Source organism: Streptomyces amritsarensis (assembly GCF_001953875.1).
Lineage (GTDB): Bacteria > Actinomycetota > Actinomycetes > Streptomycetales > Streptomycetaceae > Streptomyces > Streptomyces amritsarensis.
In genome coordinates this window covers 56,644-164,500 of sequence record NZ_MQUR01000003.1, presented here as the reverse complement: position 1 = coordinate 164,500, position 107,857 = coordinate 56,644, and the positions used below count along the sequence as shown (strand labels likewise).

Annotated in this window: 91 protein-coding genes and 4 pseudogenes (1 of these 95 cut by a window edge); 38 read left to right on the top strand and 57 right to left on the bottom strand. The window is 73.2% G+C overall.

Annotation, left to right across the window (positions count from 1 at the left end; genetic code table 11):
* Window positions 1-92 precede the first annotated feature (92 nt).
* Entirely contained in the window at window positions 93-401 is a 309-nt protein-coding gene (locus AVW11_RS02700) for a DUF2087 domain-containing protein (RefSeq protein WP_076043094.1), read from the top strand.
* Here AVW11_RS02700 and AVW11_RS02695 read toward each other — a convergent pair.
* The 3 genes from AVW11_RS02695 to AVW11_RS02685 form a co-directional block, all read right to left on the bottom strand.
* Window positions 374-1,138, bottom strand: a complete 765-nt coding sequence (locus AVW11_RS02695; protein WP_076043081.1) for a metallophosphoesterase — start codon at window positions 1,136-1,138, stop codon at window positions 374-376. The genes AVW11_RS02700 and AVW11_RS02695 overlap by 28 nt on opposite strands.
* Window positions 1,139-1,233: 95 nt before the next feature.
* Window positions 1,234-2,940 carry an immunoglobulin domain-containing protein gene (locus tag AVW11_RS37300; protein WP_076043080.1) on the bottom strand — a complete coding sequence of 569 codons (1,707 nt, stop codon included), beginning with the start codon at window positions 2,938-2,940 and terminating at the stop codon, window positions 1,234-1,236.
* Window positions 2,941-3,011: 71 nt separating this feature from the next.
* The gene (locus AVW11_RS02685; RefSeq protein ID WP_076043079.1) at window positions 3,012-3,578 is read right to left on the bottom strand and encodes a hypothetical protein; all 567 of its coding nucleotides are present in this window, start codon (window positions 3,576-3,578) and stop codon (window positions 3,012-3,014) included.
* Between the two features lie 186 nt (window positions 3,579-3,764).
* On the opposite strand from AVW11_RS02685, the gene AVW11_RS02680 reads away from it, so the two are divergent.
* Window positions 3,765-3,965 carry a DUF5988 family protein gene (locus tag AVW11_RS02680; protein ID WP_030844233.1) on the top strand — a complete coding sequence of 67 codons (201 nt, stop codon included), beginning with the start codon at window positions 3,765-3,767 and terminating at the stop codon, window positions 3,963-3,965.
* Between the two features lie 83 nt (window positions 3,966-4,048).
* Here the strand turns inward: AVW11_RS02680 and AVW11_RS02675 are convergent, their stop codons facing one another.
* The 5 genes from AVW11_RS02675 to AVW11_RS02655 form a co-directional block, all read right to left on the bottom strand.
* Window positions 4,049-5,476: a dihydrolipoyl dehydrogenase family protein gene (locus tag AVW11_RS02675; protein WP_076043078.1), complete on the bottom strand. Its 1,428-nt coding sequence runs from the start codon at window positions 5,474-5,476 to the stop codon at window positions 4,049-4,051.
* Between the two features lie 41 nt (window positions 5,477-5,517).
* Window positions 5,518-5,925: a thioredoxin family protein gene (locus AVW11_RS02670; RefSeq protein ID WP_037832812.1), complete on the bottom strand. Its 408-nt coding sequence runs from the start codon at window positions 5,923-5,925 to the stop codon at window positions 5,518-5,520.
* A gap of 195 nt (window positions 5,926-6,120) precedes the next feature.
* The gene (locus AVW11_RS02665) at window positions 6,121-7,560 is read right to left on the bottom strand and encodes an aldehyde dehydrogenase family protein (protein ID WP_076043077.1); all 1,440 of its coding nucleotides are present in this window, start codon (window positions 7,558-7,560) and stop codon (window positions 6,121-6,123) included.
* A 154-nt stretch (window positions 7,561-7,714) separates the two neighbouring features.
* Entirely contained in the window at window positions 7,715-8,914 is a 1,200-nt protein-coding gene (locus AVW11_RS02660) for a thiolase family protein (RefSeq protein ID WP_076043076.1), read from the bottom strand.
* Between the two features lie 174 nt (window positions 8,915-9,088).
* Window positions 9,089-10,105, bottom strand: a complete 1,017-nt coding sequence (locus AVW11_RS02655; RefSeq protein ID WP_076043075.1) for a LacI family DNA-binding transcriptional regulator — start codon at window positions 10,103-10,105, stop codon at window positions 9,089-9,091.
* 240 nt (window positions 10,106-10,345) lie between these two features.
* Here AVW11_RS02655 and AVW11_RS02650 point away from each other — a divergent pair, with 240 nt between their 5' ends.
* The 5 genes from AVW11_RS02650 to AVW11_RS02630 all read left to right on the top strand — a co-directional run bounded on the left by AVW11_RS02650 (window position 10,346) and on the right by AVW11_RS02630 (window position 14,667).
* Window positions 10,346-11,131, top strand: coding sequence for a DUF4190 domain-containing protein (locus AVW11_RS02650; RefSeq protein ID WP_060177294.1), 786 nt, complete (start codon window positions 10,346-10,348; stop codon window positions 11,129-11,131).
* A 208-nt stretch (window positions 11,132-11,339) separates the two neighbouring features.
* Window positions 11,340-12,863 (top strand): amidase, encoded by a 1,524-nt coding sequence (locus tag AVW11_RS02645; protein ID WP_079250477.1) that lies wholly within the window; start codon window positions 11,340-11,342, stop codon window positions 12,861-12,863.
* Window positions 12,864-12,930: 67 nt separating this feature from the next.
* On the top strand, window positions 12,931-13,371 hold the full coding sequence (locus tag AVW11_RS02640; RefSeq protein ID WP_076043073.1) for a DUF7144 family membrane protein: 441 nt from the start codon (window positions 12,931-12,933) through the stop codon (window positions 13,369-13,371).
* 107 nt (window positions 13,372-13,478) lie between these two features.
* Window positions 13,479-14,141, top strand: a complete 663-nt coding sequence (locus tag AVW11_RS02635) for an O-methyltransferase (protein WP_076043072.1) — start codon at window positions 13,479-13,481, stop codon at window positions 14,139-14,141.
* A 61-nt stretch (window positions 14,142-14,202) separates the two neighbouring features.
* The gene (locus AVW11_RS02630; protein ID WP_030844257.1) at window positions 14,203-14,667 is read left to right on the top strand and encodes a type II toxin-antitoxin system PemK/MazF family toxin; all 465 of its coding nucleotides are present in this window, start codon (window positions 14,203-14,205) and stop codon (window positions 14,665-14,667) included.
* 355 nt (window positions 14,668-15,022) lie between these two features.
* Here the strand turns inward: AVW11_RS02630 and AVW11_RS02625 are convergent.
* A pseudogene (locus tag AVW11_RS02625) lies at window positions 15,023-15,875 on the bottom strand (TIGR02452 family protein).
* 107 nt (window positions 15,876-15,982) lie between these two features.
* Here AVW11_RS02625 and egtA point away from each other — a divergent pair.
* The 4 genes from egtA to egtD are packed head-to-tail and all read left to right on the top strand — an operon-like array spanning window position 15,983 to window position 20,332.
* Window positions 15,983-17,296 (top strand): ergothioneine biosynthesis glutamate--cysteine ligase EgtA, encoded by a 1,314-nt coding sequence (gene egtA, locus AVW11_RS02620; protein WP_060177290.1) that lies wholly within the window; start codon window positions 15,983-15,985, stop codon window positions 17,294-17,296.
* On the top strand, window positions 17,293-18,597 hold the full coding sequence (gene egtB / locus AVW11_RS02615; RefSeq protein WP_076043071.1) for an ergothioneine biosynthesis protein EgtB: 1,305 nt from the start codon (window positions 17,293-17,295) through the stop codon (window positions 18,595-18,597). Before egtA ends, egtB begins: the two co-directional genes overlap by 4 nt.
* Window positions 18,597-19,355: an ergothioneine biosynthesis protein EgtC gene (gene egtC / locus AVW11_RS02610; protein ID WP_060177288.1), complete on the top strand. Its 759-nt coding sequence runs from the start codon at window positions 18,597-18,599 to the stop codon at window positions 19,353-19,355. Before egtB ends, egtC begins: the two co-directional genes overlap by 1 nt.
* Window positions 19,352-20,332 carry an L-histidine N(alpha)-methyltransferase gene (gene egtD, locus AVW11_RS02605; RefSeq protein ID WP_076043070.1) on the top strand — a complete coding sequence of 327 codons (981 nt, stop codon included), beginning with the start codon at window positions 19,352-19,354 and terminating at the stop codon, window positions 20,330-20,332. Before egtC ends, egtD begins: the two co-directional genes overlap by 4 nt.
* A 257-nt stretch (window positions 20,333-20,589) precedes the next feature.
* On the opposite strand, the pseudogene AVW11_RS38200 reads toward egtD, so the two are convergent.
* The 3 genes and pseudogenes from AVW11_RS38200 to AVW11_RS02590 all read right to left on the bottom strand — a co-directional run.
* A pseudogene (locus AVW11_RS38200) lies at window positions 20,590-21,117 on the bottom strand (lysophospholipid acyltransferase family protein); the annotation flags it as partial.
* Complete coding sequence (locus AVW11_RS02595; protein WP_079250475.1) at window positions 21,114-21,941, bottom strand: GNAT family N-acetyltransferase; 828 nt, start codon at window positions 21,939-21,941, stop codon at window positions 21,114-21,116. The pseudogene AVW11_RS38200 and the gene AVW11_RS02595, both read right to left, overlap by 4 nt.
* A 156-nt stretch (window positions 21,942-22,097) precedes the next feature.
* The gene (locus tag AVW11_RS02590; RefSeq protein ID WP_060177286.1) at window positions 22,098-23,360 is read right to left on the bottom strand and encodes an extracellular solute-binding protein; all 1,263 of its coding nucleotides are present in this window, start codon (window positions 23,358-23,360) and stop codon (window positions 22,098-22,100) included.
* 164 nt (window positions 23,361-23,524) lie between these two features.
* Between AVW11_RS02590 and AVW11_RS02585 the strand changes: the two genes are divergently transcribed.
* Entirely contained in the window at window positions 23,525-23,740 is a 216-nt protein-coding gene (locus tag AVW11_RS02585; RefSeq protein WP_030840358.1) for a dodecin, read from the top strand.
* A 48-nt stretch (window positions 23,741-23,788) separates the two neighbouring features.
* On the opposite strand, the gene AVW11_RS02580 is transcribed toward AVW11_RS02585, so the two are convergent.
* Window positions 23,789-24,286, bottom strand: a complete 498-nt coding sequence (locus AVW11_RS02580) for a phosphatase domain-containing protein (protein WP_060177285.1) — start codon at window positions 24,284-24,286, stop codon at window positions 23,789-23,791.
* Window positions 24,287-24,363: 77 nt separating this feature from the next.
* Between AVW11_RS02580 and AVW11_RS02575 the strand changes: the two genes are divergently transcribed.
* Window positions 24,364-24,657, top strand: a complete 294-nt coding sequence (locus tag AVW11_RS02575; RefSeq protein ID WP_143568791.1) for a hypothetical protein — start codon at window positions 24,364-24,366, stop codon at window positions 24,655-24,657.
* Window positions 24,658-24,713: 56 nt separating this feature from the next.
* Here AVW11_RS02575 and AVW11_RS02570 read toward each other — a convergent pair whose 3' ends face one another.
* A complete protein-coding gene (locus AVW11_RS02570; RefSeq protein ID WP_060177562.1) occupies window positions 24,714-25,172 on the bottom strand; it encodes an SRPBCC family protein in 459 nt (152 codons plus the stop codon).
* Between the two features lie 623 nt (window positions 25,173-25,795).
* Window positions 25,796-26,116, bottom strand: a complete 321-nt coding sequence (locus AVW11_RS02565; protein WP_076043067.1) for an STAS domain-containing protein — start codon at window positions 26,114-26,116, stop codon at window positions 25,796-25,798.
* Window positions 26,117-26,708: 592 nt separating this feature from the next.
* On the opposite strand from AVW11_RS02565, the gene AVW11_RS02560 reads away from it, so the two are divergent.
* Window positions 26,709-27,266 carry an SMI1/KNR4 family protein gene (locus tag AVW11_RS02560; protein ID WP_234362148.1) on the top strand — a complete coding sequence of 186 codons (558 nt, stop codon included), beginning with the start codon at window positions 26,709-26,711 and terminating at the stop codon, window positions 27,264-27,266.
* Between the two features lie 269 nt (window positions 27,267-27,535).
* On the opposite strand, the gene AVW11_RS02555 is transcribed toward AVW11_RS02560, so the two are convergent.
* Both AVW11_RS02555 and AVW11_RS02550 read right to left on the bottom strand, forming a co-directional pair.
* Window positions 27,536-28,102, bottom strand: a complete 567-nt coding sequence (locus AVW11_RS02555) for a hypothetical protein (RefSeq protein WP_234362147.1) — start codon at window positions 28,100-28,102, stop codon at window positions 27,536-27,538.
* A 569-nt stretch (window positions 28,103-28,671) separates the two neighbouring features.
* Window positions 28,672-29,688 carry a magnesium and cobalt transport protein CorA gene (locus AVW11_RS02550; protein WP_240528117.1) on the bottom strand — a complete coding sequence of 339 codons (1,017 nt, stop codon included), beginning with the start codon at window positions 29,686-29,688 and terminating at the stop codon, window positions 28,672-28,674.
* Between the two features lie 106 nt (window positions 29,689-29,794).
* Between AVW11_RS02550 and AVW11_RS02545 the strand changes: the two genes are divergently transcribed.
* Window positions 29,795-30,103: a hypothetical protein gene (locus tag AVW11_RS02545; RefSeq protein WP_076043066.1), complete on the top strand. Its 309-nt coding sequence runs from the start codon at window positions 29,795-29,797 to the stop codon at window positions 30,101-30,103.
* Between the two features lie 163 nt (window positions 30,104-30,266).
* Here AVW11_RS02545 and AVW11_RS35595 read toward each other — a convergent pair whose 3' ends face one another.
* The 4 genes from AVW11_RS35595 to AVW11_RS02525 form a co-directional block, all read right to left on the bottom strand.
* A complete protein-coding gene (locus tag AVW11_RS35595) occupies window positions 30,267-30,917 on the bottom strand; it encodes a hypothetical protein (RefSeq protein ID WP_076043065.1) in 651 nt (216 codons plus the stop codon).
* Between the two features lie 126 nt (window positions 30,918-31,043).
* On the bottom strand, window positions 31,044-31,790 hold the full coding sequence (locus AVW11_RS02535) for a succinate dehydrogenase/fumarate reductase iron-sulfur subunit (RefSeq protein WP_060177281.1): 747 nt from the start codon (window positions 31,788-31,790) through the stop codon (window positions 31,044-31,046).
* A complete protein-coding gene (locus AVW11_RS02530; protein ID WP_076043064.1) occupies window positions 31,787-33,736 on the bottom strand; it encodes a fumarate reductase/succinate dehydrogenase flavoprotein subunit in 1,950 nt (649 codons plus the stop codon). Before AVW11_RS02530 ends, AVW11_RS02535 begins: the two co-directional genes overlap by 4 nt.
* 2 nt (window positions 33,737-33,738) lie before the next feature.
* Window positions 33,739-34,434 carry a succinate dehydrogenase gene (locus AVW11_RS02525; protein WP_076043063.1) on the bottom strand — a complete coding sequence of 232 codons (696 nt, stop codon included), beginning with the start codon at window positions 34,432-34,434 and terminating at the stop codon, window positions 33,739-33,741.
* 72 nt (window positions 34,435-34,506) lie between these two features.
* Here AVW11_RS02525 and AVW11_RS02520 point away from each other — a divergent pair, with 72 nt between their 5' ends.
* A complete protein-coding gene (locus tag AVW11_RS02520) occupies window positions 34,507-35,385 on the top strand; it encodes a LysR family transcriptional regulator (RefSeq protein ID WP_030840222.1) in 879 nt (292 codons plus the stop codon).
* Between the two features lie 1,446 nt (window positions 35,386-36,831).
* On the opposite strand, the gene AVW11_RS02515 is transcribed toward AVW11_RS02520, so the two are convergent.
* Window positions 36,832-37,485, bottom strand: a complete 654-nt coding sequence (locus AVW11_RS02515) for a TetR/AcrR family transcriptional regulator (protein ID WP_076043062.1) — start codon at window positions 37,483-37,485, stop codon at window positions 36,832-36,834.
* Between the two features lie 105 nt (window positions 37,486-37,590).
* Between AVW11_RS02515 and AVW11_RS02510 the strand changes: the two genes are divergently transcribed.
* The gene (locus AVW11_RS02510) at window positions 37,591-38,670 is read left to right on the top strand and encodes an FAD-dependent monooxygenase (RefSeq protein WP_076043061.1); all 1,080 of its coding nucleotides are present in this window, start codon (window positions 37,591-37,593) and stop codon (window positions 38,668-38,670) included.
* Between the two features lie 79 nt (window positions 38,671-38,749).
* On the opposite strand, the gene AVW11_RS02505 is transcribed toward AVW11_RS02510, so the two are convergent.
* The 3 genes from AVW11_RS02505 to AVW11_RS37635 all read right to left on the bottom strand — a co-directional run bounded on the left by AVW11_RS02505 (window position 38,750) and on the right by AVW11_RS37635 (window position 42,729).
* Complete coding sequence (locus AVW11_RS02505) at window positions 38,750-40,990, bottom strand: putative bifunctional diguanylate cyclase/phosphodiesterase (protein WP_420713431.1); 2,241 nt, start codon at window positions 40,988-40,990, stop codon at window positions 38,750-38,752.
* On the bottom strand, window positions 40,987-41,817 hold the full coding sequence (locus tag AVW11_RS02500) for an SAM-dependent methyltransferase (RefSeq protein ID WP_076043091.1): 831 nt from the start codon (window positions 41,815-41,817) through the stop codon (window positions 40,987-40,989). Before AVW11_RS02500 ends, AVW11_RS02505 begins: the two co-directional genes overlap by 4 nt.
* Window positions 41,818-42,417: 600 nt before the next feature.
* Window positions 42,418-42,729, bottom strand: coding sequence for a hypothetical protein (locus AVW11_RS37635; protein WP_076043090.1), 312 nt, complete (start codon window positions 42,727-42,729; stop codon window positions 42,418-42,420).
* A 10-nt stretch (window positions 42,730-42,739) separates the two neighbouring features.
* On the opposite strand from AVW11_RS37635, the gene AVW11_RS38900 reads away from it, so the two are divergent.
* The 3 genes from AVW11_RS38900 to AVW11_RS02485 all read left to right on the top strand — a co-directional run bounded on the left by AVW11_RS38900 (window position 42,740) and on the right by AVW11_RS02485 (window position 44,495).
* Window positions 42,740-42,865, top strand: coding sequence for a hypothetical protein (locus AVW11_RS38900; protein WP_263973245.1), 126 nt, complete (start codon window positions 42,740-42,742; stop codon window positions 42,863-42,865).
* Window positions 42,866-42,896: 31 nt separating this feature from the next.
* Window positions 42,897-43,667, top strand: a complete 771-nt coding sequence (locus AVW11_RS02490) for a bestrophin-like domain (protein ID WP_030840209.1) — start codon at window positions 42,897-42,899, stop codon at window positions 43,665-43,667.
* A 183-nt stretch (window positions 43,668-43,850) separates the two neighbouring features.
* The gene (locus AVW11_RS02485) at window positions 43,851-44,495 is read left to right on the top strand and encodes a hypothetical protein (RefSeq protein WP_076043060.1); all 645 of its coding nucleotides are present in this window, start codon (window positions 43,851-43,853) and stop codon (window positions 44,493-44,495) included.
* A gap of 103 nt (window positions 44,496-44,598) precedes the next feature.
* Here AVW11_RS02485 and AVW11_RS02480 read toward each other — a convergent pair whose 3' ends face one another.
* Window positions 44,599-45,117, bottom strand: a complete 519-nt coding sequence (locus AVW11_RS02480; RefSeq protein ID WP_030840203.1) for a hypothetical protein — start codon at window positions 45,115-45,117, stop codon at window positions 44,599-44,601.
* Between the two features lie 374 nt (window positions 45,118-45,491).
* Between AVW11_RS02480 and AVW11_RS02475 the strand changes: the two genes are divergently transcribed.
* The gene (locus AVW11_RS02475) at window positions 45,492-46,154 is read left to right on the top strand and encodes a class F sortase (protein WP_030840200.1); all 663 of its coding nucleotides are present in this window, start codon (window positions 45,492-45,494) and stop codon (window positions 46,152-46,154) included.
* Between the two features lie 40 nt (window positions 46,155-46,194).
* On the opposite strand, the gene AVW11_RS02470 is transcribed toward AVW11_RS02475, so the two are convergent.
* Window positions 46,195-47,106: a polysaccharide deacetylase family protein gene (locus tag AVW11_RS02470; RefSeq protein WP_060177275.1), complete on the bottom strand. Its 912-nt coding sequence runs from the start codon at window positions 47,104-47,106 to the stop codon at window positions 46,195-46,197.
* Window positions 47,107-47,231: 125 nt separating this feature from the next.
* The gene (gene lysX / locus AVW11_RS02465) at window positions 47,232-50,534 is read right to left on the bottom strand and encodes a bifunctional lysylphosphatidylglycerol synthetase/lysine--tRNA ligase LysX (RefSeq protein WP_076043059.1); all 3,303 of its coding nucleotides are present in this window, start codon (window positions 50,532-50,534) and stop codon (window positions 47,232-47,234) included.
* Between the two features lie 83 nt (window positions 50,535-50,617).
* On the opposite strand from lysX, the gene AVW11_RS02460 reads away from it, so the two are divergent.
* The gene (locus AVW11_RS02460) at window positions 50,618-51,085 is read left to right on the top strand and encodes a universal stress protein (RefSeq protein ID WP_060177273.1); all 468 of its coding nucleotides are present in this window, start codon (window positions 50,618-50,620) and stop codon (window positions 51,083-51,085) included.
* A 71-nt stretch (window positions 51,086-51,156) separates the two neighbouring features.
* Here AVW11_RS02460 and AVW11_RS02455 read toward each other — a convergent pair whose 3' ends face one another.
* Window positions 51,157-52,353 (bottom strand): CapA family protein, encoded by a 1,197-nt coding sequence (locus AVW11_RS02455; RefSeq protein ID WP_107277555.1) that lies wholly within the window; start codon window positions 52,351-52,353, stop codon window positions 51,157-51,159.
* 305 nt (window positions 52,354-52,658) lie between these two features.
* On the opposite strand from AVW11_RS02455, the gene AVW11_RS02450 reads away from it, so the two are divergent.
* Both AVW11_RS02450 and AVW11_RS02445 read left to right on the top strand, forming a co-directional pair.
* The gene (locus AVW11_RS02450; RefSeq protein ID WP_060177272.1) at window positions 52,659-53,198 is read left to right on the top strand and encodes a sigma-70 family RNA polymerase sigma factor; all 540 of its coding nucleotides are present in this window, start codon (window positions 52,659-52,661) and stop codon (window positions 53,196-53,198) included.
* A gap of 216 nt (window positions 53,199-53,414) precedes the next feature.
* Window positions 53,415-53,879 carry a hypothetical protein gene (locus tag AVW11_RS02445; protein ID WP_051699532.1) on the top strand — a complete coding sequence of 155 codons (465 nt, stop codon included), beginning with the start codon at window positions 53,415-53,417 and terminating at the stop codon, window positions 53,877-53,879.
* A 15-nt stretch (window positions 53,880-53,894) separates the two neighbouring features.
* Here the strand turns inward: AVW11_RS02445 and AVW11_RS02440 are convergent, their stop codons facing one another.
* The 6 genes from AVW11_RS02440 to AVW11_RS02420 form a co-directional block, all read right to left on the bottom strand.
* Window positions 53,895-54,281, bottom strand: a complete 387-nt coding sequence (locus AVW11_RS02440) for a hypothetical protein (RefSeq protein ID WP_076043058.1) — start codon at window positions 54,279-54,281, stop codon at window positions 53,895-53,897.
* 26 nt (window positions 54,282-54,307) lie between these two features.
* Window positions 54,308-55,168, bottom strand: a complete 861-nt coding sequence (locus AVW11_RS02435) for an Fpg/Nei family DNA glycosylase (protein WP_060177270.1) — start codon at window positions 55,166-55,168, stop codon at window positions 54,308-54,310.
* A gap of 20 nt (window positions 55,169-55,188) precedes the next feature.
* Window positions 55,189-55,608: a hypothetical protein gene (locus AVW11_RS38195; protein WP_240528116.1), complete on the bottom strand. Its 420-nt coding sequence runs from the start codon at window positions 55,606-55,608 to the stop codon at window positions 55,189-55,191.
* Window positions 55,539-56,441, bottom strand: coding sequence for a tetratricopeptide repeat protein (locus tag AVW11_RS02430; RefSeq protein WP_240528115.1), 903 nt, complete (start codon window positions 56,439-56,441; stop codon window positions 55,539-55,541). Before AVW11_RS02430 ends, AVW11_RS38195 begins: the two co-directional genes overlap by 70 nt.
* A gap of 72 nt (window positions 56,442-56,513) precedes the next feature.
* Window positions 56,514-58,577 (bottom strand): SpoIIE family protein phosphatase, encoded by a 2,064-nt coding sequence (locus AVW11_RS02425; protein ID WP_030840170.1) that lies wholly within the window; start codon window positions 58,575-58,577, stop codon window positions 56,514-56,516.
* Window positions 58,578-58,584: 7 nt separating this feature from the next.
* Window positions 58,585-59,823: a DUF6777 domain-containing protein gene (locus AVW11_RS02420; protein WP_143568790.1), complete on the bottom strand. Its 1,239-nt coding sequence runs from the start codon at window positions 59,821-59,823 to the stop codon at window positions 58,585-58,587.
* A 654-nt stretch (window positions 59,824-60,477) separates the two neighbouring features.
* Between AVW11_RS02420 and AVW11_RS02415 the strand changes: the two genes are divergently transcribed.
* Window positions 60,478-61,917, top strand: coding sequence for a lipase maturation factor family protein (locus AVW11_RS02415; RefSeq protein WP_076043057.1), 1,440 nt, complete (start codon window positions 60,478-60,480; stop codon window positions 61,915-61,917).
* Here the strand turns inward: AVW11_RS02415 and AVW11_RS02410 are convergent.
* A complete protein-coding gene (locus AVW11_RS02410; RefSeq protein WP_076043056.1) occupies window positions 61,903-62,886 on the bottom strand; it encodes an NAD-dependent epimerase/dehydratase family protein in 984 nt (327 codons plus the stop codon). The two genes, AVW11_RS02415 and AVW11_RS02410, sit on opposite strands and share 15 nt — an antisense overlap.
* 168 nt (window positions 62,887-63,054) lie before the next feature.
* Window positions 63,055-63,228 carry a hypothetical protein gene (locus AVW11_RS37295; protein WP_157854840.1) on the bottom strand — a complete coding sequence of 58 codons (174 nt, stop codon included), beginning with the start codon at window positions 63,226-63,228 and terminating at the stop codon, window positions 63,055-63,057.
* Window positions 63,229-63,478: 250 nt separating this feature from the next.
* Here AVW11_RS37295 and AVW11_RS39175 point away from each other — a divergent pair.
* Window positions 63,479-63,887: pseudogene (locus AVW11_RS39175) on the top strand (HD domain-containing protein); the annotation flags it as partial.
* Window positions 63,888-63,948: 61 nt separating this feature from the next.
* On the opposite strand, the gene AVW11_RS02400 reads toward AVW11_RS39175, so the two are convergent.
* Window positions 63,949-65,436: an SDR family NAD(P)-dependent oxidoreductase gene (locus AVW11_RS02400; RefSeq protein WP_030840155.1), complete on the bottom strand. Its 1,488-nt coding sequence runs from the start codon at window positions 65,434-65,436 to the stop codon at window positions 63,949-63,951.
* A gap of 290 nt (window positions 65,437-65,726) precedes the next feature.
* On the opposite strand from AVW11_RS02400, the pseudogene AVW11_RS37630 reads away from it, so the two are divergent.
* Window positions 65,727-66,461 (top strand): annotated as a pseudogene (locus AVW11_RS37630) (DMT family transporter); the annotation flags it as partial.
* 102 nt (window positions 66,462-66,563) lie between these two features.
* Here AVW11_RS37630 and AVW11_RS02390 read toward each other — a convergent pair.
* Window positions 66,564-67,889, bottom strand: a complete 1,326-nt coding sequence (locus AVW11_RS02390) for a transglycosylase family protein (protein ID WP_076043055.1) — start codon at window positions 67,887-67,889, stop codon at window positions 66,564-66,566.
* 184 nt (window positions 67,890-68,073) lie between these two features.
* Between AVW11_RS02390 and gndA the strand changes: the two genes are divergently transcribed.
* Window positions 68,074-69,519 (top strand): NADP-dependent phosphogluconate dehydrogenase, encoded by a 1,446-nt coding sequence (gene gndA / locus AVW11_RS02385; RefSeq protein ID WP_076043054.1) that lies wholly within the window; start codon window positions 68,074-68,076, stop codon window positions 69,517-69,519.
* 252 nt (window positions 69,520-69,771) lie between these two features.
* Here the strand turns inward: gndA and AVW11_RS02375 are convergent, their stop codons facing one another.
* The 6 genes from AVW11_RS02375 to AVW11_RS02350 form a co-directional block, all read right to left on the bottom strand.
* Complete coding sequence (locus AVW11_RS02375) at window positions 69,772-70,401, bottom strand: aspartate/glutamate racemase family protein (protein ID WP_240528114.1); 630 nt, start codon at window positions 70,399-70,401, stop codon at window positions 69,772-69,774.
* Window positions 70,398-70,757 carry a GNAT family N-acetyltransferase gene (locus tag AVW11_RS02370; RefSeq protein ID WP_030840141.1) on the bottom strand — a complete coding sequence of 120 codons (360 nt, stop codon included), beginning with the start codon at window positions 70,755-70,757 and terminating at the stop codon, window positions 70,398-70,400. The genes AVW11_RS02375 and AVW11_RS02370 overlap by 4 nt, the downstream gene beginning before the upstream one ends.
* A gap of 23 nt (window positions 70,758-70,780) precedes the next feature.
* A complete protein-coding gene (gene panD / locus AVW11_RS02365; RefSeq protein ID WP_030840138.1) occupies window positions 70,781-71,203 on the bottom strand; it encodes an aspartate 1-decarboxylase in 423 nt (140 codons plus the stop codon).
* Window positions 71,204-71,435: 232 nt separating this feature from the next.
* Window positions 71,436-72,482, bottom strand: coding sequence for an ABC transporter ATP-binding protein (locus tag AVW11_RS02360; protein WP_060177263.1), 1,047 nt, complete (start codon window positions 72,480-72,482; stop codon window positions 71,436-71,438).
* A complete protein-coding gene (locus AVW11_RS02355; RefSeq protein WP_076043052.1) occupies window positions 72,479-74,068 on the bottom strand; it encodes an ABC transporter permease in 1,590 nt (529 codons plus the stop codon). Before AVW11_RS02355 ends, AVW11_RS02360 begins: the two co-directional genes overlap by 4 nt.
* A gap of 6 nt (window positions 74,069-74,074) precedes the next feature.
* A complete protein-coding gene (locus tag AVW11_RS02350) occupies window positions 74,075-75,094 on the bottom strand; it encodes an iron ABC transporter substrate-binding protein (RefSeq protein WP_060177262.1) in 1,020 nt (339 codons plus the stop codon).
* Window positions 75,095-75,332: 238 nt separating this feature from the next.
* Between AVW11_RS02350 and AVW11_RS02345 the strand changes: the two genes are divergently transcribed.
* Complete coding sequence (locus AVW11_RS02345) at window positions 75,333-77,942, top strand: AMP-binding protein (protein WP_076043051.1); 2,610 nt, start codon at window positions 75,333-75,335, stop codon at window positions 77,940-77,942.
* A 41-nt stretch (window positions 77,943-77,983) separates the two neighbouring features.
* Here AVW11_RS02345 and pflA read toward each other — a convergent pair whose 3' ends face one another.
* From pflA to AVW11_RS02325, 4 genes are all read right to left on the bottom strand, one after another.
* On the bottom strand, window positions 77,984-78,712 hold the full coding sequence (gene pflA / locus AVW11_RS02340; protein ID WP_030840099.1) for a pyruvate formate-lyase-activating protein: 729 nt from the start codon (window positions 78,710-78,712) through the stop codon (window positions 77,984-77,986).
* Complete coding sequence (gene pflB, locus AVW11_RS02335) at window positions 78,709-80,979, bottom strand: formate C-acetyltransferase (RefSeq protein WP_076043050.1); 2,271 nt, start codon at window positions 80,977-80,979, stop codon at window positions 78,709-78,711. Before pflB ends, pflA begins: the two co-directional genes overlap by 4 nt.
* Window positions 80,980-81,256: 277 nt before the next feature.
* The gene (gene ppdK / locus AVW11_RS02330; RefSeq protein ID WP_076043049.1) at window positions 81,257-83,959 is read right to left on the bottom strand and encodes a pyruvate, phosphate dikinase; all 2,703 of its coding nucleotides are present in this window, start codon (window positions 83,957-83,959) and stop codon (window positions 81,257-81,259) included.
* Between the two features lie 82 nt (window positions 83,960-84,041).
* Window positions 84,042-84,914 carry a universal stress protein gene (locus tag AVW11_RS02325; protein ID WP_076043048.1) on the bottom strand — a complete coding sequence of 291 codons (873 nt, stop codon included), beginning with the start codon at window positions 84,912-84,914 and terminating at the stop codon, window positions 84,042-84,044.
* Window positions 84,915-85,192: 278 nt separating this feature from the next.
* Here AVW11_RS02325 and AVW11_RS02320 point away from each other — a divergent pair, with 278 nt between their 5' ends.
* The gene (locus tag AVW11_RS02320) at window positions 85,193-86,065 is read left to right on the top strand and encodes a universal stress protein (protein WP_060177257.1); all 873 of its coding nucleotides are present in this window, start codon (window positions 85,193-85,195) and stop codon (window positions 86,063-86,065) included.
* A 222-nt stretch (window positions 86,066-86,287) separates the two neighbouring features.
* Here AVW11_RS02320 and AVW11_RS02315 read toward each other — a convergent pair whose 3' ends face one another.
* A complete protein-coding gene (locus AVW11_RS02315; protein ID WP_060177256.1) occupies window positions 86,288-86,998 on the bottom strand; it encodes a response regulator in 711 nt (236 codons plus the stop codon).
* Between the two features lie 615 nt (window positions 86,999-87,613).
* On the opposite strand from AVW11_RS02315, the gene AVW11_RS02310 reads away from it, so the two are divergent.
* Window positions 87,614-88,078 (top strand): pyridoxamine 5'-phosphate oxidase family protein, encoded by a 465-nt coding sequence (locus tag AVW11_RS02310; RefSeq protein ID WP_060177255.1) that lies wholly within the window; start codon window positions 87,614-87,616, stop codon window positions 88,076-88,078.
* Between the two features lie 25 nt (window positions 88,079-88,103).
* Here AVW11_RS02310 and AVW11_RS02305 read toward each other — a convergent pair whose 3' ends face one another.
* Both AVW11_RS02305 and adhE read right to left on the bottom strand, forming a co-directional pair.
* The gene (locus AVW11_RS02305; RefSeq protein ID WP_420713429.1) at window positions 88,104-89,804 is read right to left on the bottom strand and encodes a sensor histidine kinase; all 1,701 of its coding nucleotides are present in this window, start codon (window positions 89,802-89,804) and stop codon (window positions 88,104-88,106) included.
* Between the two features lie 94 nt (window positions 89,805-89,898).
* Window positions 89,899-92,556 carry a bifunctional acetaldehyde-CoA/alcohol dehydrogenase gene (gene adhE / locus AVW11_RS02300; RefSeq protein WP_076043047.1) on the bottom strand — a complete coding sequence of 886 codons (2,658 nt, stop codon included), beginning with the start codon at window positions 92,554-92,556 and terminating at the stop codon, window positions 89,899-89,901.
* A gap of 455 nt (window positions 92,557-93,011) precedes the next feature.
* Here adhE and AVW11_RS02295 point away from each other — a divergent pair, with 455 nt between their 5' ends.
* Entirely contained in the window at window positions 93,012-93,698 is a 687-nt protein-coding gene (locus AVW11_RS02295; RefSeq protein ID WP_107423223.1) for a CBS domain-containing protein, read from the top strand.
* Window positions 93,699-93,851: 153 nt separating this feature from the next.
* Window positions 93,852-94,784: a universal stress protein gene (locus tag AVW11_RS02290; RefSeq protein WP_076043045.1), complete on the top strand. Its 933-nt coding sequence runs from the start codon at window positions 93,852-93,854 to the stop codon at window positions 94,782-94,784.
* A 218-nt stretch (window positions 94,785-95,002) separates the two neighbouring features.
* Here the strand turns inward: AVW11_RS02290 and AVW11_RS02285 are convergent, their stop codons facing one another.
* The 5 genes from AVW11_RS02285 to AVW11_RS02265 all read right to left on the bottom strand — a co-directional run bounded on the left by AVW11_RS02285 (window position 95,003) and on the right by AVW11_RS02265 (window position 101,416).
* Window positions 95,003-96,535 carry a YfcC family protein gene (locus AVW11_RS02285; protein WP_060177250.1) on the bottom strand — a complete coding sequence of 511 codons (1,533 nt, stop codon included), beginning with the start codon at window positions 96,533-96,535 and terminating at the stop codon, window positions 95,003-95,005.
* The gene (arcC, locus tag AVW11_RS02280) at window positions 96,532-97,485 is read right to left on the bottom strand and encodes a carbamate kinase (protein WP_076043044.1); all 954 of its coding nucleotides are present in this window, start codon (window positions 97,483-97,485) and stop codon (window positions 96,532-96,534) included. Before arcC ends, AVW11_RS02285 begins: the two co-directional genes overlap by 4 nt.
* A gap of 34 nt (window positions 97,486-97,519) precedes the next feature.
* Window positions 97,520-98,521 (bottom strand): ornithine carbamoyltransferase, encoded by a 1,002-nt coding sequence (gene argF, locus AVW11_RS02275; protein WP_030840050.1) that lies wholly within the window; start codon window positions 98,519-98,521, stop codon window positions 97,520-97,522.
* A 62-nt stretch (window positions 98,522-98,583) separates the two neighbouring features.
* Window positions 98,584-99,807 (bottom strand): arginine deiminase, encoded by a 1,224-nt coding sequence (locus AVW11_RS02270; RefSeq protein WP_076043088.1) that lies wholly within the window; start codon window positions 99,805-99,807, stop codon window positions 98,584-98,586.
* Window positions 99,808-100,228: 421 nt separating this feature from the next.
* A complete protein-coding gene (locus AVW11_RS02265) occupies window positions 100,229-101,416 on the bottom strand; it encodes an epoxide hydrolase family protein (RefSeq protein WP_060177248.1) in 1,188 nt (395 codons plus the stop codon).
* Between the two features lie 62 nt (window positions 101,417-101,478).
* Between AVW11_RS02265 and AVW11_RS02260 the strand changes: the two genes are divergently transcribed.
* The 5 genes from AVW11_RS02260 to AVW11_RS02235 all read left to right on the top strand — a co-directional run.
* On the top strand, window positions 101,479-102,606 hold the full coding sequence (locus AVW11_RS02260) for a helix-turn-helix transcriptional regulator (RefSeq protein WP_079250473.1): 1,128 nt from the start codon (window positions 101,479-101,481) through the stop codon (window positions 102,604-102,606).
* The gene (locus AVW11_RS02255) at window positions 102,603-105,449 is read left to right on the top strand and encodes a SpoIIE family protein phosphatase (RefSeq protein WP_079250472.1); all 2,847 of its coding nucleotides are present in this window, start codon (window positions 102,603-102,605) and stop codon (window positions 105,447-105,449) included. Before AVW11_RS02260 ends, AVW11_RS02255 begins: the two co-directional genes overlap by 4 nt.
* A 131-nt stretch (window positions 105,450-105,580) precedes the next feature.
* Window positions 105,581-106,726 carry an ABC transporter substrate-binding protein gene (locus AVW11_RS02250; protein WP_060177247.1) on the top strand — a complete coding sequence of 382 codons (1,146 nt, stop codon included), beginning with the start codon at window positions 105,581-105,583 and terminating at the stop codon, window positions 106,724-106,726.
* Window positions 106,727-106,999: 273 nt separating this feature from the next.
* Window positions 107,000-107,749 (top strand): hypothetical protein, encoded by a 750-nt coding sequence (locus tag AVW11_RS02240; protein WP_060177245.1) that lies wholly within the window; start codon window positions 107,000-107,002, stop codon window positions 107,747-107,749.
* A gap of 22 nt (window positions 107,750-107,771) precedes the next feature.
* Window positions 107,772-107,857: the start of a VOC family protein gene (locus AVW11_RS02235; protein ID WP_030840027.1), read on the top strand. The gene runs 712 nt beyond the window's last position; 86 of the gene's 798 nt are visible here — the first part of the coding sequence; the start codon lies at window positions 107,772-107,774; its stop codon lies beyond the right edge, outside the window.

Below are 107,857 nucleotides of genomic sequence, written 5' to 3'. Positions count from 1 at the left end.
CCGCCGCAGGGCGGGCGGCCCGGGGCAGGCGAGGCCTCCCGTACGGGGAAATTGCGTTGCCGGACCGTACGGGCCGCGAGAAGGTCGACGGCATGTCACAGAACGCCGAACCCCCGCGGCAGCCCGCCGCCCGCCCGGTCCGCCGGGACGTCTCCGACCTCTTCTCGGGCGGCCGCCTCACGGCGATCCCGCGCAAGGCAGTCCGCCGGGAGCAGTTGCTGGTCCACCTGGCCGAGACCCTCTTCACGGTGGAACGCACGTACACGGAGCCCGAGGTGAACGAGGCGCTGCGCACCGTGCACGAGGACTGCTCGGCGCTGCGGCGCTACCTGATCACCTCGGGCCAACTCACGCGGACCCGCGACGGCCGCAGCTACCGGCGGTCGACGACCACCCTGTAGTGGGTCGTCAGCCGGCCGTCGTCGCCCAGCACGTGGAAGGCGACGGCCGGCGGCTCGTCGAGGTGCACGTGCTCGGAGGACCCGGTACGCCTCTCCCACGGCAGCCGGAGGGTGGACACCACGCCGGGCGCCACGAGGAGCGGCCGGCCGGCGAAGGTGGTGGCGGCGGCGGTGTGGGCGTGCCCGCACAGGAACGCCGTCAGGTGGGGGTGCCGCTCGACGAGGGCGGCGAGCCGCTCCTCGCCGAACTGGCGGATCTCATCGACGTACGGGGTGTGCAGCTCGGCCGGCGGGTGGTGGAAGGCGACCAGGACCGGAGTGTCCTGCGGGGTGTCGGCCAGTACCCCGTCCAGCCGGGCCAGCGTCGACTCCTCGAGGAAGCCGTGGTCCGCTCCGGGGACGGACGAATCGCACACGGCGAGCACGAAGCCGTCACCGCGCAGCACCTGGTCGACGGGCAGGGTGGACCCCGTCTCCTCCCCCAGCAGGCCGCGGCGCAACGCTGCGCGCTCGTCGTGGTTGCCGGGGCAGACGACCAGCGGGTGGCGCGAACGCAGCAGTTTGGCGGCTTCCTCGTACTCCGCGTCCGCGCCGTGGTCGGCGATGTCCCCGCTCACGAGGACGGCGTCCAGGTCGTGGGGCAAGCCGTCGAGATATTCCATGACGGCGCGGGTGCGGTCGGCCGCGCGCCGGTCGCCGTCGAGGTGGACATCGCTGAGGTGGGCGATCACGATCACGTGCGGTGTCTCCTGAATCGCGGGTCGGAAGATGCGGTCGACACGTTCAACGGCGTTGGCCCGCCGCGCCGTTCCACCTCCCGGCCCCCTTCCCCTCAGCAGGTGGTGCCGCGCGGCCGGGTGCGGCGCACCAGCGCCCAGCCGACCGCCGTGAGCACGAGCGCGCCGCCGGCGAGGGAGGCCGCGGCGGTACCGGTGGAGGCGAGCGCACCGCCGGTGGGGGTGGTGCCCGCACCGCTGACCGCACCGCCTGCCGAGCTGCCCGCCGAACCGCCTGCCGAGCCGGACCCGCCGACGGTGGCCGCGGAGCCCTCCGTGCCCGCCGAGTCGCCGGAGCCGCCCGCTGCTCCCCCGGTCCCGCCACCCGTCGCGCCACCCGTCGTGCCGCCGGTCGCGCCGCCGGCCGTGGGCGCGGTGACGGTGAGCGTGGCCGGGGCGGTACGGCTGACACCGGCGTGGTTGGTGAACTCCGCGCGGTAGCGGCGGCCGTTGTCGGCCACCGCGGCCTTGAAGGAGTACGTGGTGGAGGTCGCGCCCGGCACGGCCTGCCAGGTCCGGCCGGAGTCCGCGCTGACCTGCCAGACGACGGTGGGCGCCGGGCTCCCCTCGGCCTGCGCGGTCAGGGAGGCCTCGGCCCCGGCGGCGACCGTGCGGTCCTCGGGGTTGCGGGTGATCCTGGGGGACGTCGCGCGCTCCAGCCGGGTGATGCGGCCGGCGGCCGGGTCGGACACGAAGACCACGCCGCCGCCGGGCTGGACGGCGACGGCCGCACTGCCCGACTGCGCGTGGTTCCCGGGGAGGACGACGGGCCGGGCGGCCTCCTTGAGGTCCCCGGTGCGGTGGACGGTGAGCGCGCCGTCGCCGTCGCTGCCCGGCTGCGACGTGTCCCCCGGGTCCTGCCACACCACGAAGGCCTCGCGGGTGGCGGCGTCGAACCCGGCCGCGCGGGGCATGTCGACCCCGCCGCCGTTGATGCTGCCGATGGGCTTGCCGGTCGCGTCGTGGACGACGACGGAGGTGTCCAGGCCGACCCACACGGCTCCGGTCTCGGGATCGACCTCGGTGAAGCCTGCGAAGCCGTCCCCCGCCGGGAGTTCGACGGTCGCGGCGACCTTGAAGGAAGCGAGGTCCACGCGGTGCATCCGGCGGTTGTCGAAGTCGGTGAACCACACCGTGCCGCGCGTCCGGTCGTACGCGAACCGCTCGCCTCCCTCCAGGGTGAGGGAGCGCTGGACGGAAGCGGTGGCGATGTCGACCTCCGACAGTACGGAGCCCTGCGCCACCAGCACGGTCGAGGGGGTGGGCCCCGGGGCCGCGTCGGTGACGGGCCCGCCCGGCACCCATGCTCCCGCCGCGGCGGCGTCCCCCTCCTTGGCGGTGCCGATGCCGCGCAGCGGGTAGACGAAGACGGCACCGTCGCCGGGCAGAGGCGCGACGAGCTGCCGCACGGCCCGCCGGCCGAGCGTGCCCGTGGGTCCCGGGGCCTGGCTGACGGTGCCGCGGAGCGTGCCGTCGGCGGGTTCCAGGACGTGCAGACCGCTCTCGGTCTCCGCGGTCTCGGGGAGATCGTCCGAACCGACGTACAGCTTCTTGGAGTCGGGGTGCAGGAGCAGGTCGCGGGCCCTGCCCGCCGTCGTGAACTGCGCGGTCGTCCGGTACGCGACGGCGCCCTGCGGCACCTCACCCCCCTCACCCCCGGCCGCCGAGACGGGGCTGCCGGCGGCGGCCGAGACGAGCACGAGCGCGAGCGCCGCGGAGGCGGTGCCGGCGCGGCCGGGGGTGAGGGGGTGTCGGGGTGTCATGGCTTCCTCGTCGACGGGCGGACCGGGATGCGGCCAGAACGGGGCGCGGCGGAACGGGGCGCGGGCTGAGCTCAGTTGAAGGCCACCGGGACGTGGACGTCGTACTTGCGGTTGGAGGAGTTGAAGTGGTCGGCGCGCGTGACGACGGCGCACTCGACCGTCTCGCCGCAGATCTGGCCGCCGCCCAGGTCGGCCTTGACGTGGATGGTGACGCTGAAGGTGCCGCCCGGACCGTACGCGGAGGTGTTGGCGAGGGTGCCGCCGAAGACGTTGTTGATCCAGTGCGAGGCGCCGGTGGTGCCGGACTGGTCCGACCCGCCGAGGCAGGGGGTGGGCTTGCTCGCGCCCTGCGCGCCGTTCACCGCACAGAGGCCTACGTAGATGCCCTTGCCGGTGTTGAAGCCGCTGCCGGTGACGGTGACGTTCTGCCCGGCCGCGGCGGCCGAAGAGGGCGCCGTCACGCTGAGGTTGTAGGTGGCCGAGCCGTCGGTGACCGTACGCGTCGAGGTGGCGGCCGAGGCGGAACCGGCCGCACCGACGGCGAGCGCGACCGCGGCACCGGCGGCGACCGCCACGCGGGCGGCGGTTCGGGACAGCGAGGCGGCAGAGGCGGCAGAGGGGGCAGAAGCAGCACGCATCACGAGAACACCTTCCGGGTGCGGGAGCAGAACTGAGGTAAGGCTAACCTAATCTCGATCAACGCTGTACGGCTGATTCACGCCACGTGACGGCCCGTCGGAACGGTTCGCGGGCCCGCCCGGACGGCCTTCCCGATGGCGGTGCTCCTGATGCGGGCGGGGCGGCCCGGCGGCAACACTGGGGGTATGGCGAACAAGGCAGCCCTGGAGGGCGGCCCGGACGATCTGCAGGAACGGATCGTCGAGGCCGCCCCTCCCGGAGAAGATCTGAAAATCCCGCACCGCGGCGGCTACGAGCACTTCAGGAGCACCTCGCGGACCCGGGAAGGCCCCGAGGGCCGGCTCCCGGTCTACGAGTGGTGGGAGCGCACCGAGATCGCCGAATAGGGCCGAAACCGCGCCCCGGACACCCCGGGGCGCGGCGTCGGGCGGCGCGCGGGCCCGGCCGGCGGGATGCGCACGGCGCGCCTCTAACCGCGATAGGTCTCCAGCAGGCGCAGCCAGATCTCGCTGACGGTCGGGAAGGCCGGTACCGCGTGCCACAGGCGCGCGATCGGGACCTCCCCGGCCACGGCGATGGTGGCCGCGTGCACCAGCTCGGCGGCGCCCGGGCCGACGAAGGTGGCTCCCAGCAGGACCTCCCGGTCGAGGTCGACGACCATCCGGGCCCGGCCGCGGTAGCCGTCGGCGTACAGCCCCGCACCGGAGACCCTGCCCAGGTCGTAATCGACGGCGCGCACCCTGTGGCCCGCCCGCTCGGCCTCGGCCAGGGTCAGGCCCACCGAGGCGGCCTCCGGGTCGGTGAAGACGGCCTGCGGGAGGGCGCGGGTGTCGGCGGTGGCCGTGTGGGCGCCCCAGGGGGCGGTGTCCAGCGGGGTGCCCGCCGCCCGGGCGGCGATGGCGGCGCCCGCGATACGGGCCTGGTATTTGCCCTGGTGGGTGAGGAGGGCCCGATGGTTGACGTCTCCGACGGCGTACAGCCAGTCGAAACCGGGCACCTGGCAGGTCTCGTCGACCTCGATCCAGCCTCCTGGGGTCAGTCCGACGGTATCCAGCCCGATGTCCTCGGTCCGCGGCGCGCGGCCCGTCGCCATCAGCAGTTCGTCGGCTTCGAGGACCTCCCCGCCGCCCAGTACCACCCTGACGGGCCCGGTCGCGCCGTCGCGTTCGACCGCCTCGACGGCCGCTCCCGTACGGACCACCGCCCCGGCCTCGCGCAGGGCGTCGGCGACGAGCTCCCCCGCGAAGGGCTCCATGCGCGGCAGCAGCCGGGAGCCGCGTACGAGGACCGTCACCTGCGATCCGAGCCCCTGCCAGGCCGTGGCCATCTCGGACGCCACCACGGAGCCGCCCACGATGACCAGTCGGCCGGGGGCCTGCCGTGCGGAGGTCGCCTCCCGGCTGGTCCAGGGGCGGGCTCCGGCCATCCCCGGAAGGTCGGGGACCAGCGCCCGGGTGCCCGTCGCGACGACCACCGCGTGCCGGGCCGACAGCACGTGCTGCCCGCCCTCCGGGCCGGTGACGGCCACCTTGCGCACCCCGGCGAGGCGGCCGTGGCCGCGGTGGACGTCCGCGCCGATGGAGTCGAGCCAGTCGATCTGGCCCTGGTCCTTCCAGTCGCCCGTCCAGTAGTCGCGGTGCGCGTAGACGGAGGCGGTGTCCAGGGGTCCCCCGACGGCTCCCGCCAGACCCGGTACCCGGCGGGCGTCGGCGCGTGCCAGCACCGGGCGCAGCAGCGCCTTGCTCGGGACGCACGCCCAGTACGAGCACTCCCCGCCGACCAGTTCGCTCTCCACGAGGGCCGTGGTCAACCCGGCGGCGCGGGTCCGGTCGGCGATGTTCTCGCCGCCCGGGCCCCCGCCGAGCACCACGACGTCGTACTCCACGGCTTCAGTCATGCGGCCCAGTCTCACCGCCGCCCGGTGGCCGCGTCACGCACTCACGCCTCCGGCGTGCCGGACCCGTGGCCGCCGGAGTCCTGCGCGCCCGGCTGGGAGGCAGCGATCTTGGCGCGTACCTCGTCCATGTCGAGGGCCCGGGCCTGCCCGATGAGGTCGGTCAGCGCCGCCTCGGGCAGCGCGCCGGGCTGGGCGAAGATCGCCACCTGGTCCCGGACGATCATCAGGGTCGGGATCGAGGTGATCTGGAAGGCGCCGGCCAGCTCCTGCTGCGCCTCGGTGTCCACCTTGGCGAAGACCAGGTCGGGGTGGGCCTCGGAGGCCCTTTCGTAGACCGGCGCGAACTGCAGGCACGGCCGGCACCAGCCCGCCCAGAAGTCGATCAGCACGAACGGGTTCTCGCTGACCGTCTGGTCGAAGTTTTCCTTGGTGAGCTCGACTGTAGCCACGGTGTCCAGACCTCCTGATAGAGCCGTCTGCTCGTTGAACGATCGACCCGCCTCCGGCATTCCTCGAAACGCACGGCCCGCAACCGCCGACGCCGCCGCCGATCCGCGATGATCACGCCCCCGCCGACAACCCCGGCGCGCGGCGTGCGGCGGCGGCGCGCCGGGCGGTCCGCGGGGTGCCCCGCGGGCAACGCCCTAGAAGGGGTGCCCTGCGGGGGTGGTGCGGGCCGTCGTCCAGCGCAGCTCCGTGAAGGCGTCGAGGTTCGCCTCGCCGCCGAAGCGGGCGCCGGTGCCGGAGGCGCCGACACCGCCGAACGGTGCGACGGCCTCGTCGCCCACCGTCTGGTCGTTGACGTGCGCGATCCCGGTGGGGATCCGCTCGGCCAGGTCGAGCCCGCGCCCCGCGTCGCGGGTCACGATGCCGAGGGACAGGCCGTACGGTCCCGCCGAGGCCAGTTCCACCGCCTCGTCCTCCGTCGCGAAGGACCGTACGGGTGCGACCGGGCCGAAGACCTCCTCGGCGTAGGCGGGGGTGTCGTCGCCGACGCCCGCCAGCACGGTCGGCCGGTAGAAGAGGTCCCGGTGCGTGCCGCCGGCGACGAGCTTCGCGCCCGCCGCGGTGCTGGCCTCCACCAGGGCGTGGACCCGGTCCAGTTGGGTGCGGTCGATCAGCGGGCCCAGGTGGACCTGCTCGCGGTACGGGTCCCCCACGGCCAGTTCCTCGGCGCGCGCGGCGAGCCGCTCGACGTACTCGTCGTAGAGCGAGGCGTGCACGAGGTGGCGGCCGGCCGTCATGCAGATCTGGCCCTGGTGGAAGAAGGACCCCCAGGAGGCCTGGGCGACGGCGGCCTCGACGTCGGCGTCGCGCAGCACGACGAGAGCGGAGTTCCCGCCCAACTCCAGATGCGCGCGCTTGAGGTGGCGTCCGGCCAGCTCGCCGACGGTGCGACCGGAGGCGGTGGAGCCGGTGAAGGACACCACCCGCACCCGCGGGTCGGCGACCACCGCGGCGCCCGTCCCGGCGCCGCCCGGCAGGACGTGGAGCAGCCCGTCCGGGAGGCCCGCGGCGGCGAGGACCGCGCCGAGCGCGAGTCCGCCGCAGACGGCCGTGCGCCGGTCCGGCTTGAGCAGCACGGCGTTGCCGAGCGCCAGCGCCGGGGCGACCGAGCGGATCGCGAGGATCAGCGGGGCGTTGAAGGGGGCCACGACCCCGACCACGCCGGCCGGGACCCGGCGGGTGAAGGACAGCCGCGGGGCCTCGCTGGGCAGCACCTGCCCGGTCGGGCGCGAGGCGAGCGCCGCGGCCTCGTAGCACTCCTGCGCGGCGACGTGCAGCTCGAAGTCCGCCTTGCCGGGTATCGACCCGGACTCGCGCACCAGCCATTGCCGCAGCTCGTCGGCGTGGGCGGTGAAGAGGTCTCCGGCGCGGCGCAGCACGGCCGCCCGCTGCGGGTGGGTGGTGCGCGCCCAGTCGCGCTGCGCCGCCGTGGCGCGGGCGGCGGCCTCCGCCACGTCGGCGGGCGCGGCGAGGTCGAGGGTCGCCAGGGTGCGGCCGGTCGCGGGTTCGACGACCGGGGCGGCGCCGCCGGTGAGTGTGGGTCCGTCCTGCCAGAGCGTCGGGTCGAGGAGCGGCATGGCGCGGGGCCTCCGGTGGGGTGGGCGGGATGCCGGACGGGGGGCGGCAGCACGCGCCATCGTGCCAGACCGGAGGCGCCACTTCTGTTCAGTTATTGGGCAGTTGACGGCGAGGACTGACCGGAAACGATCGACGCCCTGGTGGGGGCGGGGGTCAGCGCTCCAGGACGAGCGCGATGCCCTGGCCGACGCCGATGCACAGCGCCGCCATGCCGGTGCCGGAGCCCGCCGCGGCCAGCTGGTGGGCGACCGAACCGGCCAGCCGGGCGCCCGAGGCGCCCAGCGGGTGGCCGATCGCGATGGCGCCGCCGCGCGGGTTGACCACGGCCGGGTCCAGCTCCGGCCAGGCCGCAAGGCACCCCAACGCCTGCGCCGCGAAAGCCTCGTTGAGTTCGAGCACGGAGAGGTCGCCGAAATCGCGGCCGGCCTTGCCGAGCGCGCGCTGCACGGCGTCCACCGGGCCGAGGCCGAAGAGCTGGGGCTCGATGCCGGTGACGGCCGAGGCGCTGATCCGGGCGAGCGGCTCCCGGCCGGTGGCCGCAAGGCCCGCCTCGTCGGTCAGCAGGAGGGCGGCCGCACCGTCGTTGAGCGGGGAGGCGTTGCCGGCCGTGACCGTGCCCCGGCCGTCCGTGCGGAAGGCGGGCTTGAGCCTGGCCAGCGCCTGGGGCGTGGAGCCCTCGCGGATGCACTCGTCCCGCGCCAGGTCCACGCCCTCGTAGGGCACGACCTCGCCGTCGTACAGGCCGGCGGCCCAGGCGGCCGCGGCCTTGCGGTGGCTCTCCAGCGCGAAGGCGTCCTGCGCCTCGCGGGTGACGGCGTACTTGTCGGCGATCAGTTCGGCGCCCTCACCGAGCGGGACCGTCCACTCCGCGGGCATCCGCGGGTTCGTCATCCGCCAGCCCAGCGTGGTGGACCACATCTGCTGGTGCCCGGCCGGGAAGGACCGTTCGGGCTTCTGGACCACCCAGGGGGCCCGGCTCATCGACTCGACGCCGCCCGCGATGGCCACGGAGGCGTCGCCGACCGCGATGGCGCGGGCGGCCTGGATCACTGCCTCCAGGCCGGATCCGCATAGCCGGTTGACGGTGACACCGGGGACGGTGACGGGCAGGCCGGCCAGCAGCACCGCCATGCGGGCCACGTCGCGGTTGTCCTCGCCCGCACCGTTGGCGTCACCGAAGACGACGTCGTCGATCCGGGCCGGATCGAGGTCGGGCGTACGGCCCACCAGCGCGCGCACCACGTGCGCGGCCAGGTCGTCCGGGCGGACCCCGGCGAGGGCGCCGCCGAACTTGCCGATCGGGGTGCGGACGGCGTCGACGACGTAGACGTCGCGGACGGTGCGGATGCTCATGGGGTCTCTCCTGGGCGGATCCGTACGGGCGTCGGCGCATCGGTGCCGGTGTCGGCACCGGGGCAGGCCGCCGGGCACGCCCGGTGGGGCGCGCCCGCAGTCTCCGTCCGCAGGTCACCGCCTGTCAACGGCCACCCCGGGTCGTGCCCGCTCGGCCCCGCCTGCCCGGCGCGGTCAGGTCGACTCCCGGCGGACGGCCTCGGCCGTCATGAGGTCGTGCCGCTCCGTGGCCTCCGACGGCTCGCGCACCGCGTGGTCCACCAGCGACGCCAGGTGGTCGCCGGTCGGCATCTCGATCCGCACCGTGCTCAGCCGGGGCCGCAGCAGCCGGCCGATGAGCAGGTCGTCGGCGCCGATCACGGCCACCTCCTCGGGGACGCGCAGCCCCTCGTCCAGCAGGGCCCGCATCAGCAGCATCGCGTACTCGTCGTTGTACGCGAACGCCGCGTCCAGCCGCAGGCCGCGCCACCGGGCGGCGAGCTCCGCGGCGGACTCCTCCGAGTAGGCCATCGGCAGGGCCTCGACCTCCGCGCCCGCCACGCCTCGGGCTCCCGCCAGCCGGGGCGCGGAGAACAGCTCCAGCCCCGCCTCCCGCGGGACCACCACGCCGATCCGCCGGCGGCCCCGCTCGACGAGGTGCGCGGCGGCCCGGGCGCCGATCTGCTGCTGGTCCATGACCAGCGCGTGCGCCCCGGGCACAGCGGTCGGCCCCATCGTGATCACGGCTCGGGCACCGGCCCGCCTGAGGGTGGCGACGTTGCGGGCGGAGAGCGTGATCTCGCCGAGGGATATGACCGCCACCGGACGCAGTTCCGCCCACGCCCGGACGGCCTCGTCGCCGCTGAGGCCGAGGCTGCCGTACTGCACGACGGTGTAGTCGAGCCGGCGCAGTGCCCACTGGAGTTCGTCGAGGAACGTGCTGTAGAGCGGGCCGATGGGCACGTGCGGGGTGGGCATCAGCACGATCCGGGTGCGGCCTGCGCGCAGGCTGCGGGCGGCGGCGTGCGGTACGTACCCGAGCTCCTCGGCGGCCTCGCGGACCTTGCGGCGGGTGGGTTCGCTGATCCGGACGGCCTCGGTGTTGTTCAGCACGTACGAGACCGTCGCGCGTGACACGCCCGCGCGTCGGGCCACGTCGGCGCTGGTGGGGACGGGGGCCGACGGCTCCGACGACTTCGATGACTGGGACATTGCCGTGGCATCCTTCCAGAGCGGACGGACCCCGGGCCCGGTGAATGGCCTGAAACGTACGCAGGCCGGGTGACACACCCCCAGGACAGCGGCGGCGCCGGGCAGTCGGTCGCCGGGGGTACGGGCGGCCGTGATGTCCGTGGCGCATGCGACCATCGAGCCTGCCGTCACGGAAGCGGCCGGCCCTCGCCGCCGCACTCTGGGCCGCGTCCCACCCTCAGAGCAAGGAGCTCCACGCGCATGTCCATACCTCCGGGTCCCCCGCCGTCCCACGAGCCGTACCCGCAGCAGGGACCGTACGGCCGGCCGGGGCAGCCCGCGCCGTACGGCGGCCCTCCGCAGGGGTGGTATGCGCCGCAGGCACCTCAGAAGAACAACGCGCTGGCCATCGTCGCGTTCGTCATGTCGCTCGTGTGCGCCATCCCGCTGGTCCCCCTGATCCTCGGCATCGTGGCCCTGTCCCAGATCCGCAAGCGCGGCGAGAAGGGCAAGGGCTTCGCCGTGGCGGCGATCGCCATCCACGGCGCGACCATCGCCTTCTACGGGATCCTGCTGGTCCTCGGCCTCTCCGGAGCGCTGGACGACGGCGCCTCGCCGAAGCGTGACACCAGTGGCCAGGTCACCGGCTCGGGCTCCGTCAAGGTGAGCGACATCCGCAAGGGGGACTGCTTCAACACGAACGGCGATCTGGCGGAGTACCAGGACGAGGACGGCGGCGAGGCCTCCTTCTCGGTGCGCGTGGTGCCCTGCGACCAGCCGCACGAGGGCGAGGCGTACGCCGTCTTCAACCTGGACAACGGCACGTACCCGGGTACGGAGAAGGTCACCGCGATGGCCGAGGAGAAGTGCGCCGGCACGCTGCTGACCGACTACGTGGGCAAGGATCCCAAGCTCGCGGAGAAGCTGGAGGTCTACTACTACTTCCCGCAGGCCGCCACCTGGGCCCTCGGCGACCGCGAGGTCACCTGCTTCCTGGGCGACACCAGCGGGGCGAGCACCGGCTCCGCCCGCGCCACCGGGTCCTGAGCCGCGTCCCCTCGTAGTAGCACCGTGCGTCCGCGGGGCCGCCACCGTTTTCCGGTGGCGGCCCCGCCCCGTTGCCGGCGCCCTTGCGCGCCGCCGACAGGCTGTCGTCCTGGGGCGAGGAGGCAGCGCACCTGCTCTGACGGATGACGTGGCTGCGCCTCCCCGTTACCTTCTTCCTACCGATCGGTAATGGGGGGAGTGGTTCACGATGTCGCAGTCCTCGGATCCTGCCACGGCAGCGGCCTCGGCCCGGTCCGCGTTTCGGTCCGCGGCGGAGCCCGTGTCGGACTGCGGACTGGTCGGGATGGCCGCCGCGCTTGCCGAAGGGAGCGTTTCGGCACGGCAGTTGACCGAGCAGGCGCTGCTCCGGATCGCGGCGGCGCAGCCCGATCTGAACGCCTTCCGGACCGTGCGCGCCGAAGCCGCACTCGCCGAGGCGGACGCCGCGGACCGCAGGCTCGCCGCGGGCGAGCGGCTGCCGCTGCTGGGCGTGCCGCTCGCCGTGAAGGACGACATGGACGTGGCCGGCGAGCCGACGGCGTTCGGCTGCGCCGGATCCTTCGCCCCGAAGACCGCCGACAGCGAGGCGGTACGCCGGCTGCGGGCGGCCGGTGCGGTCATCGTCGGCAAGACGCAGACGCCGGAGTTGGGCCAGTGGCCCTTCACCGAGGGCGGGGCCTTCGGCGCGACCCGCAATCCGTGGAACCGGTCCTACACGCCGGGCGGTTCCTCGGGCGGCTCGGCGGCCGCCGTGGCGGCGGGCCTGGTCCCGGCCGCGCTCGGCTCGGACGGGGCAGGGTCGGTGCGGATCCCCGCCGCCTGGACCCATCTGGTCGGCGTGAAACCGCAGCGCGGACGCATCTCGACCTGGCCGGAGCCGGAGTCCTTCAACGGGCTCACGGTGAACGGGGTGCTGGCCCGCACGGTCGCGGACGCGGCACTGCTGCTGGACGCGGCGAGCGGCGCGCACCCCGAGGACCTGCACCGCCCGGCACGCATCTGCGCGGTGGAGGCGGCCCGGCGCACCCCGCGCCGGCTGCGGATCGCCCTGTCCTTCGTGATGGCCTTCACCGCGACGCCCAAGTCGCTGGATCCGGAGGTGCGTTCCGCGGTGGAGCGGCTGGCCGCGCGGCTGGAGTCGCTGGGCCACGAGGTGATCGCGGAGGACCCCCGCTACGGCCCGATCGGCCTGACCTTCGTACCCCGCGCGACCAGCGGCGTACGGGACTGGGCGGAGCGGGCGCCGGATCCGGCCCTGCTGGACCCGCGTACCCGCGAGGCCGTGCGCACGGGCCGGCTGCTGGGCGGTCTGCCGCTGCGGGTCTCCCGGCGGGCGGAGTCGCTGCTGCGCAGGCGGGTCGGCGAGATCTTCGGGCGCTTCGACGTGGTCCTGACCCCGACGACGGCCACTCCGCCGCTGCGGATCGGAGCGCTGGCCGGGATGGGTGCCATGGCCACGGACCGGGCGATGATCGCCGCCTGCCCGTACGCCTGGACGTGGAACGTCCTGGGCTGGCCCGGAGTGAACATCCCCGCCGGGCTGACGGACGACGGGCTGCCGATGGGCGCCCAGTTGCTCGGCCCGGCGGACTCGGAGCCGCTGCTGCTGGCACTGGCGGCGCAGGTGGAGGCGGCGGAGGACTGGGCGGCGCGGCGACCGGGCCGAGGGGGCGCCGCGGGGGCCGCGGGTACGGGGCGGGCAGGCCGGAATGCCGAGGGTGGGCCCCCGTGACACGCTGAAGGGGGGATTCCGCCGGTCCCGGCCGCCCGGCCGGCCCTGCCACCCGAGGAGTTGGACCATGGCCACTGACGCCGGCAGGCCGCACCCGGCCGCCACGCACCCGGACCCGTGGAACGCGGCCACGTCGGGCAGAACCGTCATGGCGGCTGTCCTGATGATCTTCGGCGGGGCGATGGCGTTCTTCGAGGGGTTGGCCGCCGTCGCCAGCGACGACCTGTTCGTCGTGACGCGCCACTACCTGTTCGAGTTCAGCCTGACCGGCTGGGGCTGGGTCCACATCGTCCTGGGCGTCGCCCTCGTCGCGGCCGGCTGCGCCGTCCTCTTCAGCGGCGTCTTGTGGGCCCGCTACTTCGGCATCGCGGTCGCCGGCCTGGGGGCGTTCGCCAACTTCCTGTGGCTGCCGTACTACCCCCTGTGGGCCCTGGTGCTCATCGCCGTCAACATCCTCGTCGTCTGGGCGCTGTGCACGGGGGCGCACCACGAGGCGGACGCGGGCTGACCCGTCCGTCGAACGGCAGTTGATTCAGCGGACTGCCGGACGGAGGACCTCGTCGTGTACGTTCCTCTTGCGTTCCTTCTGGGAACGTACACGAGGAGGGGGATCCCGTGGCCCAGCAGACCTGGACGGCGGTCGACGCGTATTTCGGCGGACTGCTGGTCGAGGAGGACGAGGCGCTGAAGGCCGCCGCAGCGGCCAGCGAGGCCGCGGGCCTGCCCGCCCATCAGGTCGCGCCGAACCAGGGCAAGTTGCTGAACCTCCTGGCCCGCATCCGGGGCGCCCGCACCATCCTGGAGATCGGCACCCTGGGCGGCTACAGCACCATCTGGCTCGCCAGGGCGCTCCCCGCGGGCGGGCGGCTGGTCACGCTGGAGGTGGACGAGCGGTGCGCCGACACCGCCGCCGCCAACATCGCCCGCGCCGGACTGGAGGACCGGGTCGAGATCCGCCGCGGCAGGGCCGTCGACCTCCTGCCGGGGCTGACCGGCCTGGCCCCCTTCGACCTGGTGTTCATCGACGCGGACAAGCCGTCCAACCCCGTGTACCTGGAGTGGGCCTTGGCGCTCACCCGGCCCGGCAGCGTCATCATCGGCGACAACGTCGTCCGCGACGGCGCCGTGGTCGACCCGGCCAGCACCGACCCGCGGGTGCAGGGCGTACGACGCTTCACCGAACTCGTCGCCGAACACCCCCGGCTCAGCGCCACCGCCCTGCAGACCGTCGGCGGCAAGGGGTACGACGGCTTCGTCATGGCCCTGGTCACGGACTGAGGCCGCCCGGGCGCACGCGCCTACGACCGCGGCGGGGCGGACAGGCAGTACCCTCGCCCGGATGACGGCACTCTCACACCACGGCAACGGCCGTACAGACCAGCCGGGCCGCGACGGCGCCACGGCCACCACCGAGGCCGATCCGCGGGCCATCGGCCCGGTACGGACCGAGTACGCCCCGGATCCCGACGGCGACCCCGACCCCGGCGAGATCGTGTGGACCTGGGTCCCCTTCGAGGAGAACGACGGCCGCGGCAAGGACCGGCCCGTGCTGGTCGTGGCCCGCGAGCCGGGCGGCCCGACGCTGCTCGCCGTACAGCTGTCCAGCAAGCGGCACGACCACGACCACGAGTGGGTGCCGATCGGGACGGGCCCGTGGGACGGCGCGGGGCGGGAGTCGTGGGTGGACGTCGACCGGGTACTGCGGGTGCACGAGTCGGGGATGCGGCGGGAGGCCTGCGCACTGGACCGGGGACGCTTCGCCCTGGTGGTGGGCCGGCTGCGCGAGCGCTACGGCTGGCGGTAGCCGCCGCACCGAGCCGACCCGGCCCGCCGGGCCCTCCCCGGCGGCGCCGGCCCCCGGATGCGCGACTCTCGCCGCCGGCCCGCGTGAACCCACCGCCCAACGGCGGTCCCGGCCCGGGGGGGCTCACGGCACCGCAACAGGCCCGGCCCGGCGCCTCCGGCCGGGCAGTGCGGTCGGCGGCGGCGACCGGCCCGGCTCCGGCGCCTCCGGCTGCGCTACGCGGCAGCGCGGGCGGCTTCCGGGCCAAACCGCCGGTCGGCATGTCCGGCACAGCTGCGCGGCAGCGCTCCCGGCTCGCGGGGGCTCTGCCGCATGCCCGCGGCGAGGCACGGCGGCGCGGCCGGCCGCGCCGGCTTCAGGACGCGGGGTCCGCGAAGGCCCGCTCGAAGGCCTGCCGGGTGTCCGGTTTGCGGTCCAGCACGGCGAACACCACCCGCTCGAAGGTCCCCGCGAACCGCCCCGCCAGCAGCCCGCGGAAGGCCTCGGCCACGTCCGCCGGGTCGTTGCGGAACACCCCGCAGCCCCAGGCCCCCAGGACCAGCCGCCGATACCCGTGCACCGCCGCCACCTCCAGGACCAGCCCCGCCCGCCGGACCAGCGCGGCGGGGATCTCTGCGACCCGCTCCGGCTCCTGCCGCAGGATCGTGCCCGCGTTCGGGGCGGGCGAGGTCAGGAAGCCGGCCAGGAACGGCGACTCCGACAGTTCGCCCCGGTCGTCACGGAAGACCGGCACCCCGGGCGAGTGAATCACCCGGTCGGTGTAGAAGGTGCTGACTTCCGCACGGTGCACCGCGTAGTAGTCCGGGGCCTCCAGCAGCGTCTCGTACAGCGCGGAGGCGCGGCACAGGGCCTCCTCCTGCGCCTTGGCCCCGCGGACGTAGCCGCCCCCGGGATTCCGGGCCGAGGCGAAGTTCAAAACCGCCACCGACGCCCCCGCCGGCCCGGCCCCCGCCCCTGCCGGAGCGTCCTCGTCGAGCCTGCGGGCGGCGACCGTGCTGCTCTCCCCCGTCACCTCGACGGCAGTCGCCCCCCCCGCCGACCGGCCTTTCGCCTGGAATAGCCTGGTTTGGTCCATATATTCTGGTTCCGGCCTTGGCATCCGCCAGGGCGGCGGCGAGCGGTACGTGCCGCCCCGACCGCGTCCGGTAGCCCCCGGCCGCAAGGATCTCCGCGTTCTCCCGCGCGATCTCGCGCAATCTGCTGCTCACGCCGCCATCCTGTGCACCTCCTTTCCCGGCGGCAAAGGATTTTGTTCCCGAGGGAGGGGTAGGCACGGGTGATGCCACGGCCGACGACAGGAGAAGAGGACCCGGTCATGCCCTTCGACCCACCCGTTCCCCCACCCGCGCCGGACGCTCCCCCGCCCCCCGCGATCAGCGAGACGCAGGCGGAGCACCTGATCCACGGGATCTGTTTCAAGACGGGCCCGCCCCGCCTGATCGGTGCCGAACTCGAATGGCTCGTCGTGGACGCCGAGCGCCCCGGGCTGCGCGTGACCCCCGAGCGGCTCCGGGCGGCTCATGCCGCGGCCCGCGCACTGCCCCTGAACTCCCGGGTGACCGTCGAGCCGGGCGGCCAGCTCGAGCTCAGCTCGGCCCCGGCCACCTCCCTCACCGGCTGCGTGGACCGGCTCCAGGACGACCTCACCGCCGTCCGCGCCGCCCTGCGCGAGCAGGGGCTCGTCCTGCACGGCCTCGGCCGCGATCCCCGCCTCCCGTACCGCCGGCTGCTGAACAGCCCGCGCTACGACGCGATGGAGGCCTACTTCGACCGCACCGGCCCGGCCGGCCGCGCCATGATGTGCGCCTCGGCCTCCGTGCAGGTCTGCGTGGACGCCGGGTACGAGGAGCCGGGCGTGCTCGGCCACGGCCGGCGCTGGCGCCTCGCGCACCTGCTGGGCGCGGTCCTGGTGGCCGCCTTCGCCAACTCCCCCGCGCACGATGGCCCGTACGCCGGCTGGCGCTGCTCCCGCCAGGGGATCTGGAACGACCTGGACAGCCGGCGCACCCTCGCCCCGCCGCTGGAGGCACGCCCGCGGGACGGCTGGGTGCGCCAGGCGCTGGACACCGAGGTGATGTGCGTACGGTCCTACGAGGGCGAGGCGTGGGACGTCCCGCGCGGCACGACCTTCCGCGACTGGCTGCGGGCGGGCGACGAGGGGCGGGCCCTGCGGGCGCCCACCGCCGAGGACCTGGACTACCACCTCACCACGCTGTTCCCGCCCGTGCGGCCGCGCGGCCACATGGAGTTGCGCATGATCGACGCGCAGCCGGGCGAGGACGGCTGGCTGGTCCCGGTGGCCGTCGTGCACGCGCTGTTCGACGACCCGGAGGCCGCCGAGACCGCCTACCGGGTGACGAAGGCGCTGGCCGACTCCTACGGGGCGCAGCCCGCTCCGCGCAATCCGCTCTGGCGGTCCGCCGCCCGCCACGGTCTGGCCGATCCCGAGCTGCGGGCGGCTGCCAAGACCTGCTTCCGCGCGGCCGCGGAGGCGCTGCCCCGGCTGGGCGCGACCGCCCGCGTCCGGGACACCGTCGGCGCGTTCAACGAGCGCTTCGTGCTGCGCGGCCGATGTCCGGGTGACGAGCCGCCGCAGCTGCGGCCCGATGGGAAGGAGGCCCTGCGATGACCACCGAATCCCAGCCCGGGCTGCGCGAACGGGCGGCCGCCTCGCTGACCGCCGCGCGGGCCCGGACGGCGGCGCTCACCGACGCGGTGACCGACGCCGACCTCACCGCCCAGCACTCGCCCCTGATGTCGCCGCTGGTCTGGGACCTGGCGCACATCGGGAACCAGGAGGAGCTGTGGCTGCTGCGCCGGGTCGCCGGACGTGAGTCGATGCACCCGGAGATCGACCCCCTCTACGACGCCTTCGAGCATCCGCGCGCCGAGCGTCCGAAGCTTCCGCTGCTGGGGCCCGCGGAGGCCCGCCGGTACGCGGCCGAGGTCCGGGGCCGGGTCTTCGACCTGTTGGAGAGCACCCCGCTGGAGGGCAGCGCGCTCCTCGACGACGGCTTCGCCTTCGGGATGATCGCCCAGCACGAGCAGCAGCACGACGAGACGATGCTGATCACCCATCAGCTCCGGCGGGGCGCGCCTGTCCTGACGGCCCCGGAACCGGACGCCCCCTATGACCCTCCGGCCGCCCGCGAGGTCCTCATACCCGCCGGGCCGTTCACGATGGGCACCTCCGCCGAGCCGTGGTCGCTGGACAACGAACGGCCGGCGCACGAGCGGGAGACCGCGGCGTTCTGGATGGACACGCTGCCGGTGACGAACGCCGCGTACCGCGCCTTCATCGCGGACGGCGGCTACCGCGAGCCCCGCTGGTGGGCCGCGGCAGGCTGGGAGCAGATCCGCCGGCACTCCATCGGGGCGCCGCTGTTCTGGCACCGGGAGGGCGGCGAATGGCTGCGCCGCCGTTTCGGGGTGACTGAGCCCGTCCCCGATGAAGAACCGGTTCTGCATGTCAGTTGGTACGAGGCGGACGCCTACGCCCGCTGGGCGGGGCGGCGGCTGCCCACGGAAGCCGAGTGGGAGAAGGCCGCCCGCTTCGATCCGGCGACCGGACGCTCGACCCGCTACCCGTGGGGCGACGCCGACCCGACCCCCGTGCACGCCAATCTGGGGCAGCGGCATCTGCGCCCGTCCCGCGCGGGCAGCTACCCGGCCGGGGCGTCCCCTCTCGGGGTGCGCCAGCTGATCGGCGACGTGTGGGAGTGGACGGCGTCCGACTTCCTGCCCTACCCGGGCTTCCGGGCCTTCCCCTACCGGGAGTACTCGGAGGTGTTCTTCGGCCCGGAGCACAAGGTGCTGCGGGGCGGCTCCTTCGCCGTTGACCCGGTGGCCTGCCGGGGCACCTTCCGCAACTGGGACCTCCCGGTGCGGCGGCAGATCTTCTCCGGCTTTCGCACCGCGAGGGACGCCTGATGTGCCGCCATATCGCCTACGTGGGCCCGACAGTGGCGCTCGGGAGGCTGCTGAGCGAGCCCGAGCATGCGCTGGTGCGCCAGTCCTGGGAGCCGCGCCGCCAGCGGCACGGCACGGTCAACGCCGACGGCTTCGGCGTCGGCTGGTACGCGGAGGGCGACCCCGTCCCCGCCCGCTACCGCCGCGCCGGGCCGATCTGGGGCGACCTGACCTTCACGGACCTCGCCCGGGTGGTGCACAGCGGAGCCGTACTGGCAGCCGTACGGGACGCCACCCTGGCCGGGGCCGAGGGAGAGGCCGCGGCCGCGCCGTTCACGGACGGGCCGTGGCTGTTCAGCCACAACGGCGCGGTGCGCGACTGGCCCGCGGCGGCGGCCCCGCTCGCGGCTGCGCTGCCGCCCGAGGATCTGCTCCAACTGGCGGCCCGCACGGATTCGGCGCTGGTCTGGGCCCTGGTGCGGCGCCGGCTGCGGGCCGGGGACGACCTGGGCACGGCGCTCGCCGAGCCCGTGCGGGAGCTGTCCTCGGCAGCGCCCGGCTCCCGGCTGAACCTGCTGCTCACGGACGGCGCGGCGATCGCCGCGACGGCCTGGGGCGACTCGCTCTGGTACCTGGCCGATCCGGGGGCAGGGCGCACCGTGGTGGCGTCCGAGCCGTACGACGACGACACCCGGTGGTGCGAAGTGCCCGACCGGACCCTGCTGACCGCCACCCGTTCGCGGGTCCGTCTGACCCCGCTCAAGGAGAACCGCACGTGAACAGCTTCCAGTTGACCCGGACCCTCGACGAGGACGCGGCGGAGACCGCACTGCGTGCGGACGTGCTGCACGGGCTGACCCGCACGCCCAAGGTGCTGCCGCCCAAGTGGTTCTACGACGCGCGGGGCAGTGAGCTCTTCGAGGAGATCACCCGGCTGCCCGAGTACTACCCGACCCGTGCGGAGCGGGAGATCCTGCTGGAGCGGGCGCGGGAGATCGCCTCGGAGAGCGGCGCCCGCACCCTGGTGGAGCTGGGTTCCGGCTCTTCCGAGAAGACCCGGCACCTGATCGAGGCGATGCCCGCGCTGGACACCTACGTCCCGGTGGACGTGAGCGAGAGCGCCCTGCGGGGGGCGGCCACCGCACTGCTCGCCGACCATCCGGGGCTGCGGGTGCACGCCCTGCTGGCCGACTTCACCAGTGCGCTGCACCTGCCGGACTCCCCCGGCCCCCGGCTGGTGGTCTTTCTGGGCGGCACCATCGGGAACCTGCTGCCGCCGGAGCGGGCGGTGTTCCTGGCGTCGGTACGGGCGATGCTGTCGCCCGGGGACGCGCTGCTGATGGGCACGGACCTGGTGAAGGACGAGGCGGTGCTGGTGACGGCGTACGACGACGCCCGGGGGGTGACGGCCGAGTTCAACAAGAACGTGCTGGCCGTCATCAACCGGGAGCTGGACGCCGACTTCCACACCGCCGACTTCGAGCACGTGGCGGTGTGGAACAGGGAGCAGGAGTGGATCGAGATGCGGCTGCGGGCCCGGTCGGAGCTGACGGTGAAGGTCCGCGCGCTGGACCTGGTGGTGCCGTTCGCGGAGGGTGAGGAGATCCTGACGGAGGTGTCCGCGAAGTTCCGTCAGGAGGGTGTGCGCAAGGAGCTGGCCGCGGCGGGGCTGGAGCTGACCCAGTGGTGGACGGACGCGGCGGGCCGCTTCGCGGTGTCCCTGTCGGTCGCGGACGGCCCGGTGGGCCGGTCCTGATCGGCCACGGCCCGCCGGGCCGCGGCCGCGAGGTCCCGCCGGTCGGTGTACCGGCCCGGCGGGATCCGCGGCAGCAGGGTGATCTCTGCCCGGATCCCGCGGGCCCGGGCGATCCGCCACAGCGAGGCGGTGAGCGGGTCGTCCCCGACGAAGGCGGGCGCCCCGGCCGGACTTCCGTCGGCTCCCAGGTAGGCGAGGCGCACGGGCTGTACGGGGACCTGCGCGTCCAGAGCGGACTGGAAGGCGGCCCTGCGGAAGGCGCCTTGGGCGCGCCCGCACCAGGTGGAGCCCTCGGGGAAGACGGCGACCCGGTCCCCGGCGAGGAGTGCGCGGGTCATCGTGGTGACGGTGGCGGGCAGCGCCCGGATCCGGTCGCGCTCGATGAACAGGGTTCCGGCCTGTCCGGCGAGTCGGCCGAGGACGGGCCAGGCCCGGATGTCGCTCTTGGCCAGCATCCGGCTGGGCAGGACGGCGGCGACGAGCGGGATGTCGAGCCAGGAGATGTGGTTGGCGACGAGCAGGCGGCCGCCGCGCCGGCCCGGGCTGCCGTGCACGGTGATCCGTATGCCGAAGGCCCGTACCAGTGCGGCCGACCAGGCCCGCACCACCGCCTGCCGGGGGCCGGCCGGCAGCAGCCGGACCGGCGGGGCGCCGAGGATGCCCAGCAGGATCAGGGCCGCGGCGGCGGCGAGCCGCAGCACCGCGTGCGGGACGCTCGCGGTGCGCCCCGCGTGGCCGGCGCAGGCCTCGGGGGTGCAGGGCGAGGTGGGCAGCCAGACGCTCATGCGCCCGGGATGAGCGAGCGGAAGTGCTTGAGGTAGCGCGGGTTGGTCCGGCGCAGGGAGAGCAGTACGTACAGGTCGGCGCAGCCGAACTCGGCGTCGAGGGCGGGTTCGCCGCAGACCCAGGCGCCCAGGCGCAGGTAGCCGCGCAGCAGCGGCGGCAGTTCCATGCGGTCGGGGTAGGCGATGCCCTGCGGGTTCCAGGGGATGTGGGGGGTGACCCGGTACTCCTCGGGTGCGGGGCTGCGGGTCAGGGCGCGCTCGCGGGTGGCGGCGGCGAGGACGCCGCCGTCGGCGAGGGGTATCGAGCAGCAGCCGGCGAGCCAGTTGTGGCCGGTGCGGTCCATGTAGTGGGCGAGGCCCGCCCAGATGAGGGCGATGACGGCGCCGTTGCGGTGGTCGGGGTGGACGCAGGAGCGGCCGACCTCGACGAGGTCGGGCCGGATGGGCGCGAGCGCGGACAGGTCGAACTCGCCCTCGGAGTACAGGCGGCCCGCGACGGCGGCGCGCTCCGGGGGCAGCAGCCGGTAGGTGCCGACGACCTGCTCGGCCGCCTCGTCGACGACGAGGAGGTGGTCGCAGTACGCGTCGAAGGCGTCGGCGTCGAGGCCCGGCTCGGGGCCGTCGAGGCGGGCGCCGAGCTCGCCGGCGAAGACCTGGTGGCGCAGGCGCTGTGCGGCCCGTACCTCGTCCTCGTCGCGGGCCAGGCGCACGCGGTAGTGGGGGCCGGCGGTGGCGGCCTTGGCGGGGGCGGGCGCGGGGGCGAGGAGGGGGGAGGCGGGGGCGGGGGCCGTGGAGAGGGACGGGGACAGGGGTGCGATGGTCATGGCGGCTCCTGAACCGGACACGGAGGGCCAGGCCGGCAGGTGGTGGCCTGGCTCCTTTACTTCTTCCGTGACCGGCTGGATTCGACATGACCGCTCTGCGGCCCGCGGGTGTGCGGACGGCGAACTCGCCGGTACCGCGGCGCGGCGGGTTCGGGGTCAGCGGTCGGAGCTGAGGACCCGGCCGATCTCCGCGGAGGCCGTGCGGGCGGCCTGCTTGGGGTCCTGGCCGGTGAGCACGGCCGTCATGAAGGGTTTGATCGGGTTCTTCGCCTCGACCTCGGCCCAGCGGGCCGAGGTGGGGGTGGCCCGGCCCTGGGCGGCGCCGGGGGCCATGTTGGCGGCGCCCTCGTTGCCCTCGACGACGTGCGCGAGGGTGGTCTTGTTCGGTACGTAGCTCATCGTGCGGGCGAGTTCGGTCTGCCACTTCTCGCTGACCAGGGCCGTGACCACGTCGACGGCGCCCTTCCGGTGCCCGGTCCGCTCCGGGATGATCAGGTCGGAGCCGCCGGTGAAGACGGAGCCCGCCTTCTCGGAGGTCTTGCCGGGGATCGGGAAGAAGCCGAGTTTGCCCTTCAGCACGGGGTTGGCCGCTTCGATCTCGGCGGCCTGGCCGGGCGTGGCGATGATCTGGGCGACCTGGCCGCGGGCGAAGACCTCCGACTGCGGGGGCGTCTCCTCGTCCGCGGCCTTGGGGCCGTCGCCGAGGGCCTGGAGCTGCTTGTAGAACTCCATGCCGGCCAGGGCCTTGTCGTCGTCGAGGGTGCCGACCCACTTGCCGCCCGTCTCGACGGCGAGCTCCCCGCCTTCGTCCCAGATGAAGCCGGCGAGGACGTACCAGTTCTGGCCCGCGAGGTAGATGCCCTGCTGGTCGCCCTTGTCGAGTTTCTGGGTGGCCTGGATCCACTCCTGGCGGTTCTTGGGCGGGGTCTTTATCCCGGCGTTCGCGAAGAGGTCCTTGTTGTAGACGACCACGCGGTTGGCGGCGTACCAGGGGATGCCGTACTGGGCGCCGTTGATGCTTCCCGGCTCGGCGAGGCCCTTGAGCCAGTCCTTGCTGCCCCACTCGCGCAGCCCTTCGAGGGTGAGCTCGGAAAGCCCTCCGGTCTCGATGTATTGCGCGACCTGGGTGTTGCCGACCTCGATGACGTCGGCGGGCTCCTTGCTCGTGCCGTCCAGGACGGCGTTGACCTTGTCTCCGATGCCCGTCCACTCCTGGATCCTGACGTCCAGGTCGAGGGCGGGGTGCTCCTGTTCGAAGGCCGCGGTGAACCGGTCGATGAAGTCCTCGGAGGCGCTGCCCTTCATCAGCCAGAGCGTCACCTTCTGCCGCCCTGCGGCCTGATCGGCCGACTGGCCGCAGCCTGTCAGGGCGGTCGCGGCCGCGAGGGCCGTGCACACGGCGAGGAAGCGCATCTTCAAGAGGGTCACCTTCTGGGGCTCGGTCTCAGATGGCTCGAAATTGGCATAGACCAATAGGCCGGTCAAGGGTCTTTCGCTCGGGATTGTTGGCGCAAAGTTCGCGGAGGAGGACTTACTGGGGCACCTTAGAACCAGGCAAAAGCGACCCACTGTCGGGAGACTCCATGTCCAACCACACGTACCGGGTGACCGAGATCGTCGGCACCTCTCAAGAGGGCATCGATCAGGCCATTCGCAACGGGATCGCACGGGCGGGCCAGACCGTGCGGAACCTGGACTGGTTCGAGGTGGTCCAGATCCGCGGCCACCTCGAGAACGGGGAGATCGCCCACTACCAGGTGGGGCTGAAGGTCGGCTTCCGGCTCGAGGGCGACGACTGAGGCGCCGCCCTCGGGCCGTCCCGGCCGTCCCGGCCGCCCCCGGGCCGCTCAGGTCCGGCCCTCGACCTCCTGGCCGGCGATGAGCTCGGGGGCGTCCGCCGCCCAGTCGGCGACGACGACCCGGAAACCGGCCGCACGCGCGGCCTGGCAGACCAGTTCGTCGTCGTCGACGAGCATGCGCACCTGGCGGCCCCGCGCGATCCGGCCCAGCACCTCCAGCTTGGTCGTCCTGGCCGGCCGCCGGTCCTGGTTGCCGCGCATCCACAGCCGCCCCTCGGGCAGGCCGTGCCGGGTGAGCCACTCCACGGTGTCCGCCCGGCACCGCTCGGGCCGCCCGGTCAGATACACCACCTCGCAGTCGGCCGCGCTCTCCACCGCCAGCGCGATCCCGCGCGCGAGCGGCGGATCGGCCGGCGCCGCCCCGAAGAAGCCGGCCCAGTCCCTGGGACGGCGCTCCAGGAAGTGCTGGCGGTGGGCGGTGTCGGCCAGGGTGTTGTCGATGTCGAAGACGGCCAGCGGCGGCCGCGAGGGGCTCTTGTCACTCATCCGGCCAGCCTATGGCCGGGCACCGACACGGGCCCGGCCCGCCGGGCGGACGACGCCGGGGCCGGCCCCGGGGCGCGATGCTGACGAGGAAGAGGGGGTGGCGGCGTATGCCGTGGGCCTTCAAGACCGTCGGCTTCCGCGGGACCCCGGCGGGTGACCTCCCGCTCCTGGTGTTCGTGCGCGAGGACGGCGACGACCGGGCGCTGGAGGAACAGCTCACGGTGCAGGGCCTCGGCCCCCTTCCCGCCGACGTCGAGGACCTGTTGCGGCCGATGACCGCCGCCGTCGACGACGGCAGAGCCTTGGCCCATGTGGCTAGTCACCGAGCAGGGGCAGGAGAGGGACGCGAACAGGTGAGGGCCGTCCCGTGACGGCCCGGGGCCGGCGGATGCGGTCGACGGCGCGGCGCGTACGCGCAGACCGTCCCTCATGCCTTCACGTGCTCGCCCGCTCCCGCGGCTTCTTCGACGACCTTCGCGAGCGTGGCGAGCATCTCTCGGTGCCGTAGCTGGAGGAGGGCGTCGAGCGCGGCGTTGTGCAGCGCGCCGCCGAGACCCCGTAGGGGATGTTCGTCGACGATGACGAGGGCCTCCTCGCCCCAGGAGCGGACCTCGATCGCGACCCTGGCCGTTCCCAGGGGGCCGCTGTTGACTTCCAGTTCCAGTTCGGCCGGGGCCTCCACCCTGCGTACGACGGTGGTACCGGAGGCCGACCACGGTCCGAGCCGGACGGTGTATTCGAGGGACGAGCCGACCGCCGGCCACTGACCGTGGGCGGGGCGCGATCGGCTGGTGCCGACGACCCAGTCCGCGTAGCGCGAGGCGTCGGCGAGCACGGCCCACACCTCGTCGGGTGCGGCGTGGATCAGTCGATGTCGAACGGCCATCATTCCTCCCGGATCGGCGGTCCAGGCGACGGCTCGGGCCGCCTCTTCGTGACCCGGCGTCTGCCCGTCGGGGGGCCCTCTACACCCGCGTGCGGCCCGGACGCCGTGTGTGTCCCGCCTGGGGCCGGGTAAGCGCCACGGAACAACCGGGCCGTCGCGAACTTCGTGTCCAACGCGGGCACCTGGATGCAGCTGACGGTGCAGAACCTTCTGGCCCTCCAGATCACGGGATCGGCCGCCGTCACCGGTGAGGGTTTTCACCACGCGCCATCCGAAGCCGCCGGGCGTGTGCGGGGACGGCGGCCGCAGGTGCGGCTGCAGCGTCGAGCCGTCGGACACCTCGACCACGACTTGCCCGGCCCGGACGGTGACGTGGAAGCCGGTGACGCCGCCCGCGTGCCGGATCGCGTTGGATCTTCGGGTGCGTCGTGTTCGACGAGGACGTGGCGGGCGGTCTCCCGGGCCTGCGCGCAGTTCATCATGGCCGGGAGACCCATCCTGCCTGACCGTGGCCTCATGTGGAGCGCCTGCCCCAGGCGCTGCCAAAGATTCCGTCTGCCCGCCGCGAGCGGCTCAGCCGACACGGTGGGGGGTGTCGCGGCTGCAGTGACCGAGGGGGCGGTTCAGGGTGCGGCGTGGAGTGTGAAGAGGTCGCGGGTGCCGGTGAGGTCCAGCAGGTGGAGGGCCTGCTCGCACAGTCCGATGAGTTCCAGCGTTCCGCCGGTGAGGTGGACGCGGTGCCGGAGGGCGAGGAGGGCGTTGAGGCCGCAGGAGTCGATGAACGTGACGGCCGACAGATCCAGGGCCAGGGTCCGGCCGGGTAGGTCGAGGGTGTCGGCGGCGTCGGCGAGGTGTGGCGCGGTGTCCATGTCGAGTTCGCCACCCACCGTCAGGATCGTCCGGTCGGTACTCACGGCAACGCTGAGGTCAAGGGTGGGGTTCATGCGGTGGCCGCCCCGTTTCGGGATCGGAGCCTCTTTACGGTCGGCTCCCCTGCTGTCGGGGCGGAGAAGGCCGTCAAGTGCACGGCATACGGTGCCGCGCACAGCCGAGCGAGCCCACCCGCACCGTCCATTGACCACACGGGGTGATCAGCCGGTGGCGCGGGGTCTCTCACCAGACCAGGCTGGTAGTGATTCGAGCGTGGCACGCACCGCTCCGAAAAGCCAGCGCAGCTGCCCAAACCGCGACCTCATACGCCCCTGACCTGCGGCTCCGTGATACGTCGCAGTCCAACCCCTCGTTTCCGCTTGCGCGGCTCGGTAACGGCCGGCGCCGGCCTGCAGACGCGCCAGCGGGCGGACGGTGCGCAGAGCGTCCTCGGTGTCGGTGTGGACGGGCAGCGTGGGCTGGTTGGCCAGCATCAGGTACCGGACCGCTGCGGGTGGTGCGGCTACGGCCACGGGGATGCCGATCGGGGCCCAGTGCCGTCGGTCCGCAGGACGACCGAAACCGCGGCCGCCGCCGAGCCGAGGGTGAGCACGAGCCCGGCGGGCCGGCGCCGACATGTCAGTGGGCTCTGGCAGCATCACGGCCATGACCGACATAGATGACCTCGTGCAACGCGTTGCCACTCGGGCCGCATCGGACAGCAAGGACCTTCCCGCACCTGTCGACGATGCCCGGATCGCCGAGGCCGAGAGGCAGCTGGGCTTCGCGCTGCATCCCCTGCTTGCGCGCCTGTATGGCGAGGTTGCTGACGGCGGCTTCGGCCCTGACTACCGACTGTTGCCACTGCTTGGTCCGGGCTCCAGCGTCGTTGGCGAATACCTGACGCGGCGTGAGGCGTCGGTCGGAGTGGAGCACCCGGAGTGGCCCGAAGGCGTCGTACCGATCCTGACCTGGGGCTGTGGCATGTATGCAGGCGTGGATTGTCTCGGTGAGGACGGTCAGGTCCTGCTCTTCGAGCCGAACCCGTATAGCGGCGGATCGTGGGATGAGTGTTGGTTCCTCGACTCCGCCAGCCTCGCAGCGTGGCTGGAGACATGGCTCGCGGGGACGGGCTGGTTCGAGGAGGACGCCGTCGACGGGGGCGACGTGGTCGAGCCTCAGCCATGGGAGCAGGCCGCGGGTCGGCTGTCGTCCGGCGCATAGCGAAACGGCAACGCTTCAACTGTCCGGATGCCTCAGCCGTGGCGGACCCATGAGGTGACTCGTCCGCGGGGCCGGGCGGGTTGGCGGTCTCGGTCTGCCGGGCGATCGCCTCGTGGTACTCCAGCTCGTGGACGATCACCGGCATGGTTCGGCCGACAGATTTTTCGATGACGCCGGTCGTATCGAGTGGCCCGATGGCTGAAACCTCTGGACGAGATGCTGGAGGTGATGGTTGAACGTCATGGTCGGCGGGGTCTTGTCGGTCAGGGTTATGAGTCCCACTGGTCGCAGTACTCGATGTGGATCTCGCGCGCGTCGCCGAGAACGCCGTCGTTGGAGTGGAGCTCGGTGCAGAAGTGCGGATGGCTCGGATGGGCGGGGACGTATCCGGGGCCGTTGCGGGCGACGTCGAAGAAGTGCCGGGCGGTGTCCCTGAACACCTTCGCGCTGCCGGTCATGAACAGGGTCTCGGCGTGGAGATGCTGGTGGAACAGATCCCGGTTCTCCTGATAGTGCCGTGCCTCGTGGTCAATCACGGCTTCGCGGGTGTGTCCTGGACCGGGCAGCGTCACGGTCTGCGGACGCCCTGGGCCGAGCCGTCCTCGTATTTCTTTCCAGCGTGAGGGTGCGAACTGGAGCGAGTGGTGCAGCAGCACGAGATCAAGCTGCCGTGTGCCGTCTTCTGGCAGCTCGCGGGAAGGGCCACGGTTCCCCCGCATCGGCAGGTGGACCAGCGAGCGCGGTGAAGAGGCGGCGAGCTTCCACAGCCCACCGATTCGCTGGGCGGCGTCCTGATCGAGGTAGGTGTCCAGGTGCCGATCGTGGTCGATGAGCACTGCGTGGACCAGGGGCCGGGCTGGTCGGATGACCTTGAACTCCGTGGCTCCGAGCCGTGCTTGGTGGATGGTGAGGGGTAGCTTCATTGGTTCTCCGGGACACGGCGGCGGACATCGGGGGCGTAAGAGGCCAGAGGCCAGAGGCCCAGGCGCCGGCTGATGCCTTCTGCCGTCGGACGGCGACGTGGATGTGGACGCCGAGGGCCCGCACGAGGATGGCGGCGGGCAGTTCGGCGGCGAGGACCGCCGGTCACTGGCCGGTCGGCCGGGGAGACGCCGCTGCCGGCGATCGCCACCAACCTCGCGCTCCCACATCGCTTCACTTGCACTCCTCTCACGACTATTCGCCCGCACAATGCCGCTGACGCCAGTCAACATGACCATTCAACATCATCAGCCTTTTGACCAGGGGGAATAGGCGGCCGACTGGAAACCGCTGTGGCTGCTTGCCAGCTCCCGCCCGGCCTCCGGGCCTCGACTCGTAGCAGTCAGGGGGTCTGGTCCTTGTCTCGGCCGGCGAACGCCGCAAGGCCTGCCGGCGGGGGCCGGTCGGCACCTGCGGCGGTCCCCTACAGCCAGCCGTTGCGGCGGAAGGCCCTGTAGAGGGTGAGCGAGGCGAGCGTCATGAGCGCCACCGCCAGGGGGTAGCCGTAGGTCCAGCCGAGTTCCGGCATGTGCTCGAAGTTCATCCCGTACACGCCGGCGACCATGGTGGGGATCGCGAAGATCGCCGCCCATGCGGAAATGCGCCGCATGTCGTCGTTCTGCCAGGTACCGACGCGGGCCTGTTGCGCGCCGAGGACGGAGTCCAAGAGCTCGTCCAGGGTGCGGACCTCGATGTCGGTGCGGTGCACGTGATCGGCGACGTCACGGATGTACGGGGCGATCTTGGACTGCGCGTCGACCTCGCTTGGGCCGTCCACGAGCCCGTGAAGGACCGGAACGAGCGGCTGCACGGCATCGCGGAACTCGCGGACCTCCCGCTTGAGGGAGTAGATGGCCTGGGTGTGGTCGACGCGGGATGTCGAGAACACGTCGTCCTCCAGCCGGTCGAGCGTGGCGCGCACCCGTCGGGCCGCGTCGCTGTACGCGTCGACGGCGACATCCAGCACGGCATGCAGCACGGCCCAGGTCCCGCTGCGGAGCATCTGCGGATCCGCGTCCAGTCGGCGTGCGGCCTCGGCGCACGGGTCGATCGTCCCGTGGCTGACGGTGAGGACGCTGCGGGGGCCCACGAAGATCAAGATGTCCCCCGTCTTCACCGCCATGTCTTCCTCCACGTATCGCAAGGGCTTCAGCGCCACGGCCAGGACGTCGCCGAAGCGCTCACGCTTGGGACGCTGCCGTCCATGCAGAGCGTCCTCGACGGCCAGTGGGTGCAGGGAGAGCTCCTCGGCCAGCTGGACCAGCTGGCCCTCTTCAGGGTCAGTCAGCCGGATCCAGGCGAACTTGCCGTCGCTCAAGTCCCGCAAGCGTTTGAGGGCCGCACGACACGTGTCGTCCGGCAGCTCGCATTCCACACGCTCCGACTGGCCGGAGTCCTGCTCGTAGATGACGCATTCCATCTCCCGCACATGCTTCAGCACCCTTGTTTCATGCGCCCGCTGCCGATGTTTGGCCTGTTCCCGGCGCGCGACGCGAGACACCGGTGCCGGCTCGTGCAGGCAGGCCGACGCGGGTAGGAGCGCTCTCATGGACATGCCAGATGAATGGGTGTCCGGGGCCGGGGTGCGGGAGCTGACCGGGTGGCTGGTGCACCTTGTCGAGGCGGGAGGTGCGCTGATCATCTTCGTTGGCGCGGTCTGGGCCTTCGCCCGGTTCGCCACCACGGGGATGCGCAGGCGCTCCCTGATCGGCGAGTTCAACAAGATCCGCCTCAGCCTGGGCCGGATCGAACGCCACCAGAAGGAGTCCTTCCCGCCTGCTGAGGTCACCGCCGGCGGCATGGAGGACGACGCCACAGGACACGAGCCGGCAGGGGTGACCTCTGTGACCAGATGACGCAAGGCGCGCGACAGGCTGCGGGAGGGGACCGGCGTTCCCGACGAGCCCTTCGAGCCCTGCGAGCTGCGGTACTTCGCGGACATGCTCGGTCTGGCCGTACAGCGACCTGGTCCTGCTCCTCGATGCCGCCGGGAACGAGCTGTACCGGTACCGGTGAGGCTCAGGCGTCGCCGGGCAGGAGCTGTTGGGGCAGTTCGCGGAAGCTCCACTGCCCGCTGCGGCGGGTGAACTGCCAGACCAGGTCGTGGCGGTCCGGCCAGGTCGCGGGGAGCCCGAGGACCTGGTGGGCGCCGAGGGCGCGCACCAGGCGGGGGATGCCGGTGTGCTCCCAGCAGACGAGTACGGGCATGGGCCCGGCCAGCGCGGCGTGCGCCAGGGCGGATTCGGCGCCGACCGCGAAGTCGGCCCGTACGGGGGTGCGCACTGCGGCGGCCAGGGCGGTCACGGTCTGCCGGCACCGGGCGGGGGCGCGGTCCTTGCCGCCGGCGGCGAAGACCGCGGCGGGGCGGGGCAGCGGGGCGCCCTTGGCCGGCGGGAAGAGCCGCGGCAGTTCCTCGGCCCGGCGCCAGCCGCGCCCGGCCAGGGAGCCCGGGTCGTCCTCGCCGTCCTCGTCCCGGCCGGAGTCCCCGGCGTACGGTTTCTCCGCGTGCCGGATGACCATGATCACGGCGTCCTTGGGGGCGGGCTGCTGCCCGGATGCCGGGGTGCGGGGCGCTTCCCCGCCGGAGCAGCCCGCCGCGGCCAGTGGTGCGAGGGCGGCGGCCAGTACGGCTCGGCGGCGTGGTCCGGTCCCGGCGGCGGCTTCTGGCATGGGGCCACTGTCCCCCATGTCCTGGGCGCCGCCGGGGCGCGGCACGGCGGCTGCCCGCCCGGTCAGCCGATCGGCGCAGGTCCCCGGGACGGCGGGGTCCTGCGCCGGGGCGTCAGTCGGCCGGGGTCAGCGGGGGCCCTTGCGGACCGCTCGCAGCCACTCCTTGTTCATCGCGGCGATCGACGGGAGCGGGATGCCCTTCGGGCAGGCCGTGGCGCACTCGCCGGTGAGGGTGCAGCCGCCGAAGCCCTCCTCGTCCATGCGGGCCACCATGTCCAGGACGCGGGTCTCCCGTTCCGGCGAGCCCTGCGGGAGGACGTTCAGGTGGTTGACCTTGGCGGAGGTGAAGAGCATCGCCGAGCCGTTGGGGCAGGCCGCCACGCACGCGCCGCAGCCGATGCACTCGGCGTGTTCGAAGGCGAAGTCGGCGTCGGCCTTGGGCACGGCGGTGGCGTGCGCCTCGGGGGCCGAGCCGGTGGGAGCGGTGATGTAGCCGCCGGCCTGGATGATCCGGTCGAAGGCGCCCCGGTCGACGACCAGGTCCTTGACCACGGGGAAGGCCGCGGCCCGCCAGGGCTCGACGTCGATGGTGTCGCCGTCGGCGAAGGAGCGCATGTGGAGCTGGCAGGTGGTGGTGCGCTCGGGCCCGTGGGCGTCGCCGTTGATGACGAGGCTGCAGGCGCCGCAGATGCCCTCGCGGCAGTCGTGGTCGAAGGCGACCGGGTCCTCACCGCGCAGGATGAGGTCCTCGTTGAGGGTGTCGAGCATCTCCAGGAAGGACATGTCCTGGGAGATCCCGTCGACCTCGTACGAGGCCATGTGGCCGGGGGCGTCGGCGCCGCGCTGGCGCCAGACGCGCAGGGTGAGCTTCATGCGTAGCTCCGCTGGGTGGGGTGGACGTACTCGAAGACGAGGTCTTCCTTGTGCAGGACGGGGGCGGTGCCGGTGGCGGTGAACTCCCAGGCGGCGGCGTAGGCGAAGGCCTCGTCCCGGCGGGCGGCCTCGCCGTCGGGGGTCTGGGACTCCTCGCGGAAGTGGCCGCCGCAGGACTCGGCGCGGTGGAGCGCGTCGAGGCACATCAGCTCGGCGAGTTCGAGGTAGTCGACGATGCGGTTGGCCTTCTCCAGCGACTGGTTGAACTCGTCGCCGGTGCCGGGGACCTTGATGCGGCGCCAGAACTCCTCGCGGATCTGCGGGATGCGGTCCAGCGCCTTGCGCAGGCCCTGCTCGCTGCGGGCCATCCCGCAGTACTCCCACATGAGTTCGCCGATCTCGCGGTGGAAGGAGTCGGGGGTGCGGTCGCCGTCCACGGCGAGCAGCCTCTCCAGCCGCTCCTTCGTCTCGCGTACGGTGGCCGCCGCTTCGGGGTGGGTGTCGTCGACGGTGTCGCGGCGGGGGTGGCGGGCGAGGTAGTCGTTGATGGTGGACGGGAGTACGAAGTAGCCGTCGGCGAGTCCCTGCATGAGGGCGGAGGCGCCGAGGCGGTTGGCTCCGTGGTCGGAGAAGTTGGCCTCGCCGATCGCGAACAGGCCGGGGACGGTGGTCTGCAGGTCGTAGTCGACCCACAGCCCGCCCATCGTGTAGTGCACGGCCGGATAGATCCGCATGGGGACCTCGTACGGGTTCTCCGCGGTGATCCGCTCGTACATCTCGAAGAGGTTGCCGTACTTCTCGGCGACCTTGTCGCGGCCCATGCGGCGGATGGCGTCGGCGAAGTCGAGGTAGACGCCCTGCCCTCCTGGGCCGACGCCGCGGCCCTCGTCGCAGACGTTCTTGGCGGCGCGGGAGGCGATGTCGCGGGGTACGAGGTTGCCGAAGGAGGGGTAGATCCGCTCCAGGTAGTAGTCGCGCTCCGCCTCGGGGATGTCGGCGGCGGGACGGGTGTCGCCCTTGGCCCTGGGGACCCAGATGCGGCCGTCGTTGCGCAGGGACTCGCTCATCAGGGTGAGCTTGGACTGGTGGTCGCCGGTGCGCGGGATGCAGGTGGGGTGGATCTGGGTGAAGCAGGGGTTGGCGAAGTAGGCGCCGCGCCGGTGCGCCCGCCACACGGCGGTCGCGTTGGAGTTCATGGCGTTGGTGGAGAGGTAGAAGACGTTGCCGTAGCCGCCGCTGGCGAGGACGACGGCGTCGGCGTAGTGGGTGGAGATCTCGCCGGTGATCAGGTCGCGGGCGACGATGCCGCGGGCGACGCCGTCGACGACGATCAGGTCGAGCATCTCGGTGCGGGCGTGCATCTCGACGTTGCCCGCGGCGATCTGCCGGGAGAGGGCCTGGTAGGCGCCGAGGAGGAGCTGCTGCCCGGTCTGGCCGCGGGCGTAGAAGGTGCGGGAGACCTGGACTCCGCCGAAGGAGCGGGTGTCGAGGAGACCGCCGTACTCGCGGGCGAAGGGGACGCCCTGGGCCACGCACTGGTCGATGATCTCGACGGAGATCTGGGCGAGGCGGTGCACGTTGGACTCGCGGGCGCGGAAGTCGCCGCCCTTGACGGTGTCGTAGAAGAGGCGGTGCACGGAGTCGCCGTCGTTGCGGTAGTTCTTGGCGGCGTTGATGCCGCCCTGCGCGGCGATGGAGTGGGCGCGGCGCGGGGAGTCGGAGAAGCAGAACTGCACGACGTGGTAGCCCTGCTCGGCGAGGGTCGCGCCGGCCGATCCGCCCGCCAGGCCGGTACCGACGACGATGACGGTGTGCTTGCGGCGGTTGGCGGGGTTGACGAGCTTCGCCTCGAAGCGGCGCCGGTCCCAGCGGTCCGCGATGGGGCCCTGGGGGGCCTTGGTGTCGGCGATGGGCTCGCCGGTGGTGTGGTGCGCGTAGCTGCTCACGGTCAGTTCACCATTCCGGTCATGACGGCGACGGGGACGGACACGAAGCCCGCGAAGAGGACGACGGCCAGGCCGTTCGCGATGGCCTTCAGCGTCCGCTCGCGACGGGCGCTGCCCGCGCCGAGGGTCTGGGCGGCGCTCCAGAAGCCGTGCCGGACGTGCAGGCCGAGTGCGGCCATCGCCACGATGTAGACGGTGTTCCCGTACCAGGTGGAGAAGGTGGCGAGGACGTTCTCGTACGGGTGGCCGACCCAGGCACGCTCGTTGACGGTGAGCGTGGTGAGGTCGAGCAGGTGCCAGACGATGAACAGGCCGAGGATGATGCCGCCCCAGCGCATGGTGCGGGTGGCGTAGCTCGCGCGGCGGCGCTTGTGGACGTACTTGACCGGGCGGGCTTTGATGTCCAGCCGGCTGAGCTGGTAGGCGGAGACGGCGTGCGCGACGACGGCGGCGAGGAGCACCACGCGGACGATCCACAGGGCCCACTCGTGGTGGAGGAAGGGCGAGCCGAGGGTGCGCAGCCAGTGGGCGTAGCCGTTGAACTCGTCCGCACCGAAGAAGATCTTGAGGTTGCCGAGCATGTGCACGACGAGGTAGCCGAGCATGATCAGCCCGGAGACCGCCATGACGGTCTTCTTACCGAGGGTGGAGCCCCAGAGCGAGGGAGCGCTCGTCCGGGTGCGCGTTGCCAGAGCCATGGCATCGACGGTAGGGACGGAGGGCCCGAAAGGTCCAAGACATGATATCGGTCATCTTGATAGACATGGCCTATGCAATTTCAGCAGCTTCTCTACTTCGTGGCCGTGGCCGAGACCCGGCACTTCACCCGGGCCGCGGAGCGGGTGCACGTGGCCCAGCCGTCGCTGTCCCAGCAGATCAAGGCGCTGGAGCGGGAGCTGGGGGCCGAGCTCTTCAGTCGGGCCCGGGGCAATATCGCGCTGACGGACGCGGGTGAGGCGCTGCTGCCGCTGGCCCGGCGGATCCTGGCGGACGCGGACACGGCGCGTCTGGAGGTGCAGGAGCTGGCGCAACTGCGGCGCGGGCGGATCCGGCTGGGGGCCACACCGAGCGTGTGCACGGGCCTGCTGCCCGGCGTGCTGCGGGCCTTCCACACGGCGCATCCGGGGATCGAGCTGCTGATCGAGGAGAGCGGTTCGCTCGACCTCGTGCGGGAGCTGGCGCGCGGGGCGCTGGACCTGGCGCTGATCGCCCTGCCGCTCCCGCCCTCGGCGCCGGCCCTGACGACGGTGGAGCTGCTGACGGAGGACCTGGTCGTGGTGTCCTCGACGCGGCTCCCGGCGCCCGGCGGCGGCCGGGAGCTGACCATCGCGGGGCTGCGCGACGAGCCGATGGTGATGTTCCGGCACGGCTACGACCTGCGGGAGCTGACCGTGGCGGCCTGCCGGGCGGAGGGCTTCGAGCCGGCGTTCACGGTGGAGGGCGGCGAGATGGACGCCGTACTGGGCTTCGCCCGGGCGGGGTTGGGCCTGGCGGTGGTCCCGGCGATGGTGGTGGCGGGCGCCGGCCCCGGGCTGCGGACGACGCCGCTCGCGGGCTCGCCGCTGCGGCGGACGATCGCGCTGGCCCACCGCACCGACGTCGCTCCCCCGCGCGCGGCGCGCGAGCTCCAGCGGATGCTGATGCCCTGACCCGGACGAAGCCCCGGCCCCGCGCCGACCGCCGAGGCCGCGGGGCCCAGGAGCGGACGCAGGCCCAACCGACCGCCGAGGCCACGGGGACCGGGAGCGGAGGCGGGCCTAACCGACCACTGAGGCCGCGGGCCAGGCCGGAGACCCGCCCGGCGGCCGAGGCCGGGGCGACCCCGAGCGGACGCAGGCCCGAGCGACCGCCGAGGCCGCGGGACCCGGAGGCGGGCCTAACCGACCACTGAGGCCGCGGGCCAGGCAGGAGACCCGCCCGGCCGCCTGGGCCGGGGCCCAGACCGGACCACCTGGCCGCCGAGGCCACGGGCACCCGGAGCGGACGCGGGCCCGACCGCTGAGGCCACGGGGACCGGGAGCGGACGCAGGCCTGACCGACCGCCGAGGCCGCGGGCCAGGCCGGAGACCCGCCCGGCCGCCTGGGCCGGGAGCCCAGACCGGGACAACCCGGCCGCCGAGGCCACGGGGACCCGGAGCGGACGCGGGCCCGACCGCCGCTGAGGCCGCGGGACCGGGAGCGGACACGGGCCCGACCGCCGCTGAGGCCGCGGGTCAGGCCGGAAACCCGCCCGGCCGCCTGAGCCGGGGGCCCAGACCCGGAACGGCCCGGCAGTCGGGGCCGCGGGTCGGACCCGGACGACCCGGCCGCCGAGGCCGTAGGTCGATTCCGGACGACCCAGCAGCCGAAGTCGGTGGCCCAGACCAGCACACCCGGCAGCCACCCCCGCACGACCCGGCCACCAAGGCCGCCGGCCGGGCCCCTGACGACCCGGCGGCCGAGGCTGGTGGCCCAGACCGTGGGAGTCCCGCCCGCTGACGCCGCATTGGTGGGCGCGGGCGCCGATGAGGCCGCAGGGGAACAGGCGCAGGCGCGAACCCGGGCCCGGCCACCGAGGCTCGAGGCCAGGCGGGAGAGCTGCCAAGCCGCTGCGGTCCGGGACCGACCCCGAGGCCGAGGGCTCCGACTCTGTCCCGGGCCCGGGACAGCGGTGAGGCAGGGGCCGGCCGGAAAACTGCCCGGCCTGGCCCCTGAGGTCCCCGGCCGGCCCCGAGGCCGAGGGCTCCAACCCCGTCCCCGCGTCGGGCCCGGGACAGACGGGTGAGGCCTGGGCCCAGACCGGAGGACTACCCGACCGCTGCGGCCCGGGACCGGTTCCCGGACGGAGGCCAGGCTCTCCTGGGCGGCCCGTGAGGGGCCCAGGCTGTCGCTGAGCCCCTCGGGCTCAGCAGGGAAAGCCCGGGGCCGGTGGGGCCGGGAGGCCCAGGCCGAAAAGGGGCGGGGCTGGAAAGGCCGGGAGGCCGGGGTCGGGGCGGAAGGGGCGGGCGGGCCTGGAGGCCCGGGACCTGGCCCGGGAGGGGTGGGTGGGCCGGAGGGGGCGGGCTCAGGCGGGGTGCCGGCGGCCGCCTGCTCCACCGCGCGGGCCGGGGGTGGGCTCAGGCGGGGGTGGGCGGGGGCGCGGGCAGGGCGCGGTCGAGGCCGTCGGCGAGCATGCCGAAGGCCAGGTCGGCATCGGCCACGGCGGCAGGGTGGGCCTCGTCGGCGCTCTGCCCGGCGGCGAGCCGCTGCCAGTTCTCCCGCCCCAGCTCGTGGCGGACGGCCACGAGCTGGACGGCCGCCAGCCGGGCGGCGAGCGGCGGCACCGACTCCGCCTCCAGGGCGGCGGCGAGCAGCTCGACCTCGCGGTCGGTGTAGTGGGACAGGCGGGATTCCAGGCTGGCGGTGGTGTAGAGCAGCCGCTGGAAGGCAAGCACGCCCGGGTGGTCGCAGAGCCCGGTGATCGGGTCCCGCTCGGCGAGGGCCGTCAGGAAGTGGGCGTGCACGGCTCCCACCGGGGACCGGCCCGCGGGCCGGTCGCGGACGACGCGTGCCACCTCGTCCTGGTGGTCGGCGAACCGGTCGAGGAGCAGGTCCTCCTTGGTCGGGAAGTACCGGAACAGAGTGGGTTTGGACACCTCGGCCGCCGCGGCGACATCAGCCACCGACACGGCGTCGAAGCCCCGCTCCAGGAAGAGTTCCAGCGCCGTGGCCGCCAGCCGGCGGCGCGTACGGAGCTTCTTGCTCTCGCGCAGACCCGTCGTGTTCTCCATGCCCGCAGCGTAGCAGAAATAAGAGACCGGGTAAATTTTTTAACCGGGTTGCTTTTTCTGCCGGGAGCGGCTTTCCTTGAGACATCGACGAGGAGAGGACTTCCGATGAACGACACCGATGTACTGATCGCCGGCGCCGGCCCCACCGGGTTGACGCTCGCCTGTGCCCTCGCCCTGCGCGGCGTCCGCGTCCGCGTCATCGAGCGGCGCTCGCAACCGCACCGCGAATCCCGGGGCAAGGGGCTGCGGGCCGGCAGTATCGCGATCTTCCAGGAGCTCGGCATGGCCGAGCCCCTGATCGCCGCCGGCACCGCGGGGGTGGTCCTGCGCAAGTACTTCGACGGCGAGCACATCAACGACACCCCCACCCCGGCGGACGCGGGCTTACTGATCGGGCAGTGGCAGATCGAGGAGGCGCTGCGCGGCCGGCTCGCCGGACTGGGCGTGCGCGTGGAGTACGGGGCGGAGCTCGTCGGCATCACGCAGGACCACGCGGGGGTGCGCGCCGAGCTGGCGGACGGCGGCGTGATCGCGGCCCGCTATCTCGCCGGGTGCGACGGCGGGCGCAGCACCACCCGCGGGCTGCTCGGCATCCCCTTCGAGGGGAAGGGGGAGACGCAGCCCGCGATGGTCATCGGCGACGTCAGGGCACCGGGGCTCGACCGGGGCGTCTGGCACCAGTGGTTCACCTCGGAGGGCGGCGGGATGCTGCTGTGCCCGATGCCGGGGACCGACACCTTCCAGCTCCAGGCCTCACCCGAGCAGGACGAGCACGGCGAGCCGCTGCCGCCCTCCCTGGAGAGCTTCCAGCGGATCTTCGACCGGTGCGCACGGATGCCGGGCATCCGGCTGGAGGATCCCACCTGGCTCTCCTCCTGGCGGGTCAATGTCCGCATGGCCACCCGGATACGGGAGGGCCGGGTCCTGCTCGCCGGGGACGCCGCCCACGTGCACCCGATAGCCGGCGGACTCGGCATGAACACCGGGATCGAGGACGCGGCGGCGCTCGGCCGCGCCCTGGCCGCCGCCCTCGCCGGGCCGGACGCGGACGCGCCGCTCGACGCGTACGAGACGGAGCGGCTGTCGGTGGCCGCGGGGGTCCTGGCCGACACCGCCGAACGGTACGAGCGGGTCGTGGAAGCCGTCCGGACCCCCGGCCGCGGGACGGAGGTCGCCCTGGAGTGACGTGGCGCCGCGCGCCGGAGCCGGGTGCCACCGGGACCGCGCCGCCCCGGCCTTGGCACCGGGCCCGGGCGGGGCGGGGTCAGGAGGGCGTGGGCACCGCGTCCGAGAGGGACAGGGTGTGGATGCGGTCGGGAGCTCCGGGCCGGGCGTAGTACCAGCCCTGGGCGGTGTCGCAGCCGAGCGCGCGCAGCTGGGCGGCCTGGGCGCCGGTCTCCACACCCTCGACGGTGACGGCGAGTTCGAGGCTGTGGGCCAGGGCGACGATCCCCTCCACGATCTTGACGTCGACCGGGTCGGCGGGCTGCTGCTGCATCCCCCGGGTGAAGGAGCGGTCGAGCTTGAGCACGCTGACCGGCAGGCGCCGCAGATTGGCCAGGTTGGAGTAGCCGGTGCCGAAGTCGTCGAGGGCGATGTCCACGCCGAGTTCGGCCAGGCGGCGCAGCGGCTCCAGCAGTTCGTCGTCCGCGCCTATCAGGGCCGATTCGGTGACTTCCAGGCACAGCGCGCCCGGGGCGAGACCGGACTTCTCCAGCACCGCCACCGTGTCGGCGACCAGGCCCGGGTGGTGCAGCTGGGTCGGCGAGAGGTTGACGTTGATCCGCAGGGCGGAGCCGCCGTGTTCACGCTGCCAGCTGCGGGCCTGGCGGACGGCCTCCTCGAGGACCCACCGGCCGAGGGGGACGATCAGCCCGGTCCGTTCGGCGAGGGGGATGAAGCGGTCGGGGCCGAGCACCCCGTACTGCGGGTGGGACCACCGCACCAGTGCCTCGGCGCCGTGCACGGTGCCGTCGCGCATGTGGACCAGCGGCTGGTACTCGATGAAGAACTCGCCGCGCTCCAGGGCCGCGGGCAGGGCGTTGGTCAGTCCGTGCCGGGTGATCGCACGGGCGTCGGCCTCGGCGTCGGCGAACTCGAAGCGGTTGCCGCCGGCCGCCTTGGCCCGGTACATGGTGATGTCGGCGCTGCGCAGCACCTCGGCCGGGGTGCGCTCCTTGGCCCGCCCCTCGACGATGCCGATGCTGCCGCGGACGGTCAGCTCCCGGCCCTCCAGCCGGATCGGCGCCGACAGGGCCGTCAGGATGCGGACGGCGAGGTCGGTCACCTGCTGCTCGGTGTCCGGGCCGGTGGTCAGCGCCACGAACTCGTCGCCGCCGAGCCGGGCCACGACCTCGCCGGGACCGGTCGCGCAGCTCTGCAGCCGGTCGGCGACCTCGACCAGCAGCCGGTCGCCCGCCGAGTGCCCAAGGCTGTCGTTGACCGCCTTGAAACCGTCGAGGTCCAGGTAGCAGAGGCCGTAGCGGTCGCCGCCGGCCCCGCTGAGGGCCTTCTCCAGGCGCTCGAAGAACAGCGTCCGGTTGGGCAGTCCGGTCAGGGCGTCGTGGGTGGCCTCGTAGCGCAGGCGCAGGTTCAGCAGCCGGCGTTCGGTGGTGTCCTCCATCAGCGCCAGCTGGTACTGCGGCTTGCCGTCGGCGTCGCGCAGCAGCGACACCGTGAGGTTGGTCCACAGGACGGTCCCGTCGTGGCGGTAGTAAGGCTTCTCCACGCGGTAGCTCTCGCGCTCGCCGCGCACCAGTTCGCCGTACATCCGCCAGACGTGCGGGGTGTCGTCGGGGTGGCCCCACTCGCTGACGTTGCGGCTGCGGACGTGCCCTTCCAGGCCGCCGAACATCTGCAGGAGCGTGTCGTTGACCTCCAGGACGTTCCCGTCGAGATCGGCGATGCCGATGCCGACGGCCGCTCCCTCGAAGACCGCCCGGAAGCGTTCCTCGCTGGCGTGCAGCGCCTGCTGGGCGTCGGTGCGGGCGGTCAGCGCGGAGCGGGCGATTGCCTCCTGCTCGCTGAGGGTGCGCTCGCGCAGCGCCCGGGCGTATCCGGCCGCGATGGCGTGCTGGAGCCGGGCGCAGCGTGCGTGGTATTCGGCGGTGGCCTCCACGCCGGAGCCTTCGAGTCCGTCCGGTCCGCAGTAGAGGACCAGGTAGGACTCGATCACCCCGAGGGTGCCGGCGAGGGCCTCGGGGTCGGTGCAGTGCACGGCGACGAGATCCGCCCCCACCCGCTGGGCGACGGCGGCGTCGAAGGGCCTGGCGTGCAGGGCCTCGGTGAGGGTCCGGGTGAGCGGCACGAGGTGCCGTTCGAACTCGGGCCGGGTCAGCGAGGTCGCGGTGACGGGGAAGATGGCCCGTCCCCAGATCGTCGCGAAGCGGGAGATCCGGTCCTCGATGCCGCCGTCGGGCGCCGCGGATTGCGCGGCAGGTGCGGGGGCGGCTGCGGGCGTCGCGACGGTGTTCGGCGCGCCCGCCGTCTGTGCGGGAAGTCTCACGCCTTGCGTCCCACACCTGCGTAGCCCGAGAAGGCGTAGGGGTCCTCCGGCGCCTCGCCGTCCTCCCCGCCCTCGGCGCGGTCCGGGCGCCAGTCGGGCATGGAGACCAGGCCGGGCTCCACCATGTCGAACCCTTCGAAGAAGCGGGCGATCTGGTCCCTGGTGCGCATGACGAGGGGGTTGCGGATGTCGCGGTAGACGCCGACGGTACCGCTCGCGACCTCCTCCGCGAGCGGAATGCCCTCGTAGGAGGCGTGGGTGAGGATCAGCAGGCTGCCGGGGGCCAGCGCGTCGCGCAGTTCGGCCACGGCCTCGTACGGGTTGTCGGTGTCCTCGAGGAAGTGCAGGACGGCGACGAGCAGCAGGGCGACCGGGCGGTCGAAGTCGAGGAGCCGCCCGGCCTCGGGTGCGGCCAGGATCTCCTTGGGCCGGCGCAGGTCGGCGGCGACGACACCGGTGTACTCCTCGTCCAGGAGGACGGCATGGCTGTGCGCCACGGCCACGGGGTCGTGGTCGACGTAGACCACGCGGGCCCGGGGGCTGGCGGCGTGGGCGATCTCGTGGACGTTGCCGAAGGTCGGGATGCCGGAGCCGATGTCGAGGAACTGCGTGACGCCCTCGGCGACGGCGTGCCGGACGGCGCGGCGCATGAACGCCCGGTTCGCCTGCATGATCTTGGGCAGTCCCGGCATGAATTCCATGGCGCGTCGGGCCGCCTGGCGGTCGACCTCGAAATTGTGGGACCCGCCAAGGTAGTAATCGTAGATGCGGGACACGCTCGGCACCGATATGTCGATGCCTGGCGGGGCCCAGGCGGGGCGCTCCATCGGGATCTCCAAGCGTTGTTCCTGCGGCGGTCCGTGCGGGGTCGGACTCCTGTCCGAGCCGAATGTACTGATCATTGACCAACAGGGCGAGCAAAAGCGGAAATTGGCGATCCGTTCTTCGTCACACACCAAAGGCGCCCGGCGGCACCCCGGAGCAAATGACCGGTACCGACAAATCCCTTTTGAGAATTGACCGGCGGGTGATCGGACTCGACTGGGGTCGCACCACGACTGGCTCAAACCTTTCCGGTCCACACTCCACCCGTTCAGGCGAACCAGGCCCGAGCCTCGCGTGCGCGGGGGCGCGCGGGCCCATGCTCCCCGGGTGAACAGAGCCTGTGCCAGGCGCCTGCTGGCGGTCCCGGTCCTGCTGTGGGCGGCCCTGTCCGTCACGCCGGCCGTGGCTGATAGCAGCGCTTCCCCGACCACCGACTCCGGCGGCGGCGCGAGCGCAACCGCCGTGGCCGCGGCGGCCTCCGGCGACGGCCGCGGACGCGGACCGGGTGGTGGACATCACGGTCGCGACCACCGCGCCGACCACCGCGCCGACCACCGCTCCGACCATGGAAGACACCGTGCTGACGGCCGGGGCGGGGGGCATCACGGCCGCCCCCACTGCCCGCCGCCGCCACCCCCGCCGTGTCCGCCGAAGCCGCCGCCGAAACCCACACCGCCGCCCGAGCCGCCGCCCCCTCCGCCACCGCCGAAGCCCACCCCGAGCCCGGTGCCGACCCCGCCGCCTCCGCCCGCACCCCCCGAGCCCGCGCCGGCGCCGCCGAAGGCCGCGCCCCGGCCCGCGGCGAAACCCGTCCCGCCCGCGCCGGTCCGGCCGAAGCCGGCGCCCGCGCCGCCCCGCGCGGCGAAGGCGCCCGCTCCGCCACCGCCGCCGGCCCCCGCGGTGGCCTCCCCCACCCCGAAACCGGTGGCCCGCCCGGCGTACCGCGCGGCTGCCCGCACACCGGACGAGCACCACATCTCGCCGGTGACCTTCACCCTGCTGACCGCGGCTCCCGCGGTGCTCGCGATCGTCGCGCTGCGCCCGCGCTGATCCGCCCGATGCCGAACGATCTGGAGTCATCTTGTCGGAATGGCTCGTCCTGTCCCTCGCGATGGCCGCGGCCTGTGCCGTGGTGCTCTCCATCGCCTTCTTCAATCACCGCAGGATCGGCGAGGACGACGATCCGAACGAGACCCCGGACGTCATCGAGTACATGACGATGATGATCGGGGTGATCTACGCGATCGTGCTGGGCCTGGCGATCGCGGGCGTCTGGGAGGGCCGCGGAGCCGCCCAGGAATACGTACGCCAGGAAGCCCAGGCGCTGCACGAGATCAGCGTCCGCTCACAGGTCTACCCCGCCGAGGTGCGGGCGAGGATCCGGTCCGACGTGGACGCGTACGTCACTTACGTGGTCGGCACCGAGTGGCAGGCGATGGCCGACGAGGGCGAACTCACGGACCGCGGCGGGGAGCTGCTGGAACGTATCCGCCGCGACGTCACCGACTACGAGCCGCAGACCGACCACGAGGGCCAGGCCTACCAGCCGCTCGTCGACCAGGTGGCGGTGGCCGACGACGCACGCAGCGCACGCGGTTCGAGCGCCGGGGCCACGATGCCGGGCGTGGTCTGGTTCGGGCTGATCACCGGGGCGCTGGTCACGGTGGGCCTGATCTTCACCCTGCAGATCAGGCGCTCGTTCCGGGAGATGCTGCTGGCCGGGCTGTTCAGCGCGCTGATCGCCTTCCTGCTGTTCCTGATCTGGGACTTCGACGCGCCGTTCGGGCGGGGCATCTCGGCCACCGCCGAGCCGTTCCTCACGCAGTTCTCCCACCTCGACCTGGGCGGCTGAAACCGCCGGGCAAACCGGGGACGGGCCTCCCGTCCCCGGTTCGGCCTACGGCCGTGCCCCATTCGCCCGTTCCTGATCGCGGGTCCCGGCACCCGCACCTAGCGTGGCGGACATCGAGGCGCACGAACCCCACCGTGCGGAAACCGTTCCGCGGCTGCTCCTCGGGGATCCGGAGAATCAACCATGGGTGCGATACGTACCTCCGCCACCGCCCTGCTGAGTGCCGGCGCCACGTTCGCCGTACTCGCGCTCGGAGCCCTCGGCGCGCCCGCCGCGTCCGCGGCGGCCCGGTCCGAGGCCCAGGCCGGGCCCCCCGCCGAAGGGCAGGGCAGAGCCCTGGCCCTGCGGGTCACTTCGTTCGGTTTCACCCTCACCCCCTCGACCGTCGCCCCCGGCGGCCAGGTGGTGCTCGCGGTCAGCGGCTGCAACGCCGCCTACTCCACCGCCTCCTCCGGTGTGTTCGACACCGTGAGCATCGCGCGCGGCCAGAGCGTACGGGTCACCGTGGACCGCGACGCCCGGCCCGGAGCCGTGTACTCCGTCTCCTTCACGTGCAACGGGGAGACCGGCTCGGCCGATCTGACGATCGCCGGCGGCACGACCGGGCCCACGACGAGTTCCACCAGGACCCCCACGGCCGCGGCCCCCGCGACGAACCCGGCCACGGCCCCCCTGGCCACCACCGCCCGCGGTGTCCGCGGCGGCCTGGGCGGCAGCGTCGCCGGCATGGACCCGGTGGAACTCGGCGCGGGCGCTGGTCTCTTCCTCGCCGCCGCGGGCGGCACCGTGTACGCGCTGCGCCGCAGGGCTTCCGGCCGCGGTCACTGAATCGCGTGCGTCAGCCCCTCCACCGCCGGTCGCCCCGGGTCCTCGGGGAGGACGCGGGGCGACCGGCGGGAGCGGGCGGTGCCTGACCGGGCGGGCCGACCGGTCAGCTCCGGCCCCGGAGCGGACGGCGGCGACGCAGCACGTGGGCGCCCGCCCCCAGGGCGGAAGCGCCGACGAGGCCCGCGCCGATGGCCGTCTCGGCGGTGGACGGGCCGAAGGACCCGCCGATGCCGCCCTGCGAGGGGTTGCCCTGGAGGATCCGGAACCGGGCCGTGGCGATGAGGTTGCTGTCGTTGCACTTGACCGACAGCGTGTGGGTGCCGGGAGAGGCGTGGTTGAAGATCCGCACGGTCGCGAAGCCGATCGATCCGGCGGACAGGTTGGCCGGCGGAAAGTTCCCGTGCGAGGTGACGGTACCGCCGTGACCGCAGCCCGCCGCGCTCACCTGCATCGTGGAGCCCTGGTGCACGGCGTACGGGTTCACCGAGATGTTGCTGGGGCCGTTCCCGCCCCCATTCCCACCCCGACCCCCGGGGTCCTGGTTCGCGGAGGCGAGCGGGGCACTGAGGCCGAGGGCGGCACAGGCTGCCGCCGTCACGGTAAGAGCGCGCAAGACACGCATGGTGGAACCTCCAGCGGGAAGCGCCCCGGAGCGTCGGCCCCGGATGATCGACGAGAACGCCTCCCACGTCGAACCCTCCGGTCGTCGCGCAACCTCCGCATGTCCGGCTTTGGGCCGCCCGGTTGAGCGACACGCCGAGCCGCGGACGGCCGGGCCGACGGATCCGCAGGTCACGACCCGTCAGGCATTTATGTGACGATTACCTGGATGGGCGCATCCCTTCCGGCCCCTCCCGGCCCCTCCGCGGGCGCGGCCACCCGTTCGCCCCTCCCCCCTCGCCGACCTGCCGCCCCGGCCTTAGCGTGCGTGAAGTAGGGCGTACAGGGGTGGGACAGGAACGCGGGTCGGGACCCCCGCGTCGGGAAGGGAGAACGATGGGCGAGGACGAGACAGGGCACTCGCGCAAACGCTCACCGTGGGGCGTACTCGCCCTGGTCATGCTCACCGGCCTCGCCATGGTGCGAAACGGCGTGGACATCGACGACGGACCGCCCCAGCCCACCGCGGCCTCCGCCGTCGCGGTGACGGCCGACCAGTTGCCGGCCAATCCGCCGAAGCCGCCCCCGGACATGGAGTTGCTGGATCACTCCTCCGTGCAGCGCATCCGGATTCCCACGATCAACGTGGACGCGCCGGTGATGACGGTCGGGCTGGACGCGGAGGGCTGGATCGACGCCCCGCCGCCGCAGGACCGCAACCTGGCGGGCTGGTACCTCAACGGCATCTCGCCGGGGCAGCGGGGCTCGGCGGTGATCGTGGGCCACGTGGACAACGCGCAGGGCCCGGCGGTCTTCTACGGCCTGGGCTCGGTCAAGCCGGGCAGCCGGGTCGAGGTGGAGCGCTACGACGGGCGTACGGCGGTGTTCGAGGTGTACGGCGTCGAGGTCTTCTCCAAGGAGGCCTTTCCCGGATCGCGGGTGTACGGGGACACCGGGCACGCGGAACTCCGGGTGATCACCTGCGGCGGCGGTTACTCCAAGGCGCGCGGCTACGACGGCAACGTGGTCGTCTTCGCGCGGATGGTGGAGTCCCGCTGACCGCCGCTGGACGGGGGGCCGGGCGGACCCCGGCCCCGCCTCAGCGCTGCGCCACGGCGGACAGGGTGGGCAGCGTCATCCGGTAGCCCCGCGCGATCAGTTGGGGCAGGTAGGAGGAGATGGCCTGGACGCTCTGCGTCCGGTCTCCGCCCGCGTCGTGCGAGAGCACGATCGCCCGGGGCCCGGCGCCGCGCAGGACCCGGGAGACGATCGTGGTGACGCCGGGCTCCTCCCAGTCCAGGCTGTCCACGGTCCAGGCGAGCGGCTCCATGCCCAGCTCGGCCCCGATCTCGAAGGCGGCCCGGTTCCATGCCCCGTAGGGCGCCCGGAACCACTGCGGCGCCTCGCCGACGGCCTGCTGGACGACCTCGCTCGTGCGGCCGATCTCGGCGGCGAGGGCGGGCCTGCTCAGCTTGGGGATGAGCGGATGGGTCCAGGTGTGGTTGCCGATGACGTGTCCTTCGGCGACCATCCGGCGCAGCAGGTCCCGGTTCTCCGCGGCCATCTCCCCGCAGACGAAGAACATCGCCCGCACGCCGTGGCGGCCGAGGGTGTCGAGGATGGCCGGGGTGTAGCGGGGGTCCGGACCGTCGTCGAAGGTGAGCACCATGGAGCTGTCCGTGCCCGCCTCGGCCGGGAGTTCCAGGATGGGCCGGGTCCGCACGGCCGGTTTCACGGCGGCCGGCCGGACGGGGGCGTCCGCCGTCATGGGGCGCAGCCGGTAGGCCCTCTCGGGTAGCGCGCCGGGCAGGGTCCCGGGTCCCGCGGCGAGGTTCGGGCCGGGCCCGGCGGCGGGCCCCGGCGCGCCGCCCGCGCCCGGTGCACCGGGCGTTGCGGGCGTACCGCCCTCGATGCCGTTGCCCGTGGTGATCAGTCCGGCGGCCGCGACTCCGAGGAATACGGCGGTGCGCAGGAGCACGCGCCGCCCTACTGTCGGCTCGTCTTTTTTCATTATTACTACGTATCAACGACATCCGCGCAGATGTCGAGAGGCACGGACGCGCCCCGGTGCGCTCACCCGTGCGGACCAGCCCCGGGGGTGTCGGCCTCATCGGAGGTGTCGGCCTCTCCGGGGTGTCAGCCTCGCCGCACCAGGGGGAACGGGAGGGTCTCGCGGATCGTGAGGCCCGTCAGGAACATGACGAGCCGGTCCACCCCGATGCCGAGGCCGCCGGTCGGCGGCATGGCGTATTCGAGGGCGTCCAGGAAGTCGTTGTCGAGTTCCATGGCCTCCGGGTCGCCGCCGGCCGCGAGCAGGGACTGGGCGGTCAGCCTGCGCCGCTGCTCGACGGGGTCGGTCAGCTCCGAGTAGGCGGTGCCGAGCTCGGTGCCGAAGGCGACGAGGTCCCAGCGCTCGGCGAGCCGGGGGTCCTTGCGGTGCTGGCGGGTGAGCGGGGAGACGTCGGTGGGGAAGTCCTTGTAGAAGGTGGGGAGTTTCGTCCTCTCCTCCACCAGCCGCTCGTACATCTCCAGGACCACGTCGCCGCGGGTGTCCTGCGGCCCGTGCGGCACCTTGGCGCGGTCGCACAGCCGGCGCAGCACGTCCTCCGCGGTGTCGGCGTCGACCTCCTCGCCGAGGGCCTCGCTGATGGCGCCGTACATGGTCTTGACCGGCCAGGTCCCGGAGATGTCGTGGACGACGAGCTTGCCGTCGGCGCCCGCCTTGTGGGCGACGGGCGAGCCGAAGGCGGCCGTCGCGGCCCCCTGGATCAGCTCGCGGGTGAGGTCGAGCATGACGTCGTAGTCGGCGAAGGCCTGGTAGGCCTCCAGCATCGTGAACTCGGGGTTGTGCTTGTAGGAGACGCCCTCGTTGCGGAAGGTGCGGCCCATCTCGAAGACCTTCTCCATGCCGCCGACGCAGAGCCGTTTGAGGTACAGCTCGGGCGCGATGCGCAGGTACAGGTCGAGGTCGTAGGCGTTGATGTGGGTGCGGAAGGGCCGGGCGTTGGCGCCGCCGTGGATCTGCTGGAGCATCGGCGTCTCGACCTCCAGGTAGCCGCGGTCGAGCAGCCCCTGGCGCAGGGCCTGGACCGCGCTGGAGCGGGCCCGTACGACGTCGCGGGCCTCGGGGCTGGCGACGAGGTCGAGGTAGCGGCGCCGGACCCGGGCCTCGGGGTCGGCGAGGCCCTTGCGCTTGTCGGGCAGGGGGCGCAGGCATTTGCCGGTGAGCTGCCAGGAGCGGACGAGGAGGGAGGGCTCGCCGGTCCGGCTGGCGCCGGGCTCGCCGGTCACCAGGACGTGGTCGCCGAAGTCGACCTGGGCGGTGAAGGAGTCCAGCACCTCGGGTCCGGACTCGTCGCGGGTGAGCATCAGCTGTATGTCGCCGGACCAGTCGCGCAGGACGGCGAACACCACCCCGCCGAGGTCGCGTACGACCATCACGCGTCCGGCGAGGGTGGCCTGTGCGGCGGTGCGGGCGCCGGGAGGGTGGCTCGGGTGGGCCGCCTTGAGCTGGGCGACGGTGTGGGTGCGCTCGGGGATGCCCACCGGGTAGGGGTCCGTTCCGCTGGCCCGGATGCGGTCCAGTTTGGCGTGGCGGACGCGCACCTGTTCGGGCAGCCGCTCCACGGGCACGCCGGGGAGCTCCTCCCCCGCGGCCTCCAGGCCCAGGGAGTCGATCGGGGGCAGGCCCTCGGTGGTGGCGGGGGCGGTGACACCCCTGGGGTGGGCGTTGCCCCACAGGGTGCGCAGGCTGGGGACGGAGACGAAGCCCTCGGCGATGCCGGAGGCGAGGCTGACCCGGGCGAGCGAGCCGGCGTCCTGGTAGCACAGGAACCGCGGGTACCACTCGGGGCCGTACTTGACGTTCGAGCGGTACAGCGCCTCCAGCTGCCACCAGCGGGAGAAGAAGAGCAGCAGCTTGCGCCACACCTTGAGGACGGGACCGGCGCCGATGCGGCCGCCCTCCTCGAAGGCCGAGCGGAAGACGGCGAAGTTGAGGGAGATCCGGCGCACGCCGAGGGCGGGGGCCGCGGCGCACAGTTCGGCGACCATGAACTCCATGACCCCGTTGGGCGCGGTGCGGTCGCGGCGCATCAGGTCGAGGGAGATGCCGTCACTGCCCCAGGGGACGAAGGACAGGAGGGCGATCAGCTCGCCCCCGGCGTCGAAGGCCTCCACGAGCAGGCAGTCTCCGTCGGCCGGATCGCCGAGCCGGTCCAGGGCCATGGAGAAGCCCCGTTCGGTCTCGGTGTCCCGCCAGCGGTCCGCCCGGTCGATGATGGTCCTCATCTCCTCCTCGGAGAGGGCCGAGTGGCGGCGGATGACGGTGGTCGCACCGGCCCGCTTGACGCGGTTGACGGCCTGGCGGGTGACGCGCATGTCCCGGCCGTCGAGGTCGAAGTGGGCGACGTGCAGGATGGCCTCGTCGCCGAGTTGGAGGGCGCTCAGCCCGGAGCGGGCGTAGGCGGTGGCGCCGTCCTCGGAGGCTCCCATCACGGCGGGCTGCCAGCCGTGGCGGCGGGCCACGGCCAGCCAGGCGTCGATGGCGGCGGACCAGGCGGCCGGATCGCCCACCGGGTCCCCGCTGGCGAGGCAGACGCCGGCTTCGACGCGGTAGGTGACGCCGGCCCGGCCGTTGGGGGCGAAGACGACGGCCTTGTCGCGCCGGGTGGCGAAGTAGCCGAGCGAGTCGGACCGCCCGTACGCGCCGAGGAGGGCCCGGATCCTGGGTTCCTCGTCGCCGTGCAGGGCCGCGGTCAGGCGCTGGGAGCGGAAGAGGGTGGCGGCCGCGTTGAGCAGGGCGACGGCGCCGAAGAGGCCGAGGAGGAAGTACAGCGGCCGGGGCGGGCGGCCGTCGAACTGCCGGGCCGAGAAGAGCCCGCCGAAGACCTGCTTGGCGGCCCAGTCCAGCCACTGGCCGCGGGGCAGGGAGCCGGGGAAGAGGGCGACGAGGGCCCAGCCGAGCAGGACGGCGGCGAGCATGCCGAGGCCGAGCACGATCAGGGCGTGCCACAGCGCCCCGGGCCGGGACGCGGCGTAGAACTCCTTGCGGGCGGCGATCAGTACGGCCATGGCGGCGACGGCCAGGGCCATGGACGAGATGCCGATCCAGTAGTCGCCGACCGCGATGTCCAGCAGGTCGTCGACGATCAGCAGGGCCAGATAGGTGATGACCATCCACCAGGCGACCTTCTTGCGCGTGCCGAGGGCGGCCGCGAAGAGGAACAGGAAGACGGCGTAGGCGAGGTTGGCGCTGACCGGTACGACGATCAGGTCGAGGAAGCGCACGACGTGCCGCAGGAGGCGCCGCAGCGTCGGGGAGAGCGAGAGCAGCGCGCACAGCAGGCCGATCGTCCCGAAGAACGCGCCGAACCCGTCGGGCACCCGGTTCAGGAAGCGGCTGCGGGTGCGTTGCGTCTCCTGCGCGGTGGCACTCATGGTTCGCACTGTAGGGAGGGGTGCGGCGGTGCGCGCGCCGAGCGGGTGGGGGCGTCCGGCAGGCCGCGGCCTATCCTCGCGGGGTGACGGAGCACGTGAACACGGGATTCGAACGCGGTACCGACGGCCCGAAGGTGATCGTGGCCGGGGTGGACGGTTCACCGTCCTCGCTGCGGGCGGCGGCCTACGCCGCCGGGCTCGCCCGGCGGCAGAACGCACTGCTGGCGCTGGTGTACGTCCAGCCGGTGGTGCCGGCCGGGGCGGCGCTCGGCGCGCCCGCGCCCGTGGCGGACACCACCGGGGAGATCGCGGAGGGCCTGGTGGCCGAGATCCGCGCCGCGGCGGAGCGGCTCAAGGGCATCTACGAGGTCCGCTGGGAGTTCCACACCTTCCGCGGCGACCCCTACGCCGGCCTGGTGAGCGCGGCGCAGGAGCTGATGGCGGACGCGGTGGTGGTCGGCGCCTCGGAGCAGGCGGGCCACCGCATCGTCGGGTCGGTGGCGGTCCGCCTGGTCAAGGCGGGCCGCTGGCCGGTGACCGTGGTCCCCTGACCCCCGCTGCTCCGCCCGGGTACCGGCGAGTGAGCCGGTGGGGGCGCGCCGCGGAGTCGGACGGGGGTTCGCTATCGGCCGGCCACCAGGCCGTCCTTGGCGGCGCCGCGGCTGAGCACGGCTTCGGTGATCTCGTCCCGGGCGGCCTCGTAGTCCTCCCGGCCGGGGTTCTTCGCGAGGGCGTCGGGGAGGTGGACGACCCGGCCGGCGGACAGGTCCATCATCTGCGGCACGAACTCGGCCTTGGCGACCTGCCAGCGCTGCCCGGCCGCGGCGGGCGGGGCGAAGGTGAAGCGGCCGATCGAGCCGTAGTTGCCCCGCAGGTCGCGGGCGCCCGTGTGGTTGAACATCTCGCCCGCCACCTGGTCGCCCATGCCGTAGACGATCCAGGTCCCGTTGACCTTCTCGTAGGGCTGCGGGATGTGCGCGTGGGTGCCGAGGATCAGGTCGATGTCGGGCCGGCCGGCGGTCTGCGAGGCCGTCAGCGCCCTGCCCAGCGAGAGCTGGGTCCCGTCCGGTTCGGTCTGCCACTCCGTGCCCCAGTGGACGCTCACCAGCACCACGTCCGCGCCGGCCTTCCGGGCCGCCCGGGCATCCGCGATGATCTTGTCCTGCTTCATCAGGTTGACCGCCCACGGCTGGCCGTCGGGCAGCGGGTAGCCGTTGGTGTCGTAGGTGTACGCGAGGTGCGCCACCGTGGCCGAACCCGCCGTGTACGTGGTCACCGCGGCCGCCTCGGCCGCCGTGCGGGCCGAGCCGGCGTGCTTCAGGCCGACCCGGTCGAAGCGGTCCAGCGTGCGGCGCAGCCCTGCGGCGCCGTCGTCGAGGGTGTGGTTCGAGGCGGTGGAGCAGCCGTCGTAGCCGGCGTCCTTCAGGCCGTCGGCGACCTGCGGCGGGGACGTGAAAGCCGGGTAGCCGGAGAAGGGCCCGCCGTCCTCCCCGTAGATCGTCTCCATGTGACAGAGGGCCAGGTCCGCCCCCGCGACCAGGGGCTTGACGCCGGAGAACATCGGCCTGAAGTCGTAGCCGCCGTCCTGCGCGTCGTCCGCCGCCCGCCGGATGACCGAGGTGTGCGGCAGCACGTCGCCGCTCGCGACCAGGGTGAAGCCCTTGGCGGCGGGCGCGCCCGCGGCGCTGGAGGGGGCCGGCGGGCCGGATTCCCCGAGGCGGGCGGGGGCGGTGTCCCCGGCGGCCGAACAGCCCGCCGCCGCGGACAGCAACAGGGCGGACAGCAGGGCGACCGCGTGCGGCCGGGTGCGCATGGTCATCAATCGGCTCCCATTTATACGACTATCTGACATGTCATCATCTGCAATTGACATAAACACGCGCAGTGAGTCAAGGAGCGGATCCGCATCCCGCCGACGAGCCCACTCCGACGGCGGACACCACAGCGCCCCTGCCGTTCGCCGCGCCGTTCGACCGTTCACCGACCGCCGCGGCCGCCCGTCGGACGACCCGGGTGCTTGGGCGCAACGCCGTGGTCGGACGGTTCCGGGTCGGCTCTGCGCAGGTCAGGGTGGACGGGACGCCACCCCCTTGGACCCCCCGTGCACCCCGGAAGGAGCCACTCGTGCCGCTCTCCCCCACCCTCCCGCGTACGGATCCCGAGGCACTGGCCGAACTCCAGCGCGACCACGGGCGGGCGCTGTTCGGATTCCTGGTGGGCCTCACCGCCGGCGACGCCCAGCGCGCGGAGGACCTCGTGCAGGAGACCCTCGTACGGGTCTGGCAGCACCCCGAGGCCCTGGCCAGCGGGCACGACTCCATGCGGCCCTGGCTGTTCACGGTGGCCCGGCGGCTCGCGATCGACGCCCGGCGGGCCCGGCTGTCGCGCCCCCTGGAGGTGGACCCCGAGGGGCTGGAGCAGGCGCCCGCGCCCGAGGACGCGGTGGCCGGCTCGGTCACCGCGATCGACGTACGGCGGGCCGTCGGGTCGCTGGGTCCGGAGCACCGCGAGGTGCTGCTCCAGGTCTACTTCAGGGACCGGTCGGTGGCGGAGGCCGCCGCCGAGCTCGGCATCCCGGCGGGGACCGTCAAGTCCCGCACCTACTACGCCCTGCGCGCCCTCAAGAAGGGCCTCCAGGGGTACGGCTACGGCCTCGGCGCCTGAGCGACACGTCCCGGAACGCCGCGAACGGATGCGGATCGGACAAAAAGCGCCGCGAATTCGACATAAGACCGTCCAAGTTGAGTAAACATCCCCCGCTGTGTGAGCCGCTCGGTGAAGGCTCGGTGCTGACGACGGGACGCTCGACGCGCGGGAGAAGGTGGAACGGTGCAGCCCGAGGGTACGAACGGCACCAGTGACGGTGGGCTCGCGGTGCCCATGGCCTGGCTCTACGCCGAGTACATCGCCGACGAACTGCTGCGCACGGGAAGGCTGATCCCGGTCAGCACCCTGGAGTTCCGGGCCGGACGGGACACGCTGGCCCTGACCATCTACCTCTCCGACGCCGCCGGCGAGCTGTCCGGGATCCGCGTGGTCTCACAGCTCGACGAGTGGCTGTCGCTGACGGCGTACGGGCACCCCTGGCGCGACTGGGTGCACACCCGCTTCCTGGACCTGGGCGAGGCGGCACGGGAGCGGGGCCGCGGCGAGGACCCCGACCTGGAACTGGCCCGCGCGGCGTGGCGCTGGCTGGACGGCACCGAACTGTTCGCGACCAACCTCGACCCCGGGCGGCACGACCACGCCGACACCCCGCCGGGGGTGGACGAGAACGCGCGCGTGTGGACCCCGGCCTGGCAGCTCGGCCTGCCCCTGGGCCACCTGGCGATGCACCTGTTCTGACCGGCGCGACACCCCTCAGGCAGACCTGTCGCCCGGATCCATCACCAGGCCCGTGAAAGCGGCCTCGTTGCGCTCCGCCCGGCGGACGTACCACCGGGCGATCAGCCACATGACCGGATACACGAGCAGCCCGAGCACCAGCCAGACCAGCGGGCCCGACCGGGCCTGCGGGAGCACGAACACCAGGGGCAGCGATCCGACCAGCGCCGCCAGCGCGGCCAGCGCCCCGAGGCCCGCACGCAACTGGCTGCGCATGAGGGCCCGCACGTAGGTGGCCCCGAGGGTGGTCTGTTCGGAGATCTCCGAGCGGGCCGGGGTGTGGACGGGCGCCCGGCGGCGGGTGCCCCGGGGCACCCCGGTGACGATCTCGCGCCGGGGCGGCGACTGCTGTTCCTCGGCCATGGTGCCGGAGTCTACGCAGCGCCCCGCTATTTGAGGAGGCGCGAGAGCCGCCGGTCGGCAAGCGGCTTGCCTCCCGTCTGGCAGGTGGGGCAGTACTCCAGGGAGGAATCGGCGAAGGACACCGAGCGGATCGTGTCCCCGCACACCGGGCAGGGCTCGCCCGCCCGGCCGTGCACGCGCAGCCCGCTCTTCTTCTCCGCCTTGAGCTTCCCCGCGGCGACCCCGTGCGCCCGCTCGACAGCCTCGCGCAGGGTGTCCCGGACCGCGGCGTAGAGCTGCGTGATCTGCTCCTCCCCGAAGGAGGAGGTGAGCTTGAACGGCGACACCCGGGCGGCGTGCAGGATCTCGTCGCTGTAGGCGTTGCCGATGCCCGCGATCACGCTCTGGTCCCGCAGGACGCCCTTGATCTGGCGCCGCTCCCCCGCGAGGAGCGCGGCGAAGGCGTCCCGGTCGAAGTCCTCGGCCAGCGGATCGGGGCCGAGACGGGCGATGCCGGGCACCTCCTGGGGGTCGTGGACCACGTACACGGCTAGCCGTTTGCGGGTGCCGGCCTCGGTGAGGTCGAAGCCGCCGCCGCCTTCGAGGACGACGCGCAGGGCCAGCGGCCCCTTGCCGGGCCGCGGCGGCTGCGCCGGCAGGGCGTCCTGCCAGCGCAGCCAGCCGGCCCGGGCCAGGTGGGTGACGAGATACAGCTCGCCGACCCGCAGGGCGAGGAACTTCCCGTGGCGCGCAACCGCTCCGGCCTGCTGCCCCTCCAGGGCGGTCGGCGGCGGGTCGTAGGTCTTGAGCACGCTCACCGCGAGCGGGAGGACGCGCTCGACCACCCGCCCGGCGAGGTGCTCGTCGAGGTACTCGCGCAGGGCCTCGACCTCGGGCAGCTCCGGCATGGTCCCAGCCTGCCGCCGCCTCAGGCGAAGCGCGAGCTGGGCACGGGGCCGGGCGACGCGACCCGGTCCCGGGGGCCCGCGAGCCAGCCGGGGGCGACGCCGGCCGCGAAGGCGCGGAAGGCCTCGTCCGGATCGGGCGGGGTCGCTCCGTCGCCGCCGTCCGGGGCCGGGTCCGCCGCGGCCACGTCCCGGGCGATCTCCTCCTCGGGCCGGTCGTCGTCCCGCCAGGGCGGAGCCGCGTACTGGCACAGCAGCGTGCTGAAATCGGCGCTCACCGCGGGCGGATCGGTCCAGCAGGTGGCGTGCTCGGCGAGGATCTGGCCGTCCGTGCGCGCGTGCAGCGTGCGGACGAGACCCGGGTCGGAGCCGTTCAGGTCGTACGCGACGACGACGGTGTCCGTACGGTCCGGCGCGTACGGGACGGCGGGCAGCCCGAGCACCGCGGCGGCGGGAGGCCGAGGATCCGGTCGGACCGGCCGGGCAGCAGCGAGACGTCGGTGGGCCGGCGCCCTGCCGCGTCCAGGGCGATCCCGAGCCGGGCCAGGCCGCGGCGGCACAGCTCGTGGGAGTCGCCGAGGTAGGCGTACCGGCCGGTCATCCCGGCGTCCCAGCCGTACGGGGACAGGGTGGCGAGCAGTCCGCCCGTGAGGCCGTAGTGCCAGCCCCGCAGGTCGGCCGGGCCGAACGGGTCGGGATGCCCTGCCCGGCGCTGGGCGCGGCGGGACTGCCCGCTGCGCAGGACCTGGCGGGCCTGGCGTTCCCGTGCGGGCGCCCACTGGGGGTCCTCGGGGGCGGGGAGAGCGGACACCAGCCGCTCGGCGGTGTCGAGGTCCCCGGCGAACAGGGTGTTGTGCACGAGGAGGTAGGTCTCGGGCCAGGCGGGCAGCCGGTCGCCGCGGCCGGAGAGCAGCGCGGCGGCCTCGGCGTGCCGGCGCTCGTCCTCCAGGGCGGAGACCAGCTCGGCGAGGAGCGTGCGCGAGTCCGGGAGCAGCCTGAGGGCCTCGCGCAGTGGTGCGACGGCGAGGAAGGCGATGCCGCGCTCGACGCAGGCGTACCCGAAGTCGTAGAGGGACTGCGGTTCGTGGGACCGTTCGGCGGCCTTGCGGGCGGCGTCGGCCAGGTCCTCGAATCCGGCTTCGTCGGCCAGGGCCCGGGCGGCCTCGGCGAGTTCGGTGATCGGTGCTGTCTCGGCGTGCGGCCGCAGGGACCGGACCGCTCCCGGCAGATCGTCCTGCTTCAGCAGACGGCGTACTTCGTCCATGGCGTTGGTCATCGCCCTCGATCCTCGGCGACGGCCCGGCGCTCCGCAACGGACTTTTCCCGCGGTCCGTCCCCGGCGCAGCTCTCAGCCCATGACGAACTCGCACCACACGCACTTGCCGCTGCCGCGCGGCTCCACACCCCATACGTCCGCCAGCCGGTCCACCAGCATCAGGCCACGGCCCGAGACGCCCGAGTCGCCGGCCTCCCGTCGGCGCGGGAGCGCGCTGGAGCGGTCGGCGACCTCCACGCGCAGCCGGTGTTGGTGGCCCGCCAGAATGCGCAGGGTGACGATGGCGGGGCCGTCCGTGTGCATGAGGGCGTTGACGATCAGCTCGTCCGCGACGAGCTCGATCTCGTCGGCCCGCTCCCGCGCGCCCCAGGCGCGCACCGCCGCGCCGATCATGTGGCGGGCGGCCACCAGGGCCTCCGGGTCTCCCGGTGCGACGTGCTGCTGGAGGCGGCCGCCGCCGGGCGGGGCGGGGGCGGGCCGGCGGCGCAGCAGGAGCAGGGCCATGTCGTCGTTGCCGCCGCGCTCGGTGACGATCTCGCACAGCCGGTCGGCGAGGAGCTGCAGGTCGGCGGGGCCGCTGCGGATGTGGGAGGACAGCACGTGGATCCCGTCGTCGAGGTCGGCGCCGGGGTGTTCGACGAGGCCGTCGGTGCACAGCAGGAGCGTTTCTCCCGGATCGAGTTCCACGGTGGTCACCGGGTATTCGAGCCGGCCGAACTCCGCGGAGAGGCCCAGCGGCATGCCGCCGCCCACCGGAAGCCGGTGGCAGTCCCCGTCGCGGGTGCGCAGCAGCGGGTCGATGTGGCCCGCCCGGACCACCTGGAGCACGCCGGTGGAGAGGTCGGCCTCCACGTACGTGCACGTGGCGAAGCGCTCGGTGTCCAGCTCGTGCAGGAAGACCGACGCCCTGGCCATGACGGTGCCGGGCGAGTGCCCCTCGGCGGCGTACGCGCGCAGGACGATGCGCAGCTGGCCCATCACGGCGGCCGCATGGGTGTCGTGGCCCTGGACGTCGCCGATCACGGCGCCGACCCTGCCGCCGGGCAGCGGGATGACGTCGTACCAGTCGCCGCCGATGTCCTGGCCCATCCGGGCGGAGCGGTACCGTACGGCGATCTCCCCGCCGGGGACGGCGGGGATCCGCCTGGGCAGCATGGCCTGCTGGAGGCCCTCGGCGAGGTCGTGCTCCTGCTCCAGCAGCATGGCCCGCTGGAGGCTCTGCGCGATGCTGCTGCCGAGGGCGACGAGGAGGTTGCGCTCCTCCTGGGTGAAGCCGTCCTTGTCCTGGTAGAGCAGGCCGATGGCGCCGATCGGGCGGGCCTGGGCGATCAGCGGCAGGTAGGCGGCCGCCGAGATCTGCATGTACGAGATCTTCGCCCAGAGCGCCGGGTAGTCCTGGGCGAACTCCTCCGCCGAGTCGAGGAAGCGCGGCTGGAGGGAGCGGACGACCTCGCTCATCGGGTACTGCTCGTCGATGCGGGTGTAGCGGGTCCCGGGGACGAAGCTGCCGTCCGGGCCTTCGGCCACGAGGTGGATCCGGCCGGCTTCGACGAGGCCCATCACCATGCCCATCGAGCCGAGCCGTTCCAGGCCGTGGGCGTCGCCGAGCGCGTCGATGACGTCCTGCACGGTGCGGGCGTGCGCGAGGGCGGCGGTCGTGCTCTCCACCACCGAGGTCTGCCGGCGCCGCTCCTCGTCGAGTCCGAGCCGTTCCGCCGAGTGGCTGAGCTCCTCTGTCGCGTCGCGGACGATGCCGATGATCCGGTGCGGCCGCCCGTCCGCGTCGCGCATGACGCGGCCCTGGGTGTGCGTCCAGCGCAGCCGCCCGTCTCGGCAGCGGATCCGGAAGTAGGCACCGTAGCTGTCGACCTTGCTCTTGAGCGCCGAGGAGACCATGGCGTCGAGCCGGGCCGACTCGGCCGGCGGGACGCGCGGGGAGAGCGCCTCGGGCCGGCCGTCGTACGCGTCGGGGGGCGTGTCGAAGACGTCGAGGGCGGCTTCGTCCATGTGCATGAGACCGGTGACCAGGTCCCAGTCGAAACTTCCCATGCGGTTGAGCGAGAGCGACCGGTCCGGGTGTGCGGGCCAGTCGTCCGGCAGCGATACGGTGGTCGGCACCGGTCCACCATGACACACGGGCCGGTCAGGCGCTCTCCAGCGACTGGTTCTCCTCGGACGGCGCCGGCTGGAGGTCGGGGTCGGCGTAGGGATCGGCGGAGGGATCCGCGTACGGGTCGGCGTACGGATCCGTGGAGGGGTCGGCGTAGGGATCGTAGGGATCGGCGTACGGGTCCTGGGGGTCGACGGGCTGGGTCGTCGATCCGTCCGGGTACGGCGGGAGCGCGGGATCGGCCGGGTCCTGTGTGAGCGGGTCGGACGGGATGTCCGAGGGCGGCCGTTTCTGGGGCTGCTGGGGCTGTCGCGGCCGTGTGGAGGGGTTCAGCGGCACGGCGGGGCTCTGCTGCGCGTCGGTGTCCGGTGAGCTCTGCGGGTCCGACGGGCAGCCCGCCGCACCGGATCCGGGGGTGCTCGGGCAAGGCGCCTGCGAGGCGGCGGGGCCGCTGGGGATGCCGTCGGCGGGGTCGTACGGGGGCAGGGCCTGGGGGGTGCGGTCCTGGGCGCCGTCGTCGCCCCGCTTGCGCTCGATCCAGGTGTTGTTCGCGATGTTGACGATCACCAGGTTGTTGATCACGTGGGTGGTGGGTTCGATGACGACGACCTGGTTGGGCTGGTAGCCGTTCCAGGGGTCGCCCTTGTGCACCGGGCTCCCCTTGGCCGCGCGGGGGGCGCCGAGCGGGTTGCCGCAGCCGCACCGGACGCGGGGCATGCCGTGCTCGTCGACGAGGACGGCGGTGCCTGCCTGGAGGACGGACTGGTAGCCGGCGGCGCGGCCGTCGCGGAACCCGTGGTTGGTGACGCGGGTGTCGGCGCGCAGCACGACAGGGGTGAGAGCGCGCAGGAAGTCGGGGATCCCGGCCACTTCGATTCCGGACGCCTCGGCGAAGGCGCGGGCCTTGCCGTCGTCCTCCGTGAGGTAGCCGACCTGCTGTTCCACGTCGCAACTGCCGAGCCGCTGGGTGCCGCCGTAGAGGCCGGGGGTGGCCGCGTTGACCGTGCGGATGCCCTGGCCGGTGGGGTTGGGCAGCGGGGGCTGGACGGGGGCCGACTCGCCGGTGGCCGAGGAGGCGGTGAAGGGGTCGGGGCCGGCGCTGGCCACCGGCTGGAGGTGGACCTCCTGACTCTCGGGTCCGGCCGCGCTCGTCGGCTCCTGGTGTCCGCCGCAGGCCGCGGCGAACAGGCCGAGGAGGGCGAAGAGGGCGGCGCCGGCCGGTGCCTGACGTCGCGACGCCTGACGAGGTGTCGGAAGTGACGGTCCGTTCACAGATTTCTCCCTTTTCGCCCCGAGTGCTCCCTCTTGTCTGCCGCATCCGCACGGAAGCCGCAACCGGAGCGCACCCGAAGGACCCCGCCGACCCGGCCCTCGGACGTGAACGCGTTCAGGACGCCGGCCCCTGGCACGCCCCGGGGCTGCCCCCGGCGGCTGCCGGCCCACGGGTGCCGGCCCGCGGGGGCCTGCCTGCGGATGCCGCCCCGCAGGTGCCTCCCGGCGGATGCCGGCCCGCGGGGGCCTGCCAGCGGATGCCGCCCCGCAGGTCGGCCTGCGGGTGTCGGCCCGCAGGTGCCTGCCCGCGACTGCCAGCCCGCGGGGGCCTGCCGGCGGGTGCCGGCCCACGAGTGCCGGCTCGCGACTGCCGGCCCGCAGGTGCCTCCCGGCGGATGCCGGCCCGCCGGCATCGACCTGCGGGTGCCGGCCCGCAGGTGCCTCCCGGCGGGTGCCGGCCCGCAGGGGTCGGCCCGCAGGGGTCGGCGCGCGGGGGTCGGCCCGCGGGGGTCGGCCCGCGGGGGTCGGCCCGCGGGGACCTGCCGGCGGCTGCGGCCCGCAGGCGCCTGCCCGCGGGCGTGCATCCGGCGTCGGAGACGGCCGCCGGCTGCGCAGACTGGCCGGCAGCGGCCGGACGGCCGGATACTGGAGGCGATGGACTGGTTCACGGCGCCCGGCTACTGGCTCGCCCGGCTGGTCTTCCAGCGGGCCCTGGCCGGTGTCTACCTCGTCGCCTTCATCGGGGCCGCACTGCAGTTCCGGGCCCTGATCGGGGCGCACGGCATGCTGCCCGTGCCGCGCTACGTACGGTACGTGCCCTTCCGGCGCGCCCCCAGCCTGTTCCAACTGCACTACTCGGACCGGCTCTTCGCCGGCTGCGCCTGGGCCGGGGCCGCGCTGGCCGCGGCCCTGGCCGCCGGCGCGGGGGACGAGGTGCCGCTGGCCGCGGCCATGGCGATGTGGGCCGCGCTGTGGCTGCTGTACCTCTCCATCGTGAACGTGGGCCAGACCTGGTACTCCTTCGGCTGGGAGTCGCTGCTGCTGGAGGTGGGCTTCCTCGCCGTGTTCCTCGGCAACGCCCGGGCCGGGCCGCCGGTGCTGGTGCTGTGGCTGCTGCGCTGGGTGCTCTTCCGGGTGGAGTTCGGCGCCGGGCTGATCAAGATGCGCGGGGACCCCTGCTGGCGCAAGCTGACCTGCCTGTACTTCCACCACGAGACCCAGCCGATGGCGGGGCCGCTGAGCTGGTTCTTCCACCACCTGCCCAAACCGCTGCACCGGGTGGAGTGCGCCGCCAACCACGTGACGCAACTGGTTGTCCCGGTGCTGCTGTTCACCCCGCAGCCGGTCGCCTCGTACGCCGCGGGCGCCGTCATCGCGACGCAGCTGTGGCTCGTGCTGTCCGGAAACTTCGCCTGGCTGAACTGGCTGACGATCACCCTCGCCGTGTCGGCCGTGGACTTCACCGGGCTCGCCGGACCGCCCCCGGCCGCGGCCTCGCAGGAGGCCCCCCTGTGGTTCGTGGTCCTGGTCTGCGCGGTGACCGCCCTGGTCCTGTTCCTCAGCCGCCACCCGGTGCTCAACATGGTCTCGCGCCGCCAGGTGATGAACCGCTCCTTCGACGCGCTGCACCTCGTCAACACCTACGGGGCCTTCGGCTCGGTCGGCCGGGTCCGGATGGAGGTCGCGGTGGAGGGCACCGCGGACCGGGTACCGCGCGAAGACGGCGCCTGGAAGGAGTACGGATTCAAAGGCAAACCCGGCGAACCGGGCAGGCTGCCGCGCCAGTTCGCCCCGTACCACCTGCGCCTGGACTGGCTGATGTGGTTCGCGGCGATCTCCCCCGGCTACGCGCGCGACTGGTTCGGGCCGTTCGTGGAGCGACTGCTGGCGGGCGACCGGGACACGCTGCGGCTGCTGCGCCACAACCCCTTCCCGGACGCCCCGCCCGTGCACGTCCGCGCCCTGCTCTACCGCTACCGCTTCACCACCTGGCGGGAGCTGCGCGAGACCGGCGACTGGTGGCACCGCACGCTGGTGCGCGAGTACCTCCCGCCGACCCGGCTCGCGGAGGCCCGGCTGTCAGAGCCCGAGTAGCGCGGCCTCCCGTGCGGCGTCGAGCCCGGGGGCCGGCCGGTCGCCGCGCTGCGGGGCCCGGCCGCCGAGGCTGCGCAGCCAGGCCCAGGTGTCGGCCACGGTCTCCTCGACGGGGCGGCACTTCAGGCCGGCCTCCAGCGCCCTGGTCACGTCGCCGCCGAACATGTGGTCGTAGGACTCGCCCTCGGGGAGCCACACCGGGAGCTCGGTCCAGGGCTCCACCCCGGCCGCGATGATCGGCGCCGGATCGGTCCAGCGCAGTTCGCCTGCGCCGCCGGTGACGGCGGCGCAGGCGTCGAGGAGGGACCCCATGGTGGCGTGCCCGACCGGCGCGACCAGGTTGTACGGCCCGTCGAGGCCGGCCTCGGCGGCGTCCAGGGTCCAGCGCGCGAGGTCGCGGACGTCGATGTATTGGAGGGGCAGCCCGCGCGGGCCGGGGGCGAGCACCGGGCCGCCGCGCGCGATGCGGTTCAGCCACCACGGCAGCCGGCCGACGTTCTCGTAGGGGCCGAGGACCAGCCCGGCGCGGACCAGCAGGGCGCTGTCGGGGAAGGCGTCGAGCGCGGCGAGTTCGCCGCCCCTCTTGTCCTCGGCGTAGTCGGTGGCCGCGGCGTCCGGCGAGCCCCCGACGAGGAGGCCGTCCTCCCCCTGCCCGGCGGGGGCGGGGTAGGCGTACACCGAGCGGCTGGAGACGTACGCGTACCTCCCGGCCCGGCCGCTCAGCAGGCGGGCGCTGTCGCGCACCGCGGTGGGGGCGCCGCTCCAGGTGTCGACGACGACGTCCCACTCCCCCTCGGCGAGGGCGGCCAGACCCCCGGGAGCGGTGCGGTCCCCGTGCAGGGCGCGGGTGCCCGGCGGGGGCGCGTGGCGGCCCCGGTGGAAGACGGTCACCTCCCAGCCCCGGGTGAGGGCGTCCTCGGTGATCGCGCGTCCGACGAACTCGGTACCACCCAGCATCAGCAGCTTCATGTGCCCACCATGGACCGGCGGGCCGGACCGGCGGAAGCGGTGATCGCTCTGGGCGATGACGCTCAAGGCGTAAGGAGGTGTCCTGCCCGACAGGGCAGCGCCCCCGGTGCGGGTGGGCACCAGGGGGCGCTTGCACCGTGCTGCGGGTCGGTGCGGAGGTTACGCGGACTAGTCGATGCCGGGCAGGATGTGGGCTTCCGCCAGGTCGTCCTCGTACCCGGCCAGCCGGATCGGGGCGGAGCGCGCCCAGACTTCCAGGCTTCCGAGTTCGTCGGACCGCGTCTTGGCACGCGATCCGGTCCGCTCGAGCAACTTCGGTTCGGGCTGCGTCTTTTCAGTCACCGCGCACTCCTCTGTGTCGCGTAACCCGGCGGGCTGACCGCGAGCCGGGCAAGGGATCAAGGGTTCCGGACGCGGTGGCGCCTTAGTGGAGCGCGGCCCGGATGGGGGCCGTCTTGATGCCCCAGAGTACACATATGAGCGGACCTCCGCTCGATAGGAAGGCAAAATCCGCTGCGCCCTCTCATTTTCGTCCCGAGTTCAGCAAGTCGTCGGCCGCCGGGTGCGTCGCGGATGGTGTGCTCGGACCCCGATGCGGGAGGCACGAGGGAGGGGGTCGGCGGTGGCGGGGTCCGGACCGGCGGAGGCCGAAGTGCCGTACGTCACAAGCGTGGTTGAGCTGATGGAGCTGCTGCGCGCGGGCTGCGGCGAGCACGCCCTGCGGACCGCGGCGCTGCTGCGCCGCTCCCACCCCGCCGACAAGGAACTGCAGCTCGCGGGCCTGCTCCACGACATCGGCCGAATGCTCCGTCCGGGTGACGGAGTGCGACACGCCGTACTCGCAGCGGAAGCGGTGCGCCCTCTGCTGGGCGAGCGGGTGGCCCGGCTCGTGCGGCTCCAGGCACCGGGCGGGGCAGGCGGCGAGGCCGGCGGGCCGGGCGTCGAGGCCGGCGGGCCGGGCGTCGAGGCCGGCGGGCCGGGCGTCGAGGCCGGCGGGCCGGNNNCCCCTCGGTTCGCCGAGGGGGCCGCTCGCGGGCAGGCGGTAGGGCGGGGACCGCCGGGTTACCAGTTCGCCGGGGCGTAGTCCTTCAGGAAGACCCCGAACAGGTCCTCGCCGGCCTCACCGCGCACGATGGGGTCGTAGACCCGGGCTGCGCCGTCGACCAGGTCGAGGGGGGCGTGGAAGCCCTCCTCGGCGAGGCGCAGCTTGTCGAAGTGCGGACGCTCGTCGGTGATCCAGCCGGTGTCGACCGAGGTCATCAGGATCCGGTCGGTCTGGAACATCTCCTGGCCGCTGGTCCGCGTCACCATGTTCATCGCGGCCTTGGCGGCGTTGGTGTTCGGGTGACCCGCACCCTTGTAGCCGCGGCTGAAGACGCCCTCCATCGCCGAGACGTTGACGACGTACGCGCGCCCGCTGGACGACTTCCGGGCGGCATCGGCCATGGCCGGCCGCAGGGCGCTGATCAGGATGAACGGCGACGTGTAGTTGCACAGCTGGGTCTCGAGCAGCTCCACCGGGGAGATCTGGTCGATGGTCTGCACCCAGGTGTTGCTCTCGACCACGTCGGGCAGCAGGCCGCCCGCGTCGATGGCGGTGCCGGCGAGGTGCCGCTCCAGGCTGGCGTTGCCGGCGACCAGCGCGAGGTCGGCGACCTTCTGCGCCTCCAGGCCGCTCACCCCGACGGGCAGTGCCGCCAAGCCGTCGACCGCGCCGGAGTTGAAGGCGCCGATCACGTGGTGGGCGGGGAGCTCGCCGGCGGGCAGCGGGGCGGACTCCCCCTCGACCAGCGCCGCGTAGGCGGTGGGCAGGCGGCGCACGGTCTGCGTCGCGTTGTTGATCAGGATGTCGAGCGGACCGGCCGCCGCGACCTGGTCGGCGAGGGCCACGGCCTGGGCCGGGTCGCGCAGGTCGATGCCGACGACCTCCAGGCGGTGCATCCAGTCCGCCGAGTCCTCCATCGCCTTGAAGCGGCGGATGGCGTCCTTGGGGAAGCGCGTGGTGATCGTGGTGTGGGCGCCGTCGCGCAGCAGCCGCAGGGCGATGTACATGCCGATCTTGGCGCGGCCGCCGGTGAGCAGCGCGCGCTTGCCGGAGAGGTCCGCGCGGGCCTCGCGCTTGGTGCGGTTCTCGACGGCGCAGTTCGGGCAGAGCTGGTGGTAGAAGTAGTCGACCTCGACGTACCGCGTCTTGCAGACGTAGCAGGAGCGCGGGCGCTGGAGTATTCCGGCGATCCGGCCGGCCTCCGTGACCGAGGTGGGCAGGATTCCCTCGGTCTCGTCGTCGATGCGCTCGGCGGAGCCGGTCGCGGTCGCCTCGGTGACGGCCTTGTCGTTGGCGGTCTTGGCGGCGCGGCGCTCCTGGCGGCGGCGCTGCTTGACCGTGCGGTAGACGCCCGCGGTGGCCCGGCGCACGGCGATGGCGTCGGGGTGGTCGACGTCGATCGTGTCGAGTTCGGCGAGCACGTCGAGGCAGAGCGCCAGCCGCTCGGGGTCGATGCCCGGCCCGTAGGCCTGTGCCTGGTCGTGGCTGTCTTCGGTCACCGTCATGGCCGCTGCCGTTCCTTGGTCACTCGTCCGCATCCGCCTGCTGCGGAGGTCCTCAAAAGGGGAACTGTACGGATCGGACGCGCCCCGAGCCAAACCCGCGGCCCGCAGGCCCACATACCGCGAACTGACCGTCACCGTACGGGTCCAGGCGGTGACGGTGGGGCGCGATAGGGGTGGCGCTGCGCTGGCGGAACGGCCACGCTGCGTACTCCCGTACTACGTCGGGAGTATGACTCGTGACCGCCTGTGGACGGAGGAATAGCGCAGATGGGTCGGGCATTGTGGACCTTATGAGTGCACTGGCGCTGTCGGTCCTGCTCTGCCTCGTGTCCGCCGTGGCGTACGCGGGCGGCGCGATCGTCCAGGAGAGGGTCGCGGCGAGTACGCCGGACCGGCGGTACGCGCCGCTGCGCCGGGGCGCCTGGTGGGTGGCGGTCGGGCTGAACGGCCTCGGCGCCCTGCTGCACGTGGTGGCGCTCGCGTACGGGCCGCTGAGCCTGGTCCAGCCGCTGGGGGCGCTCACCATCGTGTTCGCGCTGCCGATGGCGGCGCTCTTCGTACGGCGCCGGGCGGGCGCGGCGGCCTGGCGCGGCGCGGTGCTGGCCACGGTCGGGCTCGCGGGTCTGCTGGCGCTGACCGGCGGTGAGGGGCGGGCGGAGCAGTCCCTGGCGGGCGGCGGGCGGAGCCTGCTGCTGGTGGCGACCGGGGCCGCGGTGGCCGTGCTTTTCCTGGCGGCGCACCGGATGCACCGGGTGGTGCTGCACAGCGTGCTGCTGGCCGCGGCGGCCGGCACGGCCTTCGGCATGGCCTCGGTGTTCACCAAGTCGGTCGCCGAGATCGCCGGGGCGGGTGCGCCGGCCGGCCTATGGCCGGACCTGGCAGCGATCGCGGTGCTGGCGTCGGTCGGGCTGCTGCTGTCCCAGGCCGCCTATCGGGGCGCCGGCCTGACCGCGCCGCTGGCCACGGTGACGGTGGTCAATCCGGTGGTCGCGGCGACGGTCGGGATCGTGCTCTTCGACGAGGGCTTCCGCCACGGGGCCGCGGGCACGGCGGCGGCACTGGCCAGCGCCGTGCTCGCGGCGGCCGGCCTGGTCCTGCTCACCGCCGTGCCGCCGGGGCGGCGCGGGTCAGATGCGGACGCCGTGGCTCCGCAGGTACTTCAGGGGGTCGATGTCGGAGCCGAAGCCGGGGCCCGTGCGGATCTCGAAGTGCAGGTGCGGTCCGGTGCTGTTCCCGGTCGAGCCGGAGCGGCCGATCCGCTGGCCCCCGGAGACCTGCTGGCCGGACTTCACGCCGAGCGCCGAGAGGTGGGCGTACTGGGAGTACCGGCCGTCGGTGTGCCGGATGACGACCTGGTAGCCGTAGGCCCCGGCCCAGCCGGCGGAGACGACCTGGCCGGGTCCGACGGACTTGACGGTGGTGCCGGTGGCCACGGGGAAGTCGACGCCCGTGTGGTAGCCGCTGGACCAGGAGGATCCCGAGACGCGGTACGCGGTGCCGAGGGCGGCGTCGACGGGAGCGGAGAAGCCTCCCGAGGCGGGCTTCTGCTGCGCTGAGGCGGGCCGGGTGTCCGGCTTCTCGGCGGGCTTCTCGACCGGCTTTTCAGCCGGCTTCTCGGCCGGCTTCTCGGCCGGCTTCGGGGCCTTCTTCTCGGCCGGCTTCGGCGCGGGCTGCTCCGCCGGCTTCTGGGCGGCCGGCTCGGTGGGCTTGACCGGCTCGGCGGTCTGCGGCGGCTTCTGCGGGTTCGGCGCGGGCGGGGCCGGCGGGGCGGCGGTGACCCGCATCGTGAGGCGCTGGCCGGGGAAGATCAGGTTCGGATTGTCGCCCACGACGGCCCGGTTGGTCTCGTAGAGCGCCTGCCAGCCGCCCTCGACACGCTGCTGGGTGGCGATCGCGGAGAGCGAGTCGCCCGGCGCGACGACGTACGGGTTGGGCAGGACCGAGGTTCCGGTCGGGCGCGGGGTGGCGCCCTGCACCGGGGTCGCCTTCACCCCCTGGCTCCGGGGCTGCGAACCGGCCTGGGGCTGCGCGGGGATCTGCGCGGGGATCTGCGCGGCGAGGGCCGGTGACGGGCCGCCGCGGGTGAGGCCGGCGCCCTTGCCGCAGTGGGGCCAGGCCCCGGGCCCCTGGACTTTCAGCACCTTCTCGGCGACCGCGATCTGCTGTTCCTTCGTGGCCAGGTCGGCGCGCGGGGCGTACGCCGTGCCACCGAAGGCCCGCCAGGTGTTCTGGCTGAACTGGAGTCCGCCGTAGTAGCCGTTGCCGGTGTTGATGCGCCAGTTGTCGGTCGACTCGCAGGCGGCGACCTTGTTCCAGGTGTCCACGGAGGCGGCGTCGGCCACTCCGGCACCCATGAAGGGGAGCGCGATCCCGGCGCCTCCCGCGGTCACGGCCAGCGAGGCCCGGTTGATGCTGCTCGGCTGATACCGGCGGTGCCGGCCCCGTACGCCCATGGGAGCCCCCCATTCGAGACATCAGGAATCGCACAACGTAACGTCGGGATCATTGCACGGCAAGGGAGCAACGGGGCGCTCTTCAGCGGAACTTGACAATCCCTCGACGGGCCGCGGCGCCGCGGGACCGACGGCGGGGTAGCGTCGGCACAGCCCGCACACCGAAGCACGCAGGAGCGCACAGATGAGCACCAGCACGGCCCAGATCGGCGTCACCGGCCTCGCAGTCATGGGCAGCAACCTCGCCCGCAACTTCGCCCGCAACGGGTTCACGGTGGCCGTCCACAACCGCACCGCCGCCAGGACCACGGCGCTGGTGGAGGAGTTCGGCCACGAGGGCTCGTTCGTGGCCGCGGAGTCGGCCAAGGAGTTCGTCGACGCGCTGGAGCGCCCCCGGCGCATCGTCATCATGGTGAAGGCCGGGGAGCCCACCGACGCGGTGATCCGCGAGTTCGCCCCGCTCCTGGAGGAGGGCGACGTCATCATCGACGGCGGGAACGCGCACTTCGAGGACACCCGGCGCCGCGAGCGGGAACTACGCGAACAGGGCATCCACTTCGTGGGCGTGGGCATCTCGGGCGGCGAGGAGGGCGCGCTGCTCGGCCCGAGCATCATGCCGGGCGGCTCGCGGGAGTCGTACGCGTCGCTCGGCCCGCTGCTGGAGAAGATCGCGGCGAAGGCCGCCGACGGCACGCCGTGCACCTCCCACGTGGGTCCCGACGGCGCCGGGCACTTCGTCAAGATGGTCCACAACGGCATCGAGTACGCCGACATGCAGCTCATCGCCGAGGCCTACCACCTGCTGCGCGAGGTCGCCGGCTACTCCCCCGCGAAGATCGCGGAGACGTTCCGGGACTGGAACCGGGGCCGTCTGGACTCGTACCTGATCGAGATCACGGCGGAGGTGCTCGCCCACACCGACGCGGCGACCGGGCAGGCGTTCGTGGACGTCGTGGCCGACGCCGCCGAGCAGAAGGGCACGGGGCGCTGGACCGTGCAGATCGCCCTGGACCTCGGGGTCCCGGTGTCGGGGATCGCCGAGGCGGTGTTCGCCCGCGCCGTCTCGGGCCACGCGGACCTGCGTACGGCCGCCCGGGGACTGGCGGGTCCGGCGCCGGCCGCACTGGCGCCGGAGGCGGCGGACGCGTTCGCCGCGCAGGTGGAGGAGGCCCTGTACGCATCGAAGATCGTCTCGTACACGCAGGGGTTCCACCAGATCCGGGCCGGCAGCGATGAGTACGGCTGGAACGTGGACCTGGGCGCGGTGGCCTCCCTGTGGCGTGGCGGCTGCATCATCCGGGCGGCGTTCCTCGACCGGATCCGCGGCGCCTACGACGCGCGGCCCGACCTGCCGAGCCTGCTGGCGGACGAGCGCTTCGCCGAGGAGATCGGGGCGGCGCAGGAGGGCTGGCGGTCGGTGATCACGGCGGCGGTGGGTGCGGGCATTCCGGTGCCGGCCTTCGCCGCCTCCCTGGCGTACTACGACGCGCTGCGCGCGCAGCGGCTCCCGGCGGCCCTCACGCAGGGCCAGCGCGACTTCTTCGGGGCGCACACCTACCGGCGGACCGACCGTGAGGGCTCGTTCCACACCCTCTGGAGCGGCGACCGCTCCGAGGTCCGCACGGACTGACCGCGACCGCTCAGCTCCAGGGCCCGGGCTGGGGAACCGGCGCGGGTCCCGGGGGCGGGGGCACCGGGTCCGGCTCGGGGACGGGGCCGGGTACGGGCGGCACCGGGCGCGGGATCGGCTCGGGGTCCGGGAACGGGTTGGGCGCCGGCTTCGGATCGGGCTCCGGGGCCGGCGGCTGCGTGTCTTCGAGTGTTCGCACCATATAAGGCAGTTTCCCGCGATTGCGTCTTGTACGCCCCTGCGGTGCCGCCGTCAGCGCGAGAGGGAGAGCGCGGCGGCGAGGCCCGTCCCGGGGCTGGCCAGTACGGGGATCCCTGTCGTGGCCGACTCGGCGGCGCCGGCCATGGATGCCTGGGCCAGGACGATGACGTCCGCGCCGGTGACGGCGTCGGCGGCCGCGGCGACCCGGGCGAGATAGCGGGCGGTGTCTCCCGCCTCGAAGGCTTCCCAGGCGCCGTCGACGAGGTGCGTACGGACCGACACGGGCCGCCCGCCGGCCTCCTCGGCGAGGAGTTCCGCGGTCGGGGCGAAGGTGGAGGCGAGGGCGGCGAGGACGGCAATGCGCGGGCCGGTGCGCACGGCCGCGGCCGCCATCGGCCGGTCGACCCGCAGCACCGGTGCGCCGAGGGCCGGAGCCTGCGCCTCGGCGGTCGCACCGATGGTGGAGCAGGTGACCAGCACGGGCCCGGGCCCGGCTCCGGCCAGCAGCTCCAGCAGGGCCGGGGCCACGGACCGCGGCCCGTGCTCGCGGGCCCGGTCCAGCAGCTCCGGCACCACCAGGTGCCGCAGTACGGCCCCCGGGTGGTGCCGGTCACGCAGCGCGTCGAACACGGGGACGTGCAGGGGCGAGGTGTGCAGCAGGGCCAGGTCGCAGGCCGTCACCGCAGGCCGGATGCGGCGGCCAGCTGCGCCTTCGCGGCGGCGACGACCGCGGCCGGCGCGACGGGCGCCTCGCCGGGATGTTTGGCGGCCCAGCTCGCCGCATACGGGCAGAGCGGCACCACGGGAACGCCCTCGGCCGCGGCGAGTCCGTAGAAGGTCCTCACCAGGCCTCCGGCGATACCCCTCCCCTCGTGGCCCGGCTCGACGACGGTGTGCACCGCCACCAGGGCGTGGGGCTGCTCGGTGAGCACGAAGTAGGCGATGTACCCGACCGTGGCCCCGTCCTCGACGGCGAGCAGCCGCCCGGCCGCCCGCTCGTCCTGGAACTCGATCGGCGTGTTCGTGCTCTCCGGCATGGGTCCCCGGCTCCTTCTCGAACTTATCGGACGGCGACGGCGTGGGGGCTGCGCTCCTGCTCCGTACCCGGCACCGGCGCGGAGGGGTCCGCGCCCAGTTCGACGATCCGGTTGTCGGCGTCGACGTGCACGACGCGGGGCTTCAGCGCCCGCGCCTCGGCGTCCTCGACCTGCGCGTAGCTGATGAGGATGACGAGGTCCCCGGGGTGCACGAGGTGCGCTGCGGCCCCGTTGATCCCGATCACGCCGGATCCGCGCTCACCCTCGATGACGTAGGTCTCCAGCCGCGCGCCGTTGGTGATGTCCACGATGTGGACGAGCTCCCCGGGGAGCAGGTCGGCGGCGTCCAGCAGGTCGGCGTCAACGGTCACGGACCCGACGTAGTGCAGGTCGGCCTGGGTGACGGTAGCCCGATGGATCTTGGACTTGAACATGGTGCGAAGCATGGCGAAACTCCCGGTTTGTCTGCTCCCTGCCCACTTCTCGCGGGTCAAGGGCGTTCCCCGGAGCCTACAACGGTTCGCAAGGCTATCCCCAGGTCTTTCAGGACTCATGCCGACCGATTGCCGACTCGCTGTGCGGCGGGCGGCGCCGACGCCCCCGCTGCCGCCGCGGCAGTCGGCCGATACCTCCCCTGCCGGCTGGTGGCCCTGTCCGTACGGCCCGGTGGACCGAGGGTTACGCGGGGACGGGGTGGAGCGTGGCCTCTCCGGTGACTCTGATGCCGGTGCGCTCGCCGGGGGACGCGGGGGCGGGGCCCGGGACGCGGACGTCGATGGGTGCGTCCACTCCGTCCAGGGTGACGGTGACCATCGCGTCGTGGCCGTAGTACCGGACGTCCGTCACCGTGCCGCGGGCCTGCGCCGACGCGGTGTCGGTCAGCTGAATCTGTTCGGGCCGGAGCAGCACCATGCCCTCGCGTACGCCGCCCGGCGGGTCGGCCAGCGGGACGCGGCCGAGCGCGGTGGTCGCCGTGCCGCTGTCCACGGTGCCGGCGACGAGTACCGCGTCACCGACGAAGGCCGCCACCCAGGGGTCTGCGGGGCGGCGGTAGACCTCGTGCGGTGTGTCGCACTGGGCCACCTTCCCCTTGCGTACGACGGCGACGAGGTCGGCCACGGAGAGGGCCTCCTGCTGGTCGTGGGTGACCAGGACAGCGGTGGCTCCGGTGGCCTGGAGGGCGGACCGCACGTCGGACCGCACGCCGGAGCGCAGGGCGCTGTCCAGGGCGTTGAACGGCTCGTCGAGCAGCACCAGCTGAGGCCGCGGGGCCAGGGCGCGGGCGAGGGCGACGCGCTGTTGCTGACCGCCCGAGAGCTCGTGCGGCATACGGTCGCCGAAGCCCGCGAGCCCGACCAGTTCCAGCATCTCCTCGACGCGCAGGCGCCGCGCACCCCGATCGACGCCGGCGAGGCCGAAGGCGACGTTGCGCGCCACGCTGAGGTGCGGGAACAGGGCGCCCTCCTGGGGGACGATCCCGATGCGGCGGTGCTCGGGCGGGAGGTGCGTTCCGGGGCGGCTGACGGTGCGGTCGCCGATGGTGACGGTGCCCGCGTCGGCGCGCAGGAAGCCGGCGATGATGCGCAGCAGGGTTGTCTTGCCGCAGCCGGAGGGGCCGAGTACGGCGACCAGGGCGCCGGCGGGGACGGTGAGGTCGAGGCCGTCGAGAACGGTGGCGTCCGGCCCGTACGCCTTGGTCAGCCCCGTGATCTTGAGATCGGTCATGTGCGGTGCCTTCCGAGGAGGTAGGACGGTACGGCGGCCAGCAGGATCAGCGCCGCGGCGTAGGGGGCCGCGGCGGCGAAGGAGCCGGTGCCGGTCTCCGTCCAGAGCCGGGTGGCGAGGGTGTCCATGCCGGTGGGGCGCAGCAGGAGGGTCGCGGGGAGTTCCTTCATGCAGACCACGAAGGTCAGCGCGGCTCCGGCCAGCACTCCGGGCGCCGCCAGCGGCACCGTCACCTCGCGCAGCACCTTCAGCGGAGATCGGCCGAGCGAGCGGGCGACATCCTCCAGCAGCGGCGGGGACTGGAGCACGGCCGCCCGCGTGCCGGCCACCGCGACGGGCAGGAAGAGCACGGCGTACGCGCAGACCAGCAGCGGGAGTTCCTGGTAGAGCGGTTCTGCGTAGCGGATCGCGAAGAAGACGAGGGACAGGGCGACGGTGATGCCGGGCAGGGCGTGTCCGGCATACGCGGACTGCTCCAGCACAGAGGCCGTCCGGCCGCGGTGGCGGGCGGCGATCACGCCGACCGGCAGGGCGAGAAGGGTGGTGAGCGCGGCTCCGGCGGCGGCGACGCCGAGGGTCGTGCCGGCGGTGTCGAGGAGCCCGGCCGGGTCCCAGGTGGCGGAGTTGCCGACGGCGAGCCAGTACGTGAGCGTGGCCAGCGGGGTGAGGACGGCGATGGCCGTGACGGCTGTGCACCAGAGCAGCGCGGGTGCCCGCCAGCGGCCCAGCGGTGCGGGGACGGCAGGGCGCGCGGTGCCGGTTCCGGTCCTGGCATGGCCGGCACGGCCGCGGGTGCGCGCCTCGGCGGCCACGAGCAGGATGGTCATGACGACCAGGACGACGCTCAGGGCGGCGGCCGGGGTGCGGTCGAAGCTGGCCCGGTAGGAGGTGTAGATGCCGCGCGTGAAGGTGTCGTACCGCATCAGGGAGACGGCGCCGAAGTCGGAGAAGACGTACAGCGCGACGAGGACGGATCCCCCGGCGGCCGCGGGGCGCAGCTGGGGCAGTGTGACGCGCAGGAAGGTCCGCAGCGGTCCCTGGCCGAGCGAGCGGGAGACCTCCTCCTGTGCCGGGTCGGTGCCGCGCAGCACGGCCGTGACCGGGAGATAGACGTACGGGAAGCTCACCAGGGTCAGGGCGAGCGCGGCCCCGGCGAAGCCCTCGATGTCGGGGAAGACGGAGAGCCAGGCGAACGCGGCGACGTAGCTGGGCACGGCCAGCGGCAGGGTCACCAGCACCGACCAGGCCCGGGCGCCGGGCAGCGCGGTCCGTACGGTGAGCCAGGCCAGCGAGACGCCCAGCAGCAGGGAGGCGGTCACGACGACCGCGGCGAGCCCCAGGCTGCGGCCGAGGAGTTGGGCCGTGCGCTCGTCGGCGATGACGTCCCAGGCGAAGGCGGGACCGCGTTCCAGGGAGCGGACGGCGAGATAGCCGAGGGGCAGCAGTGCGAACACGGCGGCGACGGCGGCGGGCACGAGCAGGGCGGCGGGCGGGCGGCTCACGGCACGCAGCCGCCCGGCCGGCGGGGTGACGCCGGTCGGGCGGGCGGCCGGATCCGTCCGCGGGACGGGATCCGTGGAGTGCATGACGGCTCAGACCATCCCGGCGTCCTGCAGCATCTTCAGGGTCTCCTGAAGAGATTCGAGCCGGCCGAGGTCGATCTTGGGGGCTTCGAGGGAGGACAGCGGCGGCAGGTTCTCCACCGTGCTGGTGACGCCGGAGACCAGGGGGTACTCCTTGGTGTCGTCGGCGAAGTACTTCTGCGCCTTCTCCGAGAGGAGGAAGTCGACGGCCTTCTGCGCTGCCGCCGTCTGATCGCCGCCCTTGACCATGCCGACTCCGGCCACGTTGACGAGCGCGCCCGGGTCGCCGCCCGGCAGGAAGTGGATCTTCGCGCCCACCTTGGCCTCGCCCTTCTCGGCGACCCGCTCGTACCAGTAGTAGTGGTTGACCAGGCCGAGGGAGACCTCACCCTTGCCGACCGCGTCCAGCACCTTGAGGTTGTTGTCGTACGCCTTCGGCTCGTTGGCCTTGAAGCCCCCCAGCCAGGCGCGGGTGGCGTCGTCGCCCTCAAGGACGCGCATGCCGGTGACGAAGGCCTGGAAGGAGGCGTTGGTGGGGGCGTAACCGATCTTGCCCTTCCACTCCGGCTTGACCAGGTCGTGCACGGTGTCCGGCGCCTTGGCGACCTGGCCGGGGTGGTAGGCGAGGACCCGGACGCGGCCGGAGGTGCCCACCCAGTCGCCGGCGCCGCCACGGAACGCCGGGTCGACCTTGTCGAGCGACGCCTGGGGCAGCTTCTCCAGCAGCCCCTTGGCGGAGAGGGCGCCCAGGGCGCCGGCGTCCTGGGAGAAGAACAGGCCGGCCTTGGTCTTGCCGCCCTCCTCCTGGATCTGGGCGGCAAGCTCCGCGCTCTCGCCGTAGCGGACGGCGACCGTGGTGCCGACGGCCTTCTCCAGGTCGTCCAGGAGCGGCTTGACCAGCTTCTCGTTGCGGCCCGAGTAGATCACGAGCCCGGCGTCGTCCTCGTCGACGCCACAGCCGACGGCAGCGGGCAGGAGGAGCGCTGCCGCGAAGAGCGCGGACAGGCGTCGGGCCAAGGGGCGTCGCATGAAAAGCCTTCCTGCACGTGCAGCGGAGAAAATCCCTATCGCCCCATAGCTAAGGTAAAGCTAACCTAAACGTCAAGAGTGACGCACATAACGTTCGGCCGTGGCCGGAACCGCGCCGGGACGACGGCGGAGCCGACCCTACCGCGCGACTTCCTACCGATCTTCACCGGGCCCGCACGAATGACCCGTGACGCCTCTGTGACTATCCACCCAGGTAAGCCTTTCCTAAAATGCGCACGTGACAGCCACCTCCGACCTGCTCCCAGACACCCGAATCGTCCCGTTCGCGCTCGGTCTCGCCGCCCACGGCGACCGCCCGGCGGTCATCACCGCCGACGGCCCGGTGACGTACCGCGAGCTCGCCGCACGGGTGGACGAGACCGTGCGGCGCCTCGGACGCGAACGCCGCCTGGTCCTGCTGGTCGGTGCCAACACCCTCGACGCCCTCGTCGTCCACCTCGCGGCCCTCGCTTCCGGGCACCCCGTGCTGCTCGTGCCCGGCGGCCACCCCGAGGCCGTGCGGTCGCTGATCGACGCCTACGACCCGGATGTCGTGGCCCACCCCGAGGGCGGACAGTGGGTGCTCGACGAACGGCGCACGGGCTCGGCCCACACCCTGCACCCGGACCTCGCCCTGCTGCTGAGTACCTCCGGCTCGACCGGATCGCCCAAGCTCGTCCGGCTGTCGCACGAGAACCTCCAGTCCAACGCGGAGTCGATCGCCGCGTACCTCGGTATCCGGGACACCGACCGCGCGGCCACGACCCTGCCCATGCACTACTGCTACGGGCTTTCGGTCATCCACAGCCATCTGCTGCGCGGTGCCGGGCTGATCCTCACCGACCTCTCGGTCGCCGACAGCTGCTTCTGGGAGCTGTTCCGCAGCTGCCGCGGGACCACGTTCGCCGGTGTGCCGTACACCTTCGACCTGCTGGACCGGGTCGGCTTCGACACGATGGACCTCCCCCACCTGCGGTACGTGACCCAGGCCGGCGGACGGCTGGCACCCGACCGGGTCGAGCGGTACGCGGCCCTCGGACACGCCGCCGGCTGGGAGCTGTTCGTGATGTACGGGCAGACCGAGGCGACCGCCCGCATGGCCTACCTGCCGCCGCACCTGGCCCGGACCCGCCCCGGGGCCGCGGGGATACCGATACCCGGCGGCTCCTTCCGCCTCCGCCCGGTGCCCGACCTGCCCGGGGCGGACACCGGCGAGCTGGTCTACACGGGCCCCAACGTCATGCTCGGCTACGCGCACTCACCGCAGGACCTCGGCCTGGGCCGGACCGTGGACGAGCTCGCGACCGGCGACATCGCCCGGCTCTCCCCCGACGGACTCTACGAACTGATCGGCCGCCGCAGCCGGTTCGTCAAGATCCTCGGCCTGCGCATCGACCCCGGGCAGGTCGAGGCGGTGCTCGCACGAAACGGCGTCACGGCGCTGTGCGCGGGCGACGACGAAGCCCTCGTCGTCGCCGTCGCCGCCGCCGTCGCCGCGGGCGAAACCGGCACGCGGCGGATACGGAAGCTCGTGACGGGCGCGTGCGGTCTGCCGGCGCGCGCCGTCGAGGTCCGCATCGTCGCAGAACTGCCCCGCCTGGACTCCGGCAAGCCCGACTACCGGGCGGTGCGCGAACTGCGCCACCTCTGCGACCCGGCCCCGCACGGAACCGGGCCGGCCGGGGGCACGGACCCCGAGGACCTGTGCGCCCTCTACGCGCTGGTCCTCGACCGGCGCCGGACGGAGGTGACCCGGGACAGCACCTTCGTCGGCCTGGGCGGCGACTCGCTCTCGTACGTCGAGATGTCCCTCCAGCTCGAGGAGCGCCTCGGCCACCTGCCCGCCGACTGGCACACGACGCCGATCGGCGAGCTCAAGCCGCCGGAGCGGCAGCAGGCCCGATCACACCGGCGCACCCTGGAAACCAGCGTCGCCCTGCGCGCCATGGCGATCTTCTGCATCGTCGGCTCGCACATCCACGTCTTCGGGATCAAGGGCGGCGCACACCTGCTGCTCGCCCTCGCCGGTTACAACTTCGCACGCTTCCACCTGACCACCGCCGCCCGCCGGGAGCGCGTCCGCCGCATCTGGACCAGCATCGGCCGCGTCGCCTTGCCGAGCATGGCCTGGATCGGCTTGGTCCTGCTCCTGAACGACGACTACACCCTGGCCAATCTCGCCCTGCTCGACAGCGTCCTCGGGCCGGAGGACAGCAAGACGGGCATGCATTTCTGGTTCATCGAGGCTCTCGTTTACATCCTGGTCGCCGCTGTCGGCCTCCTCGGTCTGCCCCTCATGGACCGGGTGGAGCGGCGCTTCCCGTACGGCCTGCCGCTGACGATCGCGGGCCTGGGCCTGCTCACCCGCTACGACCTCCTCGGCCTCCCCGCCCGAGCCGAGATCCCGGACGCGATCACCGTCTTCTGGCTGTTCGCCCTGGGCTGGGCGGCGGCGAAAGCCGCCACCACGCGTCGGCGGCTGGTGGTCACGGCCGCGGCGCTGGCGACGGTGCCCGGCTTCTTCCCCGGCGACCCCGGACGAGAAGCGATCATCGTCGCCGCCTTCGCGCTGCTGGTGTGGGTCCCCACCCTGCCCGGTCACGAACGCGTCAACCGGGTGGCCGGCCTCCTGGCCACCAGCTCGCTGTACATCTACCTGACCCACTGGCAGATCTTCCCCCTGGTCGACGGGTTCTCCCGGCATCTGGCGTTCGCGGCCTCACTGGTGTTCGGCATCGCCTATGCGACCGGCGTCACACGGCTGATGCGAGGCTTCCCCCTCAAGGCCGTGCCGTCGCTGCGCCGGTCACCGTCGGTCCGGCGCACCACGGACCGCAGTCGGGCGTGAGGCGGGCAGCTCGCCGGGGCGGGAACGCGCATCCGGCTGGTTCACCGTGCCCGCAGGCCGTGCGCCCTGAACCGGTCGCGGACCCGCTCGACCTGAGCGGCATCCGGGACCGGGGTGCCGCGGAGCGGGAAGGGGATGCCGAGTGAGTCGTACTTGTGGGCACCGAGTTTGTGGAACGGCAGGACGTCGACGCGGTCGACGTTGTCCAGTTCCGCGAGGAAGCGGCCCAGCCCGTCGATGGCGGCCGGCTCGTCGGTCCAGCCCGGGACCAGGACGTAGCGGATCCAGGTCCGCACGCCGAGCCGCTGCAACCGGGCGGCGAAGCCGAGGGTGGGTGTGAGGTCGCCGCCGGTCAGGCGCCGGTAGACGCCGGCGTCGAAGGACTTGATGTCGAGCAGGACCAGGTCGGTATCGGCCAGGAGGGCGTTGTCGGCGCGAGTGCCGAGGGCGCCGGAGGTGTCCAGTGCGGTGTGCAGGCCGAGCTCCTTGCAGCGTCGCAGCACCTCGGCGGTGAAGGCGGACTGGAGCAGCGGCTCACCTCCGGTCAGGGTCACGCCTCCACCGGCCAGCGCGGTGAACTCCCGGTACCGCTCGATGTGCCGCACCACCTCGTCCACGGTGACCGGCTGCCCGTCGCGCATGTGCCAGGTGTCGGGGTTGGCGCAGTACAGGCAGCGCAGCTGACAGCCGCTGAGGAAGAGGACGAACCGGGTGCCGGGCCCGTCCACCCCGGTGGACAGATCCCACGAGTGGATGCGGCCCGTGGTCATCGCGCACCGTGGAAGGTGCGGTTGACGACGTCCAGTTGCTGTTCGCGCGTGAGGCGGACGAAGTTGACGGCGTAGCCGGAGACGCGGATGGTCAGGTCCGGGTATGCGTCCGGGTGTTCCATGGCGTCCTCGAGCGTGGCGCGGTCGAGCACGTTGACGTTCATGTGGAACCCGCCTACGGAGGTGTAGGCGTCGAGGACCCCGACGAGGTGCCCCGCCCGTTCGGTCGGGTCGTGCCCCAGGCCCTCCGGGGTGATGGTGGATGTCAGGGAGATGCCGTCGCGGGCCTGGTCGTACGGGATCTTCGCGACCGACAGCGCCGATGCCGCCATCCCGTGCCGGTCACGTCCGTTCATCGGGTTGGCGCCCGGGGCGAACGGCGTACCCGCTCGACGGCCGTCGGGGGTGTTGCCGGTGTGCTTGCCGTAGACGACGTTGGAGGTGATGGTGAGCACCGACTGCGTGTGCTCGGCACCCCGGTGAGCCGGGTGGCGGCGCACCTTGGCCATGAAGGAGCGGACCAGGTCGACCGCGATGCGGTCGGCGCGGTCGTCGTCGTTGCCGTAGGCCGGGTAGTCGCCTTCGACGCGGTAGTCGACGGCGAGCCCGGTGGCGTCCCGGACGACCCGGACACGGGCGTGCTGGATGGCCGAGAGGCTGTCGGCGGCCACGGACAGCCCCGCGATGCCGCAGGCCATCGTGCGGTGGACCGGGTGGTCGTGCAGGGCCATCTCGATGCGCTCGTAGGCGTACTTGTCGTGCATGTGGTGGATCACGTTGAGCGCGTTGACGTAGGTGGCGGCGAGCCAGTCCAGCATGCGGTCGTACGCGCCGGCCACATCGGCGTAGTCGAGGTACTCGCCGGTCAGCGGGGCCGTCGCCGGGGCTACCTGCTCGCCGGTCATCTCGTCGCGACCGCCGTTGATGGCGTACAGCAGCGCCTTGGCCAGGTTCACGCGGGCACCGAAGAACTGCATCTGCTTGCCCACCGCCATCGCGGAGACGCAGCAGGCGATCGCGGTGTCGTCGCCGGTGCGGGGGCGAAGGAGTTCGTCGGACTCGTACTGGATGGAGCTGGTGTCGATGGAGACCTGGGCGCAGAACCGCTTGAATCCCTCGGGCAGTCGACGCGACCAGAGCACGGTCAGGTTGGGCTCGGGGGCGGGGCCGAGGTTGTAGAGGGTCTGGAGGAATCGGAAGGAGGTGCGGGTGACCAGGGGGCGGCCGTCCTCTCCGATGCCGCCGATGGACTCGGTGACCCAGGTGGGGTCGCCGGAGAACAGTGCGTCGTACTCCGGTGTACGCAGGAACCGCACGATCCGCAGCTTGATCACGAAGTCGTCGACGAGTTCCTGGGCGCGGCTCTCGTCGATGCTTCCTTCGTCGAGGTCACGCTGGAGGTAGACGTCCAGGAAGGTGGAGGTGCGGCCGAGCGACATCGCAGCGCCGTTCTGTTCCTTCACGGCGGCGAGGAAGCCGAGGTAGAGCCATTGGACGGCCTCGTGCGCGGTGGCCGCGGGACGGGACACGTCGCAGCCGTAGGAGGCGGCCATGTCTTCCAGCTCGCCCAAAGCCCGGATCTGCTCGGCCAGTTCCTCGCGGTCGCGGATCACGTCGCCCGTGGACGGTGCCCGGTCCAGCCGGGTCCGCTCGGCGCGCTTGGCCTCGATCAGCCGGGCGGTTCCGTACAGCGCGACGCGGCGGTAGTCGCCGATGATGCGGCCCCGCCCGTAGGCGTCCGGCAGGCCGGTGATGATGCCGGCCTTGCGGGCGCCCAGCATGTCGGGGGTGTAGGCGTCGAAGACACCGTCGTTGTGGGTCTTGCGGTACGTGCCGAAGACCTTGGTGACGAACGGATCCGGCTCGAAGCCGTACGCGTGCAGCGCGTTGTCCACCATCCGCAGACCGCCGTTGGGCATGATCGCCCGCTTCAGCGGGGCATCGGTCTGCAACCCCACGATCAGCTCCCGGTCGCGGTCGATGTAGCCGGGCGCGTGGGAGGTGATGGTGGACGGCGTGGCGGTGTCCACGTCGAGCACACCCTTGCGGCGCTCCTCCGGGAAGAGCGCGGTGACGGTCTTCCACACCGTGCGGGTGCGCTCGGTGGGACCGGCGAGGAACGCGGCATCGCCTTCGTAGGGCGTGTAGTTGGCCTGGATGAAGGAGCGGACGTCAATGTGCCGCTGCCACTCCTCGCCGGTGAAGCCGCGCCACGGCCGGGTGCGGATGGGGCTGGTGTCGGCAGGCTGCCGGGCGGTCACCGTCATGTCGTCATCTCCTGGGCCGGGGCGGAGGCGAGGTGGGCGATCGCCTCTCCTCCCTGCTGATGGTTCCCCGTCGGCCGTGTCACCGACGAGGGGCGAAGAGGCACCGCGCCGGCCGCCGACCGGCCCCGGCGGGCCGGGCGGAGAGGGCCTGTGGTCCCGCCGGTTCGAGGGACCTCGGGTCCTGCCGCGGTGCGTCGCGAGCCGCATCCGGCAGGCAGACGCGGCGGCTGTCGGGTCCATGACGGCGTGGTTGTCCGCCCCGGGCAGCAGGGTGGGGCTACACGCTCGCGTCGGTGCCGTTCGCTTCGAGGGCTGCCCGGCCGGCCTCGAGGCGGGCGACCGGGACGCGGAAGGGCGAGCAGGAGACGTAGTCCAGTCCGGCCTGGTGGAAGAAGTGGATCGAAGCGGGGTCCCCTCCGTGTTCCCCGCACACGCCGATCTTCAGGTCCGGGCGGGCCGCCCGGCCCTCCTCGACCGCGATCCGCACCAGGCGGCCGACGCCTTCACGGTCGATCGTCTCGAACGGGGAGACGGAGAAGACGCCCTTGTCGAGGTACGCGGAGAAGAAGGCGGCTTCGACGTCGTCGCGGGAGAAGCCCCAGGTGGTCTGCGTCAGGTCGTTCGTACCGAAGGAGAAGAACGCCGCCTCCTTCGCGATCCGGCCGGCGGTGAGGGCCGCCCGGGGCAGTTCGATCATGGTTCCGACCGGGCAGGTGACCTCGACGCCCGTCTCCTGCGAAACCTGCGCCAGGACCCGGTCCACTTCCTCCCGCACGAGGTGGAGCTCCTCGGCCGCGTCCACCAGCGGGACCATGATCTCGGCCCGGGGGTCGCCGCCCGCCCGCCTGCGGGCGACGACTGCCTCGGCGAGGGCCCGTACCTGCATGGCCACCAGCCCCGGCACCACCAGCCCCAGGCGTACGCCGCGCAGGCCGAGCATCGGGTTCTCCTCGCGCATGCGTGTGACAGCCGCCAGAAGCTCGCAGTCGTGCGGATCGGCCGGTGCGCCGAGCGCTTCGCGGCGGGCGAGTCGGACGGCGAGTTCCGTGCGGTCCGGCAGGAACTCGTGCAGCGGCGGGTCGAGCAGCCGGACGGTGACCGGCAGGCCGTCCATCGCTTCGAGGATGCCGGTGAAGTCCTGCCGCTGGAGCGGCAGCAGCGCCGCGAGGGCCGCCTCGCGTTCGGTGTCGCCGTGGGCGAGGATCACCGCCTCGACGAGGGGGCGCCGGTCGCCGAGGAACATGTGCTCGGTGCGGCACAGGCCGATTCCCTGGGCTCCGAAGCGACGGGCGCGGGCCGCGTCCTCGGGGGTGTCCGCGTTCGCCCGGACCTCCAGGCTGCGTACGGCGTCCGCCTGCCGCACGAACCGGTGCACGTCACGCACCTGCTGGCGGGCCGTGCCGTCGGCCGGCAGCACGCCGCCGTCCTCGAAGTACCGCATGACGTCGGAGTCGACCAGGGGTACGGAGCCGAGGCGCACCACACCCTCGGACCCGTCGACCGAGACGACCGTGCCTTCGGGGACCGTCACACCGCCGGCACGCATGCGCCGCTCCCGGGCGTCCACGACGATGCCCTCCGCCCCGCACACGCACACCGTGCCCATGCCGCGTGCGACGACGGCGGCGTGGCTGGTCTTCCCGCCCCGGCTGGTGAGCACGGCCTGGGCGGCGATCATGCCCGGCAGGTCCTCGGGCGTCGTCTCCTGGCGTACGAGCACGACCTTCTCGCCGGCGGCCGCCCTGCGGACCGCCTCCGCGGAGTCGAACACGACGGCTCCCACGGCCGCTCCCGGTGAGGCGGGCACGCCCCGCGCGATGACCTCGCTCGACTCCGTGGCGGCGAAGCGGGGGAACATCAGCCGTGCGAGCGCCTCGCCGCCGACCCGGCCCAGCGCCTCCTGCTCGCTGATCAGTCCTTCGTCGGCGAGCTGGGAGGCGATGGCGAAGGCGGCCTGGGCCGTGCGCTTGCCGACGCGGGTCTGGAGCATCCACAGTGTGCCGCGTTCGATGGTGAACTCGATGTCGCACAGATCACGGTAGTGGGCCTCCAGTTGCTCCATGTGGCCGCGCAGCCGCGCGAACGACGCGGGGTCGAGGCCGGCCAGGTCCTGGAGGGGCACGGGGTTGCGGATGCCGGCGACGACGTCCTCGCCCTGGGCGTTGGGCAGGTAGTCGCCGTAGACGCCCGGGCGGCCGGTTGCCGGGTCCCGGGTGAAGGCGACGCCGCTGCCGGAGTCCGGACCGAGATTGCCGAAGACCATGGTCTGGATGGTGACCGCGGTGCCCAGGTCGTCCGGGATGTGCTCGCGCCGGCGGTACAGGCGTGCGCGCTCACCGTTCCACGAGGCGAAGACGGCGAGGACCGCCCGCCGCAGTTGCTCGGCCGGATCCTGCGGGAATTCCTCCCCGGTCCGCTCCTGGATCACGTCCTTGAAGGTTTCGACGATCCGCATGAGGTCGCAGGTGTCCAACTGCGTGTCGTCGCCGCGCCTGTGTTGCTCTCTGACGGCGGTGAGCACCGCCTCGAAGTGGGAGCCGTCGACGCCCATGACCGTGGTGCCGAACATCTGCACGAGACGCCGGTAGGAGTCCCAGGCGAAGCGTTCACCCTCGGGGGTCTTGGCCAGGCCCAGGACCGAGAGATCGTTCAGGCCGATGTCGAGGATGGTCTCCATCATGCCCGGCATCGAGAACCTCGCCCCCGAGCGGACGGAGAGCAGGAGCGGGTCGTCCACCTGGCCGAGCCGCCTGCCGGCCGCTCGTTGCAGCGCCGCCAGATGCTCGCCGATCTGCCGGTCGAGGCCGTCCGGAGCCTGCCCCGTGGCGAGGAAGATCCGGCAGGCTTCGGTGGTGACCGTGAAGCCGGGCGGCACGGGCAGACCCATGCGCGCCATCTCCGCGAGGTTCGCTCCCTTGCCTCCCAGGAGGTCGGCCATGTCCCGGCCGCCCGTGGAGAAGTCGTACACGTAGGTGGTCATGGCTGCTCGCCTGTCCCTTCGGTGGATGTCGGGTCGCGGAAAGCGGGGCGGCATGTCGCACGCCGGCGGCCGGTTCGGTCGGTCAGTCGTGCGGCACGACCGCCACGGGAGCCGGGCAGTGGTGGATGACGGCGTGGGTGACGGTCCCGATGTGCGGACCGATCCGCGCACGCCGGTTCCTGCGGCCCACCACGACCAGCCGGGCCCCCCGCGAGGCTTCGACGAGGTCCTGCGCCGGCCGGCCCCGGCGGCATTCACGGACGACGGACACACCGGGGTACTTCTCCAGCCACGGGGCCAGCGCCTCGTCGAGCGCCCGGCGCGCGTCCTGCGCGACCTCCGCCGAGATCAGCTGCAGGGCGGCGCCCATTTCGGCTCCGTAGAGCGCCGGAAGGGCCCACGTGTGCAGTACCCGCAGACCGCAGCCGTACCGGTCGGCCGCCGCGAAGCCGAAGGCGAGCACCTCGTCGCCGGGTGCGGACGCGTCCAGGCCGACCACCACCTCTCCGGCCGGTCCGTCCTGCCCCGCACCCGGGGGGTCGTGCGGGCGGACCAGGACGGCCGGGCGCCGGGTGCGGGCGAGCACGGCCAGCGACACGGACCCGGCGAGGAAGCCGGCCAGCCCGCCCAGGCCACGGGAGCCGAGCACCAGCAGGTCCGCCTCGTCCGCGGCGGCGCACAGCTCCTCCACCGGGTCACCGCAGACCCACAGCGCCTCGGTCAGCAGACCCCGGTGGCGTCGGCGCAGTCGCCTCTCCGCCGTACCGAGCGCCCGCTCACCCCACCCCCGGGCGGTCGCCGGGTCCGCCGGGCGCGAGCGCCGGCCGTCGTCCTTGCTCCAGACCTGGAGAAGCCGCAGCGGCACCGCGCGGCACACCGCCTCCCTGGCAGCCCAGTCCATGGCGGCGAGGCTTTCACGGGATCCGTCGAAGCCGACGGTGACGGTGCGGGACATGGACGGCTCCTCGGGAGAACGGGGACGGGCCTGCATCTCCACAGTGGCCCGCCAGGACACGCCCCGCAGAGGGCCCACAGGTCCCTGTTGCGGGACCTGTGGGCCCGGCCGGACCGCACCCGGCCGGGGGGCGGACGGGGATCGTGGCCGAACGGCGCGAACGCAGGGCCAGGTGGCCCTCTGCCGACGGCGCCCGCCTCGCGGATGCTGGGAAGGAGAAGGAAGGGGCGGCCCGGGACGGCCCGGCCGTACCCGTCGAACCCTAGGGAGGCAGCCCCATGACGCGCGCCATCACCGTCGGAGTGGACGGATCGCAGGAGAGCCTGGCAGCGGCCGACTGGGCAGCACGCGAGGCCGGGATCCGCAAGGCCACCCTGCGTATCGTGCACGCCTGGCTGTGGCATCCGCTGGACGTGCCCCTCGTACAGGACGAGGAGGCCCAGGCCAAGTCCGCCGACGCGCTGCTGCGTCAAGCGGAGACGTACGTGACCGGGCGGTACCCGGACCTGACCGTCACGGCTGAAGTGGTGCACGACACCGCGGTCGCCGCACTGCTGCGTGAGGCGGAGCGGTCCGACGTCCTGGTGCTCGGTTCACGCGGACACGGCGCTCTGCTGGGCTTCCTGCTGGGCTCGTACGGTCAGCAGGTGATCGCCTCCGCGACCCGGCCGGTGGTGTCCGTCCGGCTCCGGGACGAGGGGACGCTTCCCGCGGAGGGCGGCGAGGTCGTCGTGGGCCAGCAGGGCACGCCCGAGGACTGCGCCGCGGTACTCGGGTTCGCCTTCGAGGCCGCGGCCGCACGCGGCGCGGCCGTTCGGGCGGTACGGGCCTGGAGCCTGCCCCCCGTCTACTCCTACGGGGCGGGCTCGATGCGCCTGATCGACGAGGCCGGAGGCTTGGAGCCGTTCGAGAAGAAGGCGCTGGCGCAGGCCCTCGCTCCGTGGCGGGCGCGGTACCCCGACGTGCCGGTCGTCGAGCACGTCGAGATCGGCAGCGGCGGGCAGGTGCTGCTGTCGGCCGCTTCGCACGCGCAGTTGCTCGTGGTCGGCCGACGGGCACGCCACGCGCCCGTCGGTACCCGCATCGGGTCGGTCGCCCACGCCGCGCTGCACCACGCCCGCTGCCCCGTCGCCGTCGTGCCGCACGCCTGACGGCCCCGCCCCGCGCCGGGACGGACGGCCTTGCCCGTCCCGGCGCGGAACAGCTTCCCCGTCGGCGCGGGCGCCGCGGTGTCCGACAGGGATCCGGCACGGCCGGCCCTCGGCCGACCTGCGGAAACGTCCCTGCCCGGCGCCTGGGAAGGACGCCGGGCTCGGCCGCTCAGCCGGTTTCGCGGGATGGTGAAACCTGCGCTCGGATCCTCGGAGGGCCCGTCACACCCTGCCGAGCCGACCGCTCTGATCGGCCGGGGCGGCCAGGGCCTGGGTGGCGATGACGGCGGCCTGCACCCGCCGTTCGACGCCCAGTTTGGCCAGCAGCCGGGAGATGTTGTTCTTGACCGTCTTCTCCGCCAGGTAGAGCCGCTGGCCGATCTCACGGTTGGTCAGCCCTTCCCCGACCAGGGCGAGGATCTCGCGCTCGCGCTCCGTCAGGCCCGGCAGGCCCTGGGGAGCCTCCTCCTGGGGAGGCCCGCCGCGCAGCCGGGCCATCACCCGGGCCGTGGCGCCGGGGTCCAGCATGGACTGGCCGGAAGCGACCGTCCGCACGGCGTTCACCAGGTCGGTGCCGGTGATCTGCTTGAGCACATAGCCGGACGCGCCGGCCATGATCGCGTCGAGCAGCGCCTCCTCGTCGTCGAACGACGTCAGCATCAGGCAGGCCAGGTCGGGCATGCGGGAGCGCAGCTCCCGACAGACGCTCACGCCGTCCCCGTCCGGCAGACGTACATCCAGGACGGCGACCTGCGGGCGCAGCGCGGGCACGCGGATGAGGGCCTGTTCGGCCGTGCCCGCCTCCCCGACCACGGCCAGGTCCGGCTCTGCGTCCAGCAGATCGTGCACCCCGCGGCGCACGACTTCGTGATCGTCGAGGAGGAAGACCCTGACCGGTTCCTTCCCGGTGGGGCCGCTGCTGTGGTCCGTCATCGCACACTCCGTGTTCGCCGGTTCTTCCGCCCGCCGGCGGATCCACTGCATCGTGCCGTGCGAGCGGGAACTCCGGCCAGGGCCGGACGGCCCTCATACGCGGCCGCGCCCCCTGTGGCTGCCCTGCCCGCCCGCCCGCGAGGCTCCGTCGGCGCGGGACCTTCGGCCCTCGCGCGCAGGGACCGGTCGGACCTGCCGCCCGCGCGCGCTTCCTGATGGACTGGCATGCACCGGCACGTCCGGCACCGTCAGCACCCCCGGGCCTCGCCCTGGACGAAGAGAGGCCGCCGCCATGTTCCTGCGACTGCTCCGGCGTCGCTCCTGCGACAGCTCCGGCGTCGCGCTCCTCCCCCGCGTGCGCCGGCGCCGCCCGGTGACCGGCGTACGCCCGGGTCCGGCCGTCCCGCCTCCTGCGGCTTCCCACCGCGTCATCCGGGCCCCGGGCCCGGGCCACGCCCTGCCCGCGCCTTCGCCCGACCGCTGCCGCACAACCGCCTGAACGGCGCGCCCGCGCCAAAGACCCCTCGGCCCGCTGCCGAGGGTCGACCGCGGGACGCCGACCGAAGGCACGCAGCGCTTCCGGGGACCACGCCAGAGCAGAAGGTGGGCACGACGATGAAGGACGAAGCCACGCAGCGCACGGTGGACGACCACCGGGGGGCGGTGGCGCCCCGGCGCATGACCCGGCTCGACCGCGCCGAGGCACTGCGCCTGCTCGGCTCCGTCTCCCTGGGACGCATCGTCTTCACCCAGCACGCCCTGCCGGCCGTCCGCCCCGTCAACCACCTCATGGACGGCGACGACATCATCGTCCAGCCCCACCCCGGCACGACTCTCGCCTCCATCGTCGCGCCCACCGACGCCGAAGGCGTCGTGGTGGCCTACGAGGCGGACGTCATCGACCCCGAAACGCACCTCGGCTGGAGCGTCGTGGTCACCGGCTACGCCCGGCGGGTCACCGATCCCGGCGAACTCGCACGCTTCGCCACCCGTCTGCGCCCCTGGATCGACCGCCCCGCCGCGGACGCCGCGCTACGGATCCGGCCCGACCTGGTCACGGGCCTGCAGCTCACCACGTGACGCGCCGACCGGGCCGAGGGCGATGTCACGGGGCGTCGACGCCGGCAGCGAGCGGCGCACGCCACACCAGTCGGCTGCCGCCCTCGTCCGGGCGCGCGATCTCCAGCGTGCCGCTCAGGCCCCGGGCCCGCTCTTCAAGGTTGCGCAGGCCGCTGCGCCTGCCGTCGGCGGGTATGCCCCGGCCGTTGTCCGTCACGGTGAGGATGACTTCGTCGCTGGTGGCCTGCAGGGAGACCTCGACACGCGTCGCGTGGGCGTGGCGGGCGGCGTTGCTCAGCATTTCGGTGAGGGCCGCCACGACGTGTTCGGCCACCTGCGCCGGGACGTCGGTGTCGAGGAGCCCTTCCATGCTGAGACGCGGCGGGAAACCGAGCGTGGTCGCCGTCTCGCCCACGGCGCGGGCCACGTGTGCCCGCAGGCTCGGGCGGGTGTCCTCCTCGCGCGCGCGGAGACCGAAAATGGTGGAGCGGATGATCTTGATGGTTTCGTCGAGGTCCCCCACGGCGCGCGAAATGCGTTCGGCGGCGCCCTCGTTCTGCACGAGCCGGGCGGCGCTCTGCAGGGTCATCCCCGTCGCGAACAGCCGCTGGATCGCCAGATCGTGCAGGTCCCGGGCGATCCGGTCGCGGTCCTCGAGGAGCGCGAGCTGCTCGGCGCCGCTGCGCCGTTCGGCCAGCTCCAGAGCGAGTGCGGCTTGGCCGGCGAAGGCCAGCAGCGGCTGAAGTTCGCCTTCCGTGAAAACGGGCTCCCCCCGGTGCCGGGCCAGCAGCAGCACGCCCCGGGTGTCCTTGGCGGCGGTGCCCAGGGGGACGGCGACCGCCGGACCCAGGCCCTCGAAGCGGCGGGGGCCGCAGGTGTCGCGATCGTCCTCCGCAAGGCCGGCCGTGGTCACGGGCGCACCGGCTTGGTAGGCGGCGCCGGAGAGGGTGCCCTCCACCGGGACCACCAGGCCACGGCGGGTTTCCCCGTCCGCACCGAGGGCCAGCTCGACGACGAGGTCGTCCGTCCCGGCGACGGGGACGGACACATCGGCGAGCGCCGCATCCGTGATCTCCTGGGCGCGGCGGGCGATGAGCGCGAGCACCTCCAAGCGCGGACTGCCGGACAGCAGGCTGTTGGTGATCTCCGCGTTCGCCTGCAGCCACCGCTGCTGGCGCTGGGAGCCTTCGTAGAGCCGGGCGTTGTCGATGGCGACACCGGCCGCGACGGACAGGGTGGAGATCACCGATTCGTCCTCGGCGTCGAAGTCCTGGCCGCCGCGCTTGTCGGTCAGGTAGAGGTTGCCGAACACCTGGTCCCGTACGCGGATCGGCACACCCAGGAACGTCCGCATGGGCGGATGGTGGGGAGGGAATCCGTACGACGCCTCGTCCGCGCCCAGGTCGGTCAGCCGGAGCGGCTCGGGATCACGGATGAGCTCTCCCAGGATCCCGTGCCCCTCGGGCAGCGGCCCGATCCGGGCGATCTCCTCGTCCGTCAGCCCGTACGTGAGGAACTGCGACAGGGTCCTGCCGTCGGGGCCGATGACCCCGAGGGCTCCGTACTGGGCGTCGACCAGCAGCGCGGCGGCTTCCACGATGCGCCGCAGGACCTGGGAGAGATCCAGCTCTCGGCCCACCGAGACGACCGCCTCCAGCAGGCTGTGCACCCGGTCCCTGGTGCCGCGGGCGGCGTTGATACGCGCCTGCAGCTCCTCCAGCAACTCGTCGAGTCGCATCTGAGGCATCCGCGACAACGGCTCCTCCACCCCCACTGGACCTCCTGACCTCGGTCACCCTCCGACGCGGACAGGGTATCGGCCCGCGCGGGTGCACCTGCGGTCAGAAGGTGGGAAGTGGCCGGGGCCCGGCGTAGTAGGCCGTGCGCATGATGTCCTCCATGTCGTCCAGCATCGGCATGCGCGGGTTGGCCGGGGCGCACTGGTCCTCGTAGGCGTTCAGTGCCTGCTGCGGCAGCGCACCGATGAAGGCGCTCTCGTCGAGGCCCAGGGCGCGGAAGGACGGTTCGATGCCCACGGCGTCCCGCAGGCGTTCCACCGCGGCGGCGTACGAGGCCACGCCCTCGGCGGGGGTGGCTGCCGGGAGCCCGAGGGCGCGGGCGATGTCCTGGAAGCGCTCGGGCGCCCGGTAGCTCTCGTACTTGGGCCATCCCGTCAACCTGCCGGGAACGGTCCCGTTGTAGCGGATCACGTGCGGCAGGAGGATCGCGTTGGTCCGCCCGTGGGCGATGTGGAAGGTGGCGCCCAGGGTGTGGGACATCGCGTGGACGATGCCGAGGAAGGCGTTGCCGAAGGCCATGCCGGCGATGGTGCCCGCGTTGTGCATCTTTTCCCGTGCCCGGCTGCGAGGTGCCGCCTCGCCGGTGACCGCCGCCTCCAGGTGGTCGAAGATCAGCCTGATGGCGTGCAGGGCCAGACCGTCGGTGAAGTCGTTGGCGTAGACGGAGACATACGCCTCGGTGGCATGGGTGAGGGCGTCGAAGCCGCTGTCGGCGGCGAGCGACGCGGGCAGCTCGGCGGTCAGGACGGGGTCGACGATCGCGACGCTGGGGGTCAGGGCGTAGTCGGCCAGCGGATACTTCTTGCCGGTCGCCGGGTCGGAGATCACCGCGAAGGGGGTGACCTCGGCACCGGTGCCCGAGGTGGTGGGGACGCAGACCAGGCGGGCCCGCTTGCCGAGCACGGGGAAGCGGAAGGCGCGCTTGCGAATGTCGGAGAACTTCTGCCGCATGTCGGCGAAGTCGACGTCCGGCTGTTCGTACAGCAGCCACATCACCTTCGCCGCGTCCATGGGGGATCCGCCGCCCAGGGCGATGATGGTGTCCGGGCGGAAGCCGCGCATGAGGGCGGCACCCCGCTGTACGGAGTCGATGCTCGGCTCCGGTTCGACGTCGTCGATGACCTGGAGGGTCACGGGCTGCTGCCGCTGTTGCAGGACGCGGCTGACCCGCTCCACGTAGCCGAGCCGGGTCATGGTGGCGTCGGTGACCACGGTGACGCGGTGGACGTCGGGCATCGCGGCGAGGTAGCGGATGGCCTGCGGCTCGAAGTAGATCTTCGGCGGCACCTTGAACCACTGCATGGTGTTCTGCCGCGTGGTGACGCGCTTGATGTTGAGCAGCTGGGCGGTCGAGACGTTGTCCGAGACCGAAGTCCTGCCCCAGGAACCGCAGCCCAGGGTCAGGGACGGAACGAGACGGTTGTAGATGCCGCCGATCGCCCCTTGCGAGGAGGGCGAGTTGACGATGATCCGTACGGTCCTCATACGGCGGCCGTAGCGCTCGGCGAGGGCCGGGTCACCGGTGTGGATCACCGCGCTGTGTCCCTGCCCGTGGAAGTCGACCATGTCGGCCGCCAGGTCGAAGCCCTCCTCCGTCGACGCGGCCCGCAGCACGGTGAGGACCGGGCAGAGTTTCTCCCGCGTCAGCGGCTCGTCGGGCCCGACGCGGCTCGCCTCGGCCAGGATGAGCGAGGTGCCGGCGGGGACGGTGAACCCGGCCTGCTCCGCGATCCGTTCGGGGCTCTGCCCGACGGCGGCCGGGTTGACGCGGCCCTGTCGCCCGGCCGGGTCCGGCGGGAACAGGTAGGTCTCCAGCTTCCGCTTCTCCTCGGCCGTCGCGACGTACGCGTGCAGGCGCCGGAACTCGGCGAGCGCCTGGTCGTACACCTCGGTGTCCAGGATGACCGCCTGCTCGGACGCGCAGATCATGCCGTTGTCGAAGGACTTGGACAGGACGAGGTCGTTGACCGCCCGGCGCAGGTCCGCGCTGTGGTGCACGTAGGCGGGAACGTTGCCGGCGCCCACGCCGACTGCGGGTTTGCCGGCCGAGTACGCGGCCTTGACCATGGCGTTGCCGCCGGTCGCCAGGATCAGCGCGACGCCGGGGTGGCGCATGAGGAGGCTCGTGGCCTCGATGGAGGGAGCCTCGATCCACTGCACGCAGTGCTCGGGCGCTCCGGCGGCGACGGCGGCGTCCCGCACGACACGCGCGGCCGCGGTGCTGCACACCTGCGCGGAGGGGTGGAAGGCGAACACGACGGGGTTGCGGGTCTTCAGCGCCAGCAGCGCCTTGAAGATCGTGGTGGACGTCGGGTTGGTGACGGGGGTGACCGCGCAGAGCACCCCGACGGGTTCGGCGATCTCGATGATGCCCTCGATGTCGTCGCGGCCGACGACACCGACCGTCCTCGCCCGGGACATGCTGTGGGTGACGTGCTCGCAGGCGAACATGTTCTTCGCCGCCTTGTCCTCGAAGACCCCCCGCCCGGTCTCCTCCACCGCCGAGCGCGCCAGGGCGGTGTGCTGGTCCAGGGCGGCCACCGACGCCTTGGCCACGATGTGGTCGACCATCTCCTGCGTGAAGGACTCGAAGTCGGCGAGTGCCTTGGAGGCGTTGTCGACCAGGAGGTTCACGGCGATGCTCGGCTCCGACGGAGGGGCATCGGGGGTGGTGCGGGGGGCGCTGGTCGGCTGAGTCATGGGAAAGCTCCCTGGGTATGGGTGGCGCCGCTGCCACACGTGGCGGGGCACCGGGGCGGCCGGCCGTTCCGTGCTGTCACCTACAGCCTTGCCCGGGACGCGCCCTCGGCGGAGGTCCCGAAGGTCCCTCGACGGGGCCCGTTGGTCTCCGGCCGCTCACCGGGCGCCGAGCAGCGTGGCGACGTACCGGGTCAGGTCGACGATGCGGTCGGTGTGCCCTCTTCCGACGGGCCCGGCCCTGCCCGTCGCGGGCCGTCACGGGCCGAACGGCCCGGTGCGGGGGTCCTGACCGGTTCTGTCCCCTGCCCGTCCTGCGCACCACGCTGGAAGCGACGGCACGCACGAGGAGCGGACGACCGGGTGGCTTCCGGCCCGGCGCTCTCCGCGGAGCCGTCGGCCCAGTCAGAGGCCGGGTCGCCTTCGGCGGCATCCGGAAACCTGCGGAACGAGTGGAGATGAGCGCCGTGATCGGAAGGCGGACGGTGGGCGAAGTCATGACCGGCGAGGTGGTCCGGGCACGCCCGGACACCTCCTTCGAAGAGCTGGCCGGCCTGCTCGCCACCTACCGGATCAGCGGCCTGCCGGTGGTGGACGACGACGACAAGGTCATGGGAGTGGTCTCCCGGACAGACCTCACCGGGCACCGGGCAGGTCGCGGCCCGGACGGACCGGGCCGGCGCCGGACGGTACGGACACTGCGGCGGCCGGCCGGCACCCACCCCGTCGCGGGACCTTCCCCGGCGGCCGCCGGGCTGATGACCAGCCCTGCTGTCACCGTGCATCCCGAACAGCGCGTCGTCGACGCCGCTCGCATCATGGAACGCCGCCACGTCGACCGGTTGCCGGTGGTGGACGAGGAGGACCGCCTCATCGGCATCACCACGCGCCGTGACCTGCTGCGCGTCTTCCTGAGGACGGACGAGGAGATCCTCGCGGACGTCTCAGGCGCTGTTCTCGGCCGGGCGCCGGCCGCGCACCGCGTCGACGGGCTCCGCATCGACGTCCGCGACGGGACGGTCACCCTCGCGGGCCTGCCCGAACCCGCCCTCGACACGGCCGTGTTGATCCGAGCCGCATGGCGTGTGGACGGCGTGGTCGGTGTGGTGAACCAGCTGACGGCCCGCGGCGAAGGCGGCCACTGACACCGGCGCCGGATGCCGCGGCGCTCCCCCGACCCCTTGCACCTCACCGGGCTGATATCTGCGTCCCGGTGACACGTTGCGGGCGACACCGCCCGCCCTGCCTCTCCCCGGACCGGTGCCGCGCACCATCCGAACCCCTCACCTGGAGGAAACATGTCACGTACCGTCATTGCCGCCGTGGACGGCTCCGCCGCATCGCTGGCCGCCGCGGAGTGGGCCGCCCGCGAGGCGCGGATGCGCCGTCTGCCCCTGCACATCCTGCACGTCTGGCAGGACTGGTCACCGGCGTTCGCCCACGCCCCGTTCGCCGGCGTGGACAACACGCCCGACGAGGGGGCGACCGTCACGCAGCAGTGGGCCCGGCGGGTCCCCCGCGCAGCGGCCGACCGGCTGCGGCAGGGACACCCCGGTCTGAAGATCACCGTCGAGCAGGTGAACGGCCGCCCCGCGCAGGTGCTGCTCTCCGCAGCCGAGAAGGCGGAGGTCCTGGTCTTGGGTTCCCGGGGGCTGGGCGGCCTGGCCGGCTTCCTCGCCGGGTCGGTGTCCCTGCCCCTCATCGCGCACGCCGAGCGCCCGGTCGTCGTCGTACGGGCCGGGGAGCGGGCCGAGGACGAACTGCGGGCCCGCAGCGGCGGCCACGGGGACCGCAAGGGGCAGTACCGCGACGTGGTGCTCGGCCTGGACCTCTCCAGGCCGTGCGACGAGCTGCTCGCGTACGCCTTCGAAGCCGCCGCTGCCCGCGCCGCCACTCTGCGGGTCGTGCACGGCTGGAGGGTACCGGTGGTCGACGGGTACGACCCCGCGGCGGCCGATCCCGGCCACGGTGTCGCTCTGGGGCTACGCGAGGCGGGCACGCTCACCGACGTACTGCGGTCGTGGCGGGGCGAGTTCCCCCAGGTCGAGGTCGAGGAGCAGTGCTTGGTGGGCCGGCCCGCGGGTCATCTCGTGGAAGCCTCGCAGGACGCCTCGCTGCTGATCGTCGGACGGCGCATACGCCGGGCGGCGATGGGGGCGCACATCGGCCCGGTCACGCACGCGGTGCTGCACCACGCCAGGACGCCCGTGGCGGTCGTCCCTCACCCCTGACCGCCGTCCCCCAACGCCGGGAGTCCTCGTCGCGCTGCTGCGCGACGAGGACTCCCGGCGTGCTGTGACCACAGCGTGGGCGGGTTGCTCGTCCTGCCGGTCGGAGGGCCGGTCGGCCCGCCCTGCGGTGCCCTGAGCGCCGCGCCGTACCGGGCGCACGGCGGTGGCCGGCTGGTCGGTGTCCCGACCGGCCGGCCTCCCGCGTGGCCCGTGGCGGTTCAGCGCACGGCCGCACCGAGTGCGAGGAATCCGGCGACGGCCACGAGCAGGGCACCCATCAGCGGTGCCATGAAGCGCAGGTACTGGTCGTAGCGGACCTTGGCCAGGGCGAGGCCGCCCATGACGACGGCCGAGGTGGGCGTGACGAGGTTCACCCATCCGGAAGCCGACTGGTACGCGGTCACCACCAGGGCCCGGCTCACTCCGGCGAAGTCGGCCAGGGGAGCGAGGATGGGCATGGCGAGGGCCGCGTGGCCCGAGGAGGAGGGGACGAAGAAGGCCAGGGGGAGATTCACCGCGAACATCAGGACGGCGAACACGCCGGAGGACGTGTCGGCCACCGCACTCTGCAGGGCGTCGAGGATGGTGTCGGTGACACTGGCGTTGTTCATGATCACTGTGACTCCGCGGGCCAGCATGACGATCATCGCCGCTCCGATGAAGTCCCCCGCGCCGGCGGTGACGGCGTTCGCGGTCCCCTTCTCGCCCAGGCCGCCGACGAGCCCCACGCCGACCGCCGCGACGATGAACAGGGCGGCGAGTTCGGGGAAGTACCAGCCGAGGGTGGGCAGGAAGGTGACGTGCAGATCGGACCAGGGCACGACGGCGAAGATCATGAAGAGGAAGGTGGCCGCGAAGAGGCACAGGACGGTGCGCTGGCGACTGGTGAGCTTCGCCGCTTCGCCACCCTCGGCCTTGATGCGGAGGTCGTCCTCGGTGAGGGGGGTCAGCGACCGGGAGGGGTCCTCGGTGACGCGGCGGGCGTAGCGTACGACGTATGCGGCTGCCAGCGCGGTCAGGCAGGCCCACATCACCAGTCGCAGGACGATCCCCTCTCCCGTGCCGATGCCGGCGCTGTCGGAGGCCACCCCGGTGGCGAAGGGGTTGACGGTCGAGGCGAGGGTGCCGATGCCGGCTCCCACCATGACGACGGTCGCGGCGACCATGCGGTCGTAGCCCAGGCCCAGCATCAGGGGGATCATCAACCCGTAGAACCCGAGGGTTTCCTCGGCCATGCCGTACGTGGTCCCGCCCAAGGAGAACACCGTCAGCAGGACCACGAGGAGCAGGGTCCTGCGGTGGTGCAGACGCTGCGCGAGGCGCGCCACCCCCGCCGTGAGTGCCCCGGTGCGCATCGTGACGGTGATGAACGCGCCCACGGCCAGGATGAAGAGGAACACGCCGGCCGCGCCCGCGAAGGAGCCGGTCCCCCCGGGCGCGGTGAGGCCGCTCCCGGCGTCGGTGACGCCGTACAGCCCGTTGACCGGGGAGAGGAACAGGTCTTTGAGCCGCTCCAGGAAGCCGCCGGCCGGTTCCACGGGGTGGTAGGTGCCCGGTACGGGGCTGCCGTCCACGGTGTCGTAGCGGCCGGCGGGGATGACGAACGTCAGGGCCCAGACTGCGACGGTGACGGCGATCAGGACGGTGAAGGCGGACGGGAACCGAAGCTGCCGCCGCGGGCCGTCGGGCGCCCCGGAGTCCGTTCCCGCCCGGGCCGGCTGCTGGGATGCGGGTGCGCTGTGCAAGGTCATGTCAGGTCCTGTGTTCCGTCGTGGCGGGCTTCGCGGTAGCGGCCGCTGGGTGTGACGACGGTGCCGGTGGTTCCGTCGAGGATGGCTCGGGCGTCTTCGAGGGCGCCGATGGCGGCCATGCCGCCGGTGAGCTCGACGAACCGGCACACGGCGTCGACCTTGGGTCCCATGGATCCGGCGGGGAACTGCCGGGCTCTCAGGGCGGCGGGCGTGGTCCGTCCGATGGGCTCGGCGCCCGGGGTGCCGTAGCCGAGCGACACGTGGGAGACGTCCGTGAGCAGCAGGAGCGCGTCGGCATCGAGCGCCTCGGCCAGGAGAGCGGCGGTGAGGTCCTTGTCCACCACGGCTTCGACGCCGGTCAGCTGCCCTTGTTCGTCCCGGATCACCGGTACGCCGCCGCCTCCGGCGCACACGGCCACCGCTCCCGAGTTCAGCAGCAGCCGGATCAGCCGGGTCTCCACGACGCGTTGCGGACGGGGGGACGGTACGACGCGTCGCCAGTGGGCGCCGTCCTGCTTGACCGTCCAGCCGCGTTCGGCGGCCAGCCGCTCCGCTTCGGTCCGGTCGTAGACGGGGCCCACGAATTTGGCCGGGTCGGCGAAGGCGGGGTCGGCCGCGGAGACAAGGGTCTGGTTGAGCAGGGCGCAGACCTGCCGTCCCGGCAGGGCGTTCTGCAAGGACTGGAGCAGCCAGTAGCCGATCATGCCCTGGGTCTCCGCGCCGAGGACGTCGAAGGGGTAGGGGCTGCTCAGGGAGCGGTCGGCGGCGCTCTGGAGGGCGAGTACGCCGACCTGCGGTCCGTTGCCGTGGGTGATGACGAGTTCGTGCTCGTGCGCGAGGGGGGCGAGCGCGGACACGGCGGCGCGGATGTTGGCGAGCTGCACGGCGGCGTCCGGCCGCTCCTCGCGGCGGAGGAGGGCGTTGCCGCCCAGTGCGACGACTACACGCATGACGTGTTCTCCGGAGGGTGTGGGGACGGCCGGTTCAGTCGCCGAGGGTGGCGACGAGGACGGCCTTGATGGTGTGGAGCCGGTTCTCGGCCTGGTCGAACACGATGGAGTGCGAGGACTCGAAGACCTCGTCGGTGACCTCCAGTGCCGTCATGCCGGTCCGGGCAGCGATCTTGGCCCCGACGGTGGTGTCGTCGTTGTGGAAGGCCGGAAGGCAGTGCATGAACTTGACGGCCGGGTTGCCCGTCGCCTCCAGGGTCTTCGTCGTCACCTGGTACGGCTTGAGCAGCGCTATGCGCTCGTCCCACATCTCCGGCGGCTCTCCCATGGAGAGCCACACGTCGGTGTAGACGAAGTCGACGCCGGCCACCCCTTCGGCCACGTCCTCGGTCAGGGTGATCCGCGCACCGCTGACGGCCGCCGCCCGCCGCGCCTGGTCGACGACGTGGGAGGCGTTGTGCAGCGACCGCGGGCCGACCATGCGTACGTCCATGCCGAGCATCGCCGCGACGATCAGCAGCGAGTTGCCGACGTTGTTCCTGGCGTCGCCCAGATAGGCGAAGGACACCTGGTTCAGCGGCTTGTCGGTGTGCTCCCACATGGTGAGCACGTCGGCGAGCGACTGGGTGGGGTGCCACTGGTCCGTCAGGCCGTTCCAGACGGGAACGCCGGCGTGCCGGGCCAACTCCTCCACCAGCGACTGGTCGCTGCCGCGGTATTCGATCCCGTCGTAGTAGCGGCCGAGGACGCGTGCGGTGTCCTTGATGGACTCCTTGTGGCCGAGCTGGGAGCCGGCCGGGTCGAGGTAGGTCACGTGCGCGCCCTGCTGGTGCGCGGCCACTTCGAAGGCGCACCGGGTCCTCGTCGATGTCTTCTCGAAGATCACGGCGATGTTCCTGCCGCGCAGCCGCTGTTCCTCCCGCCCCTCGCGGCGGGCGGTCTTGATGTCGGCGGAGAGTTCCAGCAGGTGGCGGAACTCCTCGGGAGTGAAGTCGAGTTCCTTCACGAACGGACGCCGGTGCAGGTCGTCGTGCATGGCAGGCTCCTTGGTGGGTACGGGGGGGGCGGCGGACGGTGAGGAGGCGCGGGGCGGGGTGGTCAGGCGGCGTCGCGTTCGATGGGGCAGGTCATGCACCGCGGGCCGCCACGGCCCCGGCCCAGTTCGCTGCCCCGCACGGTGATGACCTCGATCCCGCTCTTGCGCAGGTGGGTGTTGGTGGTCACGTTGCGCTCGTAGGCGACGACCACACCGGGCTCCACGGCCAGCACGTTGCAGCCGTCGTCCCACTGCTCCCGCTCGGCGGAGCGGAGGTCCTGGCTGGGGGTGAGAACGGTGATGGAGGGCAGACCCAGCGCATCGGCGATGACCTGGTCCATGTGCCCGGGCGCGTGGTCGGTGACCTTCAGCCCTTCACCGCCGGGGCCCGGCTCGATCGTGGAGGACGGCAGCATGCCGAGGCCGGCGTAGCGGGTGAAGGTGTCACCGCTGACCATGGTCATGACCGTGTCGAGGTGCATGAAGCTGCGGGTCTTCGGCAGGCCGACGGCCACGACCCGCCGGGCGGAGCCCGCCGCGAACATCCGCAGGGCGAGGTTCTCCACGGCCTGCGGGGTGGTGCGCTCGCTCATGCCGATGAGCACCGCACCGTTGCCGATGACCAGGACGTCGCCGCCCTCGACGGTGGCGGGATAGGCCTGCTGCCCGTCGGTCCACCGGTGGAACTCCCCCTTGTCGAACAGGGGGTGGTGGCGGTAGATGGCTTCGAAGTGCACCGTTTCACGGCGTCGTGCCCGCTTGTTCATGGGGTTGACGCTCACGCCGTCGTACACCCAGCACGAGGTGTCGCGGGTGAAGAGGTGGTTGGGCAGCGGCGCGAGGAGGAAGTCGTCGGGCGCCATGGCGTGCAGCCGTACGCTCGGTATCGGGCCCGTGCGCTCCAGCAGTTCGGCCTTGGTGACGCCGCCGATGAGGCAGGCGGTCAGTGCGGCCGGCTCCAGGGAGTCGAAGTACGCGCGGAGCCGGTCGGTGCCGAGGACGCCGAACTCGCGGTCGTCGAAGACCCGGTCCAGCACGAGCTGCCGTGCCTCGATGCCGTCCAACGTCTCGGTGAGCAGGTCGGCGAGGAGGTACACGCCCACTCCGCGGTCCCGCAGGACATCGGCGAAGGCGTCGTGCTCCTCGCGAGCGCGCTTGGCCCACAGCACATCGTCGAAAAGGAGCTCGTCCTTGTTGGTGGGTGTGAGGCGGGTGAGTTCGCGGTCGGGGCGGTGCAGGATGACCTGCTTCAGCCAGCCGGTCTCGGAGTCGACGTGGAAGGTCATGGGTCCCCCGGAGGTGAGACGGAAGGTGCGCTCGACGGGCGCGGTGTCGGGACGTGCGTTCGGCCGGGCGGCCGGCCGGGCGTCCGCCGGGCGCCTCGGGGAGCACTTGAACCCTGTCACTCGCGTCCCCTCGTGCCCGGCGGCAACCGTCCCTGGTGGCGGGCCGGTCGGCACTCCCCGGGAGGACCCGTTCGGTCGCCGCGCCGGGCCCTTCGGCCCTGCGGGGCGGGCGACCCGGCGGTGCCCGCCCCGCCGCGGCGCCGGGAACGGCCCGCTCTGCCGGCTCGTGCCCGACGTCTTCGCGACCGCCGGCTGACGCCCCGGCGCGCGCCGCGGAGCCTACGGAGGCCGGGAACCGCTGCTGCTCGGCGAGGAATCCCACGCCGGACGGGGCTCCGGGCGCGCACAGCGCGCTCCGCCGTCAGCGCACACTGGCGAAGAACCGGCGCAGGTCGTCCACGAGGGCCTCCGGCTCCTCCATCGCGAGGAAGTGGCCACCGCGGTCGAGTTCGGTCCACCGCACGACGTTGTGGTCGCGTTCCGCCCAGCGGCGGATGGTCACGTCGTGGGTGGAGAGCAGCACGGCGGTCGGGACGGTCCCCCGCCGTCCGGCCGTCCAGGCGTCCGGGGCGCCGGCGGCGCCGTCCTCCTCACCCCACGCGCCGGCGGAGACCTCCTCGTAGTAGATCTGGGCGGCCGAGGCGGCCGTGCCGGTCAGCCAGTACAGCGAGACCTCGGTCAGCATGCGGTCGCGGTCGATGCTGTCCTCGGGCAGCCCGTCCGCCGGGGCGGTGAGCTCCTTGAACTTCTCCACCATCCAGGCGAGTTGTCCCACCGGGGAGTCCGTCAGCGCGTAGCCGACCGTCTGCGGGCGCTTGGAGTTGCACTGCAGGTAGCCGTCGTTGAAGTCCTGCATGGCCTGCCGGCGCCGCTGCTCGGCCTCGGTGAGGCCGTCCGCCTCGCCCTCCGCCCCCACGGGGAACGTCAGCAGGGCGTTGACATGGACGCCGATGACCTGCTCCGGGGCCCGCGCGCCCATCCGGGGAGCGACCCAGGAGCCGGTGTCGTAGCCGTGGACGCCGTAGCGGACGTAGCCGAGGCGGGACATCAGCCGGGTGAGCACCGCCGCCATGCTCTCCGCGCCCATTCCGGGCCCCGCGAGCGGGGTGGAGAAGCCGAATCCCGGCAGGGAGGCAACGACCAGGTGGAAGGCGGTGGCCGGATCGCCGCCGTGTGCCCGGGGGTCGGACAGCGGGCCGATGACGTCGAGGAAGTCGGCCACCGACCCCGGCCAGCCGTGCAACAGCACCAGCGGTGTGGCATCCGGCTCGGGTGACCGTACGTGCAGGAAGTGGACGGTCTGCCCCTCGACGTCGGCCAGGTACTGGGGGTAGGCGTTCAGGGCGGCCTCGTGCGTCCGCCAGTCGTAGGCGTTGAGCCAGTGATCGGCCAGGCCCCGCAGGTAGCCGACCGGCACACCGCGGCTCCAGCCGACACCGGGCAGTTCGTCCGGCCAGCGGGTGGCGGCGAGGCGGGAGCGGAGGTCGTCGAGCCGGCTCTGGGGGACATCGACACGGAACGGGGCGATGCCGGGAATCGTGTGCGTCATGGCCGCGACGCTACGGACCGCTTAGGCCAGTTCCGTTCCCAAGCGTGCGGCACCCTGGGGCCATGCTGGAAACCTCCGGGCGGCTGTTGAAACTGCTGTCGCTGCTGCAGACCCCCGGCGACCGGTCGGGGACCGAGCTCGCCGAACGCCTCGGCGTCAGCCGCCGCACGCTGCGCCGCGACGTGCAGCGGCTGCGCGACCTCGGCTACCCGGTCCGGGCGACCCAGGGCACCGCCGGCTACCGGCTCGGGCCCGGCGGCAAGCTGCCGCCGCTGCTGCTCGACGACGAGGAGGCCGTGGCCGTCGCCATCAGCCTGCGCGCCGGGGCCGACGGCTCGGTCCTCGGGGTCGAGGAGTCCGCTCTGCGCGCCCTGGGCAAGCTCGAACAGGTCCTCCCCTCCCGGCTCCGGCACCGGGTCCGCACCCTGCTCGCCGCCACCGTCCGGGCCGGCGCGGCTCCGGCCCCCGCGGTGTCCGCGGCCACCCTCATGGCCCTCGCCGAGGCGTGCCGGCGGCACGAGCGGCTGCGCTTCGACTACACCAGCCCCCGCAACGGCGCCGGCGTCCGCTCGGCCGAGCCCCACAGCCTGGTCAGTTTCGGCCGCCACTGGTATCTGGTCGCCTGGGACACCGACCGCGAGGGCTGGCGCACCTTCCGCGTCGACCGGCTCGTCCCGCGCACTCCGGCCGGTCCCCGGTTCACACCCCGCGCACTTCCCGGCGGCGACGCGGCCGCCTACGTGGCCCGCCGGCTGTCGGCGCAGACATGGCCGCTCCAGGCGACCGTCACCCTCCACGAATCCGCCACCGCGGTCGCCGACCGCGTCTGGCCGGGGATGGGATGCGTCGAGCCCGTGGACGAGCACAGCTGTCTGCTGCACCTGGGGGCCGACACCTGCCGCGACCTCGCCTGGATGATCACCTCCGTCGACACCGGCTTCACCCTCGTCGACGCCCCGCCCGGACTCGCCGAGGCCCTCCGCGCCCAAGCCGCCCGCTGCCTCGCCGCCGTGGACCCGGCGCGGACCCCGCCGCCCCCGGGCCCCGGTCCCGGCCCGGAGCCTCCGCCACGGGGCGCAAAGGCTCCGGTCCCGCCGGCACGCACCGGCGGGCGGCCGCTCCCCGCTGCCGACGGGCCGGGCGGGCTCCCCGCTGCCGACGGGCCGGGGAGGTTAGAAGATGGATTATGAGCGTCTTCCTGGGACATCTGCGGCGTGTGCTGCCCGGCTCGGCCAAGCGCGCCTCCTCCGACTCCCGAGGTCCCCGCCCAGGACACCGCCAGGAGCACCCGGAACCCGCCCAGCCCTGGGCGAGCAGGGTCCGCAAGCCGCAGCGGCTCTCCTCCCTCCTGAGCGCGCGCAGCGTGGCCGGCGAGGTGTTCCTCCTCCAGCTCGTCGTCGTGGTGCTCCTGGTCGCCGCGGCGGTGGTGGCGCTCGTGGTCCAGGCCCGCAGCGACGCCATGCTGGACGCCCGGCACCGTACGCTCGCCGCCGCCGGCACGTTCGCGGAGTCCCCCGGCATCGTCGCCGCCCTGCGCAGTCCCAACCCGAGCGCCGTGCTGCAGCCCAGCGCGCAGGCGGCCCGGAAGATCGCCGGGGTGGACGGCATCAACGTGTACACGCTCGACGGGGTCACCCTCACCCACAGCGACCCGCGGCAGATCGGCAAGCGCGTGGTCGGCCCGTTCTCCAGGGCGGCGGCCGGGAAGTCCTTCACCGAGACGTTCAAGAGCTCTCTGGGCCAGTCCGTGGTCTCGGTGGTTCCCGTCAAGGACGCCCAGGACCGGGTCCTCGCCGTGGTGGCCTCACCGGTCACCGTGTCGAACGTGCAGAGCATGGTGAACCGGCAGCTGCCCGTGGTCATCGGCACCGCCGCCCTCGTACTCGCCCTGTCCGCGGGCGGGACGGCCCTGGTGAGCCGGCGGCTGCTGCGCCGGACCCACGGTCTGGGGCCGGTGGAGATGACAAGGATGTACGAGCACCACGACGCGGTGCTGCACGCGGTGCGGGAGGGCGTGCTGATCATCGGCGGCGGCGGGCGCCTGCTGCTCGCCAACGACGAGGCGCGGCGGCTGCTGGAGCTGCCGGCGGACGCGGAGGGGCGCCCCGTCACGGAGCTGGGCCTGGAGGAGGGGATCGCCACGTCGATCGCTTCGGGCCGCTCCGCGACCGACGAGCTGCACACGGCCGCCGATCGGCTGCTGGCGGTCAACATCCGGCCCACCGCGCCCTTCGGGCAGGCCGGCACGGTGGTCACCCTGCGGGACACCACCGAGCTGCGGGCGCTCTCCGGCCGGGCCGAGGTGGCCCACGAGCGGCTGAAGCTGCTCTACGACGCGGGGGTGCGCATCGGCACGACCCTGGACGTGGAGCGCACCGCCCGGGAACTGGCGGAGGTGGCGGTCCCGAGGTTCGCCGACATCGCCTCGGTCGACCTGCTGGACCCGGTGCTGCACGGCGACGAGCCGCCGGAGCCGGGCACCGAGATGCGCCGCACCGCCGTGGTCGCCGCGAAGAACCCGCATCCGCTGTATCCCGTCGGCGAGCTGATCCGGTTCGTCCCGACCAGCCCCATGGCGCTCGGGGTCGTCGGCGAACGCGCCGTGCGGGTGGCGGACCTGCGGAGCACCCGCGACTGGATGGCCCAGAACCCCGCCCGTTCGCAGCGGATGCTGGATCAGGGCGTCCACTCGGTGATCGCCGTCCCGCTGCGGGCCCGCGGCGTGCTGCTGGGGATGGCGGGATTCTGGCGGGTGGAGCCCTCGCCGGCGTTCGAGGAGGAGGACGTGTCCTTCGCCGAGGAGCTGACCGCCCGGGCGGCGCTGTCCATCGACAACGCCCGCCGCTTCACGCGCGAGCACACCATGGCCGTCACCTTGCAGCGCAGCCTGCTGCCCCGGGGCGTCCCGGACCAGTCCGCGGTCGAGGTCGCCCACCGCTACCTGCCCGCCCAGGCGGGCGTGGGCGGGGACTGGTTCGACGTCATCCCGCTGCCCGGCGCCCGGGTGGCCCTGGTGGTCGGCGACGTCGTCGGGCACGGCCTGCACGCCGCCGCCACCATGGGCCGGCTGCGGACCGCCATGCACAACTTCTCGACGCTCGACCTGCCCGCGGAGGAGCTGCTGAGCCACCTGGACGAGCTGGTCGCCCACATCGACACCGACGAGGGCTCCGGGGAGCAGGAGTGGCAGGGCCTGACCGGCGCCACCTGCCTGTGCGCCGTCTACGACTCCGTCTCCGGTCAGGTGACCGCCGCGACCGCCGGCCACCCGGGCCCCGCCGTCGTCCACCCCGACGGCACGGTGTCCTTCCCCGAGATCCCGGTGTCGCCGCCGCTGGGCCTGGGCGCCGGCCTGCCCATGGAGACCGCGACGCTGACCCTGCCCGAGGGGGCCCAGCTGGTGCTCTTCACCGACGGGCTGCTGGAGAACCGCGACCGGGACGTCGACGCCGCCCTGGCGGTGCTGGGCGCGGCCCTGTCCGGGCCGGCCAGGACGCCGGAGGAGACCTGCGCCGCGGTGATCGGCGCGATGCTGCCCAGCGGGCAGAGCGACGACATCGCCCTGCTGGTGGCCCGCACGCGCCGGCTGGATCCGGCACGGATCGCCGAGTGGGAGGTGCGGTCCGATCCGGCGGCGGTGTCCCCGGTGCGCACTGCCTGCGCCCGGCGGCTGGCGGAGTGGGGCCTGGAGGACATCGCCTTCACGACGGAGCTCATCCTCAGCGAGCTGATCACCAATGCCGTCCGCTACGGATCGCAGCCCATCCGGGTGAGGCTGCTGTACGACCGCAGCCTGGTCTGCGAGGTGTCCGACGGGTCCAGCACCTCCCCCCACCTGCGCCGGGCCGAGGCCACCGACGAGGGCGGGCGCGGCCTGTTCCTGGTCGCCCAGTTCGCCGAGCGCTGGGGCACCCGCTACACCGCCCGCGGCAAGATCATCTGGAGTGAGCAGGCCCTCCACGCGGAGTCCGCCGCGGACGGGGAGGACCTGGGGGCGGCGCTGCTCGCGGCCTGGGACGACGAGGCCTTCTGAGGCTGCTCGGGGGGCGCTGCGGTACGTCGGCCGGAGGACGGGCGGCGGCGCGACCCGCCGGGACTGCGCCGGTCCGACAGACGCACGTACGCTGGCCTGGATCAGTACGTGCCGCCCGTTATGGAGCCTTTGTGCCCGCACCTCGTCTCCGGACAGCCGCCGTCGCCGCCTGCCTCGCCCTCGCCGCGGGGCCCCTCGGCGCATGCGGGGACAGGCCCCCCGAAACACCCAGCGCGCCGGCGGTGGCCACCTCCGCCGCGGACGCGGGCGGCATGGCGGCGCTGACCGCGGCGGCCAGGAAGGAGGGGGCGCTCAACACCATCGCGCTCCCGAGGGACTGGGCCAACTACGGCGCCCTGATCGACGGCTTCGAGAAGAAGTACGGGATCGAGGTCTCCGTGGAGGACCCGGAGGGTTCCAGCAAGGACGAGATCGACGCCCTCAAGGCGCACAGGCGCGACGGGACGGCCCCCGACGTGGTCGACGTGGGCGGCACCTTCGCGCCGGGCGCGGCCCGGCAGGGTCTGCTGGCCCCGTACGAGGTCGCCCCGTGGGACGACATCCCCGACGAGCAGAAGGACCCGCGGGCCCGCTGGTACAACAACTACGGCGGCTACGTCTCGATCGGCTGCGACGCCAAGCGCGTCAAGACCTGCCCGGCGACCTTCGCCGACCTGCGCAGGCCCGAGTACGAGGGGCAGGTCGCGCTCAACGGCAACCCCACCATGTCGGGCTCCGCCTTCGCCGGGGTGTATGCGGCGGCCCTGGCGAACGGAGGCTCCTTCGACGACATCCAGCCCGGCATCGACTTCTTCGCCGAGCTCAGCAGGAGCGGCAACTTCATCCCGGTCGAGTCCACCCCGGCCACGATCGAGTCCGGGCAGACGCCGATCAGCATCGACTGGGACTTCCTCAACCTCGCCTACGCCGACGAGTTCCGCCGCAAGGGCGCGGACGTGGACTGGCGGACCTCCATCCCCTTCGACGGCAGCTTCGCCCAGTACTACGCGCAGGGGATCAACCGGGACGCCCCGCACCCGGCGGCGGCGCGGCTGTGGCAGGAGTACCTGTTCAGCCCGGAAGGCCAGAACCTCCGACTCGGGGCGTACGCGCGACCCGTCCTCATGGAGTCGATGGCGAGGAACGGCACCCTCGACAGGACCCTGGCGGAGAAGCTGCCCACGGTCGAGGGCACACCGGCGTTCCCGACGGAGCAGCAGCAGGCGAAGGCGGGCCGCACGGTCGACCGGAACTGGGCCGAGGCCGTCTCGGGCTGAGTGCGGGGCCCGCGCGGCGCCGGCCTGGCGCGGGCGGCCCTCTGCGAGGCGGCGATCGGCCACGGCCGCACGAACTGCCGCCCGGCGTCGGGACGGTGGGCCGGCCTGCCGATCCCGTCCCCGCCCGTGGTGCCGCTCGGGCGGGACCGGCCGGCGGGCGCCCGGGCTGCGGCGTCCGCGGCGCGGACCTACGCTGATCCGGTGACCGGCCGCACGGGAGGCATGGTGTTCACCCGGCGCCGTCCGGCGGTGGTCCCAGGGAGGTGACGCCCTATGTCCGCACCCCGGGCAGCAGCCGCGATCCGCCGCGCGGCCGCGGGAACCGTCTGTCTGATCGTGTTCGCGGGCGCCGGCACGGGCACCGCCCTGGCCGACGACAACGGCATGGCCGACAAGAGTGCGCAGGCCATCGCCGACGCCTCCCGCAAGGCGATGTCACAGGTCACCTCCATGCGCATGGTGGCCAAGGTGACCGAGGGGTCGGGCACCACCGCGCTGGACATCCGCTTCGACGAGGCGGGCAACTGCGTCGGCACCGTCAGGCCGCCCGGCGGCTCCGGCAGGGCCGACGTGATCAAACGCGGTAACGACGTGTGGATGAAGCTCGACGACGAGCTGCTGCGGGCCCAGGTGCCGGGTGCCGCTGCCGAGGACGCCATCGCGCTGATCGACGGCCGCTATCTGCACGGCACCACGGACAACATCATGCTGCGCGATTTCGCCCAGTTCTGCGATCTCGACTACTTCAAGTCGGAGTTCTCCACGAAACCGGCGAACGAGCAGCTGACGAAGGGCGCGCGCAGCACCGTCGACGGCCGTCCGGCCATCACGGTCACCGGCAAGCGCGGCGGCGACACCGGCACCTACCAGGTGTCCACGCAGGACGAGCCGTACCTGCTGCGCATCCAGGGCGCCAAGGCCTCCGGCGAGCGCGTGGAGGCCACCTTCTCCGCCTTCGACGAGCCCGTCCGGCCCAAGCCTCCCGCGCCCGCCGACTCGGTCGACCTGTCCGAGCTCCGGTAGCGGACCGCGCGAAAGGACCACCATGATCACCACTGACTTCGCCGCGGGCGCCCCCTGCTGGATCGACCTCGGCGCTCCCGACGTGCCCGCCGCGGCCGCTTTCTACAG

Bases quoted from the DNA above. Each gene is read 5' to 3' on its own strand.
- AVW11_RS02700 (WP_076043094.1), top strand. From the start codon at position 93: ATGTCACAGAACGCCGAACCCCCGCGGCAGCCCGCCGCCCGCCCGGTC.
- AVW11_RS37300 (WP_076043080.1), bottom strand. From the start codon at position 2,940: ATGACACCCCGACACCCCCTCACCCCCGGCCGCGCCGGCACCGCCTCC.
- AVW11_RS02685 (WP_076043079.1), bottom strand. From the start codon at position 3,578: ATGCGTGCTGCTTCTGCCCCCTCTGCCGCCTCTGCCGCCTCGCTGTCC.
- AVW11_RS02680 (WP_030844233.1), top strand. From the start codon at position 3,765: ATGGCGAACAAGGCAGCCCTGGAGGGCGGCCCGGACGATCTGCAGGAA.
- AVW11_RS02675 (WP_076043078.1), bottom strand. From the start codon at position 5,476: ATGACTGAAGCCGTGGAGTACGACGTCGTGGTGCTCGGCGGGGGCCCG.
- AVW11_RS02665 (WP_076043077.1), bottom strand. From the start codon at position 7,560: ATGCCGCTCCTCGACCCGACGCTCTGGCAGGACGGACCCACACTCACC.
- AVW11_RS02660 (WP_076043076.1), bottom strand. From the start codon at position 8,914: ATGAGCATCCGCACCGTCCGCGACGTCTACGTCGTCGACGCCGTCCGC.
- AVW11_RS02655 (WP_076043075.1), bottom strand. From the start codon at position 10,105: ATGTCCCAGTCATCGAAGTCGTCGGAGCCGTCGGCCCCCGTCCCCACC.
- AVW11_RS02650 (WP_060177294.1), top strand. From the start codon at position 10,346: ATGTCCATACCTCCGGGTCCCCCGCCGTCCCACGAGCCGTACCCGCAG.
- AVW11_RS02645 (WP_079250477.1), top strand. From the start codon at position 11,340: ATGTCGCAGTCCTCGGATCCTGCCACGGCAGCGGCCTCGGCCCGGTCC.
- AVW11_RS02640 (WP_076043073.1), top strand. From the start codon at position 12,931: ATGGCCACTGACGCCGGCAGGCCGCACCCGGCCGCCACGCACCCGGAC.
- AVW11_RS02630 (WP_030844257.1), top strand. From the start codon at position 14,203: ATGACGGCACTCTCACACCACGGCAACGGCCGTACAGACCAGCCGGGC.
- egtA (WP_060177290.1), top strand. From the start codon at position 15,983: ATGCCCTTCGACCCACCCGTTCCCCCACCCGCGCCGGACGCTCCCCCG.
- egtB (WP_076043071.1), top strand. From the start codon at position 17,293: ATGACCACCGAATCCCAGCCCGGGCTGCGCGAACGGGCGGCCGCCTCG.
- egtC (WP_060177288.1), top strand. From the start codon at position 18,597: ATGTGCCGCCATATCGCCTACGTGGGCCCGACAGTGGCGCTCGGGAGG.
- AVW11_RS02595 (WP_079250475.1), bottom strand. From the start codon at position 21,941: ATGACCATCGCACCCCTGTCCCCGTCCCTCTCCACGGCCCCCGCCCCC.
- AVW11_RS02585 (WP_030840358.1), top strand. From the start codon at position 23,525: ATGTCCAACCACACGTACCGGGTGACCGAGATCGTCGGCACCTCTCAA.
- AVW11_RS02580 (WP_060177285.1), bottom strand. From the start codon at position 24,286: ATGAGTGACAAGAGCCCCTCGCGGCCGCCGCTGGCCGTCTTCGACATC.
- AVW11_RS02575 (WP_143568791.1), top strand. From the start codon at position 24,364: ATGCTGACGAGGAAGAGGGGGTGGCGGCGTATGCCGTGGGCCTTCAAG.
- AVW11_RS02570 (WP_060177562.1), bottom strand. From the start codon at position 25,172: ATGGCCGTTCGACATCGACTGATCCACGCCGCACCCGACGAGGTGTGG.
- AVW11_RS02565 (WP_076043067.1), bottom strand. From the start codon at position 26,116: ATGAACCCCACCCTTGACCTCAGCGTTGCCGTGAGTACCGACCGGACG.
- AVW11_RS02560 (WP_234362148.1), top strand. From the start codon at position 26,709: ATGACCGACATAGATGACCTCGTGCAACGCGTTGCCACTCGGGCCGCA.
- AVW11_RS02545 (WP_076043066.1), top strand. From the start codon at position 29,795: ATGGACATGCCAGATGAATGGGTGTCCGGGGCCGGGGTGCGGGAGCTG.
- AVW11_RS35595 (WP_076043065.1), bottom strand. From the start codon at position 30,917: ATGCCAGAAGCCGCCGCCGGGACCGGACCACGCCGCCGAGCCGTACTG.
- AVW11_RS02535 (WP_060177281.1), bottom strand. From the start codon at position 31,790: ATGAAGCTCACCCTGCGCGTCTGGCGCCAGCGCGGCGCCGACGCCCCC.
- AVW11_RS02525 (WP_076043063.1), bottom strand. From the start codon at position 34,434: ATGGCTCTGGCAACGCGCACCCGGACGAGCGCTCCCTCGCTCTGGGGC.
- AVW11_RS02520 (WP_030840222.1), top strand. From the start codon at position 34,507: ATGCAATTTCAGCAGCTTCTCTACTTCGTGGCCGTGGCCGAGACCCGG.
- AVW11_RS02515 (WP_076043062.1), bottom strand. From the start codon at position 37,485: ATGGAGAACACGACGGGTCTGCGCGAGAGCAAGAAGCTCCGTACGCGC.
- AVW11_RS02510 (WP_076043061.1), top strand. From the start codon at position 37,591: ATGAACGACACCGATGTACTGATCGCCGGCGCCGGCCCCACCGGGTTG.
- AVW11_RS02500 (WP_076043091.1), bottom strand. From the start codon at position 41,817: ATGGAGCGCCCCGCCTGGGCCCCGCCAGGCATCGACATATCGGTGCCG.
- AVW11_RS02485 (WP_076043060.1), top strand. From the start codon at position 43,851: ATGGGTGCGATACGTACCTCCGCCACCGCCCTGCTGAGTGCCGGCGCC.
- AVW11_RS02480 (WP_030840203.1), bottom strand. From the start codon at position 45,117: ATGCGTGTCTTGCGCGCTCTTACCGTGACGGCGGCAGCCTGTGCCGCC.
- AVW11_RS02475 (WP_030840200.1), top strand. From the start codon at position 45,492: ATGGGCGAGGACGAGACAGGGCACTCGCGCAAACGCTCACCGTGGGGC.
- AVW11_RS02470 (WP_060177275.1), bottom strand. From the start codon at position 47,106: ATGAAAAAAGACGAGCCGACAGTAGGGCGGCGCGTGCTCCTGCGCACC.
- lysX (WP_076043059.1), bottom strand. From the start codon at position 50,534: ATGAGTGCCACCGCGCAGGAGACGCAACGCACCCGCAGCCGCTTCCTG.
- AVW11_RS02455 (WP_107277555.1), bottom strand. From the start codon at position 52,353: ATGACCATGCGCACCCGGCCGCACGCGGTCGCCCTGCTGTCCGCCCTG.
- AVW11_RS02445 (WP_051699532.1), top strand. From the start codon at position 53,415: ATGGCCTGGCTCTACGCCGAGTACATCGCCGACGAACTGCTGCGCACG.
- AVW11_RS02440 (WP_076043058.1), bottom strand. From the start codon at position 54,281: ATGGCCGAGGAACAGCAGTCGCCGCCCCGGCGCGAGATCGTCACCGGG.
- AVW11_RS02435 (WP_060177270.1), bottom strand. From the start codon at position 55,168: ATGCCGGAGCTGCCCGAGGTCGAGGCCCTGCGCGAGTACCTCGACGAG.
- AVW11_RS02430 (WP_240528115.1), bottom strand. From the start codon at position 56,441: ATGACCAACGCCATGGACGAAGTACGCCGTCTGCTGAAGCAGGACGAT.
- AVW11_RS02415 (WP_076043057.1), top strand. From the start codon at position 60,478: ATGGACTGGTTCACGGCGCCCGGCTACTGGCTCGCCCGGCTGGTCTTC.
- AVW11_RS02410 (WP_076043056.1), bottom strand. From the start codon at position 62,886: ATGAAGCTGCTGATGCTGGGTGGTACCGAGTTCGTCGGACGCGCGATC.
- AVW11_RS02400 (WP_030840155.1), bottom strand. From the start codon at position 65,436: ATGACGGTGACCGAAGACAGCCACGACCAGGCACAGGCCTACGGGCCG.
- AVW11_RS02390 (WP_076043055.1), bottom strand. From the start codon at position 67,889: ATGGGCGTACGGGGCCGGCACCGCCGGTATCAGCCGAGCAGCATCAAC.
- gndA (WP_076043054.1), top strand. From the start codon at position 68,074: ATGAGCACCAGCACGGCCCAGATCGGCGTCACCGGCCTCGCAGTCATG.
- AVW11_RS02370 (WP_030840141.1), bottom strand. From the start codon at position 70,757: ATGCCGGAGAGCACGAACACGCCGATCGAGTTCCAGGACGAGCGGGCG.
- panD (WP_030840138.1), bottom strand. From the start codon at position 71,203: ATGCTTCGCACCATGTTCAAGTCCAAGATCCATCGGGCTACCGTCACC.
- AVW11_RS02360 (WP_060177263.1), bottom strand. From the start codon at position 72,482: ATGACCGATCTCAAGATCACGGGGCTGACCAAGGCGTACGGGCCGGAC.
- AVW11_RS02355 (WP_076043052.1), bottom strand. From the start codon at position 74,068: ATGCACTCCACGGATCCCGTCCCGCGGACGGATCCGGCCGCCCGCCCG.
- AVW11_RS02350 (WP_060177262.1), bottom strand. From the start codon at position 75,094: ATGCGACGCCCCTTGGCCCGACGCCTGTCCGCGCTCTTCGCGGCAGCG.
- pflA (WP_030840099.1), bottom strand. From the start codon at position 78,712: ATGACCACGGGCCGCATCCACTCGTGGGATCTGTCCACCGGGGTGGAC.
- pflB (WP_076043050.1), bottom strand. From the start codon at position 80,979: ATGACGGTGACCGCCCGGCAGCCTGCCGACACCAGCCCCATCCGCACC.
- ppdK (WP_076043049.1), bottom strand. From the start codon at position 83,959: ATGACCACCTACGTGTACGACTTCTCCACGGGCGGCCGGGACATGGCC.
- AVW11_RS02325 (WP_076043048.1), bottom strand. From the start codon at position 84,914: ATGTCCCGCACCGTCACCGTCGGCTTCGACGGATCCCGTGAAAGCCTC.
- AVW11_RS02320 (WP_060177257.1), top strand. From the start codon at position 85,193: ATGACGCGCGCCATCACCGTCGGAGTGGACGGATCGCAGGAGAGCCTG.
- AVW11_RS02315 (WP_060177256.1), bottom strand. From the start codon at position 86,998: ATGACGGACCACAGCAGCGGCCCCACCGGGAAGGAACCGGTCAGGGTC.
- AVW11_RS02310 (WP_060177255.1), top strand. From the start codon at position 87,614: ATGAAGGACGAAGCCACGCAGCGCACGGTGGACGACCACCGGGGGGCG.
- AVW11_RS02305 (WP_420713429.1), bottom strand. From the start codon at position 89,804: ATGCCTCAGATGCGACTCGACGAGTTGCTGGAGGAGCTGCAGGCGCGT.
- adhE (WP_076043047.1), bottom strand. From the start codon at position 92,556: ATGACTCAGCCGACCAGCGCCCCCCGCACCACCCCCGATGCCCCTCCG.
- AVW11_RS02295 (WP_107423223.1), top strand. From the start codon at position 93,012: ATGAGCGCCGTGATCGGAAGGCGGACGGTGGGCGAAGTCATGACCGGC.
- AVW11_RS02290 (WP_076043045.1), top strand. From the start codon at position 93,852: ATGTCACGTACCGTCATTGCCGCCGTGGACGGCTCCGCCGCATCGCTG.
- AVW11_RS02285 (WP_060177250.1), bottom strand. From the start codon at position 96,535: ATGACCTTGCACAGCGCACCCGCATCCCAGCAGCCGGCCCGGGCGGGA.
- arcC (WP_076043044.1), bottom strand. From the start codon at position 97,485: ATGCGTGTAGTCGTCGCACTGGGCGGCAACGCCCTCCTCCGCCGCGAG.
- argF (WP_030840050.1), bottom strand. From the start codon at position 98,521: ATGCACGACGACCTGCACCGGCGTCCGTTCGTGAAGGAACTCGACTTC.
- AVW11_RS02270 (WP_076043088.1), bottom strand. From the start codon at position 99,807: ATGACCTTCCACGTCGACTCCGAGACCGGCTGGCTGAAGCAGGTCATC.
- AVW11_RS02265 (WP_060177248.1), bottom strand. From the start codon at position 101,416: ATGACGCACACGATTCCCGGCATCGCCCCGTTCCGTGTCGATGTCCCC.
- AVW11_RS02260 (WP_079250473.1), top strand. From the start codon at position 101,479: ATGCTGGAAACCTCCGGGCGGCTGTTGAAACTGCTGTCGCTGCTGCAG.
- AVW11_RS02255 (WP_079250472.1), top strand. From the start codon at position 102,603: ATGAGCGTCTTCCTGGGACATCTGCGGCGTGTGCTGCCCGGCTCGGCC.
- AVW11_RS02240 (WP_060177245.1), top strand. From the start codon at position 107,000: ATGTCCGCACCCCGGGCAGCAGCCGCGATCCGCCGCGCGGCCGCGGGA.